This is a genomic window from Rhodobacterales bacterium HKCCA1288 (assembly GCA_015693905.1).
In the GTDB taxonomy this organism is placed as follows: Bacteria; Pseudomonadota; Alphaproteobacteria; order Rhodobacterales; family Rhodobacteraceae; genus M30B80.
In genome coordinates, this window is sequence record CP065161.1 from 2,394,776 (window position 1) to 2,507,769 (window position 112,994).

112 protein-coding genes, 3 tRNA genes, 1 other RNA gene and 1 pseudogene (2 of these 117 running past the window's edge) are annotated in these 112,994 nt (G+C 56.5%); 54 read left to right on the forward strand and 63 right to left on the reverse strand.

The window, feature by feature from the left end; genetic code table 11:
• The 4 genes from lepA to rpmB all read right to left on the reverse strand — a co-directional run.
• Positions 1 to 861, reverse strand: partial view of an elongation factor 4 gene (lepA, locus tag I3V23_11770; protein ID QPI85217.1) — the 5' end (the start) only. Its footprint begins 939 nt before the window's first position; only the first 861 of its 1,800 coding nucleotides appear in the window; it begins with the start codon at positions 859 to 861; the stop codon falls past the left edge of the window.
• 119 nt (positions 862 to 980) lie between these two features.
• The gene (locus I3V23_11775; GenBank protein QPI85218.1) at positions 981 to 1,466 is read right to left on the reverse strand and encodes a copper chaperone PCu(A)C; all 486 of its coding nucleotides are present in this window, start codon (positions 1,464 to 1,466) and stop codon (positions 981 to 983) included.
• 49 nt (positions 1,467 to 1,515) lie between these two features.
• Positions 1,516 to 1,953, reverse strand: a complete 438-nt coding sequence (locus I3V23_11780; GenBank protein QPI85219.1) for a hypothetical protein — start codon at positions 1,951 to 1,953, stop codon at positions 1,516 to 1,518.
• A gap of 85 nt (positions 1,954 to 2,038) precedes the next feature.
• The gene (gene rpmB, locus I3V23_11785) at positions 2,039 to 2,329 is read right to left on the reverse strand and encodes a 50S ribosomal protein L28 (protein ID QPI85220.1); all 291 of its coding nucleotides are present in this window, start codon (positions 2,327 to 2,329) and stop codon (positions 2,039 to 2,041) included.
• A gap of 276 nt (positions 2,330 to 2,605) precedes the next feature.
• Between rpmB and nrdR the strand changes: the two genes are divergently transcribed.
• Both nrdR and ribD read left to right on the forward strand, forming a co-directional pair.
• Positions 2,606 to 3,073 (forward strand): transcriptional repressor NrdR, encoded by a 468-nt coding sequence (gene nrdR, locus I3V23_11790; GenBank protein QPI85221.1) that lies wholly within the window; start codon positions 2,606 to 2,608, stop codon positions 3,071 to 3,073.
• Positions 3,074 to 3,115: 42 nt separating this feature from the next.
• Positions 3,116 to 4,189: a bifunctional diaminohydroxyphosphoribosylaminopyrimidine deaminase/5-amino-6-(5-phosphoribosylamino)uracil reductase RibD gene (gene ribD / locus I3V23_11795; protein QPI86820.1), complete on the forward strand. Its 1,074-nt coding sequence runs from the start codon at positions 3,116 to 3,118 to the stop codon at positions 4,187 to 4,189.
• Here the strand turns inward: ribD and I3V23_11800 are convergent.
• The 3 genes from I3V23_11800 to I3V23_11810 form a co-directional block, all read right to left on the reverse strand.
• A complete protein-coding gene (locus tag I3V23_11800) occupies positions 4,186 to 6,204 on the reverse strand; it encodes a capsular polysaccharide biosynthesis protein (GenBank protein ID QPI85222.1) in 2,019 nt (672 codons plus the stop codon). The genes ribD and I3V23_11800 overlap by 4 nt on opposite strands.
• On the reverse strand, positions 6,194 to 7,267 hold the full coding sequence (locus I3V23_11805; protein ID QPI86821.1) for a polysaccharide biosynthesis/export family protein: 1,074 nt from the start codon (positions 7,265 to 7,267) through the stop codon (positions 6,194 to 6,196). Before I3V23_11805 ends, I3V23_11800 begins: the two co-directional genes overlap by 11 nt.
• Positions 7,268 to 7,396: 129 nt before the next feature.
• A complete protein-coding gene (locus tag I3V23_11810; protein QPI85223.1) occupies positions 7,397 to 8,653 on the reverse strand; it encodes a capsule biosynthesis protein CapA in 1,257 nt (418 codons plus the stop codon).
• Between the two features lie 257 nt (positions 8,654 to 8,910).
• Between I3V23_11810 and I3V23_11815 the strand changes: the two genes are divergently transcribed.
• The 3 genes from I3V23_11815 (at position 8,911) to I3V23_11825 (ending at position 10,528) form a co-directional block, all read left to right on the forward strand.
• Positions 8,911 to 9,501 carry a riboflavin synthase gene (locus tag I3V23_11815; GenBank protein QPI85224.1) on the forward strand — a complete coding sequence of 197 codons (591 nt, stop codon included), beginning with the start codon at positions 8,911 to 8,913 and terminating at the stop codon, positions 9,499 to 9,501.
• Positions 9,502 to 9,607: 106 nt separating this feature from the next.
• Positions 9,608 to 10,105: a transcription antitermination factor NusB gene (gene nusB / locus I3V23_11820; GenBank protein ID QPI85225.1), complete on the forward strand. Its 498-nt coding sequence runs from the start codon at positions 9,608 to 9,610 to the stop codon at positions 10,103 to 10,105.
• Positions 10,106 to 10,216: 111 nt separating this feature from the next.
• Positions 10,217 to 10,528: a hypothetical protein gene (locus tag I3V23_11825; GenBank protein QPI85226.1), complete on the forward strand. Its 312-nt coding sequence runs from the start codon at positions 10,217 to 10,219 to the stop codon at positions 10,526 to 10,528.
• A gap of 15 nt (positions 10,529 to 10,543) precedes the next feature.
• On the opposite strand, the gene ssrS is transcribed toward I3V23_11825, so the two are convergent.
• A non-coding RNA gene (gene ssrS / locus I3V23_11830) (6S RNA) lies at positions 10,544 to 10,699 on the reverse strand.
• 129 nt (positions 10,700 to 10,828) lie between these two features.
• On the opposite strand from ssrS, the gene I3V23_11835 reads away from it, so the two are divergent.
• Positions 10,829 to 11,254 carry an MmcB family DNA repair protein gene (locus I3V23_11835; GenBank protein ID QPI86822.1) on the forward strand — a complete coding sequence of 142 codons (426 nt, stop codon included), beginning with the start codon at positions 10,829 to 10,831 and terminating at the stop codon, positions 11,252 to 11,254.
• Here the strand turns inward: I3V23_11835 and I3V23_11840 are convergent, their stop codons facing one another.
• Positions 11,255 to 11,443 (reverse strand): hypothetical protein, encoded by a 189-nt coding sequence (locus I3V23_11840; protein ID QPI85227.1) that lies wholly within the window; start codon positions 11,441 to 11,443, stop codon positions 11,255 to 11,257.
• A 140-nt stretch (positions 11,444 to 11,583) separates the two neighbouring features.
• Here I3V23_11840 and I3V23_11845 point away from each other — a divergent pair.
• Positions 11,584 to 11,660, forward strand: a tRNA-His gene (locus I3V23_11845).
• Between the two features lie 21 nt (positions 11,661 to 11,681).
• Here I3V23_11845 and I3V23_11850 read toward each other — a convergent pair.
• A complete protein-coding gene (locus tag I3V23_11850; GenBank protein ID QPI85228.1) occupies positions 11,682 to 12,011 on the reverse strand; it encodes a hypothetical protein in 330 nt (109 codons plus the stop codon).
• Between I3V23_11850 and I3V23_11855 the strand changes: the two genes are divergently transcribed.
• On the forward strand, positions 12,010 to 13,041 hold the full coding sequence (locus I3V23_11855; protein QPI85229.1) for an RluA family pseudouridine synthase: 1,032 nt from the start codon (positions 12,010 to 12,012) through the stop codon (positions 13,039 to 13,041). The genes I3V23_11850 and I3V23_11855 overlap by 2 nt on opposite strands.
• Here the strand turns inward: I3V23_11855 and I3V23_11860 are convergent.
• Positions 13,038 to 14,614, reverse strand: a pseudogene (locus tag I3V23_11860) (gamma-glutamyltransferase). The gene I3V23_11855 and the pseudogene I3V23_11860 sit on opposite strands and share 4 nt — an antisense overlap.
• Positions 14,615 to 14,895: 281 nt before the next feature.
• Between I3V23_11860 and rpoH the strand changes: the two are divergent.
• Positions 14,896 to 15,789: an RNA polymerase sigma factor RpoH gene (rpoH, locus tag I3V23_11865; GenBank protein ID QPI85230.1), complete on the forward strand. Its 894-nt coding sequence runs from the start codon at positions 14,896 to 14,898 to the stop codon at positions 15,787 to 15,789.
• A 7-nt stretch (positions 15,790 to 15,796) separates the two neighbouring features.
• On the opposite strand, the gene I3V23_11870 is transcribed toward rpoH, so the two are convergent.
• Positions 15,797 to 16,654, reverse strand: a complete 858-nt coding sequence (locus I3V23_11870) for a LysR family transcriptional regulator (protein ID QPI85231.1) — start codon at positions 16,652 to 16,654, stop codon at positions 15,797 to 15,799.
• 196 nt (positions 16,655 to 16,850) lie between these two features.
• Here I3V23_11870 and I3V23_11875 point away from each other — a divergent pair, with 196 nt between their 5' ends.
• Both I3V23_11875 and I3V23_11880 read left to right on the forward strand, forming a co-directional pair.
• On the forward strand, positions 16,851 to 17,708 hold the full coding sequence (locus I3V23_11875) for a DMT family transporter (GenBank protein ID QPI86823.1): 858 nt from the start codon (positions 16,851 to 16,853) through the stop codon (positions 17,706 to 17,708).
• A gap of 149 nt (positions 17,709 to 17,857) precedes the next feature.
• Positions 17,858 to 18,565 carry an HAD hydrolase-like protein gene (locus I3V23_11880; GenBank protein ID QPI85232.1) on the forward strand — a complete coding sequence of 236 codons (708 nt, stop codon included), beginning with the start codon at positions 17,858 to 17,860 and terminating at the stop codon, positions 18,563 to 18,565.
• 60 nt (positions 18,566 to 18,625) lie between these two features.
• Here the strand turns inward: I3V23_11880 and I3V23_11885 are convergent, their stop codons facing one another.
• The 5 genes from I3V23_11885 to I3V23_11905 form a co-directional block, all read right to left on the reverse strand.
• Positions 18,626 to 19,366: a YebC/PmpR family DNA-binding transcriptional regulator gene (locus I3V23_11885; GenBank protein ID QPI85233.1), complete on the reverse strand. Its 741-nt coding sequence runs from the start codon at positions 19,364 to 19,366 to the stop codon at positions 18,626 to 18,628.
• Positions 19,367 to 19,446: 80 nt separating this feature from the next.
• Entirely contained in the window at positions 19,447 to 19,830 is a 384-nt protein-coding gene (locus I3V23_11890) for a hypothetical protein (GenBank protein QPI85234.1), read from the reverse strand.
• A gap of 15 nt (positions 19,831 to 19,845) precedes the next feature.
• A complete protein-coding gene (locus tag I3V23_11895) occupies positions 19,846 to 21,627 on the reverse strand; it encodes an SLC13 family permease (GenBank protein QPI85235.1) in 1,782 nt (593 codons plus the stop codon).
• Positions 21,628 to 21,711: 84 nt separating this feature from the next.
• Entirely contained in the window at positions 21,712 to 22,524 is an 813-nt protein-coding gene (locus I3V23_11900) for a TIGR00282 family metallophosphoesterase (protein QPI85236.1), read from the reverse strand.
• A gap of 10 nt (positions 22,525 to 22,534) precedes the next feature.
• The gene (locus I3V23_11905; GenBank protein QPI85237.1) at positions 22,535 to 23,128 is read right to left on the reverse strand and encodes a 5-formyltetrahydrofolate cyclo-ligase; all 594 of its coding nucleotides are present in this window, start codon (positions 23,126 to 23,128) and stop codon (positions 22,535 to 22,537) included.
• 114 nt (positions 23,129 to 23,242) lie between these two features.
• On the opposite strand from I3V23_11905, the gene I3V23_11910 reads away from it, so the two are divergent.
• The 5 genes from I3V23_11910 to I3V23_11930 all read left to right on the forward strand — a co-directional run bounded on the left by I3V23_11910 (position 23,243) and on the right by I3V23_11930 (position 28,057).
• On the forward strand, positions 23,243 to 23,857 hold the full coding sequence (locus I3V23_11910; GenBank protein QPI86824.1) for a VOC family protein: 615 nt from the start codon (positions 23,243 to 23,245) through the stop codon (positions 23,855 to 23,857).
• A gap of 33 nt (positions 23,858 to 23,890) precedes the next feature.
• On the forward strand, positions 23,891 to 24,370 hold the full coding sequence (locus tag I3V23_11915) for an N-acetyltransferase (GenBank protein ID QPI85238.1): 480 nt from the start codon (positions 23,891 to 23,893) through the stop codon (positions 24,368 to 24,370).
• 60 nt (positions 24,371 to 24,430) lie between these two features.
• Positions 24,431 to 25,123, forward strand: a complete 693-nt coding sequence (locus I3V23_11920) for a molecular chaperone DjiA (GenBank protein ID QPI85239.1) — start codon at positions 24,431 to 24,433, stop codon at positions 25,121 to 25,123.
• Positions 25,124 to 26,131, forward strand: coding sequence for an endonuclease/exonuclease/phosphatase family protein (locus I3V23_11925; protein ID QPI85240.1), 1,008 nt, complete (start codon positions 25,124 to 25,126; stop codon positions 26,129 to 26,131). It abuts the gene before it with no gap.
• A gap of 102 nt (positions 26,132 to 26,233) precedes the next feature.
• The gene (locus I3V23_11930) at positions 26,234 to 28,057 is read left to right on the forward strand and encodes a M3 family oligoendopeptidase (GenBank protein QPI85241.1); all 1,824 of its coding nucleotides are present in this window, start codon (positions 26,234 to 26,236) and stop codon (positions 28,055 to 28,057) included.
• Positions 28,058 to 28,115: 58 nt separating this feature from the next.
• Here I3V23_11930 and I3V23_11935 read toward each other — a convergent pair whose 3' ends face one another.
• Positions 28,116 to 29,084: a Gfo/Idh/MocA family oxidoreductase gene (locus I3V23_11935; protein ID QPI85242.1), complete on the reverse strand. Its 969-nt coding sequence runs from the start codon at positions 29,082 to 29,084 to the stop codon at positions 28,116 to 28,118.
• 141 nt (positions 29,085 to 29,225) lie between these two features.
• Here I3V23_11935 and I3V23_11940 point away from each other — a divergent pair, with 141 nt between their 5' ends.
• The gene (locus I3V23_11940) at positions 29,226 to 29,465 is read left to right on the forward strand and encodes a DUF465 domain-containing protein (GenBank protein QPI85243.1); all 240 of its coding nucleotides are present in this window, start codon (positions 29,226 to 29,228) and stop codon (positions 29,463 to 29,465) included.
• Positions 29,466 to 29,509: 44 nt separating this feature from the next.
• Here I3V23_11940 and I3V23_11945 read toward each other — a convergent pair whose 3' ends face one another.
• The 4 genes from I3V23_11945 to serS all read right to left on the reverse strand — a co-directional run bounded on the left by I3V23_11945 (position 29,510) and on the right by serS (position 33,515).
• Positions 29,510 to 29,965, reverse strand: a complete 456-nt coding sequence (locus tag I3V23_11945) for a carbon monoxide dehydrogenase subunit G (GenBank protein ID QPI85244.1) — start codon at positions 29,963 to 29,965, stop codon at positions 29,510 to 29,512.
• Between the two features lie 71 nt (positions 29,966 to 30,036).
• The gene (locus I3V23_11950; protein QPI85245.1) at positions 30,037 to 31,449 is read right to left on the reverse strand and encodes a DUF2083 domain-containing protein; all 1,413 of its coding nucleotides are present in this window, start codon (positions 31,447 to 31,449) and stop codon (positions 30,037 to 30,039) included.
• Positions 31,450 to 31,513: 64 nt separating this feature from the next.
• Positions 31,514 to 32,200, reverse strand: a complete 687-nt coding sequence (locus I3V23_11955; GenBank protein QPI86825.1) for a tryptophan-rich sensory protein — start codon at positions 32,198 to 32,200, stop codon at positions 31,514 to 31,516.
• Positions 32,201 to 32,222: 22 nt separating this feature from the next.
• Positions 32,223 to 33,515, reverse strand: a complete 1,293-nt coding sequence (gene serS, locus I3V23_11960) for a serine--tRNA ligase (protein ID QPI85246.1) — start codon at positions 33,513 to 33,515, stop codon at positions 32,223 to 32,225.
• A 335-nt stretch (positions 33,516 to 33,850) separates the two neighbouring features.
• Between serS and yajC the strand changes: the two genes are divergently transcribed.
• The 4 genes from yajC to I3V23_11980 are packed head-to-tail and all read left to right on the forward strand — an operon-like array spanning position 33,851 to position 37,203.
• Entirely contained in the window at positions 33,851 to 34,132 is a 282-nt protein-coding gene (gene yajC / locus I3V23_11965) for a preprotein translocase subunit YajC (GenBank protein QPI85247.1), read from the forward strand.
• Between the two features lie 58 nt (positions 34,133 to 34,190).
• Positions 34,191 to 35,858, forward strand: a complete 1,668-nt coding sequence (secD, locus tag I3V23_11970; protein ID QPI85248.1) for a protein translocase subunit SecD — start codon at positions 34,191 to 34,193, stop codon at positions 35,856 to 35,858.
• Position 35,859: 1 nt separating this feature from the next.
• Complete coding sequence (gene secF / locus I3V23_11975; GenBank protein QPI85249.1) at positions 35,860 to 36,828, forward strand: protein translocase subunit SecF; 969 nt, start codon at positions 35,860 to 35,862, stop codon at positions 36,826 to 36,828.
• A 21-nt stretch (positions 36,829 to 36,849) separates the two neighbouring features.
• Entirely contained in the window at positions 36,850 to 37,203 is a 354-nt protein-coding gene (locus I3V23_11980) for an Mth938-like domain-containing protein (protein ID QPI85250.1), read from the forward strand.
• Here I3V23_11980 and I3V23_11985 read toward each other — a convergent pair.
• The 10 genes from I3V23_11985 to secG form a co-directional block, all read right to left on the reverse strand.
• Complete coding sequence (locus tag I3V23_11985; GenBank protein QPI85251.1) at positions 37,200 to 38,576, reverse strand: aminotransferase class III-fold pyridoxal phosphate-dependent enzyme; 1,377 nt, start codon at positions 38,574 to 38,576, stop codon at positions 37,200 to 37,202. The two genes, I3V23_11980 and I3V23_11985, sit on opposite strands and share 4 nt — an antisense overlap.
• 144 nt (positions 38,577 to 38,720) lie before the next feature.
• On the reverse strand, positions 38,721 to 39,947 hold the full coding sequence (locus I3V23_11990) for an aminotransferase class I/II-fold pyridoxal phosphate-dependent enzyme (protein QPI85252.1): 1,227 nt from the start codon (positions 39,945 to 39,947) through the stop codon (positions 38,721 to 38,723).
• 132 nt (positions 39,948 to 40,079) lie between these two features.
• Positions 40,080 to 41,381, reverse strand: a complete 1,302-nt coding sequence (locus tag I3V23_11995; GenBank protein ID QPI85253.1) for an FAD-binding oxidoreductase — start codon at positions 41,379 to 41,381, stop codon at positions 40,080 to 40,082.
• Positions 41,378 to 42,745, reverse strand: coding sequence for a glutamine synthetase (locus I3V23_12000; GenBank protein QPI85254.1), 1,368 nt, complete (start codon positions 42,743 to 42,745; stop codon positions 41,378 to 41,380). Before I3V23_12000 ends, I3V23_11995 begins: the two co-directional genes overlap by 4 nt.
• Positions 42,742 to 43,431, reverse strand: a complete 690-nt coding sequence (locus I3V23_12005; GenBank protein ID QPI85255.1) for a type 1 glutamine amidotransferase — start codon at positions 43,429 to 43,431, stop codon at positions 42,742 to 42,744. The genes I3V23_12000 and I3V23_12005 overlap by 4 nt, the downstream gene beginning before the upstream one ends.
• A gap of 66 nt (positions 43,432 to 43,497) precedes the next feature.
• Positions 43,498 to 44,832, reverse strand: a complete 1,335-nt coding sequence (locus I3V23_12010; GenBank protein ID QPI85256.1) for a glutamine synthetase — start codon at positions 44,830 to 44,832, stop codon at positions 43,498 to 43,500.
• 74 nt (positions 44,833 to 44,906) lie between these two features.
• Complete coding sequence (locus I3V23_12015; protein ID QPI85257.1) at positions 44,907 to 45,344, reverse strand: TerB family tellurite resistance protein; 438 nt, start codon at positions 45,342 to 45,344, stop codon at positions 44,907 to 44,909.
• Between the two features lie 40 nt (positions 45,345 to 45,384).
• Positions 45,385 to 46,173 carry a 23S rRNA (adenine(2030)-N(6))-methyltransferase RlmJ gene (locus tag I3V23_12020; protein QPI85258.1) on the reverse strand — a complete coding sequence of 263 codons (789 nt, stop codon included), beginning with the start codon at positions 46,171 to 46,173 and terminating at the stop codon, positions 45,385 to 45,387.
• A 20-nt stretch (positions 46,174 to 46,193) separates the two neighbouring features.
• Positions 46,194 to 47,837 carry a CTP synthase gene (locus I3V23_12025; GenBank protein QPI85259.1) on the reverse strand — a complete coding sequence of 548 codons (1,644 nt, stop codon included), beginning with the start codon at positions 47,835 to 47,837 and terminating at the stop codon, positions 46,194 to 46,196.
• A gap of 192 nt (positions 47,838 to 48,029) precedes the next feature.
• Positions 48,030 to 48,413 (reverse strand): preprotein translocase subunit SecG, encoded by a 384-nt coding sequence (secG, locus tag I3V23_12030; GenBank protein ID QPI85260.1) that lies wholly within the window; start codon positions 48,411 to 48,413, stop codon positions 48,030 to 48,032.
• Positions 48,414 to 48,696: 283 nt separating this feature from the next.
• Between secG and I3V23_12035 the strand changes: the two genes are divergently transcribed.
• Both I3V23_12035 and I3V23_12040 read left to right on the forward strand, forming a co-directional pair.
• On the forward strand, positions 48,697 to 49,992 hold the full coding sequence (locus I3V23_12035) for an adenylosuccinate synthase (GenBank protein ID QPI85261.1): 1,296 nt from the start codon (positions 48,697 to 48,699) through the stop codon (positions 49,990 to 49,992).
• 33 nt (positions 49,993 to 50,025) lie between these two features.
• A complete protein-coding gene (locus I3V23_12040; GenBank protein QPI85262.1) occupies positions 50,026 to 50,259 on the forward strand; it encodes a DUF2842 domain-containing protein in 234 nt (77 codons plus the stop codon).
• 3 nt (positions 50,260 to 50,262) lie between these two features.
• Here the strand turns inward: I3V23_12040 and I3V23_12045 are convergent, their stop codons facing one another.
• Positions 50,263 to 52,179, reverse strand: coding sequence for a hypothetical protein (locus I3V23_12045; GenBank protein ID QPI85263.1), 1,917 nt, complete (start codon positions 52,177 to 52,179; stop codon positions 50,263 to 50,265).
• A gap of 109 nt (positions 52,180 to 52,288) precedes the next feature.
• Here I3V23_12045 and I3V23_12050 point away from each other — a divergent pair, with 109 nt between their 5' ends.
• From I3V23_12050 to I3V23_12100, 11 genes are all read left to right on the forward strand, one after another.
• A complete protein-coding gene (locus tag I3V23_12050; GenBank protein QPI85264.1) occupies positions 52,289 to 52,993 on the forward strand; it encodes a thiamine diphosphokinase in 705 nt (234 codons plus the stop codon).
• Between the two features lie 104 nt (positions 52,994 to 53,097).
• Complete coding sequence (rpiA, locus tag I3V23_12055) at positions 53,098 to 53,880, forward strand: ribose-5-phosphate isomerase RpiA (GenBank protein ID QPI85265.1); 783 nt, start codon at positions 53,098 to 53,100, stop codon at positions 53,878 to 53,880.
• A 21-nt stretch (positions 53,881 to 53,901) separates the two neighbouring features.
• Entirely contained in the window at positions 53,902 to 55,257 is a 1,356-nt protein-coding gene (gene gorA / locus I3V23_12060) for a glutathione-disulfide reductase (GenBank protein ID QPI85266.1), read from the forward strand.
• Positions 55,258 to 55,381: 124 nt separating this feature from the next.
• A complete protein-coding gene (hflK, locus tag I3V23_12065) occupies positions 55,382 to 56,518 on the forward strand; it encodes an FtsH protease activity modulator HflK (protein QPI85267.1) in 1,137 nt (378 codons plus the stop codon).
• Positions 56,518 to 57,396, forward strand: a complete 879-nt coding sequence (locus I3V23_12070; protein QPI85268.1) for a protease modulator HflC — start codon at positions 56,518 to 56,520, stop codon at positions 57,394 to 57,396. The genes hflK and I3V23_12070 overlap by 1 nt, the downstream gene beginning before the upstream one ends.
• Positions 57,396 to 57,599 (forward strand): DUF2065 domain-containing protein, encoded by a 204-nt coding sequence (locus I3V23_12075; GenBank protein ID QPI85269.1) that lies wholly within the window; start codon positions 57,396 to 57,398, stop codon positions 57,597 to 57,599. Before I3V23_12070 ends, I3V23_12075 begins: the two co-directional genes overlap by 1 nt.
• Positions 57,600 to 57,792: 193 nt before the next feature.
• On the forward strand, positions 57,793 to 59,295 hold the full coding sequence (locus I3V23_12080) for a Do family serine endopeptidase (protein ID QPI86826.1): 1,503 nt from the start codon (positions 57,793 to 57,795) through the stop codon (positions 59,293 to 59,295).
• Positions 59,296 to 59,433: 138 nt separating this feature from the next.
• Positions 59,434 to 60,006, forward strand: coding sequence for a hypothetical protein (locus I3V23_12085; protein QPI85270.1), 573 nt, complete (start codon positions 59,434 to 59,436; stop codon positions 60,004 to 60,006).
• 697 nt (positions 60,007 to 60,703) lie between these two features.
• Complete coding sequence (locus tag I3V23_12090; GenBank protein ID QPI85271.1) at positions 60,704 to 61,021, forward strand: H-NS histone family protein; 318 nt, start codon at positions 60,704 to 60,706, stop codon at positions 61,019 to 61,021.
• 117 nt (positions 61,022 to 61,138) lie between these two features.
• Complete coding sequence (locus I3V23_12095; GenBank protein QPI85272.1) at positions 61,139 to 61,429, forward strand: hypothetical protein; 291 nt, start codon at positions 61,139 to 61,141, stop codon at positions 61,427 to 61,429.
• A 30-nt stretch (positions 61,430 to 61,459) separates the two neighbouring features.
• A complete protein-coding gene (locus I3V23_12100; GenBank protein ID QPI85273.1) occupies positions 61,460 to 62,008 on the forward strand; it encodes a hypothetical protein in 549 nt (182 codons plus the stop codon).
• Positions 62,009 to 62,469: 461 nt separating this feature from the next.
• Here the strand turns inward: I3V23_12100 and I3V23_12105 are convergent, their stop codons facing one another.
• Positions 62,470 to 63,351, reverse strand: coding sequence for a LysR family transcriptional regulator (locus tag I3V23_12105; GenBank protein ID QPI85274.1), 882 nt, complete (start codon positions 63,349 to 63,351; stop codon positions 62,470 to 62,472).
• 137 nt (positions 63,352 to 63,488) lie between these two features.
• Between I3V23_12105 and I3V23_12110 the strand changes: the two genes are divergently transcribed.
• Complete coding sequence (locus I3V23_12110; protein ID QPI86827.1) at positions 63,489 to 64,604, forward strand: TauD/TfdA family dioxygenase; 1,116 nt, start codon at positions 63,489 to 63,491, stop codon at positions 64,602 to 64,604.
• Positions 64,601 to 65,329: a class II aldolase/adducin family protein gene (locus I3V23_12115; GenBank protein QPI85275.1), complete on the forward strand. Its 729-nt coding sequence runs from the start codon at positions 64,601 to 64,603 to the stop codon at positions 65,327 to 65,329. The genes I3V23_12110 and I3V23_12115 overlap by 4 nt, the downstream gene beginning before the upstream one ends.
• A gap of 12 nt (positions 65,330 to 65,341) precedes the next feature.
• Here I3V23_12115 and I3V23_12120 read toward each other — a convergent pair whose 3' ends face one another.
• The 9 genes from I3V23_12120 to I3V23_12160 form a co-directional block, all read right to left on the reverse strand.
• A complete protein-coding gene (locus tag I3V23_12120; protein QPI85276.1) occupies positions 65,342 to 66,820 on the reverse strand; it encodes an inorganic phosphate transporter in 1,479 nt (492 codons plus the stop codon).
• Positions 66,821 to 66,846: 26 nt separating this feature from the next.
• Positions 66,847 to 67,344 carry an NUDIX hydrolase gene (locus I3V23_12125; GenBank protein QPI85277.1) on the reverse strand — a complete coding sequence of 166 codons (498 nt, stop codon included), beginning with the start codon at positions 67,342 to 67,344 and terminating at the stop codon, positions 66,847 to 66,849.
• Positions 67,345 to 67,453: 109 nt separating this feature from the next.
• Positions 67,454 to 68,629, reverse strand: a complete 1,176-nt coding sequence (locus I3V23_12130; GenBank protein ID QPI85278.1) for a mandelate racemase — start codon at positions 68,627 to 68,629, stop codon at positions 67,454 to 67,456.
• A gap of 11 nt (positions 68,630 to 68,640) precedes the next feature.
• The gene (locus I3V23_12135; protein QPI85279.1) at positions 68,641 to 69,603 is read right to left on the reverse strand and encodes a phosphoglycerate dehydrogenase; all 963 of its coding nucleotides are present in this window, start codon (positions 69,601 to 69,603) and stop codon (positions 68,641 to 68,643) included.
• Positions 69,604 to 69,634: 31 nt separating this feature from the next.
• On the reverse strand, positions 69,635 to 70,975 hold the full coding sequence (locus tag I3V23_12140) for an aminopeptidase P family protein (GenBank protein ID QPI85280.1): 1,341 nt from the start codon (positions 70,973 to 70,975) through the stop codon (positions 69,635 to 69,637).
• A gap of 266 nt (positions 70,976 to 71,241) precedes the next feature.
• Complete coding sequence (locus I3V23_12145) at positions 71,242 to 72,258, reverse strand: rod shape-determining protein (GenBank protein ID QPI85281.1); 1,017 nt, start codon at positions 72,256 to 72,258, stop codon at positions 71,242 to 71,244.
• Between the two features lie 108 nt (positions 72,259 to 72,366).
• Positions 72,367 to 73,428, reverse strand: coding sequence for an IS630 family transposase (locus tag I3V23_12150; GenBank protein QPI86828.1), 1,062 nt, complete (start codon positions 73,426 to 73,428; stop codon positions 72,367 to 72,369).
• 135 nt (positions 73,429 to 73,563) lie between these two features.
• Positions 73,564 to 74,472: a tyrosine-type recombinase/integrase gene (locus I3V23_12155; protein ID QPI85282.1), complete on the reverse strand. Its 909-nt coding sequence runs from the start codon at positions 74,470 to 74,472 to the stop codon at positions 73,564 to 73,566.
• A gap of 484 nt (positions 74,473 to 74,956) precedes the next feature.
• Complete coding sequence (locus I3V23_12160; protein QPI85283.1) at positions 74,957 to 76,213, reverse strand: aminotransferase class V-fold PLP-dependent enzyme; 1,257 nt, start codon at positions 76,211 to 76,213, stop codon at positions 74,957 to 74,959.
• A gap of 98 nt (positions 76,214 to 76,311) precedes the next feature.
• Between I3V23_12160 and I3V23_12165 the strand changes: the two genes are divergently transcribed.
• The gene (locus I3V23_12165) at positions 76,312 to 77,826 is read left to right on the forward strand and encodes a malonyl-CoA synthase (GenBank protein ID QPI85284.1); all 1,515 of its coding nucleotides are present in this window, start codon (positions 76,312 to 76,314) and stop codon (positions 77,824 to 77,826) included.
• Here I3V23_12165 and I3V23_12170 read toward each other — a convergent pair.
• The 4 genes from I3V23_12170 to I3V23_12185 all read right to left on the reverse strand — a co-directional run bounded on the left by I3V23_12170 (position 77,823) and on the right by I3V23_12185 (position 81,945).
• Positions 77,823 to 78,701: a DMT family transporter gene (locus I3V23_12170; GenBank protein ID QPI86829.1), complete on the reverse strand. Its 879-nt coding sequence runs from the start codon at positions 78,699 to 78,701 to the stop codon at positions 77,823 to 77,825. The genes I3V23_12165 and I3V23_12170 overlap by 4 nt on opposite strands.
• Positions 78,702 to 78,842: 141 nt before the next feature.
• Positions 78,843 to 79,796, reverse strand: a complete 954-nt coding sequence (locus I3V23_12175; protein ID QPI85285.1) for a methyltransferase domain-containing protein — start codon at positions 79,794 to 79,796, stop codon at positions 78,843 to 78,845.
• 140 nt (positions 79,797 to 79,936) lie between these two features.
• Positions 79,937 to 80,749: a citryl-CoA lyase gene (locus tag I3V23_12180; GenBank protein ID QPI85286.1), complete on the reverse strand. Its 813-nt coding sequence runs from the start codon at positions 80,747 to 80,749 to the stop codon at positions 79,937 to 79,939.
• Positions 80,746 to 81,945, reverse strand: a complete 1,200-nt coding sequence (locus I3V23_12185) for a CoA transferase (GenBank protein QPI85287.1) — start codon at positions 81,943 to 81,945, stop codon at positions 80,746 to 80,748. The genes I3V23_12180 and I3V23_12185 overlap by 4 nt, the downstream gene beginning before the upstream one ends.
• Before the next feature lie 105 nt (positions 81,946 to 82,050).
• Between I3V23_12185 and I3V23_12190 the strand changes: the two genes are divergently transcribed.
• On the forward strand, positions 82,051 to 82,740 hold the full coding sequence (locus tag I3V23_12190; GenBank protein ID QPI85288.1) for an IclR family transcriptional regulator: 690 nt from the start codon (positions 82,051 to 82,053) through the stop codon (positions 82,738 to 82,740).
• 12 nt (positions 82,741 to 82,752) lie between these two features.
• Here I3V23_12190 and I3V23_12195 read toward each other — a convergent pair.
• The 6 genes from I3V23_12195 to I3V23_12220 all read right to left on the reverse strand — a co-directional run bounded on the left by I3V23_12195 (position 82,753) and on the right by I3V23_12220 (position 87,999).
• Positions 82,753 to 82,827, reverse strand: a tRNA-Glu gene (locus I3V23_12195).
• Between the two features lie 105 nt (positions 82,828 to 82,932).
• Positions 82,933 to 84,714, reverse strand: coding sequence for a single-stranded-DNA-specific exonuclease RecJ (gene recJ / locus I3V23_12200; GenBank protein ID QPI85289.1), 1,782 nt, complete (start codon positions 84,712 to 84,714; stop codon positions 82,933 to 82,935).
• Entirely contained in the window at positions 84,714 to 85,274 is a 561-nt protein-coding gene (locus I3V23_12205; protein QPI85290.1) for a cysteine hydrolase, read from the reverse strand. Before I3V23_12205 ends, recJ begins: the two co-directional genes overlap by 1 nt.
• On the reverse strand, positions 85,271 to 86,248 hold the full coding sequence (gene glpX / locus I3V23_12210) for a class II fructose-bisphosphatase (protein ID QPI85291.1): 978 nt from the start codon (positions 86,246 to 86,248) through the stop codon (positions 85,271 to 85,273). Before glpX ends, I3V23_12205 begins: the two co-directional genes overlap by 4 nt.
• Positions 86,249 to 86,267: 19 nt before the next feature.
• The gene (locus I3V23_12215; protein QPI85292.1) at positions 86,268 to 87,554 is read right to left on the reverse strand and encodes a homoserine dehydrogenase; all 1,287 of its coding nucleotides are present in this window, start codon (positions 87,552 to 87,554) and stop codon (positions 86,268 to 86,270) included.
• A gap of 112 nt (positions 87,555 to 87,666) precedes the next feature.
• Positions 87,667 to 87,999, reverse strand: coding sequence for a hypothetical protein (locus I3V23_12220; GenBank protein ID QPI85293.1), 333 nt, complete (start codon positions 87,997 to 87,999; stop codon positions 87,667 to 87,669).
• Positions 88,000 to 88,094: 95 nt separating this feature from the next.
• On the opposite strand from I3V23_12220, the gene I3V23_12225 reads away from it, so the two are divergent.
• Both I3V23_12225 and I3V23_12230 read left to right on the forward strand, forming a co-directional pair.
• Entirely contained in the window at positions 88,095 to 89,171 is a 1,077-nt protein-coding gene (locus I3V23_12225; GenBank protein QPI85294.1) for a pyridoxal-phosphate dependent enzyme, read from the forward strand.
• Positions 89,164 to 90,315 carry an aminopeptidase P family protein gene (locus tag I3V23_12230; GenBank protein ID QPI85295.1) on the forward strand — a complete coding sequence of 384 codons (1,152 nt, stop codon included), beginning with the start codon at positions 89,164 to 89,166 and terminating at the stop codon, positions 90,313 to 90,315. The genes I3V23_12225 and I3V23_12230 overlap by 8 nt, the downstream gene beginning before the upstream one ends.
• Before the next feature lie 6 nt (positions 90,316 to 90,321).
• On the opposite strand, the gene I3V23_12235 is transcribed toward I3V23_12230, so the two are convergent.
• Complete coding sequence (locus tag I3V23_12235; protein QPI85296.1) at positions 90,322 to 91,617, reverse strand: serine hydroxymethyltransferase; 1,296 nt, start codon at positions 91,615 to 91,617, stop codon at positions 90,322 to 90,324.
• Positions 91,618 to 91,852: 235 nt separating this feature from the next.
• Here I3V23_12235 and I3V23_12240 point away from each other — a divergent pair, with 235 nt between their 5' ends.
• On the forward strand, positions 91,853 to 92,620 hold the full coding sequence (locus I3V23_12240; GenBank protein ID QPI85297.1) for an NAD kinase: 768 nt from the start codon (positions 91,853 to 91,855) through the stop codon (positions 92,618 to 92,620).
• Between the two features lie 106 nt (positions 92,621 to 92,726).
• Complete coding sequence (locus tag I3V23_12245) at positions 92,727 to 95,006, forward strand: NADP-dependent malic enzyme (protein ID QPI85298.1); 2,280 nt, start codon at positions 92,727 to 92,729, stop codon at positions 95,004 to 95,006.
• An 18-nt stretch (positions 95,007 to 95,024) separates the two neighbouring features.
• Here the strand turns inward: I3V23_12245 and I3V23_12250 are convergent, their stop codons facing one another.
• Positions 95,025 to 95,276: a hypothetical protein gene (locus I3V23_12250; GenBank protein QPI85299.1), complete on the reverse strand. Its 252-nt coding sequence runs from the start codon at positions 95,274 to 95,276 to the stop codon at positions 95,025 to 95,027.
• 155 nt (positions 95,277 to 95,431) lie between these two features.
• On the opposite strand from I3V23_12250, the gene I3V23_12255 reads away from it, so the two are divergent.
• The 8 genes from I3V23_12255 to I3V23_12290 all read left to right on the forward strand — a co-directional run bounded on the left by I3V23_12255 (position 95,432) and on the right by I3V23_12290 (position 103,534).
• Entirely contained in the window at positions 95,432 to 97,324 is a 1,893-nt protein-coding gene (locus I3V23_12255) for a propionyl-CoA synthetase (GenBank protein ID QPI85300.1), read from the forward strand.
• Positions 97,325 to 97,440: 116 nt separating this feature from the next.
• A complete protein-coding gene (locus I3V23_12260; GenBank protein ID QPI85301.1) occupies positions 97,441 to 97,854 on the forward strand; it encodes a cytidine deaminase in 414 nt (137 codons plus the stop codon).
• An 8-nt stretch (positions 97,855 to 97,862) separates the two neighbouring features.
• On the forward strand, positions 97,863 to 99,173 hold the full coding sequence (locus tag I3V23_12265; protein QPI85302.1) for a thymidine phosphorylase: 1,311 nt from the start codon (positions 97,863 to 97,865) through the stop codon (positions 99,171 to 99,173).
• Positions 99,174 to 100,358, forward strand: a complete 1,185-nt coding sequence (locus I3V23_12270) for a phosphopentomutase (protein ID QPI85303.1) — start codon at positions 99,174 to 99,176, stop codon at positions 100,356 to 100,358.
• Positions 100,355 to 100,516, forward strand: coding sequence for a hypothetical protein (locus I3V23_12275; GenBank protein QPI85304.1), 162 nt, complete (start codon positions 100,355 to 100,357; stop codon positions 100,514 to 100,516). The genes I3V23_12270 and I3V23_12275 overlap by 4 nt, the downstream gene beginning before the upstream one ends.
• A gap of 10 nt (positions 100,517 to 100,526) precedes the next feature.
• Positions 100,527 to 101,513, forward strand: a complete 987-nt coding sequence (locus I3V23_12280) for an adenosine deaminase (protein QPI85305.1) — start codon at positions 100,527 to 100,529, stop codon at positions 101,511 to 101,513.
• Between the two features lie 10 nt (positions 101,514 to 101,523).
• Complete coding sequence (upp, locus tag I3V23_12285) at positions 101,524 to 102,162, forward strand: uracil phosphoribosyltransferase (GenBank protein ID QPI85306.1); 639 nt, start codon at positions 101,524 to 101,526, stop codon at positions 102,160 to 102,162.
• Between the two features lie 82 nt (positions 102,163 to 102,244).
• Positions 102,245 to 103,534 (forward strand): SPOR domain-containing protein, encoded by a 1,290-nt coding sequence (locus tag I3V23_12290; GenBank protein ID QPI85307.1) that lies wholly within the window; start codon positions 102,245 to 102,247, stop codon positions 103,532 to 103,534.
• 5 nt (positions 103,535 to 103,539) lie between these two features.
• Here the strand turns inward: I3V23_12290 and I3V23_12295 are convergent, their stop codons facing one another.
• The 3 genes from I3V23_12295 to I3V23_12305 are packed head-to-tail and all read right to left on the reverse strand — an operon-like array spanning position 103,540 to position 105,676.
• Positions 103,540 to 104,562 (reverse strand): hypothetical protein, encoded by a 1,023-nt coding sequence (locus I3V23_12295; protein ID QPI85308.1) that lies wholly within the window; start codon positions 104,560 to 104,562, stop codon positions 103,540 to 103,542.
• A 15-nt stretch (positions 104,563 to 104,577) separates the two neighbouring features.
• Positions 104,578 to 105,231 carry a glutathione S-transferase N-terminal domain-containing protein gene (locus I3V23_12300; protein ID QPI85309.1) on the reverse strand — a complete coding sequence of 218 codons (654 nt, stop codon included), beginning with the start codon at positions 105,229 to 105,231 and terminating at the stop codon, positions 104,578 to 104,580.
• Between the two features lie 22 nt (positions 105,232 to 105,253).
• Complete coding sequence (locus tag I3V23_12305; protein ID QPI85310.1) at positions 105,254 to 105,676, reverse strand: MerR family DNA-binding transcriptional regulator; 423 nt, start codon at positions 105,674 to 105,676, stop codon at positions 105,254 to 105,256.
• A gap of 139 nt (positions 105,677 to 105,815) precedes the next feature.
• On the opposite strand from I3V23_12305, the gene I3V23_12310 reads away from it, so the two are divergent.
• Genes I3V23_12310 through I3V23_12320 form a run of 3 tightly spaced genes read left to right on the forward strand, consistent with a single transcriptional unit; the run spans position 105,816 to position 107,994 of the window.
• Positions 105,816 to 106,289: a PaaI family thioesterase gene (locus I3V23_12310; protein QPI85311.1), complete on the forward strand. Its 474-nt coding sequence runs from the start codon at positions 105,816 to 105,818 to the stop codon at positions 106,287 to 106,289.
• Entirely contained in the window at positions 106,289 to 106,681 is a 393-nt protein-coding gene (locus I3V23_12315) for a PaaI family thioesterase (protein ID QPI85312.1), read from the forward strand. The genes I3V23_12310 and I3V23_12315 overlap by 1 nt, the downstream gene beginning before the upstream one ends.
• Positions 106,678 to 107,994 carry an MATE family efflux transporter gene (locus I3V23_12320; GenBank protein ID QPI85313.1) on the forward strand — a complete coding sequence of 439 codons (1,317 nt, stop codon included), beginning with the start codon at positions 106,678 to 106,680 and terminating at the stop codon, positions 107,992 to 107,994. The genes I3V23_12315 and I3V23_12320 overlap by 4 nt, the downstream gene beginning before the upstream one ends.
• Here I3V23_12320 and arsC read toward each other — a convergent pair.
• From arsC to I3V23_12335, 3 genes are read right to left on the reverse strand one after another with little or no spacing between them, the layout of a single operon-like run.
• Entirely contained in the window at positions 107,991 to 108,326 is a 336-nt protein-coding gene (gene arsC, locus I3V23_12325) for an arsenate reductase (glutaredoxin) (GenBank protein ID QPI85314.1), read from the reverse strand. The two genes, I3V23_12320 and arsC, sit on opposite strands and share 4 nt — an antisense overlap.
• On the reverse strand, positions 108,317 to 109,369 hold the full coding sequence (locus I3V23_12330; protein ID QPI85315.1) for a quinone-dependent dihydroorotate dehydrogenase: 1,053 nt from the start codon (positions 109,367 to 109,369) through the stop codon (positions 108,317 to 108,319). The genes arsC and I3V23_12330 overlap by 10 nt, the downstream gene beginning before the upstream one ends.
• A gap of 19 nt (positions 109,370 to 109,388) precedes the next feature.
• Entirely contained in the window at positions 109,389 to 109,727 is a 339-nt protein-coding gene (locus I3V23_12335) for a DUF952 domain-containing protein (GenBank protein QPI85316.1), read from the reverse strand.
• A gap of 90 nt (positions 109,728 to 109,817) precedes the next feature.
• Here I3V23_12335 and I3V23_12340 point away from each other — a divergent pair.
• A tRNA-Gly gene (locus tag I3V23_12340) sits at positions 109,818 to 109,891 on the forward strand.
• Positions 109,892 to 110,107: 216 nt separating this feature from the next.
• Here I3V23_12340 and I3V23_12345 read toward each other — a convergent pair.
• Both I3V23_12345 and I3V23_12350 read right to left on the reverse strand, forming a co-directional pair.
• On the reverse strand, positions 110,108 to 110,737 hold the full coding sequence (locus I3V23_12345) for a hypothetical protein (protein QPI85317.1): 630 nt from the start codon (positions 110,735 to 110,737) through the stop codon (positions 110,108 to 110,110).
• Positions 110,738 to 110,814: 77 nt separating this feature from the next.
• Positions 110,815 to 112,994 carry the 3' portion of a hypothetical protein gene (locus I3V23_12350; GenBank protein ID QPI85318.1) on the reverse strand. Its footprint extends 1,234 nt past the window's final position, so the window shows 2,180 of its 3,414 coding nt (coding positions 1,235-3,414); its start codon lies beyond the right edge, outside the window; its stop codon occupies positions 110,815 to 110,817.

The window sequence follows — 112,994 nt, forward strand, 5'->3', positions numbered from 1 at the left end:
CGCTGCCGCACAGCCGCCTTTATCATGGGTGATGGTGTCGCCCACACGGGTGTCGCGCACCTGTTTGATGGAGGCGGTCAGAAACCCGATCTCGCCTGGCCCGAGCTCTGCAATATTTTCCATCCGCGGGCGGAACACGCCTAGGCGGTCAATTTGATACAGCCCGCCCGTTTTCATCATACGGACGCGGTCGCCCTTTTTGATCTTGCCATCCACAACGCGGATCAGAACGACCACGCCCAGATAAGGGTCATAATAGCTGTCGATCAGCATCGCTTTTAGCGGTGCATTCGCGTCACCTGTGGGTGCAGGCAGGCGGGTGACGATTGCCTCTAGAACGTCAGGGATGCCCAAACCCGTTTTCGCGGAAATCATGACCGCGTCCGAGGCATCAATCCCGATCACATCTTCGATCTGTTCGCAAACCCGTTCAGGTTCGGCGGCAGGCAGGTCAATCTTATTGAGAACGGGAACAATCTCATGATCCGCTTCAATCGCCTGATACACATTGGCCAAGGTCTGCGCTTCAACCCCTTGGCTGGCATCCACAACCAATAGCGACCCTTCCACCGCCCGCATCGAGCGGCTGACCTCATAGGCGAAATCGACATGGCCGGGCGTGTCGATCAGGTTCAGAACATAGGTCTGGCCGTCCTTGGCAGGGTATTCAATCCGCACAGTATTGGCCTTGATGGTGATCCCGCGCTCGCGCTCGATATCCATCGCGTCAAGCAATTGCTCTTTCATATCTCGCTCGGCCACTGTGCCTGTCAATTGAATCAGGCGATCCGCCAAGGTGGATTTGCCGTGGTCGATATGCGCCACGATGGAGAAGTTACGAATGCGAGAAAGCTCGGTCATGTTGGCCCTAGGCTATGCGTGCAGTAAGCGGTCAGATAGCGCAAGGCGGGCCAATAGGAAAGAGGGCTCAGATGATAAACCCGCGCAAGCACATGCCCTGCCTGCGCGGGTTTGCGGGATCAGTTGTTATGGCCTTCGCCCATCGACCCGTGGCCACTCATGGAATGACCTTCGGGCATGCGATCAAGATCAACGGGGATGGTCACTGTCAGCGGGCTTGCCGTCTCGAAGGTGAACGTCACTTCGATCTCAGCACCATTTTCCATCGGTGCATTCAGCCCCATGAACATCACGTGCTTGCCGCCACGTTCTAGGAAGATGGTTTCGCCTGCTGCAATGGGAAACCCTTCTTCGACATGCACCATACGCATCACCCCATCCCCATCGGCGATATGGGTGTGTAGCTCGACTTTGGCAGCCGCATCTGACGTCACGCCCGTGATGACGTCATCTTGGCCCGTATCGTTGGTGATTTGCATAAAGGCCGCACCTGTGGGGGCCGAGGGGCCTGTGCTGCGGGCATAGGCATCGCTGACGACCATATCGGCCAACGCGAAAGAGGGCAGCGCGCAGAGGGCTGCCGCGAGGAAAAACTGTTTTTTCATTTTGGATATCTCCATCCAGATCTGTGTTGAAATTCAAATAGGGTTGAACTCACAGAAGGATGGGGGGTGCGCGGGCCTGTTTGTGGCGGGGGAGAGAGGCCCCAATTAGGGTGGGGGCTTCGCGTGTCTGGTCAAATTTATGATAGCTTGCATTAGCCTGCCAAGCAGGGCTGAGGATCAGCGGGGCGGCATGGGCCAGATGGCAATCAAGGCAGGCGTGTTTGTGCGCGACAGGCGCCCCGTCTTGATCCAGAAGTGGCAAGCCCTGCGCATCGGTGGCGATCCAGACCTGCTCGGCCCCGAGGCATAATGTCGTTAAGTCGCCCCAAACCATTTGACCGCGCGCCATGGCATGGGCGCTGCTCGTTAGCACCATCAGCGCAATCAGCGCTGTCATCAGCCAATTGGAAGCCTTGCGTATCATGGCGCCAATCAAAACCACAAAAAACAATGTCTGGCCCTGCGCGATGGTGTCGCGTTGCCGCATAAAACGAAACACCCCGCAACCAAGGGTCGGGGGCGTTTCTTGCAGCATCCTCACCCGCGAAGGTCAGGATCTCGATAAGCGGTGATTAGGCTTGCGCAGCTTGCGCTTTGGCAATCTCGCGCTTGATCTTCAAGGCGCGGGGCGACAAGACGTCATCCTTCGCGCGCAGAAGAACAGCATCCAAACCGCCGCGCGCATCTACGGTGCGCAAAGCAGAGTTGGAAACACGCAGTTTGAAGCTGCGATCAAGAATTTCAGAGCCCAAATTCACTTCCGTCAGGTTTGGCAGGAAGCGGCGCTTGGTTTTGTTGTTGGCATGGCTGACATTGTTGCCAGACATCGGCCCCTTGCCAGTCAATTCGCAGACGCGTGACATTGGATCATCCTCGTCATAAGAACGGTGTATAACTATAAAAGGGCGCGGAAGGCTCCACGCCCCTTAATCTCGCGAGGGGATACGGGCCTTCGCCGCAGGTGTCAAGCGATTCATCGGCAAGATTTCTGCTTCCGTCCGAGATCTTGGAAAGCGCAGTTTTGTCGCAAAATGCAGTAGTTTGAACCTGCCTCTACCCAATCCCTATTGATTCCCCTAGACTGGCTGTGGATAACTAGCATCCAGATGCAGGATATTGAGCAGGGATAAGGAACCACCATGCGTTGCCCCTTTTGCGGAAATGTTGACACCCAAGTCAAAGACAGCCGCCCCGCCGAAGACCATGTCGCCATTCGCCGCCGTAGGCTCTGCCCAGGCTGTGGGGGACGGTTCACCACTTATGAAAGGGTGCAACTGCGCGATTTGGTGGTCGTGAAAACCAATGGTAAGCGCGAAGATTTCGACCGCGATAAGCTTGAACGCTCCATTCGTATTTCTATGCAGAAGCGTCCGGTCGAGCCTGAGCGGATTGATCAAATGATCTCTGGCATTGTGCGGCGTTTGGAAAGCATCGGCGACACGGATATTCCATCGAAAACCATCGGTGAGATCGTGATGGAAAGCCTCGCGCGGATTGATACAGTCGCCTATGTGCGCTTTGCGAGCGTGTATAAGAATTTCCAAGCTGCGGATGATTTCGAAGATTTCGTTGCTGAATTGCGCCCGCCGATCCCCCCTGAGGGGTGAGCCGCAATGAACGCGGCATCGCAGGAAGAAGATTTACGCTTCATGCGGGCCGCGCTGACACTCGGACAGCGCGGGCAAGGTCGCACTTGGCCAAACCCTGCTGTTGGCTGTTTGATTGTTAAAGATGGCTTGATCATCGGGCGGGGCGTGACCGCACCTTCGGGTCGGCCACATGCCGAAACGCAAGCCTTGGCACAAGCGGGGGAAGGCGCGCGGGGGGCGACTGCCTATGTTACGCTTGAGCCGTGCAATCATCACGGCCAAACCCCGCCTTGCAGCATGGCCTTGATCGAGGCAGGGGTGGCCCGTGTGGTCATCGCCCAAGATGATCCCGACCCGCGCACCGCGGGGCAGGGCATCGCGCGGCTGCGTGACGCGGGTATATCTGTGACGACCGATATTGCCGCGCCCGAAGCTGCGCAGGCCCATGCAGGGTTTTTCATGCGTGTGACACGCGGCAGGCCCTTGGTGCATTTGAAACTGGCAACAACGCTTGATGGTCGCATCGCAACGGCCAGTGGCGAAAGCCGCTGGATCACGGGTCCTGAAGCGCGGCGTATGACCCATGTCATGCGTGGCTGCCATGATGCCGTGATGATCGGTGCCGCCACCGCGCGGGCCGATGACCCTGACCTCACCTTGCGCGATATTGGCAGCCCGCATCAGCCGTTGCGCGTTATCCTTTCGCGCAGGTTAGATTTGCCGCGTGGGGGGCGCTTGCAAGCCTCTATCGCGAAGGCGCCGCTTTGGCTTGTCCATGGCCAAGACGCCCCGCATGAGGCCTGTGCCTATTGGGGCGAGGCAGGGGCGCATTTGATCCCGCTTGCCCAGTCCCAAGGGGGGCATCTTGAGTTGAACGCCGCATTGCAGGCGTTGGGGGATGCAGGTCTGACCTCCGTTTTCTGCGAGGGCGGGGGGGCTTTGGCCGCAGGTCTGTTATCGGCGGATTTGGTGGATCGTCTCAGTGTATTTTCCGCAGGCAGCCTGATTGGTGCCGAGGGGAAGCCCGCGCTTGGTGCTTTAGGGATTTCCGAACTTGCCGCTGCACCACGGTTCTCGCGCCTTACGCATCGTGTGGTTGGGGCGGATATTCTCAGCCAATGGTTGCGCGTCTAAAACGCCTTGCGCAGACGATTTAGGCGATCCATTGCCGTCAGAATGGGGCTGCGCCGTTGTGGATCTTTGAGACGGGCAAGCGCCACCTCAATGCTACAAGGGCTATTGATGATCGGATCATAATATCGCGGATAGGCGATGAGCGCGGCATAGGTCAGCGAAAGAAGATCAGGCTGCACCCCTTTGCGCCGCTCGGGTCGTGGTAAAAGATCATCCGTTAGCCGCCATCCCGCATAAAAGGGCATGCCTGTTGTGGTCACGGGAACCCCCCGCAAAAGCGCCTCAAACCCATAAGTTGAGGAGATGGTCATAACCCGGTCAATTTCGGCGAGCAGCTTGGTGGGGTTGCCCTTGAGGACGATGTGATCGACCAAAGGCCCAAGATCTGTATCCCCTTCACGCAGGCCAGCCACCACATCGGGGTGGGGTTTGTAGATCAGGACAGCATCGGGAAATCGTGCCCGTGCAGCCTCGGCCAAGGTGCGGTCGCTGCGAATATCGCCTGCGCCATGGCGGATTGAGGCATCATCGGCCACTTGACCCACCACCAAGACCCGTGCCCGTCCATCGCGGGGCGGCAGGGCAGGGGTGATAGGATCAGCAAGCCCGTATTTATTGGCCCCTGTTTTGCGGATAAGCGTCAGCACGGTTTCGACCCGCGCGCTAAGCCCCTCAGGCAGGGGCGTGGTGTCGCGGATCAAAGCCTCAAGGCGTGAAGGTTGGCTTGGATCATAATGTATGCCCAGATCATCGCAGATCAGACTTAGCGGCGGGATCAGCCTTGCGCCAAGGCCATTTGAGCGGAGGAACCCATCCTCAACCCTTATCGCTGTGGATTTCGTGTTGTCGCGTGCGGCCCAAACCATTGGGCGGGGCGTGCTCTTGGGGTTCACGGGCCCCTGCGCGAAACGGATTGGCCCCTTGAAAAAGCGGCGCAGATGCCTGCGCTTCCATAGGCTCATGCCATAGGCTGTGTAGCCGCCTCGATCTTCGCGCCACGCGCGGGCTGTGGCCTCGAGATGGCCCAAGACATCTTCGATGTTGCACAGCCTGTCGTGATGGGGGTCATACCATTTTGGATAGAGGATGAGCGCCGCCGCAGCCAATTGTGCGCGGCTCAGGCTGCGATTGCGCCTTGGCATTTGACCCAGACGATCATCGCTGAGGCCCCATCCCGCGTAAAAAGGTGCGCCAAAGGTCACGGGCCGATGCCCCGCCAAAATGGCCTCGAACCCCATTGTGCTTGAGACAGTATAAACCGCGATTGCCCCTTCGAACAAAATCCATGGCGAATAGTTGGCATCAAGCAGGGTGATGTTATCGTCAAATCCACCTATAACTGCGGGCGTGAAATGCCCTGCCCGCAATCCTCGGGCGGTTTCGGGATGGGTTTTGATGACGATATGCGCTTTTGGATGATCGGCACGGGCGGTGGCCAACATTTCCTGAAAATGCGAAGCATTGGCCATGGCCCCTGTGATTGAGGCGTCACCACGGGCTTGGTCGATAACCAACACATAGCCTGCAGGCAGAGGGGGCAGATCAAGGTCTGTGGCGCTAAATTTTGACAGATGGCACGCGCGCATTCGTGCGATGACAGAGCGCGCCCTATTCAAAACGGCGCTATCATCCAAAGGATTGTGCCGCAGGATGGTTTCTAAATCGCTGCTTTGGCGGGCATCATAATAGATGCCGCTGCGATCTAGCACGAGGCCAATCGGTGCTTCGCCTGTGCGGCCCGGGAAAAGGCCACGCAAAAATGCCTCCTCCACGCGGATCAGCGGCAGCGCGCATCGCGTTGCGGTGCGTTCGGCGCGCGCGGCATATCTGCCATTGCCCCATGCCAAAACAGCCTCCGCGCGATGCGGGGGGCAGAGGCTTGGGGTTAATCCTGCCAGTGTTAGGATACGATGGATGCGGCGATTGGTGAAAAACCCCGCCGTGACTGCAATCCTCCGCCCTTTTGGGGCGGGGGATTTTGGCTGTGCGTCAAAGGTGCAGGCTTTAATTGCCATTCGCCAAATTGGTGATGGCCCCAGCAGTCGACAGCGTGCCGGTCACAACACCCAACACCTTAGACCATTGCGCAAACGGGGCTTCGGTCACGAGGATCGTGTCACCATCGCGGATCACAAAATCGCGCGCCTCGAACATGCCCGTGGGTGCGGTCAGATCCAGCACATAAATCATCCGCTGCGTGCCCGTCAGATCATTGCGGCCCAATACATTGCGCGCGATGGTTTCAGGCTCGTTGCGCAGTACGAAAACCCCTGTTGGATCGGCAAGGTTCGAGTTCAGGCCACCCACTGTTGCAATGGCATCAATTGCGGAGATCGTTTGGCTCTCGAAATCGACCCGTGTTTGTTGGCCTGTCGCACCAAGCGAGGTGAAGGAACGGCTGTCCTCCTCAACCAGAATTCGGTCGCCCGCACGAAGAGCGATATCCAATTCTGGGTTTTCATAGAGATCTTTGAACCAAATTGTTCCGCGATGCGCACCGCGCAAAACCGTGACGCGAGAAATATCAGGGTCGCCCGTCATGCCGCCTGCAACGGCCAACATACCCGACAAGGTGCGGTTAGGGCGCTCGATTGGGTAGACGCCTTGGCTGGCAATGGTGCCTGCCACTGACACAGTCGACCCATCGCCCGCAGTGCGGCGCACGATGACTTGGGGGTCTGGGGTTTGCTCGTCCAAATTGCGGGTCAAGATTTCCCGCAATTGATCGGGCGTGTTGCCTGCGGCGCGAATGCGACCTGCATAGGGCACGAAAATATTGCCTGCGCCATCCACTTGGACTTCTTGGATTGTGGCATTGCCAGATTGCCCTGCCAATAGGCCATCATCCACGTTTTCATAAACGGTCAGGCTAATCTCATCCCCTGGTTGGATGATGTCCGCATTGCCAATCCCTGCCGTGATGAACTCGGTCGGGAACCCAAGCGCCTCGGTCACTGAGGTCGCGCGGGTTACACGCGAATTCACCTCGACCACAAAGGCATCGCCTTGGCGCTGAACAGAGCCTGCAAAGATTTGACCACGGGTTGGCCCTGATCGCGGCAAACACCCTGCAAGCATTGCCGCAACAACAACAAGCGCGACAAGGCGCGCCCCTTTTGAAGCCTGCTTGAACACGTGACGGCTCCTTCTGAAATAACTGCCTCGATTATATTTTTTTATTATCCTAACATATCATGTAGGATTGATCTAGTGTTTTGGCGTCTTTGTGGGGGCCAGTAATTTCTGATAGGGGTCTGCCTCGGATAGCATCAAATCCCCCATGCGGCGCAGCAATTGTGCCCGCCCTGCCGCGGAATAAAACGACCCACGAATTTGCGAGCTTTCCATCAAGAATTGCCGAAAAAGCAAATAGCTTGCGTGATTGGGTTTTGCGGGGTTCTCGAAGAAGGATGCCGTGTCTTGGTTGGAAACAAATTCGGGTTTGCTGTAGACTGCGGTTCCATAGGCCTTGAGCGGCAGACCCCGCCACAACGCCTGTTGTGCGGCGGTTGAATTCACAGTGAGGGCCGAGCAGGCCTCGTCTAAAAGCGCGGCCAATTTGCCACCATCAATGAAATGCACACGCCCTGTGAGATCATACTCGCGCGCTAGATCGCGCAAGATGCGTGGGATCGGGCTGCGTCCATCTTCGAGGGGATGTGCTTTGAACACCAAATGATGATGTAAGGGGGCGCCCTTGGCAAAACCTGCCATCACTTCCTGCAAAAAGGTGCGTTGATTGGCAAAGGGCCCGTGATCTCGAAAACTGGCATCATGTTCCAGTTGCAAAAGAACCAGATGATAAGGGCGTCCTTGCCATTGCAGGCGGCGGGTGGCGAAATGGCGGTGCAAATAGATAAAGGGCGCAAGGGTCATACGGCGCAGATAAAGGCGGAATTCCCCCGCCACGCTTAGACTGCGATGGGGGCGAAACTGCCGATAGGCGCGATTCAACGCTAAGACATACCAATGATAGACTGCGCCATAGTAAATGTGGTGCCACAATTGCCCCCAACGGGCAGGAATATCGGTCAAGTCGGGTTCGCGTCCGATCACCGCTGCTTCGATTTGCGACATCGGCATATCCATCAGCGGGCTGTTTCCGTTGGCCCCCCCGCGTTCATAGCTGACCCAATAGGGCCGCAGATACCCTTCCTCAAAAACATGGATCCGCATTTTCTGTGCCTTGGCCAGTGCGATGGCCGTGGCATGGATTGGACGGGTGTCGCCATAGAGAACAAGATCACTAAAGGGTGTCTCGCGCAAAAACGTGGCTAGCCATGTCCGCCATTCATCAGGCGCTTCAAGATAGGGGGTATAGGTCTTGCGATCTTGCCAAAATGCCTGATCGCCGCGATTAAACCCGATGCGATGACATATTGCGCCCGCCGCGGTCAATTGCTGCGCAAGTTCCGAAAAAAAGGGCCCGTGAGGCCCCTGAAGAAAAAGAAACTTGCGCTGCATCGTAACCTTTTACACGCCGAAGGGGAGGCGCGCACAAAGCGCGCATTGGGGAATAGAGAGTGGCACCGCCCGTGCCGAGCCTTATTATTTTGAGGATGCTTGGGCACATCCCACGAAAATCATGCGCTTAGATGGTGGTTGCAGTAGGGCTGAATTGTGGCACAAATTTGGCGCAGCTTTTGGGGCACGCTCTTGCTCTAAGGCAGGGGCGGCGCTAGGCAGAGGGACAAAGAGGGTCTCAAACGAAAGGCGGGCCGATGTTCACTGGCATCATCACAGATATCGGAACGGTCACGGTATTAGAGCCGCGCGGGGATTTGCGTGCGCGCATTTCTACACATTATGACACGACACGCATTGATATCGGGGCTTCGATTTCCTGTGACGGCGTTTGTTTGACGGTTGTGTCATTGGGTGAGGATTGGTTCGCGGTCGATATCTCGGCCGAGACCGTGTCGAAAACCACGATTTCGGACTGGGTCGAGGGGCATCACATCAACCTTGAGCGGGCCTTGCGCTTGGGTGATGAGATGGGGGGCCATATCGTTTCGGGCCATGTGGATGGCGTGGCTGAATTGATTGAAATGTATGACGAAGGCCAATCCACCCGTATGCGATTTCGCGCACCACGCGATTTGGCCGGATTTATCGCGCCAAAAGGATCGGTCGCGCTGAATGGCACATCTTTGACCGTGAACGAAGTGGACGGCGATGTGTTCGGCGTGAATGTGATCCCCCACACGAAATCGGTCACAACATGGGGGGCAATGGCGGTGGGTGCGCGCCTGAATATCGAGATTGATATGCTCGCGCGCTATGTCGCCCGATTGCAGGATTGGAGAGGTTAACACCTCTCTGCGTTGACGCGCCGCGCGAAGCACCTTAGATGCGGCGCAACTTATGACAGATGATGCGCGCGCGAGATGCTGCGCCCCAAGGATTGATACAAGCCCGATGAGCACCCCGTCAGATGACACCCCTAGCCGAGAGACTGCCCCACAAAATGCGCGGCAGATGAAATCGGCAGCCCGTCTATATGCGGTGCAAGCCCTCTTCCAGATGGAGCATTCTGGCCAAAGCGTGGACGCCGTGCGCCGCGAATTCGAGGCGCATCGCTTTGGTGCGGTTCTCGATGGCGAAGAAATGGCTGAGGGCAATATCGACCTTTTCACCCAGCTTCTTGAGGATGCTGTGGCGCGTCAGGCCAAGATCGACCAAATGACTGATCGCGCCTTGGTTGCAAAATGGCCGATTGACCGCATTGATCCCACCTTGCGTGCTTTGTTTCGCGCGGCTGGGGCGGAATTGGTTGGGTCTGATACACCGCCCAAGGTCATCATCACGGAATTTGTAGATATTGCGCGCGCGTTCTTTCCCGAAGGACGCGAACCAAAATTCGTGAACGCCGTGCTAGATCATATCGCCCGCGAAGCACGCCCCGAGGCGTTTTAACCGCCAAAGCCATGCGGCCGATCTGTCGCAGGAATCGCAGTTGCACTGGCGTTTCTTTGCGCTAACCTCTCTTTAGGGATTCCCAAATTATCCTGCAAAGGGAGGTGCGAGATGCCAGAACATATCCGTTTGATTCTACGCCACGCGGCCATTGGTGCCGTGATTGCCTTTGCCTTTGTTGCGATGCTGTTGGGTTTCAACCTTGCCAATCTGCGTCATCTGGTTCTGAACAGCGCTGATGGGGTTCTTGCCGTTGTGATGCTTTATATCTTTTGCACCATTACCTTCGGTTCGGCGCAAGTCGGGTATCGCATTATGACCCTATCAGATGAGGACAAAGGCGATCAGGGTCGCCGTGATCGGGCCTTTACCCCCGAGATGCAGCCAATTCCCGTTCGTATCCGTGAGGATAAGCGCGGCTAAGTTTAAGGCTGAGGTGACGGAACCGCATCCACCGTAGAGGCGTAATTCCCGAGAGCCTGTATATACAGGTGGGTGCCAGGTAACGCGACCAGGGCCGTGACAGAGCCAGCTCCCTCGGAAATGATTAAGGCCACCGGAATGTTGCCACAGATACGAATGGCGCAGAACCGTCACCACATCACTTAGGTCTTTCCTTGGCTTTCGACAAGTGGGGCAGGATCGACCTAAGCCTTGCTTTTGTTCCGTATTTGTTCCAATCATGTGACTATGACTGCCTCTGATCCGCACCCGTCCGATATAATGACCGCAGGCCAACGTCTTGCACGGGGGGTGTGTCGGCATTTCGCGCGGCTTGGTTTCACCACATTGGAGGAGTTTTGCCCCAAACGGGGCAAGCGTGTGGATGTCATCGCACTTGGGCCCAAAGGTGAAATTTGGATTATCGAGTGCAAATCAGGCGTGGCTGATTTCCGCAGTGACGGCAAATGGGATGGCTACCTCGAATGGTGTGACCGTTATTTCTGGGCGGTTGATGCCGATTTCCCAACCGAAATTCTGCCCGAGGATACTGGGCTGATCTTTGCGGATGATTACGATGCCGAAGTGATCCGCATGGGGCCAGAGGTAAAACTGGCCCCTGCGCGGCGCAAAAAGATCACGCATGATCTGGCGCAGACCGCCGCGCGGCGCTTGGCGCGGATGCGCGACCCGATGGGGCGTTATTGATTATTTGCGCGATTTGCGTGCGGCTTCGGCAGCAAGGCGCAATTCTTCGGCGATTTCATCTGCCTCGTCAGGATCGAAATCAAGCGGAAGGTCGACACCTTCGGCCTCGACATAGATGCGCACCATCCCAAGGCTTGTTGGCCCGATCTGTAGATTCGCGGCGATATCGCTTTCGCTATTGATACTCATCTCTTCCTCTCCAGATGACAAAAGGCACGGATGCATTGCCCCTTGCGGCAAAGGCCCTAATCCTTTGCGCCATGAATGACAATATCCGCGTCATCCACCCCTTGCAATCGCGGCGCGAGGGGGCTATTTCCGCCGACAGTGCCGCCTTAGCTCAGTTGGTTAGAGCGCTGGATTGTGGATCCAGAGGTCCCCCGTTCAAGCCGGGGAGGCGGTACCATCTCTCTCTCCCTGTCTATCGTTACTGCGCGGTTGTGATGTCCAACCGTCCGATTTCGGCCATGGTGGTCGCGTCAAACACAATGATCTGCGCGCCTTGATCGACCACCGCAATCCACCCATCGCCAAAGGTCACGGCCGTTGCTGTGATCCCTTCGGGCAGGGTAAGGTCAGCTGGAAGGGCGATTTCATTTTGCGCGGGCTTTGGGAAACGGGTGACAAAAACCGAAACCACCGTTATCAGGCCCAAGATCATCACAAGGGTCAAAACCCAAACCATACGCTGCAGCCAGACCAGATGGGATGGCAGCGCGGCAGATTGGGGATCGTCACCTGAGGAAGGCGTGTTCATGGCGGAACTCCGCATCATTAGTTTCGAGATTGGGCCAGAGCCTGCACCTCGTCTTGATAAGGCACTTGGCCGCGATGTGCCAGAAGAAGCCGCGCTCAGCCGATCCCGGCTTGCCCGGTTGATTGCGGCAGGGGATGTCGCGATCAATGGCGCAACAATCACAGATGCCCGCGCGCGTGTTGTTGAGGGCGATCAGGTCACCATTCGCGTGGCCGAGGCATCAGAGGTGGAAACCCGTCCTCAGGATATCCCGCTTGATATTTGCTACGAGGATGACGATCTGATTGTGGTGAATAAGCCCGCAGGTTTGGTTGTCCACCCCGCACCAGGCAGTCCTGACCACACGCTTGTGAATGCGCTGCTGCATCATTTTGGCGGCAATTTATCTGGGGTGGGCGGCGAAAAGCGGCCAGGCATTGTGCATCGCATCGATAAGGACACATCGGGCCTTCTGGTCATTGCGAAATCAGATCGTGCGCATCATGGGCTGGCCGACCAATTCGCCGCCCATAGTGCCGAGCGGCATTACATCGCGCTCTGCCATGGCAGCCCTGACCCCGCTGATCCCCGCCTGCGAGGTGTGCGTGGCACAAGTTTTGAGGATGGTAATATCCTAAAAATCACCACCCAATTGGCGCGCCATAAAACTGACCGTCAACGTCAAGCGGTTCTGTTCCAAGGGGGGCGTCACGCTGTGACGCGGGTCAAACCCTTGCAAAACTATCACGATGCCTTGGCCTTGATTGAATGCAGGCTAGAGACGGGTCGCACGCATCAAATTCGCGTGCATCTTTCGCATGCAGGTCATGCGCTTGTGGGGGACCCCGTCTATGGCGGGCGGCGTAGGGTTTCGGAAAAGCTGTTTGGGCCCGAGCTTGCGGGTGCCGTGAACCAATTTCCGCGTCAGGCCCTGCACGCTGCCTCGCTTGGCTTTGCACACCCTGCCAGTGGCGAATGGATGCGCTTTGAGGCGGATTTGCCCGAGGATATGGCAACCCTCGTCACTCGCCTTGAGGCAACCTTAGCTTAGCGCGCCAAGGCCAAGCCATTTGCGCGGGGGTCGGTCGCGGCCTCAACCAGGCCGTCCAAATGGGTGACAACCGCGCCCGCATGACCAACCAAATCGCTGTAATCGGGTAAGATTTCTGTCTCATGCCCCATATTGGAAAGAGCCGTGATCAAGTCAGGACCAAACCGTGCCTCGAGTTTCAGAGAGGTCGTTGCATCGCCCCATGTTCGCCCCAACAGCCATCGTGGCGCTGTTGTAATTCCTGACCCAAATAGGCATAGCGCGCAAAAATCGCCGCTTGGGTTTGTGGCTGTCCTTCGCCGCCCATCGTGCCATAAGCCATGACGCGCCCGTCTTCGAACACGGCCATTGCGGGGTTGAGGGTATGAAATGGCACTTTGCGCGGCGCGATTTGGTTCGGGCCATCGCCCATGCCAAAGCCTGCGCCACGGTTTTGGAAAAACACGCCCGTGTCGGGGCAGGTCAGGCCTGACCCAAATTCCCAGTAGACGCTTTGGATGAAGCTCACAGATGTGCCTTCCGCATCGCTGGCCCCCATCCAAATTGTATCACCGTCCTTTGGCTCATAGGGCCATGGCAATGCGCGCTTGTGGTCAATTTGCCCTGCCAGATCGTCTAGCACCTGATCTTGCAAGAACGTCTCGGGCGGTTGCCGCATGGCGCTGAGGTCACCCAATTCACGATTGCGCAGAATAAAGGCCTGCTTCGTGGCTTCGATCAGGGCGTGAATAGGCGCGACCCCTTCTTTCGCCCATGTTTGGATGCGATCATAAATCCCCAAAATCATCAGTGATGACATCCCTTGGGTGGGTGGGATCATGTTGTAAAGCATGGCTTTTGATGTCTTGACCGACAGCGGTGTCACCGCACGGGCGCTATAGGCGGTGAAATCTTCAAGACGCAAAGGGCTGCCTTGGGCCTCAAGAAAGGCCGCGTGGGTTTTGGCCAAATCGCCGTGATAATAATCTGCAATGCCCTTTTGCGCGATCTGGCGCAGCGTTGCCGCCAAAGCAGGTTGTGTAAACCGCGCACCTGCCACAGGGATTGCACCGCCAAACAGATAGGTATCCGCAAATCCAGGCACATCTTTCAGCCCGTCAATCTTGTCTGTGATGCACTGGGATTGATTATTGCTGACAGGAAAGCCTGCCTCGGCGTGATAGATTGCATGCTCAAGAAGACGCGACAGGGGCAGGGGGGTGGCGCTTGGGGCGGCTTCGAGCGCGGCGCGCCACCCATCCACCGATCCTGGAACAGTCAACGCGGCCTTGGCGCCGCGGGTGGGGATTGCATCGGTGAAACCAGCGGCCTCATACCACGCACGGCTTGCCAACGCGGCAGAGTGGCCCCCTGCAAAAATCGCCTGCACAGGGGCATCCTTGCGTTTGATCAGCCAAAACCCATCGCCGCCGATCCCGTTCATATGCGGATAGGTCACGGCTATTGTTGCGGCCATGGCCACCATCGCTTCAACGGCGCTGCCGCCCTCGGCGAGAATATCCTGACCTGCCTGTGCGGCCAAATGATGGGGGGCTGTCACGGCGCCCCGAAATCCTTGTGTGGTGTTCAGCATGGTTTGTCCCTCGTCACGCGTTGAGCTTTAGCTTATGTCGTGGCTGCCTCGTGACAAGGGGTGGGACGCATTGCGATCATATCCGCGTGAGCTTTGCTATAAAAAATGGCAGTATGCCTTGTTTGCTGCTGGTTGCGGGGGTAGGCCTAGGATCTTTCTGCACGCTTCCCCTTGAATGGGGGATAAAAATTCCCATCTGAGATGAAGTTAATCATCGTTACATTCACGGTTTCTTAAAAAAAATCGTGCAAATTAAGACGAAAATCAGGGATCCTATGCTTATGAGCAGCTATGCAAATCTTCCAGCACCTTCCCCCGAACAGGGGTTGAACCGCTATTTGCAGGAAATTCGCAAATTCCCCCTGCTTGAGCCCGAACAAGAATACATGTTGGCCAAGCGTTGGGCGGAAGATCAAGATACCGAAGCCGCCCATCAATTGGTCACATCGCATCTGCGTTTGGCGGCTAAAATTGCGATGGGGTATCGTGGGTATGGCTTGCCGCAGGCCGAGGTGATCTCTGAGGCCAATGTGGGCCTGATGCAGGCAGTCAAACGTTTTGATCCCGAAAAAGGGTTTCGTCTCGCCACCTATGCGATGTGGTGGATCCGCGCGGCGATCCAAGAATACATCCTGCGCTCTTGGAGCCTTGTAAAACTTGGTACGACATCAGCACAGAAAAAGCTGTTCTTCAATCTGCGCAAGGCGAAGGCGCGGATCGGCGTGTTGGAGGAGGGCGATTTGCGCCCCGAGAATGTCGCCAAAATCGCCACAGATTTGGGTGTGACTGAGGATGAAGTGATCTCAATGAACCGCCGCCTGTCGGGTGGGGATGCCTCGCTCAATGCGGTGATTGGCAGCGATGGCGAGGGTGCCACGCAATGGCAAGACTGGCTTGAAGATGAGGATGCTAACCAAGCCGAAGATTACGCCGAGCGGGATGAGTATCAAAGCCGTATGGCCTTGATGCAGCAGGCCATGGAAGTTTTGAATGAGCGCGAGCGTGAGATTCTCGCGCAGCGCCGCCTGCAAGATGTGCCTGTCACCCTTGAGGAGCTGTCTGGAAAATACAATGTCAGCCGCGAACGCGTGCGCCAGATCGAGGTGCGTGCCTTTGAAAAGCTGCAAAAGAAAATGCGTGAACTGGCCGTTGAAGGCGGGATCATTCCCGCCTAACCTGCGTTCAGGCGGGTTCTGCGTTCAGGGCTGTGATGAGGGGGGTAAAGGCCTCTTCAAGTCGCTGTTGAAGATGCCAGTAAAACGCTTTTTCGGCCCGCGCTCTGCCGCTGCCTATTTGCACCAAACTACCCGTTTCAAGGGGGCCTTTGAGCATGTCATGCGGGGCCGCGACCCAGCCAAGCCCCGATTGTGCGCCAATCACGCAATCCCCAAGCGATGGCATGATCCGCGCAGGGCCAAACGCGTCATGCTTATTGCCAAAATGTGCCTTGGCCCAAATATCGGGCAGAGAGGATTTTGGCGCGGTGACCAGACGCGGGGCCTTTAGGATGGCAGCCTCTGGATAATTGCGCACCATTGCAGGGCTTGCGCAGGCGACAATTTCCATCGGGGGCAAACTATAGCTTGCCACACCCGAAATCGACAAAGGGCGGCTTGTGATCCCTGCATTCACCTCGCCGCGCCGTAATAAGTCCAACACATCGTCAGAATTGCGCTGCACGATTTCAAAATTTTGCATTTGCGCGCGTCCCAAAGCCCGCAGGAGCAGGCCATTAATCGCCTCGCTTGGGGCAGCGATGCGGAAATGCGCGCTGATATTGGGCGCAAGCAGGCCTAAATCTTTGATCAGCTGAGCTTCCATAAGGGTAACATCGTCAATGTGGCGCAGCATCCTTTGGCCCGCTTCGGTTGGGCGGGCCGGGCGGGTGCGTTGCACCAAATTGCACCCAAGCCGTTCCTCCAATGCTTTGACGCGCTGCGACACAGCCGATTGCGTGACGCCCAAGATTTGCGCGGCCGCGTCAAAAGACCCAGTCCGCAAGACAGCAGCAAAAGCCGCAAGCGCAGCATAATCCAACATGGCAAACCTGCATTTGTATAGAATTATTAGGCATAATTATAAATAATGCGAAGGTAAATCAAGACTTTCATCGCGTGACGCCCGCGGGATTTTGCGGCTTGTGGTTTTTTGAGATTGGCGCATCATGCGCGCTATGACGACCACCCCACGCCTCAAAAAAGAAACAGCCACGCGCCCCGTGATTGGGATGGCGTGGATGTTGTTGACGGGCCTCTGTTTCGTTCTGGTGACGGCCTTGGTCAAACATGTTGGCAGTGATGTCCCGCCCGCACAATCCGCCTTTTTGCGCTATATTTTAGGCTTGGGTTTCTTGATCCCGATGATCCGCCCCATTTTGCGCGCGCGCCTGACGCGGGGGGATCTGGCGCTGTTTTCTTTGCGGGGCGCGTTGCACAGTTTGGGCGTGATTTGTTGGTTCTATGCGATGACGCAAATCCCAATCGCTGAAGTGACCGCGATGAACTATCTGAACCCTGTTTATGTCACTGTTATGGCAGTGCTTTTCTTGGGCGAGCGTATGGCGCTGCGCCGCGCACTTGCGGTGCTTTTGGCCTTTGTCGGGGCGCTTGTAATCTTGCGCCCGGGCTTTCGCGAATTATCGATGGGGCATTTCGCGATGATTTTCACGGCCCTGTTTTTCGCAGGCGGCTATTTGGTCGCCAAGATCATGGCAGATCGGGTTGATGCAGCAGTGGTGGTTGGGATGCTGTCGGTCACAGTGACCATCGGCCTTGCCCCCTTTGCTTTTGCGGTTTGGATCACACCCACATGGGAACAGATTTTTTGGCTGTTCCTTGTGGCCTGTTTTGCCACGGCGGGACATTACACCATGACCTTGGCCTTTGCAGCTGCACCTTTGACCGTCACGCAGCCTGTGACCTTCCTTCAACTTGTGTGGGCGACCACGATGGGGGCTGTCGTGTTTGGCGAGGCGGTTGACCCCTATGTGATTTTCGGTGGGGCGATTATCATTGGCTCGATTTCCTTTATCACATGGCGCGAAGCGGTCTTGAATCGCCGTCAAATCACGCCAGCGGTGCCGCAAACAAAGTAGGTGAATTTTGGATTGCCTGTTTCTTGGGCATCGCGCTTGTTTTTTGCACAAGCGCGCACCAGCCTGCCACGCTGCAATGCAGAAAGGTCGGCCATTTCATTGTTCCTTTACGTTGATTTGCTTCAGTCAAACCAAAGGAGTTGCGGTGAATGTCTGACTGGTTGCAGGGCTATGATGCGGTGATTTTTGGCGGGCTTGGCACATTGGCCGATTGTGCAGAGCTTGACCTTGCCGCGTGGAACGCGGCCTTTCGGATCCATGGGTTAGATTGGTTCTGGTCATGGGAAACATATGCATCCCTGACCCATGAGGTGGGGCATCGTCATTTGGCGGCGGCCTATGCGGCGCTGCATGGTGAAGATCATCGTGCTGATGCACTTGATGCGACCCACCAGAAAATCTTTGCAGCGAAACTGGCTCAGAACATTCATTTGCGTTCGGGTGTGCGCGATGTGCTGCGCGCTGCGGCCCATGGGGGGCGGGGTCTTGGCTTTGTCTCGCGCTCGGATTTGATGCCTGTGCGCGCGCTTTTGGGGGCAACGGCCCGTGCCCGCGAAGGAATTTCCTTTGACGCTGTGATCCTGCGCGGCGATGTCACCCGCCACGCCCCTCATCCTGAGGCCATGCAAAGCTGCATCAGGGCGCTAGAGGTTCCAGCAGACAAGGTTTTGGCAATCGTTGATCGCGGTGCCGCGGCCTATGCCGCACAAGATGCGGGGTGTCATGTGGTGGGTTTTCCCAGCCGTTTGGCAGAAGAGGGCGAATTTCCTGCTGACCTGCCCTTGCTGCATATTTTGGATATTACAAAATTGGTTAGACCCGGCGCTGACGGGCAGGGCCAACACGCCGCTGAATAAGGTGCAAAAAAGGCTGGCCACATGGCCAGCCTTTTTTAATTCTCATGCGGGCAGATCAGATCACAGTTGATCCATGATCTCGTCAGGAATTTCAAAATTCGCTGTGACGGTTTGCACATCGTCATCATCTTCAAGCGCATCAATCAGCTTCATCAGCTTCTGCGCCCCGTCAAGATCAAGCGGTGTTGTCGTCTGGGGACGCCAGACCAATTTGGTGCTTTCCGATTCCCCCAATTGATCCTCAAGGGCGGTCGAAACATCCGACAGGTCGGTGTCGGCGCACCAGATGATATGACCATCTTCGCTGCTTTCGACATCCTCGGCCCCGGCCTCAATTGCGGCCATCATGACGCTATCTGCATCCCCTGCTGAGGCGGGATAGCTGACCTGACCTTTGCGGTCGAACATAAAGGAAACCGACCCTGTTTCGCCCAAATTCCCGCCATTCTTGCTAAAGGTCGAACGCACATTTGATGCGGTGCGATTGCGGTTGTCTGTCATGGCTTCCACGATGACCGCAACGCCATTGGGGCCATAGCCTTCGTAACGGATTTCTTCGTAATTCTCCGCATCGCCGCCTTGCGATTTCTTGATCGCGCGCTCAATCACGTCTTTCGGCACTGAGCTTGACTTCGCTTCTTTCACGGCAAGGCGCAAACGTGGGTTTTTATCAGGATCGGGGTCGCCCATCTTCGCGGCAACGGTGATTTCCTTTGCCAGCTTAGAAAACAGCTTAGAGCGCAGCTTGTCCTGCCGCCCTTTGCGATGCTGAATATTCGCCCATTTTGAATGGCCTGCCATGGCATGCGTCCTTGTGTTTGAAACTCGCGCGGGGTTTTAGCCCTGCGGCCCAGATTGCGCAAGCGCGGCTTTCGGGATGATCAGCGAATGGGAGCCACGGGGCGGGGTGATACAAATTCGTAGGTCTGGCCCCGCGCATCTGTGATGGTCACGCTTGCCACTGGGGGAAGCTCTGCTTCGGGTGCCACCGATTTGACCACCAATTCGACCACGCGGCGCAAGATATTGCTGCGCGGGTCAATCTCAACCACATAGCCAAAGCCATCAGGGCAGCCCTCAAGCGCCCCTTGCCACAGCGTCACATCCGCTTCGGGCGCGGTTGCGGTGCAGGTTGTTCCATCACTCATTCGCACTTCTAAGTCACCACGCGACAGGCGGATGTCCGTAGGGTTTGGGTTCGCTTGGGAAAGCGCGCAAGCACAAAGCGCAAAAACCAAAGGCACAAGTGCAAAATTGCGTGTCATCAAGAACCATCCTTTTCACAGTGGCCAAAGCAGAGGAATGGTCAAACAGACCACGACACCTAAGGATATATTCAAAGGGATACCCACTTTGAGATAGTCGGTAAAGCGATAGCCCCCAGGCCCGTAAACAAGCATATTGGTCTGGTATCCAATCGGCGTCGCAAAACAGGCAGAGGCTGCAATCATCACCGCCACGACCAAGGGGCGCGGATCCACCCCCATCGTTTGCCCAAGCGCGATGGCAATCGGGGCCATAATCACGGCGATTGCGTTATTGGACACCAGTTCCGTCAGAAGTGTTGTGATGAAGTAGATTGTCCAAATCAGAACCACGGGCGGCACATTTTCAAGCCAAGGGGCAAGACTGCCAACCAAAAGCTCGATGGCGCCCGTGTGTTCAAGCGCTGCGCCAACAGCCAGCATGGCGAAAATCAAAGCCAAAAGCCGTCCTTCGACAAAAGAGAACGCTTCCTCGGCGTCAATGCAGCGCGCAATCAGAACCACGGCCATGGCTAAGACGGCCAAGGGCAAAATAGGGGCCAAATTCAGCGCGGCCAAAACCACGATGCCTGCCATAGCCAACAGCGCGATTGGGGCTTTCTCGCGGCGATAGGGGCGTTCGGATGGGGTTGAGACATCGACCATGTCCATGTCAGCTGCAAGGCGTTGGATGTCGGCGGGATCGCCCTCCAACAACAGGGTATCGCCCACTTGCACAACCAAGTCATCTAATTGCCGACCGATATTTTGGTTCCGCCGATGCGCTGCCAATGGATAAACGCCATAGCGCCGCCGCAGGCGCATAGACCCGAGGGATCGGCCCACCATGCGGCACCCAGGTGTAATCAGAACCTCAACAGTGGTGGTTTCCACCGAAGACAGCTTATCAATCGTGCGCAGGTCTTTTGAGCTTTGCATCCCCAACAGCTCGGCCATCTCGGTGCGCAAAACCACGCGATCGCCCAACTGTAACGTGACCCCGTCCATGTTGCGCCGCAGCGAGGCATCCCCGCGCAAAACGTCAATCAAACGCACCCCGTCTCGGGTAAACAGCTCGACCTCGGTGACATTTTGCCCGATCAGCGCACTGTCTTCTGGAATGGCCACTTCGGTAAAGAATTTCATTTTGGCCCGATTGCCACCCAAAAGCGTGGCCATAGAGGCGCGATCAGGCAACAGATGCCGCCCGATTAAGGCAAGGTAAATCATGCCCCATGCGACCACGACAAGGCCAAGCGGGGTTACCTCAAAAATCGTGAAAGGCTCTAATCCCTGACTGCGCGCCACCCCATCGACCAAAAGATTGGTTGATGTGCCGATCAATGTCAGCGTGCCCCCCATGATTGCGGCATAGGACAGCGGGATCAAAAGTTTAGACGCAGATTGTTTGAGGATTTTCGCGACCTGCACGAAAATCGGGATCATGATGACCACAATGGGCGTGTTGTTGATAAAGGCCGAGGCCAAAGCCGCAAAACCAAGCAAAAGCGTCACCGCCAATTTCGGATGCGTTTTGGCCGTGGTTTCCGCCAAACGCGTCACCCGATCAAGCGACCCTGTTCGCACCAAAGCCCCCATGACAATAAACATGGCCGCAATTGTCCATGGTGCGGGGTTCGACAAAACCGCCAAGCCATCACTATAGGGCAAAAGACCCGTGACCAGGAGCAGGCCAACGACACCAATGGCCACCACCTCGGTCGGGTAGGTCTCGCGCAGGAATAGGATGAACATCCCAACCAAAATGATCAGGGTTGTAATCGCCTCACCCGTTGGTGTCAGTCCCAAGTCTAGCATTGGCACCCTCGCTTGTGCGGGCCAAGGTCAGCCCGCCCACAGCCCCATCTTCCCCATCTGATCAGGAGAGCGCAAGCACCCTATTCACGCAGTTGCCTGAGACAGCTTGCCGCCGACCCGCACCGCGCGCGCGACAGTGGCGCGGCCTGTGCGGTCATCGGTTTCAATGTATACCCCTGATAAGGTCGCCTCACCGAGGGCAGGGCTGAAACGCTCTTTTGGGATGTGGGTCAGGAAACGGCGCAGCGGCTCGGCCTTATCCATCCCGATCACGCTGTCATAATCGCCGCACATCCCCGCATCTGTTTGATAGGCGGTGCCATTTGACAGGATCATCGTGTCTGCGGTCGGCACATGGGTGTGGGTGCCCACAACAAGGCTCGCGCGGCCATTGCAGTAATGGCCCATGGCCATTTTCTCGGATGTCGCTTCAGCGTGGAAATCCACGATGACCGCTTGCACCATGCCGCCCAAAGGATGCGACTTTAGGATCGGATCAAGGGCTGAGAAGGGATCATCATAAGGGTGTTTCATGAACACCTGACCCAAGGCCTGCGCAACCAATACTTTGCGCCCACCGGGGGCTGTGAAAATACGCGCGCCCTGTCCAGGTGCCGCTTTCGAGATATTCAGGGGCCGTATCACGCGCGGCTCATTTTCGATAAAGCCAAACATATCTTTTTGATCAAACGCATGATCGCCCAAAGTTATGCAATCAGCCCCAGCCGCCAGAATATCTTTCGCATGCCCACCCGACAGTCCCATGCCCGAAGTGGCGTTCTCGCCATTCACAACAACGAAATCAAGTTTCCAGTCTTCGCGCAGACGCGGCAGATGGGTGGTGATGGCGGCGCGCCCCGCGCGGCCCATCACATCTCCTAAGAAAAGGCATTTCATGGGGAAACCCCTAGTCCCCTTTGGTGTTTTGCGCAAGCGCAGCATGGTGAAGGCCGCTTTCGGTGACGACCACATCCAAGGGTTGATCTGTTGGCTCAACGGGCAAGCCGCCAAATCGTTGGGCACTATAGGCAAAGCCAATCGCGCGCAAATTAGGCTTTGCTACGCGCAGACCTTCTAGGCTGCGGTCGTAAAACCCGCCCCCATACCCAAGGCGCTGGCCATGATCGTCAAACCCGACCAAAGGAACAATCACGATATCAGGGATCAGGCTTGCCCCTTCTGGCGGGATTTCTGCGCCAAATTCCCCCGTGATCAACGGGCCATCATAAGCCCATTCTCGAAACAGCAGCGCCGCATCCTTGGCCACGATTACGGGAAGGCAGAGGCGATTTTTCTGCCCCAAACGTGCCATTGCAGGGCGGGGGTCTATTTCCGTGCGGATGGGCATATACGCGGCGATGATTGCCCCCTCGACTGGCCCGATTTCAGCCAAAAGTCGCGCGGTCGCGGCCTCAGGCGCAGGCCCTAATTCGGTATGGGCCAATTTACGCGCGGCGAAGGCAGATTTGCGCAAGAGCGCCTTGTCATTCGGGGTTGTCATTTTTGCCTCTTGCCTTTGCGCCGAAATCTTCATTCAACACGATCATAAGGTCGTGCAAGGGCGCAAGGATGTTTGCGCGCGACCATAACCCTGCATAAAGGCGACTTGAAGATGATGATGGTATTAGATCACGTGGCAATCGCCGCAGAAGACTTGGCTGGCGCCGAGGCAGAATTGACCGCGGCCCATGGCCTGACCTTTCAAGGCGGCGGTCAGCATATGGATATGGGCACTCATAATCGCCTCATTGGGCTTGGGCCTTCGGAATATTTGGAACTGATTACCCCGTGCCCAGACATTCCCGCACCTTCGCAACCGCGTTGGTTTGATTTGGATCGGTTCTCTGGCGCGCCGCGGGCGCGGTCTTGGGTCTGCGCAGTGACAGATTTGGACGCTGCTTTGGCGCAAATTCCCTTTCCTGTGGGCAAGGTCTGGAATTTGGGCCGTGGTGATCTGCGGTGGCGCATGACGATCCCTGAAGATGGGATTTTGCCGTTTGATGGCCTGTTTCCTGCGCTGATCGAATGGCAATCGGGCGGCCACCCTGCAACGCGCCTGAATGAGGTTGGGGTGCGACTTGAGGCGCTCGCGCTAGAAACGCCACAGGCGGAGGCGCTTCGGGCCGCGCTTGCGCCTCTTTTCGCGGATACCCGCTTGTCTATCGCCAAGGCGGACACGCCTAAGATTTCCGTAACGCTTGCGACCGAAACTGGCACTGTGGTTCTTTAAATTGTGGTTCTCTCAACAATCGACACCTTCAAAATGACCCCAGAAATTTGTCCCGCCCGTGCCGCGCATATTCCTTCGATCCTTGAGATTTGGAACCATGTGATCCGTGACACGGCCTATACATTCACAAGCACGCTCAAGACGGTTGAAGATGTGGAACATATCCTCACCGATCAATGCGCTCTTGTGATGGTTGAAGGGGCGCGGGTCATTGGGTTCGCGCGCTTTGGCCCGTTTCGCGGGGGGGATGGTTATAGGTTTATCGCAGAACATACGATCTTGATGGCCCCATCGGCGCGCGCACGCGGGCTCGGCCCCCGCCTCCTATCGGCCCTTGAGGACGAAGGGCGAAAGGCAGGCATCGCGCGTTTCGTTGCGGGTATTGGTGGCGAAAATGACATCGCGCAGAAATTTCATAAATCCATGGGATATACCGAAACGGGGCGGATGCCGCGCATGGGGTGGAAATTTGAACGCTGGCACGATCTGGTCTTGATGCAGAAAGATCTTTGAGTGGCGGCAAAAGCCCAAAAAACTCTGACAAGCCCTGCCAAACAAGCTATGGCTAGGCCCATGTCGATCTGGGCCAAAATATCGGATGCCATATCCGCCCTCGCCCGTGGTGAAAGCCTCTCGGTTCTGTTCGAGCGCCTGCGCCGTCCGCCCGAGCGCAGTGTGGCCTTTACCATCGCAGTCATCGCGCTTGGGGCAAAAATGGCCAAGGCGGATGGTCAAGTCACCCGTGATGAGGTCGCAGCCTTTCGGCAAGTGTTCCATATTCCTGCGGCGGATACCGCTGCTGCCGCGCGTGTTTTCAACCTAGCGCGCGAGGATGTAGCAGGATTTCAGGATTACGCGCGCCGCATCGCACGGATGTTTGAGCCCGCTGCGCCAATTTTAGAGGATCTGCTTTCAGGTCTGTTTCATATCGCCCAAGCCGATGGTCACTATCACCCCGCTGAGGATGAATTTTTGGCGCGAGTGGCCGAGATTTTTGGAATTTCGCCTGCGCGGTTTTCCGCCCTGCGCGCAACATTTATCCCAGATGCGCCGCAAGACCCTTTTGCCATTTTGGGCATATCCCCTGAGGCCAGTGCACAGGACATTCGCAGCCGCTATCGCGCGCTTGTGCGGGAAAACCACCCAGACCAGATGCAGGCCCGTGGCGTGCCGCCCGAAGCGGTTAACCTTGCTGCTCATAAAATGGCGGCGATCAACCGCGCCTATGATGAGATTGTAAAATCCCAGACCCGACAGGGGGGATAGATGCGCTTCGCCAGCTACAATGTCGAATGGTTTGATGCGCTGTTTTCGGATGATGGCAGCTTGCTTGAAGATGGCACATGGTCATCGCGCTATAAAATCACCCGCGCGGATCAAGTGCGGGCCTTGGGGCGGGTTTTCATCGAGCTAAATGCCGATGCGGTGATGATCATCGAAGCCCCAGACACCAAAAAATCCCGCGACACAGTGCGTGCCCTTGAAAATTTTGCGGCCCGATTTGAGCTGCGCTGCCGTAAGGCTATCAAAGGATTTGATAACGACACACAACAGCAAATTGCGCTTTTGTATGATCCTGATCAGATGGATGTGCGCCATGATCCCGTGGCGAGCGAGGCCGCGCCGCGGTTTGACGGAAAATTCCGAATTGATCTCGATATTGATGCGCGCGCCGATGTGATTGGCTTTTCCAAGCCGCCGCTTGAGGTCGCCGTGACAACCGCTAAAGGCGCAATGCGCATGATCGGTGTTCATGTGAAATCCAAAGCCCCGCATGGGGCCCGTAGCCCCGAGGAGGTGATGCGCCTCGCCATCGCCAATCGGCGCAAACAACTGGCCCAAGCGATCTGGTTGCGTGCCCGTGTTGATGACCATTTGGCCGCAGGTGATCCCTTGATTGTGATGGGCGATTTCAATGACGGGCCAGGTTTGGATGAATATGAAAAACTGTTTGGGCGCTCCTCGCTTGAGATTGTTTTGGGCTGCGATCTGCCGCGGGCGCAACAATTGTTTGATCCGCATGCCGCGCGCGCGCTGCAAAGCCTAACTGCGGCAACACAAACCAGCGCGCGGTTTTATATCCCAGAGGAAAAGCGCTATCTGTCAGCGCTGCTAGATTATATCATGGTTAGCCCCGATTTGCGCGCCAAACGGGGGCAGTGGCGCATCTGGCATCCGTTCGAGGATGCCGCCTGCTACGCGGATATTGATCTGCGCACAGCGCTGTTGGTGGCATCCGATCACTTCCCCGTTGTGGTTGATCTTGACCTTTAACTTGGCGCCCTGAGAGGAAATCTGCGCCTTAGGGGTTGAGGGCGCGGGGTTTGCACCGCATATCTTGGGAAAGATATTTCGCAGTTTATCAAAGGCAGTGACATGACCCATCATACCGATCCCCGCCAATTCGATGCCCAGTCTGAGACAGGTGGCGGGGCATGGGCGGATTTGCCCGAATGGGATTTGAGCGACCTTTACCCATCGGTTGATGCGCCCGAACTCAAACGCGACATGGAATTTTTGACCAAAGAATGCGCGGCATTTGCCGCGGATTACGAGGGCAAATTGGCCAATCTCGATGCCAAGGCCATGCTGGATTGCGTGCTGCGCTATGAAAAGATCGACATGGTGGCAGGGCGGATCATGTCCTTTGCAGGTTTGCGCTATTACCAAAAAACCACTGATGCAGGCCGCGCGAAATTCATGTCCGATTGTCAGGACAAGATCACCAACGCGACCACTGCGCTGGTATTCTTTAGCCTTGAGTTTAACCGTTTGGACGAAGCCCATCTTGAGGCGTTGTTGGCTGCGAATGCCGAACTGGCGCGGTATCGCCCCGTCTTTGATCGGATGCGCGCGATGAAGCCCTATCAGCTGTCTGACGAGATGGAGAAATTCCTGCATGACCAATCGGTCGTGGGGGCGGCTGCATGGAACCGTCTTTTTGACGAAACGATCGCAGGCATGAGCTTTGAGGTGGATGGCGAAGTGATGGGGATTGAGGCCACGCTCAATTGCCTATCTGAGCAGAACCGCGCCAAGCGCGAGGCGGGTGCGCGCGCCTTGGTAAAGGGGTTCACTGCGCAATTACCCCTCTTTGCGCGGGTGCATAACACTTTGGCCAAAGAAAAAGAGATCGAGGATCGGTGGCGCAAATTGCCCTCCGCGCAGGCGGCACGGCATTTGGCCAACCATGTCGAGCCCGAGGTGGTCGAGGCGCTACGCAACGCGGTCGTGGCGGCCTATCCGCGCATTTCGCACCGCTATTACGCGCTTAAGGCCAAGTGGCTGGGCCTTGAGACCTTAGAGGTCTGGGATCGCAACGCGCCCCTGCCGATGGAGGATGAGCGCATCGTACCATGGATCGAGGCGCGCCGTATTGTGACCGAGGCTTATTCAGCCTTTGATCCGCGCATGGCCGAATTGGCCGAGCCGTTTTTCACCGATGGTTGGATTGACGCGGCGGTGAAAGAGGGCAAAGCGCCCGGTGCCTTTGCGCATCCCACTGTGGCCGATGCGCATCCCTATGTGATGCTCAACTATCTGGGGAAACCGCGCGATGTGATGACCTTGGCGCATGAATTGGGCCACGGCGTGCATCAGCGTCTGGCGGCAGGGCAGGGGGAATTATTGTCCTCCACGCCTTTGACCTTGGCGGAGACGGCAAGCGTTTTTGGCGAGATGCTGACCTTCCGCAGAATGTTGTCTGAGGCCAAAGATCAAGCTGCGCGCAAGGTTATGTTGGCGGGCAAGGTTGAGGATATGATCAACACAGTCGTGCGGCAAATTGCGTTTTATGATTTTGAATGCAAACTCCATGCGGCGCGGCGCGAGGGGGAGTTGACCCCTGACGATATCAACGCGCTTTGGATGAGCGTCCAAGCCGAAAGCCTTGGGCCTGTGTTTAACTTCATGGAAGGCTATGAAACCTTCTGGGCCTATATCCCGCATTTCGTGCATTCGCCCTTCTACGTATATGCCTATGCCTTTGGCGATGGGCTGGTGAACGCACTTTATGCGGCTTATGAGGAGGGCCAAGACGGGTTTGAGGAGAAGTATTTCGATATGCTAAAGGCAGGCGGGTCAAAGCATCACAAAGACCTGCTTGCGCCCTTTGGGCTTGACGCCTCTGACCCTGCGTTTTGGGATAAGGGCCTGTCTATGATTGAAAGCATGATTGATGAGCTAGAGGCGATGGAATAACCCCGCGCCACCACAGCCAAAGAAAAAGGGGCCGCGCGGATGCGTGGCCCCTTTTTTCTTACCCCGCCTTGGCGCGGATTGCGTCAATCGTTTCTTGGGTTTCTACCGCATCCTCAAGTCGCCATTTGAGCGCGGCGCCATCCAAAATGGCCGCATTCAGATTTTCCACCTGCAACACATATTGATTGACCTTGGGGAAGCGGATTTCGCGGCGCTCCATCCCTGTTTCAATCACGAGGCGGGCTTGGTCGAACACGCCCGCATTATAGGGGGTTGGGACGCGCAAAACCCCATCGCTGCCGTGGAAGGTGACCTCTTGGAACGGGTGCATCCGCATTGAGGTGAGCCATTGCGCATCAAACCCATCAAAGCCTGCCCGCGCCTCTGCGGTAACTTCACAATCGCCCTCATATTCGATTTTCGCGTTATAAATCTCGCGTAAGGTTCCACCTGTTGCAAAACGGGTCGAGCCGATGGTGTAAACCCCGATATCGGGCAATGATCCGCCACCCATGGCCGCCTTATTGCGGATGTTCTGGGTATCGGCCGCATTGTTATAGGTAAAGGCCGCACGCACGCGCTGCAGCTGCCCCAATTGGCCCGATGTAATAATCTCTCGGGCCATTTGCCATTGCGGGTGATGCACGATCATAAAGGCCTCGCTGGCAACCAGACCTGATTTATCGCGGGCTTCGATCAAAGGTTGGATTTCGGGCGCGGTCATCGCGGTTGGTTTTTCAACCAAAACATGCTTGCCCGCTTGGAGGGCTTTGATCCCCCATTCAACATGCATCGTATGGGGCAGCGGAATATAGACCGCATCAATCATCGGATCCGCCAAGAGCGCGTCATAGCTGTCATGCACGTTCAGGTCAGGGGCGATCCGAGTGAAGGGCGCGGCCTTGCCGACATCGCGCGTGGCAATTCCCGCCAAACGCCCACGCCCCGCCAGATGCAGCGCAGGTGCCATCTCGTTTAGTGCAAAATTGGATGCGCCCAAAATGCCCCAATTGACGTAATGTTCCATTCTGTCCCTCCCTTATATGCCGAAACCCTAGCGCCAAGCTGTGGCGCATGCAAAGTGCAATCATTTGATTTAGCGCAAAGACCGCTGCCTGTCTGGGGATTTAGATGGGGCGTGACTGTAATGGTAAAAGGACGCGAACCGATGTCGAACACCCCGCATGAACTGGCCGAAGATTTTCCACAGGATGCTGAGAAAATCCATGAGCTGAAAACCCAAAACGCGCATTTTGCAAAACTGGCGGCTGATTATCATGAGGTGAACCGCGCCGTGCATCGTGCCGAGACAGGTGTTGAGCCATTGGAAGAATTGGCTGAAATGGCGCTGCGCAAGGAGCGGATGCGTCTCAAAGACGAAATCGCCGCCATGTTGGCGGCGGCGTAATCGCAGATTGAAAATTTGGGGGTGGGCCTGATTGGCCCCCCGCCTTAGCCCTCAGCAGTGCCTTCGACCTGCGCCTGAAAGCGTTCAAAGAATTGATCAGCCATTTTAGTGGCAAAGCTATCAATCAAGCGCGAGCCAAGTTGTGCGATTTTACCTCCAACTTTGGCCTCGACCTCATAGGTCAGTTCGGTGCCACCGCCCTCGGCATCGGATAAGGCCACTTTCGCGCCCCCTTTGGCAAAGCCCGCAACACCGCCTTTGCCTTCGCCTGTGATCGTGTAGCTTTCAAGCGGAACGATATCGGAAAGCGTGACCTCGCCCTTAAAGGTTGCTGAAACAGGCCCAACCTTCTGTTTGACTGTAGCGGCGAAGCCTTCCTCAGGGCTGCCTGTCAATTCCTCGCATCCTGGGATGCACGCCTTGAGCACCTCGGCGGAATTCAGCGCCGCCCAAACGGTTGCGCGGTCTGCGTTCAAAATACGAGAGGCTGCTAATTCCATGGATGTCATCTCCGTCACTGTGTTGCGAAAATCCTATATCCTAGGGTGGTCAGCCGTCAATTCTGCATGGCCTAAGTTTCGAGGCGATAGGGCAGTGTGCCGCGTTCATGCGGATCAACGCGCAGTTTTCCTTCGAGAGGCGGCACGGAGCGTTGGTGACAATTTTGCCGTTCGCAAATGCGGCAGGAAATCCCGATGGGCTGATAGGCCCCATCATCGTCCAAGGGCATGCCATCGGCATAGATCAATTCCTTGGCATGTTTCACCTCGCAGCCCAAAGAGATCGCAAAGCGGCGCAACGGTGCGCCCCATGCCCCGCCTGATTTCGAAACATCCCGCGCCAAAATGAAATAGCGCACCCCGTCAGGCGTTTCGGCCAATTGACGCAAGAATTGGGTCGGTGTTTCAAAAGCCTGATGGACATTCCACAAAGGGCAAGCCCCGCCAAAGCGCGCGAATTGAAAGCGTGTCGCAGAATGGCGCTTAGTGATCGTGCCTGCTTGATCGACACGGGTAAAGAAAAACGGCACCCCTTTGGCCCCTGGTCTTTGTAGGGTGGCCAGACGATGGGCAACTTGTTCAATTGAAGCGCCAAACTGGATCGACAGGCGTTCTAGATCATGGCGGGTGGTGCGCGCGGCCTCGGCAAAACGGGTATAGGGCATTAACACAGCGCCCGCGAAATAATTGGCCATGCCGACTTGGGCAATGGCGCGGGCTGTCTCCGATTGGAACCGAGCGAAATCAAGCGTTGCGTCCAACAACTGCGCCTGCCCCAAAAGCGCGTATTGATGCAGCAATTGAAAGCGCTGTGTTTCGGGCGCGGCGCGTGGCGACAGCGTTAAAACGCGCGTTTCGGTGTCATAACGGCGCAATCCCTGATCTGTCGCGCGCCGAATTGTGACGCCTTGCGCGGCCAACATGGCCTCGGTATGCGCGGCCAAGTCCCCTTGCGCTTTCGCGGCAAAACGTTCGGCGGCATGATCCACGGCATCAATGTAATTGTCGCAATAATGGAAGAAATCCCGCACCTCCTCCCAAGGTGAGGGGGCAGCGCCGCTGCCATCGCGGCCCAATGCCTCATCCAAGGAGGCGAGGCGCTCTTGCGCCTGACGATAGGCGCGATGCAGGGAGAGGAAACTACGGGCAAGCGCGGGCGCGTTTGAGGCGGCCAGCCTCAGATCGGTCAGCGCAGGTTGGCCATCCGTGAAAACGGGGTCTGCCAAGGCCTCGCGCATATCAGAGATCAGGCGTTCCGCATCGCCCGAGGTCAGTTCAGTCACATCAAAACCAAATTCCTGCGCCAAGGCCAAAACAACCACGGTCGAGAGCGGGCGGTTGTTGTTTTCCATTTGGTTCAGATAGGGCAAGGAAATGCCAAGCTTGGCTGCGAAGTCCTTCTGCGTCAGCTCAAGCCTTTGACGCAATTCGCGCAATTTCGCGCCCACATAGAGCTTGCGTGTATCTTGGCCATTCGCGCGCATGGATTTGCCCCTTGGTTGGCTTTGCAAACCCTATTTTGCCAATTTGCAAGATTGCGCGCAAGTCTCACACGCGGGCACGGATCCCCTGATAGGCGAGAGCGGCGATCCCGCCAACAGCGGCAAGGCTCAGTGATGGATCACTTTGCCATTGCGAGACAATCACACCAACCAAGGCCCAGATCACGGCAATCGGATAAGTGATGACCCTGAGCCGCGTGGTCAAGGCGGAGGCGGTGGCAAGCGCCCCCAAAAGACCCGCCCAACCTGCAATCTCGCGGGGCATTATGCCAAAACCCGTCAAGGTTGTTGCAAGCGCCACAAACCCCGCAGCCGAGAGCCACCCCGCATATAGGCCCAAAGGCGCCCGCGCCCATGAGGTTGGGCTTATTGGTGCGCGTAAACAGGCCAGAACGGCGGTGATCAGCATGACGAAGATAAGGATCGTTGCCCAAATCGGACTGCGCAGCGCCACCTCAATCCAGATTGCGCCAATGCCTGCGCTGACGATCAGGGGCCAGCGCATGGCATCCCAGTTTGGATTGTTGGCATGGCGCCACAGCCCATAGCCCGCGCTTGCAATCAGCCACAGGTAAATGACCCCCCAAATCGCAAAGGCATAGCCCGCGGGCTGCACAGGCGGGGTGCTGACATCATAGGGCAGGGTTGAGGGGTCAAATCCTGTGAAAGGCGCGGTTAAAAGCGGCGCGCCTGCAAAGGCCAAAACCAAGACCAGCGTGACAGCGGCACGCAATGTTGTGGGGTTTAGGCCAGAGTTAGCCAAGCGTGCCATCCGCCAAAAGCCGTGTTTTGCCGCCCAAATAGGGGTGCAGCGCCGCAGGCAGGGTGACGGAGCCATCTGCCTCTTGCCCATTTTCAAGCACTGCGATCAAACAGCGCCCGACCGCAAGGCCAGAGCCGTTGAGGGTATGCACAAATTCAGGCTTGCCGCCGCCTGATGGGCGGAAGCGCGCATTCATGCGGCGTGCTTGGAAATCTCCGCAGCTTGAGACTGAGGAAATCTCGCGATAGCAATCCTGACCTGGAAGCCATGCTTCAATGTCATAGGTGCGCACCGCGCCAAAGCCCATATCGCCCGTGCAGAGCGTGACAGTGCGATAGGGGATATTGAGCGCCTCTAAAATGCCCTCAGCACAGCGCAACATCCGCTTTTGTTCATCATCCGAGTGATCGGGATGCGTGATCGAAACCATTTCAACTTTTTCGAACTGGTGCTGACGCAGCATTCCCGCCGTATCGCGCCCTGCGCTGCCTGCCTCAGACCGAAAACACAGGGAATGCGCGGTATAGCGCATCGGCAATGCGGCCTCCTCCACAATCTCGCCTGAGACGATATTGGTCAGCGTCACTTCGGAGGTTGGGATCATCCACCAGCCATTGGTGGTTTCATAACTGTCTTCGCCGAATTTCGGCAATTGGCCCGTGCCGAACATCGTTTCAGGGCGCACAAGGACAGGGCCGTTCATTTCGGTTAGGCCGTTTTGATCGACATGGGTGTCGAGCATAAATTGCGCCAAGGCGCGGTGGATCCGTGCCACAGCACCCCCAAGCATCACAAAGCGCGCGCCTGACAGTTTTGCGGCTGTCTCAAAATCCATGCTTGGCGCAACAGACGACAATTCAAAATGCTCTAAAGGTTTGAAATCAAAGCTGCGCGGGGTGCCCCATTTGTGCAATTCCACATTGTCAGTCTCATCCGCCCCATCTGGCACATCAGCGGCGGGCGCATTGGGGATCGTGGCCAGCATATCGCGCAAAGCCGCATCACGGGTCTTGGCCTCATCCTCAAGGCGGGCAATCTCGTCTTTCTTTTCTGCAACAAGGGCGCGCAGGCGATCGAATTCGGCTTCATCACCGCGGGCCTTGGCCGCCCCCACATCTTTTGATGCGGCATTGCGTTCGGCCTGCGCCGCCTCAGATGCCGTGATGCAGGCGCGCCGTGCTTCGTCCAACGCCAGAATTTCCGCAGACAGTGGTGCGAGACTGCGGCGCGCAAGGTTGGCGTCAAATTGTGCGGGGTTTTCACGAATGGCGCGAATGTCATGCATTGGATTTGCCTTTATCTCAGAACGGGGCGCAGGTTCCCTTTTGGGCGGTATGCAATATTGCGCGGCGCGGGGAAAGGGGGTGTTATAATTCTTGGCGCCTCAGGGGCTGACAGCGCCGCATCTTATACCCATATAGGGCGCGATGGCAGGATTGCCGCAGGGCGCAGTCGCAGTATTGGCCTGCCTTGCGCTTCGGGCGGGGGGAAAGTAACGTGCCGCCAAATTGACGGGGCTTGGATTAACATGCACCCAAGTCCGCCAACCATCTGCCCGATCTTGGGTGAATTTGATCAAGCCTCCGCCGCTGCGGGCGCGAATATAAGGATAGACCGACCATGGAAGCATTTGCACAATTCGTGCCGCTGATTTTGATCTTCGCGATCATGTATCTGCTTTTGATCCGTCCCCAGCAGAAAAAAGCCAAAGAGCATCAGGCGATGGTTGCTGCCTTGCGCCGCGGCGATCAGGTTGTGACCGCAGGCGGCATCATGGGCAAGGTCAGCAAAGTCAAGGATGAGCGCGAGGTCGAGCTTGAGATTGCAACGGGCGTAAATGTCCGCGTTGTGCGCAACACCATCACGCAGGTTGTTTCAAAAACAGAACCCGCGAAAGAATAATCTTCGACTGACCAAGCCCTGCCATTTGGCGGGGCTTTGTGTGAGAAAAGGCTAAGATATGCTCGATATCCCGCTATGGAAACGCATCCTGATTTGGGGCGTGGTTCTGGTTGCACTGGCTTTGGCTGTTCCAAATTTGGCCTATGATCGGGTCGAGCGTCACAATGATGCCCTTGCTGCCCTCGAAGGTGGCGCACCCTCTACGCCTGAACTCGAAGCAGATCTGGCACTTTGGCCGTCTGTCCTGCCCTCAAGCCTTGTTAATCTTGGGCTTGATTTGCGCGGTGGCGCGCATCTTTTGGCTGAGGTGCGGGTTGAGGATGTCTATACCGCACGCATGGACGCGCTTTGGCCCGAGTTGCGGGATGCATTGCGCGATGCCCGCGATGAGGTAGGCCCCATTCGCCGCACCGATGCCCCCGCAGGCGAATTGCGGGTGCAATTGGGTGAGGCTTCGGGCATGGCCCGCGCGGTGGAATTGGCCCGCGGTTTGGGTGGCCCTGTTGTCAGCCTAACAGGTGTAGGATCAGCCAGCCTTGAGGCGCGCGGCGAGGGTGATGTGCTGATCGTCTCGCTTTCTGAGGCGGAGAAGATCGCAACCGATGATCGCACCATGCAGCAATCGGTGGAAATTGTGCGCCGCCGTGTCGATGAGGCAGGCACCCGTGAGCCGACCATCCAACGCCAAGGCGAAAATCGGATTTTGATCCAAGTTCCCGGTGTAGGTTCTGCACAAGAGTTGAAAGACCTGATTGGCACCACGGCACGCCTGACCTTTCACCCTGTCATCACCCGCACCAGCGACCCTGAGGCCCGTGTGGACGCGCGGCAACTGCTGCTGCCCTCGATGGATGAAGAAGGCGCGTATTACATTCTAGAAGAAACCCCCGTGGTGACGGGCGATGATCTTGTGGACAGCCAACCCGGTTTTGACGCGCAAAATGGTCAGCCCAATGTCAGCTTCCGCTTTAACCCGCACGGCGCGCGCCTCTTTGGGGAATATACATCGGCTAATGTCGGTGCGCCTTTTGCCATTGTTCTGGACGATGAGGTCATTTCAGCGCCCACAATCCGTCAGGCGATTACGGGCGGCTCTGGTCAGATCACAGGCAGTTTTACGGTCGAAAGTTCGACCCAATTGGCGGTTCTTCTGCGCGCAGGGGCCTTGCCTGCTGAGATGACCTTCCTTGAGGAACGCACCATTGGCCCTGAATTGGGGGCTGATAGTATCGCAGCGGGTCGGATTGCCGCGATTGTGGCCTTTGTGGCGGTGCTGGTGTTTATGCAGGCGAGCTATGGCCTTTTCGGCCTGTTCGCCAATATCGCGCTGCTGATGAACGTGGCGATGATCTTTGGTACCCTAAGCCTTGTGGGGGCAACCCTGACCCTGCCGGGGATTGCGGGGATCGTCCTGACGATTGGTATGGCGGTTGATGCCAATGTGTTGGTCTTTGAACGGATCCGTGAAGAATTGAAAACTGCACGCGGCCCCGCCCGCGCGATTGAACTAGGCTATGATCGTGCGATGTCGGCGATTGTGGATGCCAATATCACAACCTTCCTAATCGCGGTGATCCTGTTCACCCTTGGCTCTGGCCCTGTCAAAGGCTTTGCCGTCACCTTGGCCATTGGGATCATCACATCTGTTTTCACTGCGCTTTATGTGACGCGGGTCATGGTCGTGACATGGTTCGAACGCGCCCGCCCCAAAAAGATTGAGGTCTGATATGAAACGTCTGAGACTGGTTCCAGAAGTCACCAATATCGACTTCTTCCGTCATGCCCGTATCACGTTTGGGGCCTCAGTCGTGGCGGTGTTTCTGTCCATTGGGGTTTGGTTTGCGCTTGGTCTGAATTTCGGGATTGATTTTTTGGGTGGCACGACCATCCGTGCCGAAAGCTCGACCCCTGTCGATGTGGGGGCCTATCGTGAAGCCCTCAGCCCGCTGGGCCTTGGCGATATCGCGATTTCCGAAGTGTTCGACCCAAGCTTTGGCGAAAACCGCCATGTGGCCATGATCCGAATTCAGGCACAGGCGGGTGAAGAGTCTGTTACACCCGAGATGATCGCGGCGGTTGAAGCCGCATTGCAAACCATCGCGGCGGATATGACCTTCCCATCGGTAGAATCCGTTGGCCCCAAAGTGTCAGGTGAATTGATCACCACAGCCCTCATTGCGGTGGGCGCCTCCCTTGCGGCGATTTTGATTTATATTTGGCTGCGATTTGAGTGGCAATTTTCGGTGGGTGCAATTGCGGCGCTGGTGCATGACGTTCTGCTGACCATTGGCCTTTTTTCCCTTCTCCAAATCCGCTTCGATCTGGCGACCATTGCCGCGATTCTGACGATCATCGGTTATTCGATCAACGACACGGTGGTGATTTTTGACCGCCTGCGCGAGAATCTGATCAAATACAAAAAGCGCGATTTGCAAGATGTGATGAACCTATCGGCCAATGAAACACTCAGCCGCACCTTGATGACATCCGGCACCACCCTTTTGGCGCTTTTGGCGCTGCTTGTTCTGGGGGGGGATGTGATCCGCAGCTTCGTTTTTGCGATTTTCTGGGGTGTCATCGTTGGCACCTATTCCTCGATCTATGTTGCAAAGAATGTGGTGTTGATGATTGGTGTAAAGCGCGATTGGTCAAAACCAGACCAGAAGGCAGGCACGACCTTCGCGGAAAAAACCTAATCCGAAGGGGGCGTATTGCCGATGGAACTTAACGAGGTGCGCTATAATGGCGGCATGCCGATTGATGGATATGGCGCAGGCTTTTTCCGCATTGACGGGGCGGTCTATCACGGCGCTCAGCTGATCTTGCCCAATGGGCGGCAGGATTGGGGCGGCTATGATGATCCCGCGCCCCTGCTTGCAGCGGCGGGTTTAATTGATGTTTTGCTGATTGGCACAGGGGCGGAGATTGCGCATATCCCCGCCAAACTACGCGCGGCACTTGAAGGCGCGGGATTGGGTGTTGAAGTGATGGGCAGCCCCTCAGCCGCGCGCAGCTATAATGTGCTGCTTGGCGAGGGGCGGCGCATCGGTGCGGCCCTGCTCCCTGTTTAGGCAACCTCCCGAAACACGGCGTTCAATGCGCTGTTCAGCTTGTCGCACATTTCGTCCATTTGCTCATTGGTCAGATTGAACGGCGGACACAGAACCACGGACTGTCCCAAGGGGCGGCAAATCAAGCCGTGATCCGTGCAGGTGTTGGCGATGCGCTCACTGACCGATAAATCAGAGGCAAAGGGGGTTTTTGTGGCGCGATCCTGCACCGCCTCAAGCGCCCACATATAGCCGATCCCGCGCAACTCGCCGATATTTGGGTGCTTCGCGATCTCGCGAAGACCTGCCTCCATGCGGGGTGCGCCGATCTTCACCATATCGGCCAATCCCTCGTTCAGAACCACATCGATTGCTTTAAGCGCAACGGCGCAGCCCACAGGATGGCCTGAGGCGGTGAAGCCGTGCGGAAATTCCTCGACCGGGTCGATGGTGGCTTGCAGTCGCGCGGATAATTCTGGCCCTAAAATCACCGCGCCCATCGGGAAATAGCCTGCGGTCAGCGCCTTGGAGGAGATAATCGCATCAGGCACAAACTGATAAGTGTCGCATCCCCATAGGTTGCCCGTGCGACCAAAGCCGCAGATCACCTCATCTGCGATGAGAGGGATGTTATGCTTGCGCAAGATCTCTTGCACGATCTGGAAATAGCCTGCTGAGGGGGGGATCACGCCGCCTGCACCCATGACGGGTTCTGCGAAAAACCCTGCGATTGTATCGGCGCCTTCGCGCGCGATGACCTCCTCCAATTCTGTGCCAAGGCGGGCGCTGAATTCTGCCTCGGTTTCATCTGCGCGCCCTTCACGCCAGTAATGCGGACAAGTCAGGTGGATGAACCCCTCCATCGGAAGACCAAAGAGGCTGTTGTAAGGTTTGCCTGTCATCGAGGCTGAAACCGCGGTGACGCCATGATAGGCATTCTTGCGGGTCAGAATCTTGCGCCCCTGTGGCCGCCCCTCGGCCTGTGTCATGAACCATAGCATCTTGACCATGGTGTCATTCGCCTCAGACCCAGAATTGGTGTAAAACACCTTGCCGCTATCAAAGGGGGATACCTCAATCAGACGTTCAGAGAGAGCAACAGTCTGATCTGACATCCGCCCGAAAAAGGCGTGATAGCCAGGAAAGCGGTCATATTGCGCCTTGGCGGCTTCGGCCAAACCTTTGTGATCAAACCCCGCCACCATATTCCACAGGCCAGAGTTCGCGTCCAAATAGCGTTTGCCGTTTGTGTCGAACACATAAGGCCCCTCGCCATGGGTTAAAACGACAGTGCCACGATCCCGAACGGATGGCAGATCGGTAAAGCCATAAAGACTATATTCTTCAGCGCGGGCTTCCCATGAATTGAGCGGGCTATGATCATGCGCGGGCATCTGGTCACTCCTTCAAGCGTGTCTGTGCAGAGGCTAGCGCCGCATCTGCGCTGCTGCAATTGGGCAAACGCGCCAAAGCCATAATAAAAAGCCCGCGCAAAATTGTGCGCGGGCCTGTCTTGCTATTGGATCAGGGGTGCTGCGTTACGTGCCGTAGGCGGCCTCCTCTGACCCCATCACATCTTCGGCCGCCATCACCAGCGCGTTAATGATAAAGTCAAGCTCGCTGCGTGTCAGGCGGGCAGGCAGGCGCACATCGCAGGCGCGCATCAACATCGCGCGCGTCTTTGGCAGATCAGGCATCTCACCGGGAATGAATTGCCAGTTCCAAAACGCACGGGCATTGTCGGTCGATAGGCCAAAGACCTGCACCTTCACGCCGCGTGCTGCTGCTGCATCTTGAAAGGCGACCGCATCCTCATCACGCGCAAAATCCACCAGATTAAACTGGATAGAATCTGGTGCGCGGGTTTCGGGCGCCAAGGCAGGGGGAACATTCAGCCAAGGTGATTTGTTCAACTCACCCGCGACATAGTCGTGATTGGCAAGGCCATCGCGCACACGGCGCGCCAATTCAGGCAATTGCGGACGGATCACTGCGGCAGACAGGTTTTGCAGGCGCATGTTGTAAAGCGGCAATTGGTTTTGCCAACGCGCAAAGGCCTCAGCCAATTCTGGGTCATTTTGACCATTCGGGCCTTTGTGCTTTTTCCAATTATGTTCATAGGCCCCTGACATGATCACAGCGCGGGCAATCAGGTCGGGATCATTCGAGATTAAAATCCCTCCTTCGCCCGCGTTGATCATTTTATAAGATTGGAAAGAGAAACACCCAACTTTGCCAAGGGTGCCAATTTTTTCGCCATGCCACAGCGTGCCAAGCGAATGGGCCGCGTCCTCAATCACGGGGATATTGCGCGCGTCACAGAGCGCCTTGATGGCATCCATATCGGATGTATGGCCGCGCATATGGCTGATCAAAACCGCATCAATGTCTTGGTCGATCTTGGCTGTGAAATCGTCCAAATCAATGCGGTAGTTTTCACCCACTTCGACCAATACAGGCTGCATCCGTGCATGCACGATGGACGAGGGAACAGCGGCAAAGGTGAAGGCAGGAATAATCACCCGCGCGCCCTGTTTCAGGCCAAGCGCCTCGAGCGATAAAAACAGCGCGGCGGAACAAGAAGACACCGCAAGCGCGTATTTCACGCCCATCAAATCTGCAAATTCGCGTTCAAGCAGCGCAACAGGCGCATCGGCGGGGGCGGTGTAGCGGAACAGGTCGCCAGAGTGCAGAAGGCGGTCGATCTCGGCACGCGCGGCTTCGGGGATCGGTTCTGCGTCATAAACATTTGGCGCAACGGTCATGATTTCACCTTTTTGAAAAAGTCCCTTTCAAAAATCTTTACATAAAACGCGGTTCAAAATCTAGCGAAGCTTTTGTGACACTGGGGCGGTCAGGGCAATTCGCCATGCGTCTGTGGCATCAGTGCCGCAGCGCTAAATTCCCAATCGGTCGCGCAAAGCGAACCACGTCATTGCAAGGGCAAGGATTGGCGCGCGCAATGCGCTGCCACCTGGAAAGCGGGGCGTGGGAAGGGTTGCGAAGGTCTCAAGCCCGCGCCCATCCCCTAAAATGGCCTCAGCCATGATGCGCCCCGCCATGCCTGACAGCGCAACCCCCTGTCCCGAAAACCCGCCAGCAGCGATGATATTGGGCGCAATGCGCTTGACCATCGGCAAACGGGTGGGGGTGATGCCAAGCGCGCCACCCCAAACATAGTCGATCTTCACCCCCTCAAGCTGAGGGAATAGGCGATGCATCCGTGCGACAAGCGCGGTGGCGATATCATCGGGAAAGCCAATCGAATAGCTTTCCCGCCCGCCGAATAAAAACCGCCGATCTGCGCTGAAGCGATAGTAATTCACAACGAATTTGCTATCCGCCACGGCAATATCTTGGCCCAGCACCTCTTGCCATTTTTGGGGCAGGGGTTCGGTCGCAGCAATGAAACTGTTAATGGGCATCACGGCCGCATTCACCTGCGGCAGAATATTGGGCAGATACCCATTTCCTGCGACAATCACCTGATCTGCTGTGACACTGCCCTTAGCGGTTTTCAGGGTTGCCTTTGCCCCGCGGACAATTTCTGTCACCTCGCTGCATTCGTGGATGACCGCCCCTTCGGCCTCGGCTGCACGGGCAAGGGCTTGGGCATAGGCCAAGGGGTGTAGATGTCCGCCGCTTGGGTCAAGCGTGCCGCCGCGATAAAGCGGGGATTTGACCAATTCCGCAAATTGGGAACGATCCATCACATGGATCTCATGGTCATAGGTGCGGGCCATATAGTCAGCCTCGCGGGCCAATTCATCCCGCTCGGCCATGCTATAGGCGCCATGCGTGATCCCTGAGCGATATTCTGCTTCGGGCGCGTGGGTCTCGCAAAAATCGCGCAGGTTTTTCTTTGCCGCTTCGCTAAGGGCCCATAAGGCGCGGGCCGCATCAACCCCAAGTCGCGCCTCAAGCCAATCTTGCCCCTTGTTAAAGCCAGAATGCACCTGCCCGCCATTGCGCCCCGATGCCCCAAACCCCACGCGATGCGCGTCTAGAACCACAACCCGCACGCCACGGCGGGCAAGGGTTAGGGCCGCCCAAAGACCTGTGAACCCTGCGCCCAAGATGGCCACATCGGCGCGGATCGTGTCGGCCAATGCGGGCCGATCAGGCGCGGGGGGCACTGAGGCCGCATACCAAGAGGGGGCATGATGTCCCGAAATGTCGTTGCGATAAAGCGGGTTCATACGTTCAACAAAAGATGCTCGCGTTCCCAAGGGCTGATAACTTGCAGGAATTCTTTATATTCGAGGTCTTTGACCGTCTTGTAGACGCTACAAAATTCAGGCCCGAGGATTTCGGTCATTGCCGCGTTTTCCACGAATAAATCCAAAGCATCGCCAAGACCGCGGGGAATATTGTCATCGCCTTGATAGGCATCGCCTTTGAATTCTGCGCTTGGCATTTTACCCTCGTGCAGCCCGATCAAACCGCAGGCCAGAGAGGCGGCAATCCCAAGATAGGGGTTGCAATCCATGCCTGGCAGGCGGTTTTCGACACGGCGGCTTGCAGGGTCAGACACGGGCACACGCAGGCCTGTCGTGCGATTATCGCGCCCCCATTCAAGGTTAATGGGGGCTGCGAAATCAGGGACATAGCGGCGATAGCTGTTTACATATGGGGCCAGTAGGGCAATCGCAGCAGGCAGGTTGTTTTGCAGCCCTGCTATGAAATGTAGAAATTCGGGCGTTTCATCACCTGACAGGGTCGAGAAGATATTTTGCCCTGTGGCCATATCCACCACTGAATGATGGATATGCATCGCTGAACCCGGCTCGCCCTCAATCGGTTTCGCCATAAAGGTGGCATAGCAGTTGTGGCGCAACGCGGCCTCGCGGATCATGCGCTTGAAATAGAAAATCTCATCTGCCAATCGCACAGGGTCGCCATGGCGGAGGTTCAACTCAATTTGGCCTGCGCCGCCCTCTTGCAAAATACCATCAATCTCAAGGCCCATGGCTTCGGCAAAGTCGTAGATATCGTCAATCACAGGGCCATATTCATCGACCGCAGACATGGAATAGGCCTGTCGAGCGGCAGCCCGCCGCCCTGAGCGGCCCATGGGTGGCTCGATCTCGCGGGCGGGGTCGGTGTTCGGGGCCACGAGGTAGAATTCCATCTCAGGCGCCACAATCGGCGCGAGCCCTTTGGCGTTATACATTTCGACCACGCGGCGCAGCACATTGCGCGGAGCAAAGGGCACCATCTGACCCTGTTGGTCATGAATGTTATGGATCACCTGTAGCGTCCAATCGGCTGTCCATGGCGCAGGCAGGGCAGTATCCCAATCAGGGGTCAGCACCATATCAGGTTCAGTGAACCCATCGGGCGAGGCATCCGCCCAATCCCCCGTGATCGTTTGGAAGAAGATAGAATTGGGTAGGTAAAACTGGGTTTGGCCTGCAAATTTCTGGCCGGGCATGGCCTTGCCACGCGCAACACCTGCAAGGTCGGAGACGATACATTCCACCTCGTCCAAGCGGCGATTTTCTAGAAAACTGCGCGCAACCTCAGGAAGTTTGTCAAGAAAACTGTCATAAACGCTGCTCATGCAGGCACCTTGGCGCTTTTGAATAGGCTTGCCATCTGTTCAGCCAAAATCCCGTTATCGGTGGGGGCTGAAAGTTCGGCTTTGGCGCGCTGCAAGAGGGGGTCGGGCACAATCCCTTGACCCCGATGCGCAATCAATCCCGCAATCACATCAGCCCCGAATTCTGGATGGGCCTGCACAGTAAAGGTATGCCCCCCGTAAGACAGCATCGCATGGGCGCAAAATTCATTCGAGGCAAGGGTTTCCGCCCCCTCACAGGGGGTAATGACCTGATCCTGATGCCATGCGTTCAAATGCAATTTGCGGCCATCTTTGAGGTGGTATTCTTGCCGCCCGACACACCAGCCGCCTGAAAATTTTTCAACCCGCCCGCCAAGGGCCTGCGCGATGATTTGGTGCCCGAAACATACCCCAATCAACGGAATGCGCGCGGCGTGGATGTCGCGGATCAATGCCTCGAGCGGCGGGATAAAAGGATGATCCTCATAGACCCCATGACGTGAGCCCGTAATGAGCCACCCATCGGCATCAAATAGGCCTGTGGGAAACTCCATATCGACCACGTTATAGACGCGGAATTCGAAATCTTGCCCGTCCAAAAGCTGGGCAAAAAGCCGCGCGTAATCGGTGAAATCAGGTTTTAATTCATCAGGCATATGGCCTGTTTGTAAAATGCCAATGATCATGGGTGGCCTGTAAAAAAAGGATATCCAAAGGCTACGCCGCCGCGCATCGTTCGGCAAGGGGGCAGTTTAGACAGTGTCGAGGTAGAGTTGCATCTGCTCTTCGGGTGAAAGTTCGGCCATGTAATGCATCTCTTGACGCTTGGTGGCGAGGTAGTTTGCGACCAACTCCCGCGGAAAGATTTGCGCGGTCATCTGGCAGTCTTCAAAGGCCGCGATGGCCTCACCCCATGTGGTTGGCAAATGCGGGCTTGCCGCATCATAGGCGTTGCCATGGGTGGGCGTGGGTGGTGTGAGTTTGCCCTCAATCCCTGTGAGTGCCGCGCCAAGGATACTGGCCACCAAGAGATAGGGGTTCACATCACCCCCCGCGACCCGATGTTCGATCCGCCGCGCGGCAGGCGCGCCAGAGGGAACCCGCAGCGCGGTTGTGCGGTTCTCATAACCCCACGCCAAAGCAGTTGGGGCGTGGGCGCCTGGCACAAATCGATCATAGCTGCTGGCATGGGGGGCGAAGATCAGCATAGACCCTGCCATCCCTGCCAAGCACCCCGCAATGGCATGGTGCAGCGCCTCTGACCCTTCAGTGCTGCCATTGTCGAAAATATTGCGCCCCTGTTGATCAAGAACCGAGAAATGCATATGCATTCCGTTGCCCGCGTAATCTTCGTAGGGTTTGGCCATAAACGAGGCGGCAAAGCCATATTTGCGCGCAACACCTTTGACCAAAAGCTTGAACAGCCACGCGTCATCCGCCGCCTTCAAAGCATCGGATTGGTGCATCATATTGATCTCGAACTGTCCAGGGCCTGCCTCGGAAATCAATGTGTCGGCGGGTATATCCATCGCCTCGCAGGCATCATAAATTTCGGTAAAGAACTGATCAAAGGCATCAAGCTGCCTGAGGGCCAGAATTTCGGCTTGATTGCGTCTTTTGCCTGAGCGGGGCGATGGCGGCACGCGCAAGTCGGGGCCGCGATCATCGATGATGTAGAATTCCAACTCGGTGGCCACAACAGGGGTCAGGCCAAGCGCCTGATACCGATCTAGAACTCGCGCCAGCGCGTGGCGCGGATCACCCGCAAAGGGGCGGCCATCTTCGTGGAACATCCAAAGCGGCAACAGCGCGGTTGGATTGCTCAGCCACGGCATTGGCACAAAGCCCCGCTCGGTCGGCAGAAGCAGACCATCGGGATCACCGCTTTCAAAGACAAGCGGGCTGTCATCGATATCTTCGCCCCAAATATCAAGGTTCATGACGGAGAAGGGAAAGCGTGTTCCGTCTTCCCATGCTTTTTGCGCATAAAGCCGCGCAATCCGTTTTCCGCGCGGCTGACCATTGAGATCAGAGGCCGCAACGCGGATCGTTTTGATCTCTGGATTATCGTTGAGATAGCTGCTCATGCGCCCAGTCTAGCGTGGCATTTTTGAAATGGCAGCGAAATTCGCGCAGGCTTGCGCGTAATTTATGCGCTTGCCTAAAGTTTGGCCACACGTTGGCGCGCAAGGGCGCTGTCGCGGTCGTTGATCCCCAACATAGGCGCCACCATACGCAATAGCGCGTCCTCATCCGCGCTGCGGTGCCCATCGGCTAAGGCAATCGCCCAAAGGGCCTCAATCACCACGATCCGATCTTCATAGGCGACCGACTCCTTGATGGCGCGTGTAAAGCGCACCGTGTCTGGGGCTTCTGCTTCAACCGCCTCGGCCTCATGGATCAGGGCGTCAATGCCTGACGGGTCAAGCCCGTAGCGCGCCGCTAAGGTTTCCGCGATTTTCGCGCGTTCTGCTTGGGCATAATCGCCGTCACTGCGCGCAAGACGCACGAGTAATGCGCAAAGCGCCAGCCGCGCATCGCTGTCAGTGATGGGTTCTGGTTTGGGTGCGCCAAGGCGGCGAAGGAGATCTGCAAACATAGGCCCCAATATAAGCCGTTTTTGCGATAAGAGAACCCGCCTATTGCGCCTTGGATTTTGCAAACACCGCTGCAATCTTGGCCAATGCGGCCTCCATGCCGAAAGGCGGGTTGAGAATAAACAGGCCCGAGCCAATCATCCCATGCCCTTCGCGGGCGGGGGGGAAGGTCTGGCGGTGGAGCATCGCATCAGTAAAGGTTTGGCGTAACTCTGTTTCCATCGGCTGATGGGCTTTGTTTGCGAGGATCGGATACCACAAGATTATAATCCCAACATTCCATTTGCGCGCCAACTGCCCCATGATTTTTGGGATGCGGGCATAGTCGGTCTTCACCTCATAGGAGGGATCAATCAACATCAGGCCACGCCGTGGATCAGGCGGGCAAATGGATTGCGCCATCTCGAACCCGTCTTGGCGATAGAGCTGCGCCCCGCCCGCTTGGATCATTGCCGCCTGCAGGGCAGCATGTTCCTGAGGATGCAATTCCGCGAGATGTAAATTATCCATAGGCCGCAATAATTCAGCCGCTAAAAGGGGGGAACCCGCATAGGCCTGAGGGCCGTATTTTGCGGCAATTTTTTCCTGCAGGGCCGCGTAAGGATGATCTGCTGCAAAACCTGCGCGCAAGCGGGCGATGCCTGCCGCTGCTTCGCCCGTTTTTACGGCTTCGGGGGCGGCAAGATCATAAAGCCCCCGCCCCGCATGGGTTTCGATATAACTCAGCGGTTTGTCTTTGCGCGTCAGGTAATCCAACACCCATGCGAGGGCCGCGTGCTTATGCACATCGGCCAAATTGCCCGCATGATAGATATGTTGATAAGACAGCATCGCGGGCCTGTCAGGCAGGCTTAGACAAGCCTGCTGACATCCTTGGCTGCCCGCACAAAGTCACGGAACAGCGGGTGAGGTGCGAAGGGTTTCGATTTCAATTCTGGATGGAACTGAACCCCGATATACCACGGGTGGTCTTTGATCTCGACAATCTCGGGCAGTTTCCCATCGGGCGAAAGGCCCGAGAAAAGCAGACCGCATTTTTCAAGTTTATCACGATATTTGATATCGACCTCGTAGCGGTGGCGATGGCGTTCCTCGATAGCAGTTGTGCCATAGGCCTCGGCTACGCGGCTGCCTTCTGCGAGAACCGCATCATAAGCACCCAAACGCATCGTGCCGCCTTTGTCATCATCTGATTTGCGGGTGACTTTATAATTGCCCTGCACCCATTCTTTGAGGTGATACACAATCGGCTCGAACCGCTTTTGACCCGCTTCGTGATCAAATTCCTCCGACCCTGCTTTGGCCATGCCCGCCAGATTGCGCGCAGCCTCGATCACCGCCATTTGCATACCCAAGCAGATGCCCAAATAGGGGATCTTGCGGGTTCGGGCGAATTCTGCAGCTTTGATCTTGCCCTCGGTTCCGCGCTCACCAAACCCACCAGGGACAAGGATCGCATGGAAGCCCTCAAGATGTGGCGCAGGATCTTCGCGGTCGAAAATCTCGGCATCAATCCATTCGGCGCGCACTTTGACGCGATTGGCCATGCCGCCATGGGTCAGCGCCTCGGCGATAGATTTATAGGCATCTTCCAACTGCGTGTATTTGCCAACAATCGCCACGCGCACTTCGCCTTCGGGATTGTGAATGCGATCTGACACATCTTCCCAACGGCTGAGATCTGGTTTCGGGGCGGGGGCGATTTGGAAAGCATCCAACACCGCCTGATCCAACCCTTCACGGTGATAGGCCAAAGGCGCATCATAAATCGTGCTGAGGTCTTGTGCGGCAATCACGCTATCGGGGCGCACATTGCAAAACAGCGCAAGCTTCTCGCGCTCTTTGCGCGGGATCGGCCCCTCAGACCGGCATACCAAAATATCGGGGGCAAGCCCGATAGAGCGCAGCTCCTTTACGCTGTGTTGGGTGGGCTTCGTTTTCAACTCACCCGATGCTTTGATATAGGGCAATAGGGTCAGGTGCATAAAGATACACTGGCCACGCGGGCGCTCTTGGCCGAATTGACGGATCGCCTCAAAAAACGGCAGGCCCTCGATATCGCCGACCGTGCCGCCGATTTCGCACAGCATGAAATCCACTTCATCCTCGCCGATGGCGATGAAATCTTTGATCTCATTGGTGACGTGGGGAATCACTTGGATGGTTTTGCCTAGGTAATCACCACGGCGCTCTTTTTCCAAAACGTTGGAATAGATACGGCCTGATGAGACGCTGTCTGTCGCGCGGGCAGAGACGCCTGTGAAGCGCTCGTAATGGCCCAAATCCAGATCGGTTTCCGCACCATCATCGGTCACGAAAACTTCGCCATGTTCAAAGGGCGACATCGTCCCAGGATCAACGTTGAGATAGGGGTCAAGCTTGCGCAAACGCACGGTGTAGCCACGTGCCTGTAGCAATGCACCAAGCGCGGCTGAGGCGAGGCCCTTGCCAAGCGAAGAGACCACACCACCCGTGATAAAAATGTATCGTGCCATATACCTGTATTCTCCCGCGCGGGCTATTTTGTCTGTTGGAAACAGACCGCGTTTGCCACCTGTATCACGGGATTTGACCGTATCAGGATTCGTGTCCTTAGGGCAAGCGGTCAGCGCTATATCATGTGGCTAAAAATAACAAAGACCCAATATTTATTGGGTCTTTGCGGTGAATTAATTTTAGATGCTGCGTTATTCCGCCCGTGGCGGTAGCGCGGGCGCATCCCCCAGTGCTGGGGGCAGAAGGCTATCTGCCGCAGGCGCGTTGTCGGTTGTGCCATCGGTTGCGGCCCCGTCAGCGGGGGCTGATGTGCCAATGCGGTCTAGCACAGATGTGGTGGCCGAGTTTTGCGCCGCCAAAATGGTCAATGTAACCGATGTAATCAAAAACGCAGTCGCAAAGGCCCATGTGAGTTTGCTGAGGGCTGTTGCCGCTTGGCGGCCTGTCATAAGGCCACCGCCTGCACCACCGCCGCCACCAAGGCCCATGCCGCCCCCTTCGGAGCGCTGCAAAAGCACCACGGCAATCAAGCAGATTGCGAGGATAAGATGGATGACGAGAACGATATTTTCCATGAGCGGCCTCAGGTGCGTGTCTGTAACAATCCGTCACTTTTCGCGGCTTACTTAGGGGATGCGACCCGCCGCCGCAAGCCAAGAGTTTCACAACTTTAAGGCGAATTTGGTGAATATTGCAACACATATGACAGTTCCATGACCCAAGGATGCGGGCCCGTCCCGCGTTCTGCCGCAGGCGGGCAATGCGTTTCGCGCTTTTCACCGAGGCTGCGTGTCGTTATAGACGCCATCGTTTGCAAGAGCCGGCCATTCTGGCCTGCGGATAAGGACGGATCGTAAAATGGCGAATGTTGTGGTTGTTGGCGCGCAATGGGGGGATGAAGGCAAGGGCAAGCTTGTCGACTGGCTCAGCGAGCGCGCAGATGTGATTTGCCGCTTTCAAGGCGGGCATAATGCAGGCCATACATTGGTTATTGACGGCAAGGTCTACAAGCTCAACGCGCTGCCTTCGGGTGTGGTGCGCGGCGGCAAGCTGAGCGTTATTGGAAATGGCGTTGTTCTAGATCCTTGGCACCTCATCGAAGAGATCGGCAAAATCCGCCAAGATGGTGTGACCATCAGCCCTGAAACATTGATGATTGCGGAGAATACCCCGCTGATCCTGCCAATCCATGGTGAGTTGGATCGTGCCCGCGAGGATGCGGCCAGCGCCGGTACCAAAATCGGCACCACAGGCCGCGGCATCGGCCCTGCCTATGAAGATAAGGTTGGTCGCCGTTCGGTGCGGGTTGCGGATTTGGCGGATGAGGCCACCTTGATCGCCCGTGTTGATCGCGCGCTGCAGCATCACGACCCGCTGCGCCGTGGCCTTGGCATCGCGCCTGTCGATCGCGATGCGCTGATCGAAAAGCTCAAGGCCATTGCGCCTGAGATTTTGCCCTACGCCGCACCCGTTTGGAAGGTTCTGAACGAACAGCGCCGCGCGGGTAAGCGTATTTTGTTCGAGGGCGCACAAGGCGCGCTGCTGGACATTGATTTTGGCACCTATCCCTTTGTGACCTCCTCCAACGTCATTGCAGGGCAGGCTGCGACAGGTGTCGGTCTTGGGCCAGGTGCGGTTGATTATGTGCTGGGCATCGTAAAAGCCTATACAACCCGCGTGGGCGAGGGGCCGTTTCCAACGGAATTGGACGATGAAGATGGCACCCGTCTGGGGACGCGTGGCCATGAATTTGGCACGGTCACAGGGCGCAAGCGGCGCTGCGGGTGGTTTGACGCCGCCCTTGTGCGCCAGACCTGCGCGACCTCTGGTGTGAATGGCATTGCGCTGACGAAGCTGGATGTTCTTGACGGGTTTGACACGCTCAAAATCTGCGTGGGCTATGAATTGGACGGCACGCGGATTGACTATCTTCCAACCGCGTCTGAGGCGCAAAAACGCTGCACGCCAATCTATGAAGAGATGGAAGGATGGCATGAGACGACCGAGGGCGCACGCTCTTGGGCGGATTTGCCTGCCAACGCGATCAAATATGTGCGCCGTGTGGAGGAGTTGATTGACTGCCCCGTGGCGCTACTTTCCACCTCACCCGAGCGTGAAGACACAATTCTTGTGACTGACCCGTTCGCGGATTGATCTGATCACCGACCAAAGGGAGAGCTGCCCGTCATGGCCCTTGGCTATAAAACCCGCAAGCGATTGTCCCTGCTTATCCTGATCTTCGGGCTGCCTGCCTATATCGCGGCGGCGTGGTGGCTGATGAGCTTGTTTGAGCGCCCCTCCATCTGGGTGGAGTTTGCCATATATGTGGGGCTTGGTATTTTGTGGGCCCTGCCATTCAAAGCCGTTTTCAAGGGCGTTGGACAGGCGGATCCAGGCGCAGCTCATGACGATCAGCGCTAGCCATTAAGCGAGAGAAAAGGCCCCATTCTCATCGCGGGTAATGCGGCCTGACTGCAACAAGGCTGCAAACCCTTGCAACAGCGTCTCGCGTTCGAAACCCGCCCCTGCATCGACCTCCAGCAGTTCAAGGATTTGTGGGCGCTGAAACTTTGGGCTGTCGGAATAGTCGATGATATGGCGCGCCGCCAAAAGAATTGCGTCTTCCGCCGTTTTAGGGGCCGCGTCTAGAAACGCCGCCGCAAAATTTCCACGAAGGTCTGGGCGCAATTTCGGCAGGTTTTCTGCGCCGCCCCCAATACTGGCGGTGCGTTCTGCCAACATTGCCAAAGTTGCCGTGAACTTGCGGGTTGGCATGCGTGGCACGGGCGCGCCATTGGCATAGCCTCCGCCACCCGCCACGGCGCGGCGTGGGGGCAGCGCTTCTTCAACTTCGCCGAGTGCGGGTGCATTGAGATCAATGCGTTGTTCGGACACCAGCACCAAGGGGGCGGGGCGGGCTGCCACCTCAGATGCCTCTGGCCTATTTTCCAAACTGCCACGCTTTACATCTACGCTCACGCGGCGTGGCCCCTCTGTTGCTTGCGCGACTTGTGCCTCAGCACTTGTTGCAGCCATCGCCGCCTTGAGGTGGCGCAAAGTGTTTTGACGGCGTGCATGTCCCTCATCACCCATATAGGCGTCGCTTGAGGCGAAGAGACGGGCCGCCACCGCGTCAGGATTTTCAGCGGGGGCTGTCATCCCTGGCGGGGTGGTTGAGCTTTTCCCTTCCTCCTGCGCAATGGCGTTGAGTTGTGCCATCAACTCGTCATCGGCCACAGTGTCGAGGGTGGACATTGCTGGTGCAGGCGGGGGTGCCTCCGCGTCACGCGTGTCGCGTTTGGCCAAATCATCCATCCGCTCGGTCATCTCGGTGACGATATCAAGCGGAGGGATGTCCGAAGGCGCAGCTTCGCTTGCAGGGGCGGGGGTGGCCTCATCCTCGACAGTGCTGTCTGGTGTCGGGGATACGGGCAGGTGATCTGGTGTTTCTGGTTTCGGCGCTGTGCGGCGGATGCGCGCCTCGTTCAGAATATCGGCAAGGGCAGCTTCTGCCGCAGCAGCCAAATCAGGATTATCTGTTGCCTCCGCAAAAGTTTCGCCAACCGTGGTTGCCTCTTCGGTTTCGGCTGTCGGTTGCGGGGCTGCCGCCTGCGCAATTGGCTGAGGCGATATTTCGGGCGCGGGTTCCGCCGCGATGGTTGACGCAGCTTCGGTCGTTTTGCGCAAGGTGACAGGCGCGGTCATATCAGAGGCTTCGGCCCCTCTATCGCGGGTCAAGGCCTCGATTTGCGGGTCACGCTCCGATGCTACGGGATCCGCCGAAATCTCAACCGCGGGCGCAGGTTTCGCGGGGGGTGCCATGAAATCGGCGTCAGCGTGTTGATCTTCGGTAAACTCGTCTTGCGGCGCCCGCGAGATCACGCTGCTTAGTGCCGCCAATCTCGGACGCGTGGCCCCCTCCACCGCAGTTGGGGGGGGCGGTGCGGAAACAGCCGCATCGCCCATAGGTTCATCGGCGGGCTTTGGGTCAGGCATAGATGCTGCGCCCGCATCAGGGTTTTGGGCCTCGGGTGCTTTCGGCTGCGCGGCATTGGTCACCATATCTGGGTCAACTGCATCTTGAGCAAGCTCAGGGCGCAGGATCATGCCGTTTTCAATCATCTCGGCGCGAATTTTCCCTCGTGCGGCGGTTTCAGCGAATTGGCGTAGCATCTCGGCATCGGGTTGCGGGGGCTCTGCGCCAAAAAAACGATCCTCTGCGGCGAGGTCACGGAAATATTCTGCGACACCTTTCATGGCGCTGAACGGATCATCAAACCCCTCCAACGTGCAGGAAAATGTGCCATAGGACACCGTTAGAATTTTTTGCGTTTCACCCATCTGAACCACTCGCTTGCGCTTTGGGGCGCATAGACTTCATTTATCATTTATTCATTTACGGTAAAAAAACTATTAATCATAAAGACGACAGGATTGGGGCTATTCAGTGATGAATTCTTGCGAAATTCGCCACAATGCGGCGGGAGAGCCGCGGATCGTTTCCGAAACGGGATTGATCTGCCTGATCGGTGGTGGGGCGGTCGATTTTGAGGCCGTTCAGGATTTGGTCGCGCGCGGGGCGATTCTTGTGGCGGCAGATGGGGGGGCGGATCACGCCCGCGCACTCGGTCTGCGACCTGTTGCTGTTATTGGGGATATGGATTCCATCAGCCCTGAGACGCGCGACCAATTTGGGGATCTTCTGCATCACATTCCCGAGCAGGACAGCACCGATTTTGAGAAATCTTTGCGGGTTTTGGATGTTGCGGGCATCGTAGGTTTTGGGTTTCTAGGGCCGCGCGCCGATCATGGATTGGCCGCGATGCAGGCCTTGGCGCGGCATCAAGGCGCGCCCGTCATTTTGCAAAGCGCGCAGGATGTGGTTTTCCACCTACCTGCGCATCGTGAAATGGCTTTTGAATTGCCACCAGAAACGCGCGTCTCTTTATTCCCCTTTGCCTCTGTGGCTTGTGCCGCTGAAGGGCTGCGTTGGCCCCTTGATGGTTTGACCTTCGACCCGATGGGGCAGATTGGCACATCCAACAAGGCCACGGGTGGGGCGCTGCGTCTGATGGCCAAGGGGGCAGGGCTGCTTGCCATTTTGCCTGCGCGTCACCGTGATCAGGTTTTGCAGAGTTTCGGTTTGTCTCTTTGACCCTCGCATCCCTGAACAAGTTTCGCTAAACATGATGCGAGATCGACAAACGCCACTGGCGCAGCGCGGCTGACCCTTTGGCATGACAATATGGAGACGCGCGAATGGCGGCTGACCTGAACCCAATTGATAAAGCAAAATATGTGGCGGCAAAGCGCGCTGTTGATTTTGTTGAAGATGGGATGCGCCTTGGGCTTGGGACGGGATCAACGGCGGCGTGGATGGTGCGTTGTCTGGGCGAGATGGTGCGCGAAGACGGATTGCAGGTCACAGGTGTTGCCACATCCACCCGCACAGCAGAGCTTGCCCGTGAAGTTGGCATCACAGTCAAAACCTTGGACGAGGTGAAATGGCTGGATCTCACGATTGACGGCGCGGATGAGTTTGACCCAAACTTGAACCTCATCAAAGGTGGCGGTGGTGCGTTGTTGCAAGAAAAAATCGTAGCAACCGCTTCGGATCAGATGATCGTGATTGCCGACCCTGCAAAAGAGGTAACGGGTCTTGGGGCCTTCCCCTTGCCCGTTGAGGTCATTCCGTTTGGATGGCAAACCACCAAAGCCCTGATTGAGGAAGTTTTGGTCAATCTCGATGTTCTGGGTCGCAGCACATCTTTGCGCCTTTCGGGGGAAGAGCCCTATCGCACAGACGAAGGGAATTTCATCATCGACTTGCATCTCAAGCGCATTGCCAACCCGCAACAAGCCTCGCTTGTTCTGAACCAGATCCCTGGCGTGGTGGAGAATGGTTTGTTCCTCGATATTTGCGACATTATCGTGATCGGCAATGGCGATGGCACCGTTGAGGTGCGCAATATCAACGATGGCACGGTCGAGCGGGAAAAGATCGAAATTCTTGAGGGTGATAACCTCTTTAACCTCTCCTAACCCCTCAACTCAGGCTGATTGATGACATTTGACTATGATCTTTTCGTAATTGGTGGTGGCTCTGGCGGGGTGCGCGCCGCACGCGTTGCAGCAGGTTTGGGGGCCAAGGTGGCCTTGGCCGAGGATAGCCGCATGGGGGGCACCTGTGTGATCCGCGGATGCGTGCCCAAAAAACTGATGGTCTTTGCCTCTGAATATGCGCCGATGGCAGAAGATGCAGCCGCCTATGGGTGGGACATTTCACTGGGGGCATTTCATTGGCCAAATTTCCAGCGCAAATTATCCGCCGAGTTAGATCGCCTAGAAGGCGTTTATAACGGCCTGTTGGACAAATCAGGTGTCACTGTTTTTGCGCAGCGCGCCACCCTGTCGGATCCGCATTCCGTGCGCCTTGCCGATGGCACAATCAAATCCGCCAAACATATCTTGATCGCCACGGGCGGTCGGCCTGTCCGCCCCGATGTCAAAGGCGCGGAATATGGCATTGTATCGGATGATATTTTCAACCTGCCGCAACTGCCGAAATCAATATTGATTGTGGGCGGTGGCTATATCGCGTGCGAGTTCGCCTGTATTCTCAACGGCCTTGGGGTTGAGGTCACGCAATATTATCGCGGCGCACAAATTCTGCGTGGCTTTGATGATGAGGCGCGTGGGCTGATTTGCGATCAGATGCGGGCCAATGGGATTTCGATCCATATGGGCACCGATGTGATTGGGATTGAGAAAACAGACACGGGCTTGCGTGTTGAGGCGACCAATGGCGAGATGCAAAGTTTTGATCAGGTGTTTTTTGCCACAGGTCGCCGCCCCAACACAGATGGGTTGGGGTTAGACGCTCTCGGCGTGGAATTGGGCCGTGGTGGTGAGATTGTGGTGGATCAATTCAGCCAAACCGCCGTGCCTTCAATTTATGCGATTGGGGACGTGACCAATCGTGTGAATCTAACCCCCGTTGCCATTCGCGAAGCGATGGCCTTTGTGGCGACAGTCTTTGAAGGCAAAAAGACGCCTGTGGATCATGACTTAATCCCCTCGGCGGTGTTCACACAGCCCGAATTTGGCACTGTGGGCCTGTCTGAGGAAGAGGCCCGCGCGGCAGGCCCGATTGAGGTCTACGCGACCTCTTTCAAACCGATGCAATCCAGTTTTGCCGGGCGTTCTGATCGCGTGATGATGAAATTGGTAGTTTGCGCTGAAACGCGCCGCGTTTTGGGCTGTCACATTGTCGCCCCACAGGCGGGTGAGATGATCCAATTGGCGGGTATTGCTGTGAAAATGGGCGCAACAAAGGAAGATTTTGACCGCGTCTGTGCCGTGCATCCCACCATGTCGGAGGAATTGGTGACACTGAAAACACCCGTCCGCGTGGCTTGAAAATCAGGCGCAAAGGCACATCTGTGACAAGACGGTGATGGCCCATGTGGTGCAGCGTGGCGCGGCAGGGCACAGATTTGACTGAATATGTAAGACGAGAGATCACAAGAGGATATAGCGCAGCATGGCTGGAAATAACGGCGGCCCTTGGGGCTCTGGTGGAAATCGCGGTGGCGATGATGATGGTCGCAATGGCGGCCCGCGGCGCCCTGAACAGGGCGGTGGGCAACAGATCCCCGAATTGGATGATTTGGTTCGCAAGGGCCAAGAGCAACTCCGCGTTTTGATGGGGGGGCGCGGTGGCGGCAATGGCGGCTTTGGCGGCGGCGCAGGCGGCGGTGGGTTTAAACCGACACGCGGCATGTTTCTGCTTGGCGCGGGCGCAGGCATCGTTGCTTGGTTCTTGGCCTCCTTTTACACGGTTCAGCCGTCTCAGCAGGGCGTTGAAACATTCTTTGGCAGTTTCTATCGCACCACGGGCGATGGCCCGCATCTGGCGCCTTGGCCCTTTGTGCGCGCCCAAGTAATCGAAGTCACCACGCAGCGCACCGAGGCGATTGGGTCTTCCCGCGCGGGCGAAGGCCTGATGCTGACCACGGATGAAAACATCGTTGATATTGATTTCCAAGTTGTTTGGAACATCAAAGACCCCGCAGAGTTCCTCTTTAACCTTCGAGATCCAGAGGTCACGGTGCGCTCGGTGTCTGAGGCCGCCATGCGCGAAGTTATCGCGCAATCCGAACTTTCGCCAATTCTAAACCGTGATCGCGGCGTGATCGCAGATCAGGTGCGGGATTTGATCCAAACCACGATGGATGGATATGATTCAGGCATCAATATCGTGCGTCTCAACCTTGACCGCGCTGACCCGCCCGCCGAGGTGATTGACGCCTTCCGTGACGTGCAAGCCGCAGAACAGGAACGCGACCGACTAGAGCGTCAGGCGGATGCCTATGCCAACCAAGCCCTCGCGGGCGCGCGCGGTGAAGCGGCGCAGCTGCTAGAAGAGGCCGAAGGGTATCGCGCCCAAGTGGTCAATGAGGCCGAAGGTCAAGCAAGCCGTTTCTTGGCGGTTCTTCAAGAATATCGCGGGGCGCCCGAAGTGACACGCCGCCGTATCTATCTTGAAACCATGGAGCAGGTTCTGGGTGATGTGAACCTGATCGTCATGGATGAGAATGGCGGGGGGAATGGCGTTGTGCCGTATTTGCCGCTCAATGAATTGCGCAGAACTGAGCCCGCAGCAGGGGGGAATAACTGATGTCTCGTATTGCTTTCCTAATCCCTGTTGGCGTTCTCGCCGTTGCCGTGGCGTTCAGCTCACTGTTCATCGTGGATGAGCGTCAAAAAGCGCTTGTTCTGCAATTTGGTCAAATTCGTCAGGTCATCGAAGAGCCAGGGTTGAATGTCAAAGTGCCGTTCATCCAAGAGGTGGTGTATTATGACGACCGGATCCTGTCGCTTGACACCCAACCGATTGAGGTGACCCCGTCTGATGATCGCCGCTTGGTGGTTGATGCCTTTGCGCGCTATCGGATTTCGGATGTGGTTGCCTTCCGTCAGGCGATTGGCGCGGGCGGTCTGCGCGCGGCTGAGGCGCAATTGCAAGATATTCTCAACCCACAGATCCGTGCTGTTTTGGGTGCTGATGGTGTGACATCAAACACGATTTTGTCGAGCGAGCGCGCAGAACTTATGGCGCGGATCACGGCGCAAGCGCGTGTCTTGGCCGAGCGTTTGGGTCTTGAAGTTCTGGATGTGCGCCTTAAACGCACGGAATTGCCACAGCAAAACCTTGAAGCCACCTTCGCCCGTATGGAGGCCGAGCGGCAGCGCGAAGCCACCGATGAACGCGCCCGTGGTGCCGAGGCTGCACAGCGTGTCCGCGCCCAAGCCGACCGCACCGTGGTTGAGATCGTGTCAGAGGCAACCCGCGAAGCCGAAATCATCCGCGGTGAAGCAGATGGGGAACGGAACCGCATCTTTGCTGAGGCCTTCTCGCAGGATACGGAATTCTTTGAATTCTATCGTTCGATGAATGCCTATAGCCAAGCCCTGCGCACGGGGAATTCAACCTTCCTCTTGGCCCCTGATAGCGAATTCTTTGATTATTTGGGGTCTTCGCAGAGCCCGCGCTGATGCTGGGATTGTCGTGGGACATTATAATTGCAGGGCTTGGTATGGCCCTGCTGATCGAGGGGCTGGTCTTTGTGCTGGCCCCTTCGCGTTTGGAAAATCTGATTGCTTTTCTCGCGGCGATCCCCGTGGAAACACGCCGCCTCATCGGCTTTGGTGCGGTGTGTGTCGGGGTTATCATTCTGGCCTTTGCGGGAAGTTTGTAATTTACTTTCACGGCCTTGTGACGGGGGTGTGAGATAGGGTGATAGGGATGGTTCTTGAATAGCTTTGTGGGCGGCCAAATATTCATCTGACCCTATTGGTTATGACGGAACCTAACCACAGCTCGTCTGGGCGTGGTTTGGGAGATGAAAAAGGAGTGTGCAGGTGAGACGCGATTATCAAACCACGGAATGGATGCGGCCAAGAGGTGCTGCGCGGGCGAATGCAATTGCCATCGCGCCACCGCAGGTCTCGCGTCTGCGCCAAACGGCGCTATTACTGGCTGCCGCACTTGTGGCGCTGGGGCTGATCACCCTGCAAAGCCCCGCGCAAGCGCAATCGGCGCGGCCTGACACGTTTGCAGATTTGGTGGATCAAGTGGGCGATGCGGTGGTGAATATCACCACAACCTCAATCGTTGCCGCCCGCCAACAAGGGCCGCAGGGCATCCAACCCATGCTGCCACCTGGATCGCCATTTGAGGATTTCTTTAACGATTTCATGAACCGCAATGGCCAAGGGGGCCAAGCCCCCCGCCGCTCGCAGGCGCTTGGATCGGGGTTTGTGATCTCTGAAGATGGGTTCATCGTCACCAATAATCACGTGATCGAAGGGGCCGATGAGATTTCGATTGAATTCCGCACGGGCGAGGTGTTGCAGGCTGAATTGATTGGCACAGACCCCAACACAGATATTGCGCTTTTGAAGGTAGACCCTGAAAGCCCGCTCACCTCTGTCTCCTTTGGGGATAGTGACGCGCTGCGCGTGGGCGACTGGGTTATGGCCATGGGAAACCCGCTAGGGCAGGGGTTCTCTGTCTCGGTCGGTGTCGTATCGGCACGCGGGCGGGAATTGTCGGGGGCCTATGACGATTTCATCCAGACAGACGCTGCAATCAATCGCGGTAACTCGGGCGGGCCATTGTTCAACCTCGATGGCGAAGTCATCGGCGTCAACACTGCGATCCTGTCACCCAACGGTGGCTCGATTGGTATCGGGTTTTCTATGGCCTCTGCCGTGGTCAGCGATGTGGTTGATCAATTGCAGCAATTCGGCGAAACTCGCCGCGGATGGTTGGGCGTGCGCATTCAGGACGTGACCCAAGATATCGCCGATGGCCTGTCCTTGGAGGAGGCGCGCGGTGCATTGGTCACAGATGTGCCAGAAGGCCCCGCCCGTGATGCGGGTGTCGAGGTCGGCGATGTGATCCTAAGCTTTGATGGGCAGGATATTCAGGACACCCGCGAATTGGTGCGTGTTGTGGCCGCGGCCCCTGTTGGGGAAACAGTGGATATGGACGTTCTGCGCAGTGGTGACGTTGAAACCCTCTTTGTGACCTTGGGGCGCCGCGAGACCGCGGATGCAGGCGGCGCGGGGCAGCCCGAACCGATTAAACCCGCATCCGTGGATGTGCTTGGCCTGCGCCTTGGACCTATCACCGAAGAGGATCGTGCAGACCTCGCGGCACGGGGCCTGAGCGGTGTGGTGATTGAGGCGGTCGATCCAAGCTCGGACGCGGCGGCAAAGGGCCTGCAGGCGGGCGATATCGTGACCGAAGTTGCGCAAATGCCGATTTCCACCCCACAGGAATTTGACCAAATTGTTGGAGAGGCGCGTGATGCTGGGCAAAAATCTATTCTCTTGCTGATCCGCCGGGCGGGGGATCCACGCTTTGTTGCTCTGACGCTGACGGATTAAGGCATCCCGCCAGGCAGTGAACGACACAGGCGCGGGCTGAATTTATCTTCGGCCCGCGCTATTTCTTTGCCCCAAGCGCAAGGGTTTGCTAGGGGAGGCGTGACCAGAATTTCGACTGCCCCAAGGAGGGCCAAACCCATGCGCCACTTGCCCGTTGCTTTGATCATGACCACCACCTTTTTTGCAGGGTGTCAACCAATGAGCATGCCCCCTGTGGAGGAGTTAAGCCCCCCCCAACAGGCTTTGGCGCAGGTGATCCCGCCCCGTGGTGGGGTGGTTATGGCCGCCTTCACAGACCCGGAACTGCAGCCGCAATATCTGACCGATGATTTGGTGCAGGCCTCGGCCCGCGCTGCCGCCTGCCATCAGGACGCCTATGGGGTGCCACTAGAGATAAGCGACGTCTTGCCAGTCCTCGCGGAACTTCCTGAGACCTTAGTCTATGAGAGCCAGATAGAGACCTTGCAAGCAGCACAGGTATCTGTATTGACCGGTCGCACTCCAGGCTCACAGCGCGTGGATGTCACGTTATTGCGCCACGGGGTTCGTTGGAAAATTGCTGACCTTTCGTATGACGGTAAATTACTGTCGGCTCAATTGGGTGCTCACTGTGATTTTATAGCCCGGGAGGCGGCTGCACTCGAGCGTGCGGCCGCCCAGTCGGAAGCTGAAGCAGACGCGTCAACTCAAGAGGCGCCGCCAGCGAGCTGAGGCCCTATATGGCCATCGATATCTTTTGGCCGCTCGTCTCGCGATGAATTTTTATCATTGCTGGCGATTTCTAATGTAATGGTAGCTTGATAAAATGGTCGCCGTTGTATGAACAATATTACCCTCGATTGCTGGCGCAATTGATTGATTTTACCTGCTGAGATATATTGTCCGCATGGATTAAATTATTTGGAGAGGCTTCCAATGGGGCGGCATGCAAGTTTAGCTCGTATCTGTGTACTGGCATCGCGTCTGGAGCGTATGGAGCAGGCTGCTGGGATAGGCAGCCTGTCTCATCTTGAGAGGAAGGTGTTGAGGGCAGCCTTTGCGGCATCCAATTCGGAAAATATATTTTCTCCGGTTGAGGTTCTTGAAATGTTGAGGGGAGAGGACGGTGTGTCTCGGAGTTCTTTTTTTCGTTCACTCAAAGCTTTGTGTGCAGGTGGCTACGTAACTAGGCTCGGAACGGACAAGAGAGCTGGGTACGCAATTTCGTTGCCAGATTGATATTATTATATTTTTGGTATTAAATCTTCTGCTTCATTCTGAAGTTCTTTAGTCACTTAATTATTTTTGCTTCATTGATTAATTATTGATAAAAGATTTAAAAAATTTTTTTGCGCTCCCATTAAAAAAAATCTTGAATTTTTCTTCCATTTATTGAATTGGTTTCAAGTAATTTATTTGGAGTATCAAAATGAATATAGATCTTGATAACCTCTCCTTAGCTGAACTCCGTGATTTGAATAAGCGCGTCAGTAAGGCTATCGATGGCTACGAAGACCGAATGAAGAGGGAAGCGCTAGCCAAACTTGAGAAGCAGGCTGCCGAGATGGGCTTTTCGCTTTCGGACTTATTGGGCGGGAAACCAAGGAAGTCGGTATCCAAGGTGGCGCCAAAATACGTGAACCCGGACAATTCAGAGCAGACTTGGACTGGGCGTGGGCGCCAGCCAAAGTGGGTCGAGGCACACCTTGCCTCCGGCAAATCACTTGACGGTTTGCTCATAAAGTAACTGAAGCGTTATGTGGCTGGGCGGTGCTTGGCCACATGAGCGGCTATCCAGAAAGTGTTTCGTGGGTTATAATTCAACCCAGTGAGGCGAAATTTTGTGAGGTGGAGGCAATTGGCTATGAATTTTGACATCCTCACCAATGTCGCGCGCTTGCGCTATACGTTGGAAAAAATGGAGGCGTCAGTGGGCATCCACCAACTCACTGAGGCTGAGAAATATGTGCTCAGTGCAGCGGCATTGGCCGCAAAAGCGGACGGCTCATTTTCGCTTCATGATTTAGAGGCGCAGGATTTGATTGCGGACATGCCCGTGAGCACGAAATTCCGCACGCTGCGCTGCCTGATCGATAAGGGCAAGCTGAAGCGCGCAGGCGCAGGTCGCAAGTCCGATTATATTATCGTGGCTTAATCTTTTAAGCTCCCGAGTAAGGCTGTGCGTATGCGGCATGCACTTATGACCGATCTTGTGGCCTTGGTCATGTGTTCGATCTTTTACGCGGTTGCCTTTGAGGCTGTATTTGTAGTCTCGGATAAATTGCAGCAGTCCGTGGTGCCGGGCATTATTTATGGCAGCGTGCTGTTCTTCCCGCATGGTGTGCGGGTGCTGGCGGCCTATTTATTTGGTTGGCGGAGCATCCTCTACCTTGTGCCTATCAGCGCGGTTTATGCGGGGCTTGGAGGTGATGCCGCCACGATCCTCCAAGGGCTTGTTCTGGCATTGGGGAGCCTCGTGGCCTGCGTTCTGGCCTTTGAGGTGTTGAGCCGCTTTGACTTTATCGAGCGCAATTATCTCGCCGTTTCAATCGATTGGAAAAGTCTGGTTCTCGCAGGTGCGTTTGGTGCAATGATGAATGCGGCCCTGCACTACACTTTGGATGTAACAGACGCGCGGGCCTCTGGCGCTATTTTTGTCGGAGATGTGTTAGGTTTTGCAGCAGTGCTCGCAGTTTCGATGCTTTTCTTCAGATTGCTCCGCGAACTCTTCTGAGCCCATCTGCAAATGCGATGATTGGCAAGCAGACGGCCTGTGGAAGTAAATTTTTGCACACCCAAACATAACTTAACCCCACAAGCAGTATAGCTCAGTCGTCACGCCTACTCGGCGGCAAAGTTTTTACTTTGTCTGTGTTGTGCAAGGCGCTCTAACTTTTCTGATAGTGCTTTATGAAGCCGCGGGTGTACAAAATCAGGTTCCAAGTTCGCCATCATACACACTTCTCGAAAGTCTCTCGATGGGTATTCTCCAATCCAGCGCCTGACGTCTTGAAACTCTCGATCCCTGCTGCTTTCGCTTGCTTGTAAATCCTGATTTGCCCTCCACAGGACGGCTTGCCACAGTCTCAACTCTGGAATCGGATCGCTCATTTCGTGAGGCTATCATGGGTATTTTTTCTATCAAGATGAAAGATAACTGCACGTCGATATAATTTGTAGACTTAGCCCCGCAGACTAAGCGACTGTCTTGATCCAGTTAACAAACGAGCGGGTATTTTGTGTCAGTGTTTTCCAGCTTGAGATGTAATATGCCGTACCAAAATTGTGGGCTAGATCTGCGAGTGGTCGAAGTGTTCCATCATTAATTGCGCCAGCAGTAATCGAGCGCCACCCTAGCATGAGGCCTCGGCCATCCAGAGCTGCTTGCATCGCTTGGACATAGTTATTGAATGAGTGCCCTGCCTGCTTAGGCGCTGGCATACCCTTGGCTGCAAGATAGGCCTCCCACCCGGCCCAGTGTTGTGTGTGCGGGTTTCGCACATGTATTAAGGGGGCGCTCCATATTGGAGTGCCACTTGCTCGCAGTGTATCGATGAGCTTAGGGGCTCCCACGGGACAGACCACTTCATCAAACAGCTTTTCGTTGTGCCCGTCACGCCAATTCTGAGCCCCATAACGCAGGGCCAGATCGATATCTGGCGACAGTATTGGTAAGTCTGTGGGTGGCGCCTGGACGTTCACCGTTATTTCTGGGTGCAGCGCGTAAAACTGCGGGAGGCGGGGCATCAGCCAATAGGTCGCAACCCCCAGAGTGCAGGCGACTGTGATTTGCAGCTCACGTCCCGCTTGCGCTGCCCGAATGTCGCTGATGGTCGCGCGAATTTGGCTCAATCCCTCGCGCACAGAGCGCGCCAGCATCTCACCTTCTTCCGTCAAGCTTGCCGGTTTGCGGCGCCGATCCAATAGTGTGGTGCCAATATATTCCTCGAGTGTCTTTATCGCCTGACTGATTGCTGGCTGGCTCACGTTCATTTGTGCGGCAGTCTCGCGCATGGATCCGTGCCGGGCGAATGCCTCAAAGCAGACCAATAAGCGAAGTGGGGGGAAGTGATCCATAATATGATTATAACTCACGACTTATGTTATATTCATATAAATCTACCTATAATTAAAAAATCAATGTGCAATTGTAATTTTTAATTATTGTAATCATCTGGACCAAAGTAATGCTTGACGGAAAATCCTCAGTCGTAATGGCAGTAGAGTTGGGGAATAGGGGCCTGTTCGTGACCCTGCCCAAGCGGGGCCGTCGCTACCTAAATTATTATTGGCTGCGCGACAATTGCCCTAGTTCCTTCAGCCCAATAACGCGTGAACGTAGTTTTGACATTTTTCATTTAGAGCAACCGCCACGAGCGAAAGCAGCCCGGATTGCTGATGGTATCCTGCAGGTTGAGTGGTTAGACGAGGATCACGTGACGCGCATGCCGCTAGACTGGATTGAAACTTATGCAATTGGCAAGCCCCGCCCAGATCCAGCCGACCTCAAGCGTGAGGCTTGGTATAGCGATCACTACCCCAATGTTCCGCGTTTTGCGCAACCGGATCTCCTTGCAGACACTGGACAGCGATCAGCGTGGATTGAGGCCATGCTCGTCTATGGCTTTACGATAGTCACGGACATGCCCGACAGTGACGAGGGATTGACCCAGACTGCTGAGTTGATGGGGTATGTTCGCCCGACATTCTTCGGCACTTATTTTGATGTGCGCACTCACATCAATCCAACCAACACCGCCTACACCTCGGCTGCGCTCGAGCTACACACAGACACACCCGCAGAGGAGTTTGCGCCGGGCATTCAGTTCCTTCACTGTCGTGTCAACACAGTTGAGGGAGGGCAGAGCCTTTACTCTGACGGCGTGGCAGTGGCTAATGATTTCCGGCTGCGAGACCCACGGGGGTTTGAGCTCCTTTCAACGATCTCAATTCCGTTTTTCTGTGAACACGACCACTACGATGCACGCTCACGCCAGACTGTGATTGAACTCGACAATCATGGCGAGGTGTCGGGTCTCACAATTAGCCAGCACATGGCAGATATTTTTGACCTCGATCAGACGCTGTTGGATGAGTATTACCCCGCCTTCTGCCGGTTTGGCCGTATGCTCCAAGAGGACAGGTATATGATGCGCTTCATGATGAAGGGCGGCGAGTGCATGGTGTTCGATAATCACCGAATTGTTCACGGGCGCGCGGCCTATTCAGCAACGAGTGGAGATCGCTATCTGCGAGGTTGCTACGTTGATCGCGGCGAGATGCGCTCGACATATCGCGCATTGGTCAGTGAGGGGCGGTTCAAGTCATGATGGAGGAGCATGAAATTACCCTGCGCGCAGAATTAGCCGATGCGTTTCGAATTTGTCACGCTCTCGGCTGGAGCGAAAGTGTCGGTAACCACTTCAGCGCGGCGCTAGACCCGGATGGCAAAGTCTTTCTTCTAAACCCCCGGTGGCAGCACTTTGCGACCATCAGTCCCGAGGATCTCTTGGCCTTGAATTCAGGTGACCCATCCGTCATGACGCGGAATAACGCGCCCGATGCGTCTGCTTGGTGTATTCATGGGGCAATCCACCGGCGACTGCCGAGCGCGCGTGTGGTGTTGCACGTGCACTCGCCCTATGCGACTGCCTTAGCCTGCCTTGAAGACCCCACACTCTGGCCGATTGACAATAACACTGCACGCTTCTTCGGCCGGGTCGCGTATGATCTGCACTTTGGTGGCATTGCGGACGCGCTAGAGGAAGGCGAAAGGATTGCAGAGGCACTGACTGATAAATCAGTGCTCGTGATGGGCAACCACGGCGTCACTGTCGCGGGACCTACCGTTGCCGATGCGTTTGAGGATCTATATTTTTTCGAGCGTGCGGCCCAGACCCTCATGCTGGCCTATGCAACTGGACGCCCCCTGGCGGTGCTGGAGGATAAAGTGGCGAGGGACACCGCAGAGGGTTGGGTGGCCTATCGTGGTATGGCGGCACGCCACTTTAACCACCTGCGGACTGCCTATGGGCTAGCAAATAACGCTGGCTAGACAATAGCCGTCTTAGAGGTTTGAAAATACCGAGTAAATTGCTGCTGAAATTAAGGCCGCAGATGGGACTGTTATCACCCATGCGGCGATAATCGTCATGAAGTGTGACCGGCGTACCAGCTTGCGGCGCTTCTTCTCCTCGCGCCCCGGTAGGTCAGATTTTGATAGACCAATCTGTAGTCTCTGGCGCCGCCGATTTGCATCCCACTCTCGGAAGAAGCCCACTCCGAAGACACCACCAACCGCTATGTGAGTTGAGCTTACTGGTAGCCCGAGCCAGCTGGCCACGATAACCGTGATTGCCGCTGAGAGGGCCACGCAGTAGGCCCGCATTGGGTTAAGTTTCGTAATTTGATTGCCGACCATGTGGATCAGCTTGGGGCCAAATAGGAATAAGCCAAATGAGATCCCGAGCGCCCCAATAATCATGACCCAAAGGGGAATGGCTGCGGTACTTTCCACCATACCTGATTGCGAGGCCTGCACAATGGCAGCAAGCGGACCCACGGCATTGGCCACGTCGTTTGCCCCATGTGCGAAACTCAACAATGCCGCCGAGACGAGTAGCGGTATGCGGAACAATACCTTGAGCGACTTATTTCTATTTTCCAATCCCTCGGATTGTTTCTTGATCACTGGAAACATTAGGATTGTGACTAAGATGCCCGCTGCCACTCCGATACCGAGCGCTGTGGTGAGATCAATCTTCACTATCTTCTTGATGCCCTTGAGCGCCAAGTAAGTTGCAAATGCACCGGCCATAATTCCAAGTAAAATCGGGACCCACTTTCGAGCCGCCTGAATTTTATCTTCCTGATAGATGATCCGAGACTTGATCAGCGCCAAAAAGCCCGCCGCGATGACGCCACCCAACACGGGTGAGATGACCCAACTCGCCGCGATCGCACTCATGGTGGGCCAATTAACGCTGGCCAACCCCGCGGCGGCGATACCCGCGCCCATGACCCCGCCCACAACTGAGTGAGTGGTGGACACTGGCGCGCCAATCCAAGTCGCTAAGTTAACCCACAGGGCAGAGGCCAATAGGGCGGCAAGCATAGCCCATATGAAACTCTGGGTGTTAGACAGTGCGGATTGGTCAATAATGCCCTTCGCAATGGTCGAGACCACATCTCCGCCCGCAATCAGCGCGCCCGCGCTCTCGAATACAACGGCAATCGCGATTGCGCCGGCCATTGTAATTGCCTTTGCACCTACGGCTGGCCCCATATTATTTGCGACGTCGTTGGCTCCAATGTTGAGTGCCATGTAGGCACCAAAAATTGCTGCCAACACAATTAGGAAGCCACCATCGGAGAAGCCGAACATTGTGGCACTGGCTAAACCGGCTATCGCAATGAAAACAAACGCAAGGCTGGGGCCAACAATTGGGCGTGAAACATAATTAGACGCAACTTCAATTGCAGAAAGACGGTCGAGGTCACGGTCGAGGGTCTCCAAGTGCCTTGGATCAAACTGATTTTGTGCCATATCTCTCTCCAAGGCCGTGAAGTTCGTCAGCGCCCCACGGGTGTATCTTGTCCGGCTACCGCTGTCGAGAAATCTAAGATCATCTTTTTTAATTCGGGTTCCGAAACTTTTTTGGCTGCCTTCTTCGGGGTGAACCACTTACGCTTACGCTGGCTTTTCTCGGGGTAGTTTTTTGTGACCTTCGATACCTCGCAGGAATACACAAAAGTCGTGACGGGCAGTGCCAGGCCACTCGCCATTTTCTTGCGATAGCGATATTGTCCGAGCGGTTCGCTTTCGATCTGAGCAACAGCCACCCCAGCCTCCTCCCAAGCTTCTTGCTTTGCAGCGGGGGACCCGTGCTTGCCCGGCATTGGCCAGCCCTTCGGAATAATCCAGCGCTTTGTGCCGCGGCTCGTAACCAAAAGGATCTGTAATTTCCCTTTTTTGTGGCGATAGCACAGTGCGCCGACTTGAACCCACTCGGGGCGCTGCACCAACAGCTTAAGGCTCTCTTCAACGATTTTTGGAATAAAATTTTTCATGCGGTGCGGATGCCGCCTCTCTGCCGAAGGTGCTTTTGAGCCTCAATCATGTTTCTAGTGTGGATTAGATCCAATAGCCAGCTCAGGGCCCAATATTGTGATCGGCCCGCTAATTGTAGACGATCTGATGTGTTCTGTGCGCGGCAATAAACTCCCAGTCGTAAGCCACGCCAAGCCCCAGGCCATCAGGCAATTGGACCATGCCGTTTTCGTCAATGCAGCCGAGTTGGTCAGTGTAGCCGCATTCGTACACTGGCGGCACTGCATTTGGGCAGTCAGGCCCCACCAGGGCCACCTCGTAGAAGTTTGAGTTACGACTGCGGGCGATCATATGGCGATGCGCGGGCCCACAGGCATGCACCTCGACATCCACGCCAAAACTCTCGGCCATATTATGAATTTTAAGGCAGCCCGTGATCCCCATGTCATATTCGGGATCAGAGCGCAGGAAGTCAGTGCCGCCCGCAATTAAGAAGTCAGCTTTGGGTTCAACGCCACGCACGTGTTCAGTTTGTAGCAGCGGAGTGCGCAACATTTCGCGTAATTTCTTGTGGGCAAAAGCTGAGACGCCGCTGTCGCGGTAGGGATCTTCAAGCCAAAAGTAATTGGCCTCGTCGCAGGCCTTCCCGACGTAGAGCGTGTCCGCGAAGTTGCGCAACTGACAGGCCGGGTCGAGCATCAGCGTCATCTCATCGCCAACAGCCTTACGCACGTGAAGCACTAACTCTGCCTCCTCTCGGGCATTGCCATCGTGCCAGCCGTGGATTTTAAAGCCGCGATATCCCATTTCCTTGCAGGCTAAGGCGAAGTCACCGTAGGCCTCCTTGCAGTCTAGCCCGCCACTGCGGTCGCCGTGGTAGGTGCTGGCATAGGCGGGGAATTCCCGCCGGTGGCTACCGAGTAGTGTGGCTATCGAGCAACCCAGTGCTTTTCCCTGCCAATCCCAGAGGGCAATATCAATCGGCCCATGCCCCATGTGATCAAACTGGCGAGCCTCACGCTTGAGGTCGTCGTATATACCCTCACGCTCCTCCGCGTCGCGTCCAATAAGCATTGGTGCCAGCATCTGCATTTGCCCGAATACTGAGAGTGATGCCCCCCAGTGCACCACGTAGCTTCCAATGCAGCCATCTCCTGTCTCGACTTCAACCGCGTATTTTTTGATTGGCGTGGACGCGCCGGGTCGGTAGTGAAGCCCGCCGATCGAGCTGCCCCCGGCGGACGGTGCCAGATTTGCGGCCTCGAATTCAAATTCAGTGAGGGTGACGCGCGTAATCTTGGTCATTCCAAAGTTTCCTAATTCAATTGATTGATGAGGGGCAGGCCCTCAGCCAGGCGCGTGATGTTATCCGCGATTGTAGCCTGTCGCCGCGCTATGGTGCCGCTTGTCCATCCCGACATGTGCGGCGTCATAACTATGTTTGGCAGCTCCTCGAAGCGGCGTGTCGCGGGGCGGTGTGGTGTGGAGGTATCCGTCGGATAACTGTACCAAGTATCTATGATTGCGCCGCCAATTGTCTTGTCCGCGAGGGCGTCATATAGCGCGTCTTCATCTACCACGCCGCCACGACCCACGTTCAGGAAGACGCAGTGGCGCTGCATGGCGGTGAAGGCTGAGCCGTCAATCAATGAGACTGTGGAGGGCGTGAGCGGGAGCGTGTTGACGACAATGTCAACCGCGCTCAGCATATTGTTGAGTTCGTCTAGACCGTAAACGGCGGTATAGCGTTCGCCCGTGACAGGGCTTCGATTGGCAACGTGCACCGCCATGCCAAAGGCTGCCGCCCGCTCCGCGACGGCCTGCCCGATGTGGCCATGGCCAATGATCCCAATGCTCTGAGCACCCAGTTCGGTTCGCAGAGCCGTGGGGCCCGCGCCCGCCCAAAAATTCCAGGTGCCCGCTCTCAATTGAGCGTCTGCCGTCGCTAGGGGGACGTGACGGGAGAGGAGGGCAGACATTACATATTCTGCAATCGCATTCTCGTGGCCAAAGGCGTTACACACTCTGCAGGTGGCCGGAAGAGCGTCAAATGCCACCTGGTCGTACCCTGCTGCGGGTAGCTGGAATAGTTGCGCATTTCGAGCTGTGACGGGGGACTTGAAGTGGACACCCACTACAACGTCTGCTGCGTTAAGTGCATCCTGAGCAATTTGATCAACCGCGTCCGGTACGCTGGTGATCTCATGGGGGGTCGCTAACAGGTCAGACAATCCCGGTAGAAAGGTTGTGGCATTTGCACCGTAGAAGACAATTTTCATGGCCTCAATGTCTCGTCAGATTGCTGCGTGTTCACTCACCCATAAGATATTGATCAAACGGATAGGTCGAGAGATTTTCGTATCCGCACTCAGTGATGACGACCTGGTCCTCCAACTTGATCGAGAAATCCTGTCCCACTTCACTCACCAGTACCTCCACGCAGAGCGTCATGCCGGGCTGCAGAATGTAGTCGAATGCCCCGGCGACCTCCTGGTCGGGGTAAGCCACCAACGGCCACTCGTCGCACAGTCCGACGCCGTGCATCAGGCACCCATATTTTTGCGCTTGGTATTTGTCTGCGAGGCGGTGCGACTTCGCCACGAGCTCTGGGATGCTGATGCCGGGCCGCAGTAAGCTCATGTTAGTTATCATGTGCTCGTGGGCGTGCCGCATTGCCTCCACCATGTCGGGGCGAGGGCGCTGATCGCCCACCCACCAAGTCCGGCTCATGTCAGTGCATATGCCATAGCTTCCGATGAGGTCAGTGTCGAAGGCTATGATTTCATTGTTTTGCACAATCCGTCCCCCGCACTCCTGAAACCATGGATTGGTGCGCGGGCCCGAGGTGAGGAGGCGTGTCTCGATCCACTCACCCCCTCGGCGAATGTTTTCCGCGTGCAGCACCGCCCATATGTCGTCTTCTGAAACTCCGCCGCGTGGCACCTCGATCCGGGCAAAGTCCTCCATCTTCTGCATGGCGGTCTCGCAGGCGTGGACCGAGCAGCGCATGGCCCGTATCTCGTCGGGCCCCTTAATTGAGCGGGCCTTCTCGGTCAATTCCTCGCCCTCCATGATCTCCAGACCCTGCACCTCGAGCGCGCGGAGCCCGTGGATCATGATTTTGTCAACGGCGAGGCGGTGATTTTGGCCGGCGTGCTCCTCAAGGAGGATCCTCACCTCATTGGAGAATTGATCCGCGGCCACGTCAATTTTATCGCCGCGATCAAAATAGAAGAGATCAGCCCCGGACCGGACCTCGCGCACTAGGGGATTGAACTGTGACAGGAATGGCGCGTTCTTATAGTCCCACATGACCATATACCCGTCCGCACAGAGCAGGACTGCGCGGAATGGGTTGTGGGTGTTCCACAGCTGCATGTTGGTGCTGTCAGTCGCATAGCGAATATTGAGGGGGTCAAAGAGCAAGAGGCCGGCGTAGCCGCGCGCCTGAATAGCCTGCGTCAGGCGAGCCCAACGAAACCGTCGCATCTCCTGCAAATCAGGCAGGACGAGACCCGCATCGGCCCACTCTGCATAGGCAAGCTGGGTAGGCCCAATTTCAATTCGATCTTGGTCATTGGGGGTATTGTCGCCGGTGACGGCACCGCGACTGGGGTCAATCTTGCGACTGTCTCGAAAGTGATTGTTCATGGCACTCCTCCCACCACCAGCGTGGTGAGAGTTTGTCAATTGAACGCGCCGATTTGCGACGGCGGCACCGGCATAGATGCCGCTTTTGTTGTCTGAGTGCGCGCTGCGCAGTGTGACTGGGTACTAGCCATCGCCTGATCGAAGGCTTCTCATTTGACGGGCTTCGGCAGTTCTATTACTACCCCTTGTAGGAACTCCAGAGCATCATGGTGCGCTCAACGTCACGCGGCCCCTCTCGCCAAAAGGCAGCCGTGACCACCAATTTCTTAGGGATCTCGCTGAATTGCGTGCTCAATGCGCCTGCCCAAATTCATTGCAATTTGCGTGCCAAATGCCACGCAATACTTATGATTGTCGGCCACGACTGCCGGGAGGTTTGTCGTATCGCTCAGCGCCTTGTCGATCCCTGTGAGGCCCGCTCCACCGCCCGTGAGAACGAGCCCATGCTCCTGAATGTCCCCCGCCAGGTCAGGTGGCGTCTGCTCCAGGAGTAGCATCACTGCCTCGCAGATACTGTTTACCAATGGCCGCAGTGCCTCGGCCATGTCTGCCTGCGTGACCTCGATCTCTTCCGGGAGGCCGCTGACGCCGTGGCGGCCGCGCACTTTTGTCTTCCTCCCCACGCCGTCACTGGGGGGTGTGGCGGTCCCGATCTCGAACTTCAGCATTTCACACGTGGCCAGGCCGACGTTGAGGTTATATTTCTTTTTCAGGAATGCCGCTATCGCCGCGTCGAAGTGATCGCCGCCAACTCGGATGGATTGCGCCACGACAATGCCGCCGAGAGACAGCACCGCGACCTCGGTCGTGCCGCCGCCAATGTCTACGATCATGGAGCCCGTCGGCTCTAGGACGGGCATTCCGGCGCCCAGTGCGGCCGCCATCGGCTCCTCAACGAGGCCAACACGGCGGCCACCAGCAGCCTCAATGGATGCCTTGATCGCGCGCTTCTCCACTGGGGTGGCGCCGTATGGCACGCACACGAACACGATCGGCTTCCTGAAGGCAAAATTATTCAGGACTTTTTTGAAGAAGGCAGAAATCATGTCCTGGGCCGCGTCAAAATCCGCAATCACGCCATCGGACAGGGGGCGGATGGCCAATATACTCTCCGGTGTCTTGCCCAGCATGAGTTTGGCGTCATCCCCAACCGCTAGGAGGCGTTTCTGACCGTTTTTCATCTGGTAGGCGATCACCGAGGGCTCATCTAAGACGACGCCATTCTTGTTGTCGACGATGACGATGTTGGCAGTGCCGAGGTCAATGCTAATCTCATAAGCCAAGAATTTGTCCTCACTATTAAATTTCTGGCCTTTTGATCACGCAGGCTAGTGGCCAACTGCGGTGGCTCTGGAACAACGAGGCACTCCAGTCTTCTCTTTATACCGCGCTTACTCCAAAACCCGAAAATCCTCGTGAGTGACGACCCTGAAGCTATCTGACACCTGATCACGGAATGTTTTCCACTCTTTGGGCAGGGTCTCTCGAAAGAACCTCAGGATCGCATCTGCGAACTTCTTTTGTGTGGGGTAGTAGCGATTGTGAGTGACGTATTGGTGCATGACCGCCCATAATCGTTCTATCGGATTTAGGTGCGGGCAATAAGGCGGTAGCTGGATCAGTCGTATGCGGCAGTCTGGTCGTTTGAGGAATTCGCGCACGTCCGGGCCCTTATGGTAAGCCGCATTATCCCAGATGACATAGATGATCCGCGAGAGAGGATTGCGTTCCTCAATCTTGGCCAGAAGCTGGGCGGCACTGACCCCGTCTACGGTGGTTGGTTCGACAAAGGGCGCATCAAAATTCTCAAGGTTGAGCGCGCCATGGATATTAACCCGCCCGCGTCCCGCGGTGGTTGTCACGGTGGGCTTTGATCCTGCCTTGACCCAGCCAAACGCAGGCTTTGTCTGATATTCGGGATGCACCGCATCGGCGAAATACACGGCTTCATCGGCGCCCAACCCGTTCAGCAGCTGCTCGTATAGCGCAATGAATTCGGCTTGTTTCTCTTCAGATGCAACGCGTGGCAGCCCTTTCGGCTTCCGGTATTCATAGCCCAGCCGCGACAGAAGCTTGATGCAGCCCGAGTGGGAATAGTCCACGCCATATTGTGCCGCGATGTACGCCCTGATCTCGACAGTCGATCGACAGAAGCGGTCGTCCAGCCAGGTGCAAAGCTCCGTCTCTTGAGCTGTCGTCATGCGGGACTGACCACCCTTCCAGCCGTCGGTCGAAAGCGCGTCCCAGCCGCCCTCTCGGTAGGTCTTGTACCAGCCCCGAATGGTATCATCGTCCAGATACAGAAACTCCGCGATAGCCTGACAGGACTTACCGTCATCAAGGAGCAGGATTGCATTGGCGCGCCGTGCAACGCCGTGATCTTCGCGCTGGCTACGCACGCAAACCTCAAGTTCACGCCGTTCTGAAGAGGAGAGAAAACCGGGACGGATCATGCGCATATCTGAATCGTTGCCCACTCGAACGTCAACCCTTCAAATCTCGGTTCTTCAATGACTCCCAGTATATCCATGATTTTACAAAAATATTAATTGCAATCAATCAATGTTTTTTCTGGGCTATGACTGTGCCTAAGCACTTTCCCAGACGTTGTGCTCCGCCTTCTCTAGGTATCGCGCCAAAATTGTGGGTGTGCGCCAGCCGCCCGCACGCATTATGGCGACGCTGTCGTGTCCTCTCCGGAGTAATTCCTGCGCGGCGCCGACCCGGAGTGAGTGCGCGCTAAAGTCACTCACGACCCAGGGGTCGTACCCAGCCGCGCGCGCGCTCGACTTGATGATGTTTTTCACGGTGGAGCCAGATAGCGGCCGATTGATAGCCACGCCGCGGTAGATCGAGCAGAAGAGGGGAGCTATCTCGCCGCCGCGGCACTCCAGCCAGGCGCCCAAGAGACTGGCAGAGCGCGGCGACGTGAATGCAATGCGGCCTAGACCAGATTGATCCGTCTTGGATCGGCGCAGGATTACCTCCAGCGTGCCGTCCCGGCGCCAAATCACATCCTCGCTGCGCAGCGCGGTAATTTCTGACCGGCGCGCCAACAAGTCATAGCCGAGCGAGAGAAGGGCCCGATTGCGGAGCCCCCAGGGCGTGTCGGGCTGCACGTGTAGGAGTTTGTGTAGTGCGTCGAGACTGAGACCCCGAGCCTGCTTGGGCCGCGTCGGCCGCGCCCGAGCGATCCGGCGCAGGCACAATCCGACTTCTGGACTATTGGTGGGGTCAGACACTCCCGCCAGCGTGAAGACACGGCGGGCGCTGTAGACGCGCCGCACGACAGTGCCATGACACATGCCACGCTCCGCCTCATGCTCCAAGAAGTCACACACGCTCTCGGGTGACAGGGCATCCCAATTGAGGCCATGTCTCACGCACCAGTCGACTAGCGCGCGCATGTCGGTATAGTACGACTTAATCGTGGCGGGCGCGTATGCACCGTTTAGGCGTGTGATAAAATTCTGCCAATTATTTGATTGGATACCCATGAAACATATTTTGAACTAAATTGGTCCAAAATGCAAGAGCAACATGAAATTTGTGCAAGCCAAATAGTTCTGGCACGTGCAGCCCTTGGATTATCAATTAGGGGGCTGTCTGTGAGCACCGGAATTAGTATGTCGTCACTGAAAAGATATGAGCTAGCCGCTAAGGTTCCCACTGCTACCAAAGGGCATCTTCAACTACTAAAGTCATTCTTCGAGGCCCGCGGAATTGAGTTCGTGGGCGCGCCCGACGACGGCCCCGGGATCCGCATCTGGCGCCGCCCCGACTGAGACTGCCCCTGCCTCCACGCGTCGCACTCAAACGAATTGCGCACGCCTCAGTCGCCCAAACAAGCACAAAACACACGCCGGCGCGCTCAAAATATAAGTGACTGAAATAATTGAAAGAAAAGCGTTCCACGCGCGCGTGGCTGCGTGCTCAAAAAATTTTCAAGAGTTCTAAATTCCCGATAAGGCCACAACCCCCTCACACCCCCTCCACAATCTCGCGCATGGCGGTGAGGAATTGTGCGACTTCGGTTTCGGTGTTGTAGTGGCACATTGAGACGCGCACGGCGGCGTCTAGGCCCAAGGGGGAGAGCACGTTGCCTGAATAATGATCCGCCTTGCGGGTATGGGTGCGGATGCCGCGTTCGCGCAGTTTGGTCACAATATCAGGCGCGGCTTGGCCCTTGACGGTCAGGCAAACCAGACCCTCGCGGGCGGGGTTCTCGAGGCCGCCGATGATGTCGACTTCCGCCATATCCTTGAGGCCTTTGATATTGCCAATGCCGTTGATCATGGCATCGGTGAGGTGTTTTTCATGGGCGTGGATCGCCTCGCCTGCCGCGACAATCCGCGCGCGGGGATCGGTCTGATCTGAAACTTCACCGCCGAGCCAGACAAAATAATCCACCACATCGGAAAAGGTCACATAGGCGCCCGTATCGCGGGTGCCGAATTCCCACGGGTTTCCGGGTGCATCAATCAGATGTTCGTGCTTGATCGCATGCAGCCTGTCGCTGACCCAAGCCACGCCATAGCCATGACGCGAGAAGACCTTATAGGGCGAGATGACATAGCCATCGACATCATAGCTCTCGATATCAAGCCTGCCATGCGCGGCGTGCTGGATGCCATCAACGATAATAATGCAATCAGGCGCGATTTTGCGGATTTCGGCGGCAATGGCGCCCACATCCACCCCCATGCCCGTGACGGGCGAGGTGTGCAGGATGGTGGCCACGCGGGTATCTGGGGTGATTTCGGGGCGATAGGCCTCGGGGCCGACTGTGCCCGTGGTGTCATCATGCGCGACAAGAATATGGGGTTTGCCCGCCACTTCGGCCCAATGGGCGGCGGCACTCCGCGAGGCGGGATGCTCCAACGTGCTGCCCAAAACGCGGCCTGTGCCGGTGCCCACAATCGCGGTTCGGATCAAGCGAAACAGCAATTCTGTGCCGCTTTCGCCGACGAAAAACTGCCCCTTCGGTGCGTTGAAAAACAACCGCATATCGGCCTTTGCTTTGTCAATCAGCGCCACAAGGGCATGGGCGGCAGGGTTGTCACGACCTTGATTGTCGGGGATGGCGGCGAATTTGGCCGAGGTCTCGACCACAGAATTCAACGTCAATGCACCGCCTGCATTCTCGAAAAACACCCGGGGCCCTTCAAAGGGGCAGGTGTCCACATGGGCGAAGCGACCGCGAATTTCATCCAACAAACCCGATTTTTCACTCAGCATTTGACCATTTCTTTCTAGACAGTAAGGTTGCGCCTCTTAGGGCAGAGGGCGATAAAACGTCCCAAATCAGCGCGCCCATAGGAGTGAGGAAATCGCAAATGAGCAACCCCCTTTTTGACGCTTTATTGGCCCCTCATCAGGGCAAGGAGAGCAGCTTTCTCATTTTGCCGGACGGGTCAGAAGTCACACATAGCGCATTCCTTGGTTTGGCCAACCAAATGGCGCATGCTTTGCGCGCCGCCGATGTGGGGGTGGGGGATCGGGTTGCGGTGCATGTTGAGAAAACCGCGCCTGCCTTGGCGCTTTATGCGGCATGTATCACGGCGGGTGCTGTGTTTTTGCCATTGAACACCGCCTACACGCCCGCAGAACTATCCTATTTCATCACTGATGCGGATGCGGCGCTGGTGGTCTGTGACCCGTCTGAACTGGCCGCCTTGACCCCAATTGCCGAAACCTGCAAGGCGGCAATCCTGACCTTGGACGCCTCAGGGCAGGGCAGTTTGGCCCGTGCCGCGGCGCAACACCCCACGGAATTTACGCCCGTGCCGCGCGGCCAGAATGATCTTGCAGCGCTTCTTTACACCTCGGGGACAACAGGCCGCTCCAAGGGGGCGATGTTGACCCATGAGAACCTGCTGTCAAACGCGCGCGCCTTGGCCGAGGAGTGGCGCTTTACAAGCGATGATGTGCTGCTGCACGCTTTGCCGATTTTCCATTCTCATGGGCTTTTTGTGGCGTGCAATGTCAGCTTATTGGCGGGCAATGCGATGATCTTTTTGCCAAAATTTGACCAAGAGGCAATTTTGCAGCTTCTGCCGCGCGCCACCACGATGATGGGGGTGCCGACCTTTTACACGCGACTGTTGGAGGATGCGCGCTTTACCCGTGACTTAGTCGCGCATATGCGGCTGTTTGTGTCTGGCTCTGCGCCGCTTTTGGCGGAAACCCATCTGGCTTTTGAGGGGCGCACAGGTCACCGCATTCTTGAAAGATACGGGATGACTGAGACGAATATGAACACCTCAAACCCCTATACGGGGGACCGGCGCGCAGGAACGGTGGGCTTCCCCCTAAAGGGGGTGGAGGTGCGTGTCTGTGATCCGGAGACGCACGTAGAATTACCCACGGGTGAGATCGGGATGCTTCATGTGCGCGGGCCAAATGTATTTTGTGGCTATTGGAATATGCCTGAAAAAACCCGTGAAGAACTGCTTGAAGATGGGTTTTTCATCACGGGCGATTTGGCCAAGATTGACGCGGATGGCTATGTCAGCATTGTGGGGCGGGGTAAGGATCTGATCATCTCAGGCGGGTTTAACATTTACCCAAAAGAGATCGAGATGTTCCTCGATGCGCAGTCAGGGGTTAAGGAAAGCGCTGTCATCGGGGCGCCGCACCCTGATTTTGGGGAAAGCGTGGTCGCGGTCTTGGTGCCTGAGGCAGAAGGCAGTATTGATTTGGATGCCATCCTTGCCTTGGCCAAGGCCGAACTTGCAGGCTTCAAGCGCCCCCGTCATTTCGCGATTGTCGATGCCTTGCCACGCAATACAATGGGCAAGGTGCAAAAGGCCGAGATGCGCAAAACCTATGCAGATGTGTTTCAGGCTTAGACAGGTGGGGTCGGGCGGCGTTCCAAATCTGCGCGCCGCTCGCGTGCAAAGACATACAGACCTGATCCCACGATAATCGCGATACCCAACCATGTCAGGCTGTCTGGGAAATCTTGGAACAAGATATATCCCACTGCGACAGATCCCGCGATTTCGAGATATTGCAGCGGCGCGATTGTGGCTGTGGGGGCCAGTTTCAATGCAACTGACAGCAACAGATGAGAAATCGTTGCCATGATCCCCACGGCCAATAAGGTCATCATCGCAAATTCATTGGGCCAAACAGGGTCGAGCCAAGGGTTGCCCGTGCCGTCAAACCCAATGATCAGGGGCAGGATCAGCACGGATGCCCCCAAGGCCGTATAGGCCTGAAGCGTGATTGGATGTTGGCGATCTGACATCGTGCGTGTGAGGATCATATAGGCGGCAAAGGTCACAGCCGTGCCAAGCGGGAATAACGCCACAAACCCCAATTCCTGAAAGCTTGGTTGGATCACAAAAAGCGCACCGATAAACCCTATGATACAGGCGATGATACGGCGCGGGCCAACCTGCTCGCCCAGCAAAAGACCGCCCATCAGGGTCAAGATAAACGGCTCAACAAAGAAGATGGCCATAGCATTTGCAATCGGCATGTATCGAATGGCCGAAAAAAAGCAAAATGTTGCCAGAAGCAGCATCAAGCCGCGCATCAGATGGCCGATAACATCGCGCGCTGTGGGGCGCATGGCGACCCCCATCATGATCGCCAAGGGGATCAAGATCACAACTTGAACCCCGAAGCGCGCCGCAACAATTTGCAGCACAGGCACTTCATTTGGGGTCAGCTTGGCCATCCCGTCCATGATTGGGGCTGTGATGCAAAAGCCGATCATAAAAAGAATACCCAAAACGGGCTTATCTGCGGTGCTGCGCATGCTGTGATCCATCGTCAGGTGCCCCACCTAACAGGGGCGCATGGCCCATCACTGGCACGATCATGCGGTTTTTGGAATGATAATTTGCGGGGCGCGGGTTTAGGCCATGACCTCGTTGCGATCATCATCGCGCAAGGGGGCTTGGCGGGGGGCAGGTGTTGCAAAGACGATCAACCCCATCACATCTTCTCCACGATCTTGGCGAATAGGGGCTTCGGTGATCTGCGGCGGGGCAAAGCCCGCTTGTGCCAGAAGATCGGTGATATAGCCCTGTGAATGGGTGAAGCGGCGCGATGCCATCAGACGCAGGGGCGCATCCCCAGCCTCAACCGTGAAACAAAGCCGCCCTTCTGGCAAAAGCGCATCGGCGCACCAGCCAATCACCTGTTCCAAAGCGCCGATATAATTGAACACATCCGCCGCAACGATCAGATCATAACTTGGGCCGATCAGAGCCAGTTCCGTGATGTCGCATTTTTCCAGCCTGTCGTAACAGCCCTTTTCTTGCGCCTCTGACAACATGGCGGCAGAGAGGTCATACCCAACAAGCTGCGCTGCAAGGGGCCGCAACAGAACCCCCATCAGACCTGTGCCGCATCCCAAATCCAGTGCAGCATCGGCGTGGCGCAGGCCTGCGCGTGCCAATCCTTCGGCAATCAATTCTGGGGCGCGATATCCAAGCCCCTCGCGCAGGGATTTCTCAAAGCGCGGCGCATATTGATCGAATAATGTTTCGACAAAGGCAGCGGGCATGCGGTCGGTAATGGGGTCAACCCGCGCCACAAGATCACATTTCATCGCCGCGCCAAAAGGATCACTTGGGTCAAGGGCCATGGCCTTGCGCCAAGCTGCAAGGGCCAAATCCGCTTCGCCCGTGGCCTCGTAATATTCCCCTAAACGATACCATCCAGCCGCCCAATCAGGCGAGAGTTCAAGCGCGGATTTCAACGCCTCAACCGCGCCTGCCGCATCGCCTAAATGGGCCAGTGTCTCGGCAAATGAGGCACGCCGATCTGCCGCTGCATCGCCAGAGGAAAAGGTCTTAAACCCCATGATCGTATCACTGTAGATAGCAGCCCTGCGCCAATGCCGCGCCTGTAGCCATGATGCTGCGGCCAAGTCCCCGCATCACTTCGCCATCTAGGCCTGCGCGCCTTTACAGTCAAGGGAAATGGCGCGCCTGCCAAGATCCGCTATGGCGTGGGTTTTGGCCCATCATAGCTATACAGAAACCGTGGTGGGATCGGCCCCTTATTGCGACCGCCTTGTTGGGTTTGTTCCCATGCGTGGGCAAGGATCCCCACGGATCGTGACAGGCAGAACAACCCTCGCGCCAACGGGGGGGCGCAGCCAAGCTCCGCAAATATGACGGCAGTGGCCCCGTCAATATTCATCGGCAAGGGGCGCGGACGGCTCTGGCCCAAATATTGCTCAACAGCATGACCAATATCGGCAAAGCGGCCCGTGATGCTGCCTTTGGCTGCCATGTCGCGGACAAGTGCCATCAAGCGCGGCGCGCGCGGATCGCCATCTTTGTGAAAGCGATGCCCAAACCCGGGCACGAATTTACCATTGCTGGCCTGCCAGTCTGCAATCGCGTCTGCGGTGGCCGCAGTCAAACCCGCGCCTTGTGCCATGCGGGCATCAATGTCGTAGTAGAGTTCAAGCGCCTGTTGCCCCGCCCCCCCATGCACATCGCCCAACATATTCACCGCAGTTGCCATTGCATTGTTGAGGGGCAAGCCACAGGTGACGGCCATCCGCGCCGCCGCAATCGAAGGGGCCTGTGGCCCATGATCCACTGCCGCAACAAGGGCCGCCTCTAACAGTGCCGCCTCATCCGCGTTGGGCAAACGCCCCGCAACCATTAACCAGATCATTGCGGGAAAGCTGACAGTGCCGATCAACTCCTCAATCGGCAGACCGCGAAACCGGATTACGCCCGGCTCCATCTCGATGATTGAACTGCGCCACCAATCGCGAACTTCGTCTGCATCCGTGCTCATATCTCGCCCCTTTCGCGCATTGTGCTGATTTCGTCCACGCCATAGCCAAGCGCGTGCAGGATCGCGTCAGCATCCTCTCCCAAGGCAGGGGGTGGTGTCGTGACTGACAGCGCCGCGCCGTCAATTTTCACGCCCGTGCGCAGAACCGATACAGGGCGCGCTACGCCTGCCACAGCATCGAATGTGGCAATCAGGTCGCGCCCCCGGATCACGGGGTGATCCAAAATAGCGGGCAGGTCAAAAACCTCGCCTGCGGGCACGCCCAATTTGTTCAAGTCTTCGGCCCAATCAGCGGCGGGTTTGGCGGCCAAGGCCGCATCAATTTCCGCCTTTAGGGCCGCGCGGTTGCGCTTGCGCAATTCGCGGGTGGCATATTCAGGGCGCGCCAACAAATCCGCACGCCCAATATGCTGAGCAAGGATCATCCATTGCTCGTCCTTATTGGCGGCGATGTTTAAGGGGCCATCTTTGGCGCGAAACGTGCCCGATGGCGCGGATGTCAGATTTTCATTGCCGTTCGCCGTTGGGCGCTGATCTGCGACCAAGTAATTCGAAACAGCCCATCCCATTGTCGCAATCAGGCTTTCTAACATTGAGATATCAATATAGGCCCCACGCTTGGGTGCGTTGAGGGCGGCGGAAATCGCCATGGCGGCGGTCAGTCCCCCCACCGTATCCGCCACGGGAAACCCCACCCGCAAAGGCGCGCTATCGGTGTCGCCCGTAATCGCCATGACGCCCGATGCCCCTTGGACGATCTGATCATAGGCGGGCCTGTCTGACCAATCCCCCGTTTGACCAAAGCCCGAAATGGCGCAGTAAATGAGGCGCGGGTTGATATCGCGCAACGCCTCATAGCCCACGCCAAGCCTGTCCATCACGCCGGGGCGATAATTCTCCACCAAAACATCGGCGCTTGCCACCAGACGGCGCAAGACCTCTTTGCCGCCTTCAGATTTAAGGTTGGCTGTAACCGATTTTTTCCCTGCATTTTGAGCAAGAAACGAAACCCCCATCCCGATCTTGTTGAGCTCAGGGTCAGCCCCCAATTGGCGGGCCAAATCCCCCGTTTTTGGCACCTCAACTTTAATCACCTCAGCGCCAAGATGCGCCAGTTGATGACAGCAAAACGGCCCTGCAAGCACATTGGTTAAATCCAATACGCGAATTCCGTGAAGCGGGGTTTGTCGATCCACTTAGGTTTGCCTTTTGCTGTGTTCTATCTAGTAGAACAAAATTGCTAATAATAGAACAGGCTGATAGGATTTTGGGGATGAGTCAAGAATATAAGGGCAAAAGGCATGGCAGAGTCGAAAGGTGTGGATGCGGTCGAACGCGCGTTGTTGATCCTAGAATGCTTTACGGCGGACCAGCCCGATCTTAGCCTCGCTGATCTAGCCCGTGCCACGGGCCTCTACAAAAGCACCATTCTGCGCTTGGCTGTGTCGCTTGAAAAATTTGGCCTGCTGCAGCGCGCGGCAGACGGGCGGTTTCGGCTTGGCGCAGGCGCATTGCGTCTTGGTTCGGCCTATCGGCACGGGTTCGATCTGGCGCATGTCTTGCGCCCAGAATTGCGCGCTTTGTCGGATGCAACGGGCGAGACAGCCTCGTTTTATGTGCGTGATGGCGAAAGCCGCCTCTGCCTTTATCGCAGCGAGCCCGCGCGTGCGATCCGCCATTCGGTCACCGAAGGGGCGACCATGCCATTAACCTATGGGGCCAGTGGTAAAATCTTGCGCGCCTATTCGGGCCAAGCGGCCAAGGCGGACGCACAAATTTTGCAAGATGGATATGCGATTTCACGCGGTGAGCGTGATCCCGATGTGGCGGCCATATCTGTGCCCCTTTCTGCCCCTGATGGAAGCTTAGTTGGTGCTTTGGCCCTCTCAGGGCCTATCTCGCGATTTGAGGACGCGCATACGGCCCGTTTTGTGAAGGCGCTGAGGCAAAGCCAAACCCGCCTTGCAGGGCAGCTTGCACTTGGGTCGTGATATTGGGGGATGTGGCAGCCCGTAGGGGAATCGAACCCCTCTTTCCAGGTTGAAAACCTGGCGTCCTAACCGATAGACGAACGGGCCACGCTTGGTGTGGGCGGTTATTAGGAAATGCACGGCGGGGGCGCAAGAGGATTCTGCATCACGATGCGCGAATTTTTTGCGGCTGCAAACTGGCCCTATTGGGGCTTAGCTCGGCGCGCCCTCCGCCCATGCGGCATCCTCAAGGCGCAGTTGCACTTTGGTGCGGCCCTGCCAATGGTTTAATTCAAGACGCCCCGCCAAATGCATTTTCCGCCCCGATCGCTGCGCCTCTTGCAAGGCGGGGCCAAGCGGGCCGTCCATCGCGCCAAAGGCGATGCCCTCCATGGCAACGGGCCCGCCATCGGTGGCGGTGAATTTCAGATGCGCCTCGCCCACAGGTTTCGTGAAACTAATCCTTAGGCTTGGCAGCGCAAAACGCGGGGCAGGGGCAGAAGCGCCGAATGGCCCTGCCTGCTCCAACATCTCGAGCAAGTCAGGTGTAGCACCTGAGGGCAGGATCACGGCATCAACCCTCAAATCCTGATATGTGCTCTCGCCCGCGCCTTGGCGGGCCAACAGATCAGATAGGCGCGCCATTGCAGGCTCGAGTTGCGCACGATGAAGGCTTAGACCTGCGGCCATCTTATGCCCGCCGCCCTTTTCAATCAGCCCTTCTGCGGCAAGCTTTTGGATTGCAGCCCCCAGATCAACACCTGCAACCGAACGCCCCGACCCTTTGCCCGCATCCCCGTCAAAACCGATGACGATAGAGGGGCGGTTTGCTGTCTCCTTCAGGCGGCTTGCAACAATGCCCACCACGCCTGCGTGCCACCCATCGCCTGCGGCCCACACAAGCGGGGCATCCAGACCACGCGCTTCGGCTTGGGCAAGGGCAGCCTCCCGCACAGCGGCTTCAATCTCGCGGCGGTCGGTGTTCAGGCTTTCGAGGCGGGTTGCCATCGCTTGGGCCTTCTGCGGATCGGTTTCGCATAACAGCCTCGCGCCGAGATCTGCCTCACCGATGCGCCCGCCCGCATTGACCCGTGGCCCAAGGACAAAGCCCAAATGATAGGCGTTTGGCGCGCGATCAAGGCGCGCCACATCGCACAGCGCCACAAGCCCCGCCCGCGCGCGCCGCGCCATAACCGTCAGACCTTGTCGCACAAAGGCACGGTTCACCCCCACGAGGGGCGCCACATCCGCTACAGTGGCAAGCGCCACAAGATCCAGCATCGCCATAAGGTCGGGGCCGGTTGTGGCATGATCCTCGCGCAGGCGGCGGTTCATCTCGACCAACACCAAGAAGACCACCGCAGCGGCGCAGAGATGGCCTAAGTCGCCTGTCTCGTCTTGGCGGTTTGGGTTCACCACGGCCACGCAGGTTGGTAAATCTGCACCGCCCAAATGGTGATCGAGAACAACAACATCGCAGCCCGCTGCCGCAATCGGTTCATGGGACAATGTCCCACAATCCACACAGATGATCAGATCATGTGTCGCGCCCAACTCCTGCATTGCGGGGATGTTCGGGCCATAGCCTTCGTCAATTCTATCAGGCACATAGAGGGTCGCACTGTGGCCCATTTGGCGCAGCCAATCGACCAATAGCGCAGCCGAACTGCCGCCATCGACATCATAATCTGCGAAAATTGCAATTTTTTGGCGCGCGGTCAGGGCATCCAAGATGCGCGCGGCGGCCTTGTCCATATCGCGCAAATTGCGCGGGTCAGGCAGGAGGTCGCGCAAAGCAGGGGTTAAAAACGCCTTTGCATGTTCCGGCAAAACGCCCCGCTGTGCCAACAAGATCGCTACCGCCTCGGGCAGGTCTGCCTCGCGTTTGATGGCGGCGGCGTGGCGCATCACCTCAGAGGCGGGCGCGATCCATCGTTTTTGGCCGAGTGACAGGCCGACATCAAGGCAGAGGGGGTGTGCGAGATCATCATTCATCACAGGCTTTTCAGGATTTCGTCACAAGATTGCGCGCGGACAAATTCGCCATGCAAATGCGCAACCGCGATCTGGTGGCTGGTTTCAGGGTCAATCGCCATGCTTGCGTCAGACCACGACATATCCCCATTGCGCGCGAAGGTCGCACAGGCATCATGTGCAAGGATAACATCGAAACCCAAATTGGCAGCCATGCGGGCGCTGGTTGAGACGCAATGAGGCGTGGTTAGCCCTGCAATAACAACCGCCTTTATGCTTTGATCGCGAAGATATGCCTCAAGTCCCGTGCCGATAAATGCGGAATTCACGGATTTCTCAAACACAGGCTCATCGCCTTTGGGGGCAAGCGCATCCATAAAGGCAAAGCCTGCACTGCCTTTGGCAAGGGGGCTGCCCGCCTGCGTAGAGGCGTGGCGCACATGCACGACAGGCGCATGGCCCGCGCGCCATGCTGCAAGCAGCCCTGCGGCGTTTGTTTCTGCATCCTTATTGTTGCGCTGCCCCCATATTGGGGCTTCGAAGCCTTTTTGAAAATCAATCAGGATCAGTCCCTGCGTCATTCAACGCTCCGTTGGGTCGGGTGGCGATAGCTCATTCGGCGGATCGACCCTGTTTTCGAACGCATCAAGATTGTTTCGGTGGTCAGCCATCCAGGTTCGCGCTTGATCCCCGACAGGATTGAGCCCGAGGTCACGCCTGTTGCCGCGAAGATCACATCTTCGGTCACCATTTCATCGCGTGTGTAGACGCGGTCAAAATCGCTGATGCCTGCCTTAGTGGCGCGGGCGCGTTCATCGTCATTGCGGAACACCAAGCGGCCCCACATCTGACCACCCATGCATTTCAGGGCCGCTGCGGCCAACACCCCTTCGGGTGCGCCGCCTTGGCCCATATACATATCGATCCCTGTCAGATTGGCCTCTGCCGTATGGATCACCCCCGCGACATCACCATCCGTAATCAAACGAATTGAGGCGCCTGTGCCGCGAATTTCTGCAATCATCGCCTCATGGCGGGGGCGTTCGAGAACACAAACTGTAATGTCATTTGGGCTGCATCCGCGTGCTTTGGCCAAGGCCATGACACGTTCTGCAGGGGTCATATCCAAATTAAGGACGCCCTCAGGATAGCCCGGCCCAATGGCAAGCTTATCCATATAAGTGTCGGGGGCGTGCAACATGGAGCCACGTGGCCCCATCGCAATCACTGTCAGGGCGTTAGGCATATCCTTTGCGGTCAGGGTTGTCCCTTCTAGGGGATCAAGCGCAATATCAACTGCGGGGCCAGTTCCTGTGCCGACCTCTTCGCCGATATACAGCATGGGGGCCTCGTCCCGTTCGCCCTCACCGATGACAACCACACCTTGGATATCAAGCAGGTTCAACTGCTCGCGCATGGCGTTTACCGCGGCTTGGTCGGCGGCCTTTTCATCGCCGCGGCCAATAAGATCTGCCGAGGCAATCGCCGCCGCTTCAGAAACACGGGCCAAGCCCAAAGAGAGCATACGATCATTGAAATCGGATTTTTGCGACATGGGCGGTATGGCCTTTCTTTCAGACGTCTTCGATGCGCAGGGCGACAGGGGGGCTCATCAGCACACCCGTCTGCGGCAGGGCGGCAAGCGCCTCTTGCAACGCGGGCTGTGCGGCTTTGTGGGTCACAATCAAAACAGGCGCGGCCTCGTCTGGGTGATCATATTGGCGCATCCGATCAATAGAAATGCCATTATCGCCCAAAACTGTGGCAATTTTTGCCAAAGCGCCTGGTTTGTCGGTCAAGGTCATGCGGATATAGTAGCAGGCCGCCGAAGCTGCTGATGCAGGTGGGGCTGCCTTGAGGGTTTTTGCAGGTTGGCCAAAGGTCGCAACCCGTATGCCGCGCGCAATGTCGCAAATATCAGACAGCACCGCGCTGGCGGTTGGGCCTTCGCCTGCACCCGCGCCGCGCAGCACGATTTGACCAACATGGTCGCCTTCGACCACCACCATATTCGTTCCGCCCTCAAGCTGCCCCAAGGGGGAGGAGGCGGGAACAAGGCAAGGGCTCATGCGCTGCTCTAGGCCACGGCCCGTCATCCGCGCCACGCCCAAAAGTTTGATCTTGAACCCCAGATCAGCCGCGCGCTTGATATCTTCGATGGTGACAGCGCCGATCCCCTCAAGGCGCATGCCGTCAAAATCAACCTTTGTGCCAAAGGCGATAGAGGACAGAAGCGCCAATTTATGACCCGCATCAATGCCGCCCACATCAAGCTGTGGATCCGCCTCCAAATAGCCAAGACCATCGGCTTCGGCAAAGGCCTCCTCATAGGTGAGGCCTGCATTTTCCATCCGCGTGAGGATGTAGTTGCAGGTTCCGTTCATCACGCCCATCACGCGGGTGATCTGGTTGCCTGCCAAACCTTCGGTCAAGGATTTGATAATTGGGATGCCACCCGCCACTGCAGCCTCAAAGCGCAGGACAAGGTTCTTATCCTCTGCCGCTTCGGCCAATTCTTGCCCATGCAAGGCCAAAAGCGCCTTATTGGCCGTAACAACATCTTTGCCTGCGGCAATCGCGGCCTCGGTCGCGGCCTTGGCAGGGCCATCCGAGCCGCCCATCAGTTCAACAAAGACATCCACATCCTCGCGCTTGGCCAGTGCCACGGGATCATCCTCCCATGCGTATTTCGCCAGATTCACGCCGCGATCTTTGTCACGGCTGCGGGCGCTTACGGCGGAAATGGTGACCTTGCGCCCTGTGCGGGCTTCAATGAGCGCGCCATTGTTCTGAATCATCTTGATGACACCTGTGCCAACGGTGCCAAGACCTGCGATTGCAAGACGCAAAGGGCGTTCCATGATCCCGAACCTCCAAATACTTATGCGCAAGGCGCACATTCTTAAGTTGAACCCCTGTTAGCCCCTTCCAATGCGAGGTGCAACGCAGGCAGGGCAACTATTCCACACGGATTTAATTGAGTGGCGCGTTGGCCAAGGCAGCGGCGCGGCGGCGCATGTCTTCTGCGCGCTCGGACAATTCCCCAACAGTGGCCTCAGCGGTGCTTGGTGTCTCGGCGCGGGTCGGGTCACGCACCCCCTCAACTTCAAGCGCGCCAAGCGGCAAAAGCGCGGGGTAACTTGCGGCGCGCAGATCTTGGCGCGCGGTGTTCTGTGCGCTGCAAGCAGACAGCGCGAGAGGCAAGACCAGCAAAAGGGGCGTGATATATCGCATGATCTTGCGATAGCGCGCCAATCGGCTTGGGTCTAGCCTTGTTTGCGTGCTCAGGCCTTTGCCATTTGGCAAATTGGCGGTTTTTGTGGTTAGAGTGACGCGGGGAACACGAAAGCACCGATAAACTGGTCTTAGGCTTGGTGCGATTAGAAAAGGGACATTGCGCCATGGAAGACACAGCCTTGCACCCAACCGCGATCCACGAGAATCCTTATCGCGGGGCGGGTCTGCCTGATTTGCAGTGCTTTCCCAGTCAGGATGCAAGCCCCGTTCAGGCCCTATTGGAACAGTGCCCCGCTTATGCGCCCACGCCCCTTTTGGTGCGCGATGATTTGGCCAAAGCGGCAGGCACAGCCGCGTTTTTCGTTAAAGATGAGCGCGCGCGTATGGGGCTTGGAAGCTTCAAAGCCTTGGGCGCGGCCTATGTCATCGCCCGCGCTGCGCGCGCAGCCATGGAAAATGGGGCCACTGACTACAGCACGGCCCTGACAGGCCGCGCGTTTATCGCCGCAAGTGCGGGCAATCATGGTCTGTCTGTTGCGGCAGGCGCGCGGGTCTTTGGCGCGCGTGCCATAATCTATCTGTCTGACACTGTCCCTGAGGCTTTTGCCAATCGTCTGCGCGCGCAAGGGGCGGAGCCGCGCCGTGCAGGGGCAACCTATGAGGAAAGCATGAAGGCCGCCGAGGCTGCAGCCGCGGCGGGGGAAGGCACGCTTTTGCCCGATAGCACATGGGCGGGTGAGATGACCCAAGGCTATCTCGTGATGGAGGGGTATTTGCAAATCGGGGCGGAAATGGCCGAAGCACTGGACAGCCCCCCAACCCATATTTTCTTGCAAGCAGGTGTGGGTGGCATGGCAGGGGCCTTGGCCGCCCATGCGCGCGCCACATGGGGGCAGACCCCGCAGATTATCGTGGTCGAGCCTGACGCAGCCCCCGCCCTGCAAGATGCGATTGCCGCGGGTCATGTGGTCGACAGCCACGGCCCTGTCTCAATCATGGGACGGCTTGATTGCAAAACCGCCTCGCTTGTGGCGCTTGCGGGGCTGGCGCGCGATGCGGATCAATTTTTGACGATCTCAGATGGTCAAGCGGCCTCGGGCGTCGCGCGCTTGACCGAGGCGGGGCTTGCCTCCACGCCATCGGGCGCCGCGGGCGTGATTGCTGCGGCCTATCTTGGCTATGACTTCCCACCCGATGCGCGGGTTCTTTGTGTGTTGAGCGAAGGGCCAGAGGATGTCTGACCTGTTCCCGCCCTCTGAATATCACCGCCGTCATAGCGCGATTCAGGCCCGCCTACAGGCCGCAGGCCTAGATGCCATTTTGCTGACCCAAGCCGCGGATATTTTCTATGTTACGGGTTTTCTCACCCGCTTTTGGGAAAGTCCCGCCCGGCCTTGGTTTGTGGTGATCCCCGCCACAGGCACCCCAATCGCCGTGATCCCCGAGATTGGGGCCTATCTTATGGGGCAATCGGTGATCTCCGATATCCGCACATGGCCCGCGCCGCGCCCCGAAGATGATGGGGTCAGCTTGTTGGCTGAGGCCTTATGTGACGTCACATCCAAAGACGGAAAGATTGGTGTGGCCATGGGCCTAGAGACGCAGCTGCGGATGCCTTTGGGGGATTTCTTTGCGCTGCAAACCCGTCTCGCCCCCCGCAGTTTTGTGGATGCGACAGATATCATGCACCGCACCCGCGAGATAAAATCAGCGCTTGAGATTGAAAAATTGCGCGCCGCCTGCGCCATTGGTAATCGTGCCTTTGCCCGCGTTGATGAAATTGCCCGTGTTGGCACGCCCTTAGACGCGGTGTTTCGGGCCTTTCAAATCCTGCTGCTCGAGGAGGGGGCCGACTGGGTGTCCTATGTCGCAGGGGGCGCGGGCGAGGGGAGCTATGGTGATGTGATCTCACCTGCCGCGCCGACACCCCTGCACAGTGGCGATATTTTGATGCTTGATACAGGCGCGGTGAAAGACGGCTATTTTTGTGACTTTGATCGCAATTTTGCCATCGGCACCCCAAGCCCTGAGGCGGCCCGCGGGCATCAGATTTTACAAGATGCGATCCATGCGGTGATGGAGGGGGTTGCGCCGAATATACGCGCCTCAGACCTGCACGCGATGCTATGCCGCGAAATTACGGCGCACGGCGGCACGCCTTGTGGTGGTCGCTTAGGGCACGGGTTGGGCGTGACGCTGACTGAATGGCCATCCCTGACACCGCACGATCAGACAATGCTGCCTGCGGGTATGGTTCTCACGCTTGAGCCATCTGTTGATCTAGGGCAGGGGCGGATACTGGTCGCCGAAGAAAATATTGTCCTGACAGAAAACGGGGCGGAGTTTTTAACAAACCCCGCCCCGCGTGATATTATAATTTTATAGGCGCTGTCAGATGCTTGGGTAGATGGGGAAGCGCTGGCAGAGTGCCTTTACCTCTGCGGCAACTTTTGCCTCTACGGCGCCATTGCCGTCCTCACCATTCGCGGCCAAGCCATCGACCACTTCAACGATCCAATCTGCAACTTGGCGGAATTCGGTCTCGGTAAAGCCACGGGTTGTGGCCGCAGGTGTTCCCAAACGCACGCCTGAGGTGATCATCGGCTTTTCGGTGTCAAACGGGATGCCGTTTTTGTTGCAGGTGATGTTGGCACGGCCAAGCGCCTTTTCAGTGGCGTTGCCTTTTACGCCTTTGGGGCGCAGGTCAACCAACATCAAATGCGTATCTGTGCCGCCTGTGACGATATCCAAGCCGCCCTTCATCAGCTGATCCGCCAGCGCCTTGGCATTGGCAATCACTTGGGTCTGGTAGGCTTTGAATTCAGGGCGCAGCGCCTCACCAAAGGCCACGGCCTTGGCGGCGATCACATGCATCAACGGCCCGCCTTGGATGCCAGGGAAGATGGCAGAATTGACCTTCTTGGCGATATCTTCGTCATTTGTCAGGATCATCCCACCGCGTGGCCCGCGCAGGGTTTTATGCGTGGTGGTGGTTGCAACATGCGCATGCGGGAAAGGCGAGGGGTAATGACCCGATGCCACAAGTCCCGCGAAATGCGCCATGTCGACCAAAAGATAGGCCCCGACACTGTCAGCAATCTCACGCATTTTTGCAAAATCAATGACACGCGGAATGGCCGAGCCGCCCGCAATCAGCATTTTGGGCTTATGTTCAGCCGCAAGTTCGGCAATCGCGTCATAGTCGATTTCCATGTCCTGCTTGCGCACACCGTATTGGATGGCGTTAAACCACTTGCCCGATTGGTTGGGCTTGGCGCCATGGGTCAGGTGGCCGCCTGCATCAAGGCTCATACCCAAGATGGTATCGCCAGGCGTCAAAAGAGCTGTGAAAACCCCTTGGTTCGCTTGGCTGCCTGAATTGGGCTGCACATTGGCATGCGCACAGTCAAACAATTTGCAGGCCCGCTCAATCGCAAGGTTTTCTGCGATATCGACATAATCGCAGCCGCCATAATACCGCCGACCAGGATAACCTTCGGCATATTTATTGGTCATCACCGAGCCTTGCGCAGCCATCACAGCAGCCGAGACGATGTTTTCGGAGGCGATCAATTCGATCTCTTCGCTTTGACGACCGAACTCTTTGGTAATCGCGCCAAAGATTTCAGGGTCACGGGTGCTGAGGGCTTCGGTGAAAAATCCATCGTCACGGTGGGGCGCAGTCATAGTGAGGGCTCCTTACATCGGGGGCGCGTTTTGTTGGGTGACGCGCGGGCGCTGTCTATCGCATGGGGTTTAGGGCAGAACAGCCCTTTGGAAAAGGGCGAAAGCGGCAATTCGACAGAGAGTCGCGCCCTGCCGCCCTGCAAGGCGGGCAAATTTGCACTGTTTTGCGGGGTCTTGTGTTTCGGCATGGCAGGGAACAGGATGGCATCACCCCTGTCTCGCAAAGGTCGCGCAGATGAGCAAAGATTTGAAAATAGCCTTTTTGGCCTCGCGGGCGCGGATGGCGCAGGCCGCCCTTGCGGAATTGAGCGCGGCTTATGGCCAATCAACGCCTCAGGAGGCCGATATCATCGTGGCGCTTGGCGGGGATGGCTTTATGCTGTCGACCTTGCACGAAACCCAACCGCTCAATCGTCCGGTCTATGGAATGAACCGTGGCACGGTCGGCTTTTTGATGAATGAATATTCTGCCGATGGTTTGATGGCCCGCCTCACTGCGGCGGAGGAGGCGCAGATCAACCCGTTGCGGATGAAGGCGCGGCGCGCGACAGGCGAAACAATCGAGGCTTTGGCGATCAATGAGGTCAGTTTGCTGCGCGCAGGCCCCCAAGCCGCCAAGCTGCGCATCCATGTTGATGGAAAGCTGCGCATGCAAGAACTGGTCTGCGATGGCGCGCTGTTATGCACGCCTGCAGGCTCGACCGCCTATAACTATTCCGCGCATGGCCCGATTTTGCCCATTGGTGCAGATGTTTTGGCGATGACCGCCGTGGCGGCCTTTCGTCCGCGCAGGTGGCGGGGGGCGCTGCTCAATAAATCATCCAATGTGATTTTCGAAGTGGTCGATCCTGACCACCGCCCTGTGATGGCAGATGCCGACAGCGTTTCGGTGAACAACGTCACCCATGTAGAGATATCCAGCGCGCAAGACGTGACCCATCGTATCCTGTTCGATCCAGGCCATGGTTTGGAAGAGCGGCTTTTGCGCGAGCAATTCGTGTAATCCAAACGGGATTTGCCCTTTCCTCGGCGATAGTTTAACGTTAAACTAATTGTGGAGGGTGGCCGTTTGCGGCCGTTTGGCGACCATAGCCGATTGGGAATAGATCATGACTGAAGACAGCAACGACAGTTTGCGCCAGCGCGCGCTTGCCTATCATGCAGGCCCGAAACCAGGGAAATTGGAGGTGCGCGCGACCAAGCCTTTGGCGAATGGGCGCGACCTGTCCTTGGCCTATAGCCCCGGCGTTGCTGAAGCCTGCCTTGAAATCAAAGCAGACCCCGCCCATGCCGAAAGCTATACAGGACGCGGCAACCTTGTCGCCGTGGTGACCAATGGCACGGCTGTGCTAGGTCTTGGCAATATTGGCGCACTCGCCTCTAAGCCTGTGATGGAGGGGAAGGCGGTTCTTTTCAAGAAATTCGCCGGCATCGACTGCTTTGACATTGAATTGAACGAGAGCGATCCCGAGAAATTGGCGGATATTGTTTGCGCGCTTGAGCCAACCTTTGGCGCAATCAATCTTGAGGATATCAAAGCGCCAGATTGTTTTATCGTAGAAAAACTGTGCCGTGAGCGAATGAATATTCCCGTTTTCCATGACGACCAACATGGAACGGCGATTGTCGTGGGCGCGGCCGCAACCAATGCGCTGCGTCTTGCGGGGAAATCCTTTGCCGATATCAAGGTCGTGTCTACGGGCGGCGGTGCGGCGGGGATTGCCTGCCTCAATATGCTGCTGAAACTGGGCCTCAAGCGTGAGAATGTTTGGCTCTGCGATTTGGATGGTCTGGTCTATCGGGGCCGTGAGGCGGGAATGACACCGCAAAAAGCCGAATATGCCCAAGGGGCCAGTCCTGCTTCCTTAAGCGATGTGATCGAGGGGGCGGATTTGTTCCTTGGCCTGTCTGGCCCGGGTGTTTTAACGCGCGAGATGGTTTCGCGCATGGCGGATCGTCCTGTGGTCTTTGCCCTGGCGAACCCGAACCCAGAAATCACCCCCGATGATGTGCGCGCGGTAAAGCCGGACGCGATCATTGCCACGGGGCGGTCAGATTTTCCCAATCAGGTGAACAACGTCTTATGCTTTCCGTTCATCTTCCGCGGCGCTTTGGATGTCGGCGCAAGCGAAATCAATGACGCGATGCAAATTGCCTGTATTGAAGGCATCGCCGCATTGGCGCGCGCAACCACCAGTGCCGAAGCTGCGGCGGCCTATAAGGGCGAGCAGCTGACCTTTGGCCCTGACTATCTGATCCCCAAGCCATTTGACCCGCGCCTGATGGGTGTGGTGGCCAGTGCCGTGGCCGAGGCGGCTATGAGTTCGGGTGTGGCGAAGCGGCCCATTGATGACATCGCCGCCTATCGCGCCAAACTTAATCAGGCGGTGTTCCGCTCTGCGCTTATCATGCGCCCTGTCTTTGCTGCAGCGGCCACCACGACCCGCCGTATCGCTTTCGCAGAAGGCGAGGATGAGCGCGTTTTGCGTGCGGCCCAAGCCATGCTTGAGGAAACCACAGACACCCCCATTCTTATCGGTCGTCCCGATGTGATTGAAATGCGGGCCGAGCGGGCAGGCCTGACCATCCGCCCGCGGGTGGATTTCGAAATCGTAAACCCCGAAAATGACCCGCGCTATCGGGATTATTGGGGCAGCTATCACAGCGTTATGGAACGTCACGGGGTGACCCCCGATTTGGCCCGTGCGATTATGCGCACAAACACCACCGCCATCGGCGCGGTCATGGTGTATCGCGAAGAGGCAGACAGCTTAATCTGCGGCACCTTTGGCCAGTATTTGTGGCACTTGAAATATATCAGCCAGCTTTTGGCCCGTGACGGGTTACATCCCGTTGGGGCGCTGTCCTTGATGATTTTGGAAGATGGGCCGCTCTTTATTGCCGATACGCATATTCATGCGCAGCCCACCCCAGACCAAATCGCCGAGACGGTGATTGCCACGGCCCGTCATGTGCGCCGCTTTGGCATCGCGCCAAAAATTGCGCTGTGTTCTGGCAGTCAATTTGGCAATCTCGACAGTGATAGTGGGCGGCGGATGCGCGCGGCGCTTGATATTCTGGACGCGATGGCGCTTGATTTCGCCTATGAGGGCGAGATGCATATCGACAGCGCGCTTGATCCCGAACTGCGCGCCCGAATTTTCCCCAATTCGCGCCTTGAGGGGCAAGCCAACGCGCTTGTCTTTGCCAATACTGATGCCGCTGGGGCGGCACGGAACATCCTAAAGATGAAGGCGGGCGGGCTCGAAGTTGGGCCGATTCTTATGGGGATGGGTAATCGCGCGCATATCGTCACCCCCTCAATCACCGCGCGGGGGCTGTTGAATATTTCTGCCCTCGCAGGCACGCCTGTCGCCACCTATGGCTGACAGGCGCACTGCCGCGCCTTAGCCAAAGGTGATGCGCAACAGTGTGAGAAACATCAATGCGGTTGCCCCAAGCGCCGAGATGATCAGTGCGGGGAATCCCCAAATCAGAATGGCCGAGGCAACAGCCGAAACAACCATGATAATAAGGGCAAAACTGTTGTCTACTTCGCCCTCTACCACCTCGCGCGCGATGCGCCCGATGACGGGCAGGCGATAGGTGACATGGCGTGTGATATAGTGGCTTGTGTCTTCGTTTAAGGACATGGTCATGGGGGAGGCTCCTGTTCAATATCCCCTCATTTAACCTTCCCCCCGTTAAAACAAAGTGGCGCATGGTCGCAGTTTTCGCGCCTGCGTCAAAGTCACCTTCTTGCGCAAGCTATGGTTGAAGGGATAGAAAATTGCGCAAGCAAAGGGAGGCCCGCATGAGCTATCAAAAGATTTATGAGTATGCCCGTTCCAACCCAGAAGGGTTTTGGATGGAGGCTGCTTCTGCCATTGATTGGGATGTTGAACCATCCCACGCGCTGTCTGATGAAAACGCGCCTCTTTATGAATGGTTTGCAGATGGTCAACTGAATGGTTGTTGGAACGCGGTCGATCGCCATGTTGCAGCAGGCCATGGGGATCGCACCGCTATCATCTATGACAGCCCCATCACCAACACGGTTCAGAAAATTTCCTACGCAGAATTGCAAGAACGTGTCGCGCTTCTGGCGGGTGGCCTTCAGGCCAAAGGTGTGACCAAAGGGGATCGGGTCATTATCTATATGCCGATGGTGCCACAGGCGGTTGAGGCGATGCTTGCCTGCGCGCGCATTGGCGCGGTGCATTCGGTGGTCTTTGGCGGCTTTGCTGCGGCTGAATTGGCGGTGCGCATTGATGATGCGCAGCCCAAATGTATCATCGCCGCCTCCTGTGGCCTCGAGCCGGGCCGCGTGGTGCATTATAAACCACTTTTGGATGCGGCCATCGAGGCCGCTGCCCATAAGCCAGATTTCTGCGTGATCTTTCAGCGCGAGCAAGAAGTGGCAAGCTTGACCGATGGGCGCGATGTCGATTGGTATGGCTTCCAACACGGGGTTGCGCCTGCGCCTTGTGTGCCCGTAGAGGGCAACCACCCCGCCTATATTCTCTACACCTCTGGCACAACGGGCCAGCCAAAGGGCGTTGTGCGCCATACAGGCGGCCATCTGGTTGCGTTGAATTGGTCAATGCGCAATCTCTACGATATGAACCCCGGCGAGGTGTTTTGGGCCGCCTCTGATGTGGGTTGGGTCGTGGGGCATTCCTATATTTGTTACGCGCCTCTGACCTTTGGCTGCACCACAATCGTCTTTGAAGGCAAACCTATTGGCACGCCTGATGCAGGCACGTTCTGGCGCGTGATTGATGAGCATAAGGTCAAATGCCTCTTTACCGCCCCAACGGCCTTTCGCGCGATCAAGCGCGAAGACCCAGAAGGCAGCTTTATTGGGAAATATGACATCTCTAGCCTTGAATCGCTGTTCTTGGCGGGCGAGCGTGCCGACCCTGACACAATCCAATGGGCGCAGGCAAAACTTGGCGTGCCAGTGATTGACCATTGGTGGCAAACCGAAACGGGTTGGGCCATTTGTGGCAACCCATTGGGTATTGAAAAATTGCCTGTCAAAATCGGCAGCCCCTCGGTGCCAATGCCTGGGTATGATGTACAAATTTTGGATGAGGGCGGGCATGAAGTGCCTGCGGGCGAATTGGGCGCGATTGCGATTAAATTGCCCTTGCCGCCTGCAACCTTGCCTACGTTGTGGAATGCCGAAGCCCGCTTCCGCAAATCCTATCTTGAGCATTTCAAAGGCTATTACGAGACGGGTGATGCGGGATATAAGGATGAAGACGGGTATCTTTATATCATGGCGCGCACGGATGATGTGATCAACGTGGCGGGTCACCGCTTGTCGACAGGTGGGATGGAGGAGGTTCTAGCCTCCCACCCAGATGTGGCTGAATGCGCGGTAATCGGTGTGGCAGATGATCTCAAAGGGCAAATGCCTCTGGGGTTTTTGTGTCTCAACAAAGGGGCGACCAAAGATGCGGCAGATGTCGTGTCTGAATGCGTGAAACTTGTGCGTGACAAAATCGGCCCCGTTGCGGCGTTCAAACTGGCCGTTGTGGTGGATCGCCTGCCCAAAACCCGTTCGGGCAAGATTTTGCGTGGAACAATGGTGAAAATCGCCGATGGCGAAAGCTATAAAATGCCTGCAACAATTGATGATCCTGCGATTTTAGACGAGATTGCAGTGGCCTTGAAAACTTTGGGCTACCCCAAAGCCTAAGGCGGGTTTGACGAGACGGGATGAAGGGCGGGCCTTTGGGCCCGCTTTTTCTTTCGCCTTGCGTGCATCGGTTCGTCAGGACAGATTGAGGCAACGCAATTCAAGGAGTGCGGATCATGCCCCAGACCAAGACACCAGACCCCGCATTGATGGCCGCCGCCGCAGAAATCCGTCCGCGCGCCTATGCCCCATATTCGGGCTTTGCAGTCGGTGCTGCGCTGCGTGGGGCAGATGGGCAGATTTACCACGGGGTGAATGTCGAAAACGCGGCCTATCCCCAAGGCACCTGTGCCGAGGCGGGCGCAATTTCAGCGATGATTGCCGCAGGCTGTCATGAGATCCTAGAGGTTGCTGTGATCGCAGATAGCCCCGTTCCTGTCGCCCCTTGTGGGGGGTGTCGCCAAAAATTGCGAGAATTCAGCAAAGATGAGGTGCTGATCACCATGGCCACAACGCGCGGCACAGGTCAGGCGATCCTGAGCATGGCGGACATTCTGCCTGGCGCCTTTGTGAAATCGGCGATGGAATAGGGCAGATCATGGCCGATCCGCGCAGCATCTTGGCAAAATTGCGAGAGGGGCAAACTCTGACCGAATTTGAGATGTTTGCCTTTGCCGAAGGGTTGGCGGATGGCACTGTCAGCGATGCGCAGGCGGGGGCCTTTGCGATGGCCGTATGTTTGCACGGTCTCAGCCTTGAGAACCGCACCCATCTGACCCATGGGATGCTGGAAAGCGGCACGGTTTTGGGGTGGTCACTGGATGGCCCTGTAATCGACAAACATTCCACAGGCGGGGTGGGCGATTGTGTGTCGCTGATCCTTGCCCCTGCCTTAGCGGCGTGCGGGGCCTATGTGCCGATGATTTCAGGGCGTGGCTTGGGGCATACGGGCGGCACTTTGGACAAACTTTCGGCAATTTCGGGCTTGCAGATTGATGTCGCCATTGAGGATTTGCAACGCATTGTGGGGCAAGTGGGCTGTGCGATTGTCAGCGCCAATGCCGATATCGCCCCTGCGGATCGTAGGCTTTATGGGTTGCGTGATATCACCGCCACTGTGCCAAGCATTGATTTGATCACGGCCTCTATTTTGTCCAAGAAATTGGCAGCAGGGCTAGAGGCCTTGGTTTTAGACGTGAAATGCGGCACGGGTGCCTTTATGCAAACCCCGCAAGAGGCCGTGCAACTGGCTCAATCCTTGGTGGATACAGCGCAAAGCGCGGGCTGTAAAACCACGGCGCTTGTCACCGATATGAACCAACCGCTTGCGCGTGCAGCGGGCAATTCTTTGGAAATGATGGAGGTGATGGAGGCGCTGTGCAGTCCAAAGCTCGACAGTGATCTGATCCGCCTAACCATCAGCCTTGGGGGTGAGGTTTTGGTGCAAGCGGGGCTTGCGGTTGATGCGGCGGCAGGTGAGATGGCACTGACAAACGCGCTGACCCAAGGTCACGCCGCCGAGGTTTTTGGCCGTATGGTCGCGGCGCAAGGGGGCGCCACAGATTTTGTGGCACGTTGGCGAGATCGCTTGCCTGCAGCGCCCTATGCGGTGGATATTTTCCCGCAAAAGACGGGCTATATCCGTGCAATTGACGCCCGCACCTTGGGCGAGGTTGTGGTGCATCTTGGCGGGGGGCGCCTACAGGCAGAGGATCAGATCGACAAACGTGTGGGTCTTTCTGACATCCAGCGGATTGGTGATTTGGCCGACCCCACGACCCCGCTTTTACGCCTTCATGCGCGCGACCCTGAGATTGCCAAACATATGGGGGCAATCGTGTTAGACGCCTTCACCCTTTCCGAAGAAAGGCCGCCGCGCCCTGCCTTGATCCATGAAAGGATCGGCTGAATGGCGCGTGGATTTTTGGTGGTGATGGATTCTGTTGGTATCGGGGGCGCACCAGACGCAGACCGATATTTCAATGCGGGCCATCCCGATACAGGCGCGAATACCTTGGGCCATATCGCGCAGGCACAGCCGCTGAGAGTGCCGAATTTGGATCGTCTAGGCCTTGGGGCCGCTTTGCATCTGGCAAGCGGCATCTGCCCTGCACCCCTGACATCGGCTGCACCGAATGCCATTTGGGGCGTGGCCGAAGAATCCGCCAAAGGCAAAGATACGCCATCAGGCCATTGGGAATTGACGGGCTGCGCCTTGCCTTGGGATTGGCACTATTTTCCCGCTACCGTTCCCAGTTTCCCTAAGGCTTTGGTCGCGGCGGTTCAATCTATCGCAGGTGTTGGGGGGATTTTGGGCAATTGCCACGCCTCTGGGACTGAGATCATCGAACGCCTTGGGGCGCAACATCTGCAAACGGGGTATCCGATTTGCTACACCTCCGCCGATAGTGTCTTTCAGATTGCCGCGCATGAAGAGGTCTTTGGGCTAGAGCGTCTCTATGACCTCTGCGAAAGGATCGCACCGCAACTGCACGCGATGCGGGTAGGGCGGGTGATCGCGCGCCCCTTTACGGGTCGCCTAGGCGCGTTTGAGCGCACTGAAAACCGCCGCGATTACGCGATGATGCCGCCCCACCCAACCTTGTTGGATCACGCATCTGAGGCAGGGCGCGCGGTCATTGCCATTGGCAAAATCAGCGATATTTTCGCCCATCGTGGCATCACAGAAAGCCATAAGGGAGGTGATGCCCGCCTGATGGAACATCTGGCCCACGCGGTAGATTGCGCCCCCGATGGTAGCCTCACAATCGCCAATTTCGTTGAGTTTGATGCCCGTTTTGGCCATCGCCGCGATGTGGCGGGTTATGCGGGTGCGCTGGAATGGTTTGACGCAGCGATTGCGCCGATTATCGCTGCGCTGCGCCCGGGTGACATGCTGATTTTAACAGCAGATCATGGTAATGATCCCACATGGGTTGGCAGGGATCACACCCGTGAACGTGTCCCCTTTTTGGTGGCGGCCCCTGACCATGCGCCCCAAGGGCTAGGCCTTCGGGCCTTTGCCGATATTGGCGCAAGCCTCGCCGCGCATTTGGGGCTTGGCCCCCTTCAGATTGGAAGCCCTGTCTTATGAGCCAGATTGACAGTCAAATCATCTATGCTGCCATGACCTTTGTCGCTGCCCTATTTGGGGTGCGTTTGGCCGCGCGGATCTTGTCGCAGCGAGTGATCTCATGGCGCGCGGCTACCTTATTTGCCATAGTGGTCACCGCGCTTGGCTATTATTTTTAGGGGAACGGCGATGTCAGATATGGCCCGCGTCAAAAAGGTTGAATTGCACCTTCATCTTGAGGGGGCGGCACAGCCTGATTTTATTCGTCAGATCGCCTTCGAAAAAAAGGTGGATTTATCGGGCATTTTCACCGCGCAAGGCGGTTATGACATTCATGATTTTGTGCATTTTCTGCGCGTCTATGAGGCGGCAACATCGGTTCTCACCACGCCCGAAGATTATGCGCGTCTGACGCGCTCTGTGCTTGAGGCATCAGCAGGCCATGGGGTGGTTTATTGCGAAACCTTCTTGTCCCCTGATTTTTGCGGCGGTGGGGATATTGGTGCTTGGCGCGAGTATCTTTCTGCGATGACCGAAGCCGCAGATGCCGCCGAGCGGGATTTTGGGATCACGATGCGGGGCGTGATTACGGCGGTTCGTCATTTCGGGCCAGATCAGGCGAAGCGGGCCGCGCGCTGTGCTGCGGAAACGGCGGGGCGCATGATTTGCGGCTTTGGAATGGCGGGGGACGAGAAGATTGGCCATGTGCGCGATTTTTCGTGGAGCTTTGATTGCGCGGCCGAGGCAGGACTACCCTTCACCATTCATGCAGGCGAATGGGGGGGCGCGCAATCGGTGCGCGAGACGCTAGATGCCTATAATCCGCCCCGTATCGGGCATGGTGTCGAGGCGATCAGTGACCCTGACTTGGTCGCACGCCTTGCCGATACGGGTGTTGTTTTGGAATGCTGCCCTGTGTCGAATGTTTTTCTTGGGGTTTTCCCAAATTGGAAAAGTCACCCGCTTGCGAGTCTGCGCGAGGCTGGGGTCAAAGTAACCGTGTCAACCGATGATCCACCCTTTTTCCATACCAATATGAGCCGTGAATATGAGGCCTTGGAACAGCATTTTGGGTGGGCTGAGACGGAATTCACGGAAATAAACCAAACCGCGCTTGCGGCGGCCTTTTGTGATGAGGAAACCCGCGCGCGCGTTGCAAAACGGCTTGAAAGCTAGGGGGAAGACTATGCCAGAATTCGATACACTGACCATCGTGACCCATCCGCTTGTGCAACATAAGCTGAGCTTGATGCGCGATAAAAACTGCGCCTCCCAAGATTTCGCGCGGCTTTTAACCGAAATTTCGATGCTGATGGCCTATGAGGTGACCCGCGATTTGGCGGTTACCACCACCGCCGTTGAGACCCCGCTTGAGGTGATGGATGCGCCGACACTTGCAGGGAAAAAACTGGCTTTGATTTCGATTTTGCGGGCGGGCAACGGAATGCTTGAGGGGATGCGCGCCGTGATCCCCGCTGCGCGGGTTGGATTTGTCGGGCTGTATCGCAATGAGGAAACGCTTGAGCCCGTGGATTACTATCTCAACCTGCCCTCGCACCTGTCCCAACGTCATGTCATCGCCCTAGATCCCATGCTGGCCACGGGCAATTCGGCGGCTGCGGCGGTGGATAAAATCAAATCGGAAGGGGCCGTTGATATCAGTCTGATGACATTGCTGGCCGCCCCTGAGGGTGTCAGGACATTCGCCGCTCGCCATCCTGATGTGCCAATTTTTACCGCGGCCTTGGATCGCGGTTTGAACGAAAAGGGGTATATCCTTCCGGGTCTAGGGGATGCGGGGGATCGGATATTTGCCACCAAATGAGGGGCGGATATCTATTTGTTCTGTTATGTGCCTTTACTATGTCTAAATATTGATTCATTCTTGCCCCAATTCGGGGGCTTGAATGGTCAAAAAAGCAGTAAAATTTTGGGGCAGCATGGGATTTTCTGCAACGGTTCTATCCTCAATGGTTGCCGTTGCTGGGCAGGGGATCGCGCAGAACCTAAGGCCACCCGCGGAATTCCCCCCCCAGTCATTCACCTCTGAACAATATGTCGACAGCACAGGCTGTGCGTTCATTCGCACGGGGCAGGGGGCTTCGACAGATTGGATTCCGCGTATCTCGCGGGATCGCAGGCAGATTTGCGGTTTGCCGCCCTCCCTGTCGCAAATGGCGGCGGCCCCTGTCGCAACTGCCCCGGTTGTGGGTGCAGCGCCCGTGACACGGCCCGCACAGGCCCCCATGCGCCTGCGGGAACCCGTTGGTGTGGCACCCGCTGCGGCACCTGTCATGGCGATTGTTCCGCCCGTGCCAAGCCCGTCAAATAATTCCAATCGCTGCATCATTCGCGCCCGCGATGGCAGCGTGACCGAAATTCGCAGCCGCACGGCAATACGTTGTGGCCCGCAACCCATTCACCCTGCCGATGGGTTGGCCCGTTCTGAGGCTCGCGCGCCATTGGCGGTTCCCGCCATAATTGCGGGTGCCGCGACAGGACGGATTGGGGCAACGGATCCAAGCGGGATTATCGTGCCCGAAGGGTATCGGCCTGCGTGGTCAGATGGGCGTCTCAATCCGATGCGGGGGCCGCGCACGGCTACGGGTGATGCGCAAATGGCTCAGATTTGGGATCAGGGCGTGCCAGCGCGTCTGCAAAATGACCGCAGGGGACGCTTGCGCTTTGGCCTGCAAAATTTTTTCGCGGGCCTATTTAGCGGTGGCAGACCACCCGTTGCCACAGCGGTGGCAGCACCCGTGCCTATCCCACAGGCCATTGCAACGCCTCAAGCCATGGAGGCGCCGTCAATTTTCGTCAGCCGATCCACACGCGCGCAACCCGCCGCACAACCGCAGGGGCCCGTGACGCAATCAAGCCGCAATGCCCCAGCCGCAGAGGCAGCACCCGTCCCGCCCCGTAGCGGCCTAAGGGCCTCAGAACCTGCAACGGTTCAGGCAACAGCCATGCCCACAGTTTCCGTGACAGGGGCCTTGGTTCGCGCCGCCACCTATAGCACGCGGAACGAAGCCGCGCAGACCGCCGCGCAATTGGCTCAATTTGGCATGACTGCACGGCTTGGGCGTATGAGTTCGGGATATGCGGTTCTGGTCGGTCCGTTCTCAAGTGATGCAGCCACGCAACGCGCGGCATTGGCCCTGCGTGCGGCAGGGTTCACCTCGGCCCGCGTTCAGTGATCTGTTCACTCAGTGCAAATCTCCTGCAGGGCAACCCATCTCGTATCTTCTAGCAAGGGCGCATTTGGTGCTGTCCGCAGGGGGTCTGCCTCGATCAGGCTAAGGGTGTTTTCACCCGAGATATCGAGTGCGTAGGCGTAAGGCTGCGAGGAAATCTCGGCCTGTGCAAATTGCGATAAAAGCGCCTCATCGGCCACATCTGTTGGTGTTTCGGTCAGCAGACTGGCGGCGCGCGCAGCCAGATGCGTGTCGCTGATCTGGCCTGTGGTCAACAGTCGAAATGTCGCCCATAAACCCGCCTCTTGCAGCAGGGCTTGGGTGGGGTTGCTGTCCACCAAGCGTATATATTCCGACAATAAAAACCCTGCCAACACATCAGGGCTTTGGTAATCCTCAACCACGGATCGGTTGAGCACGATCAAATCACCGGGCAAATGTAGGCTTGCGGGCAGACCATCACGCAGAACCACAAGCCGCGGCACGGTCGGCGTGGCGATGAACACCCGCCGCGCAAGGGCTGCAAGCGCGGCTTGCCCCGCGGTTTGATTGCAGCTTGGCCCCGTCAGTTGGATCATCTCTGTGAGAATATCCTGACCTATTTCGCGCTTTTTTGCCTCGGGCAAAAGATGCACTGTCTGGCGCACCAAGGCATCAGGCAACCAAAACAGGCCCAAGCCCAGAACCACTGCCGCGGTTGTGGCCGCCAGAATACCACGCAACCGCCCCGGATGGGGGCGATGGCGGTCAATCATACTGCGCAGCTTTTCGATTGCGGCGATCATGTCCTCATCCGCGATCTCTAGGCTTTCGTCACTCCCCTCCACAGGCACATAAAGGGCTGGCAGCTCGCCTGGATTGACGCGGATCACCGCGGCCAGCGACCAATGGGTGAGCGCTGTTTCTGAAAGGGTCGATATGATCAAAGAAGTGTTGCCCAAATTGATCAACACTTCGCGGCGTTGGCTGTCGCCAACATCGCGCCAAAGGCCTGTGGCCTCTAGTTTTTGATATTCCTCTAACGCGGTCACGCACTGCCCTCGCGCTTATGCATCGCGAAACCCGTTATCTTTGCCCAAGGTTGGCGCAGGCATTAGGTCATAGGGATGTGCCCAATTGGGTTGGTGGGCCAAGCGGGTCAGCCATGCCGAAATCGCAGGATAATCGGCGCGCGTGAAATTGAAATTTTCAGGATAATAGAGATAGCCCGCGCAGGCGATATCCGCCGCTGAGACACTGTCGCAGGCAATCCAGTCGCGGGTGCTGAGCACCCCTTCGAGAATGGAAAGCGCGGCCTGCATCCGCCCCGTCAAATACCCAATAACGCCCGCATCTCGTTTGTCCTCGGGCGCGAAATTCATCAAAAACCGCAACGGCCCCGCAGTGCCCGAAACCTTTTGATTATCGAACAAAATCCACCGCAAGATTTCTTGACGATCTGCGGCACTCGCCCCTGCAAGTTTGCCTGTTTCATCCATAACCCAAGTTTGTATCAACCCTGATTGGGTCAGGATTTTACCCCCTGCATCTAGCACGGGAACTTCGCCCATTGGGTTTATTGCGCGAAACTCTGCACCGCGCGCCTCGCCGTTGAAGAAATCAACAAAACGGGGCTGCCAAGGCACACCTGCCAATGTTAGGCACAGCGCGGCTTTATAGGCATTTCCAGATTCCCCAAAACAATAGAGGGTGTTGGTCACGGCTCGGTTTCCTTATGTCACGTTATGACTGTGGGTCTTGATCCGATTTTCGGTCTGCCAGCATTTGCGCCACCAAATCAATTTGACTTTGCAAATCTCGAATGGCTTGGCCTAACTCGGTATATTGTGCCTGCATATCGTGCAATCTTTCACGCCCAACTTCTAGGCTTCTTTCCAGTTGCGTCACTTGATTGTCGCCAAGTGCATAAAGGTCAAGCAATTGTCGCATCGCCTCTAAGCTAAAGCCAAAGCGTTTGCCCTGTAAAATCAGTTTAAGACGTGCTTGATCGCTGCGGGAATAAAGCCGCTTTTGTCCCACACGCAAGGGGGCCAACAGCTCCTTGCTTTCGTAGAACCGAAGGCTGCGCGGCGTCACTTGAAACAGGGCGCACATCTCGCCGATGGTGCGAAAATCGGCCTCGCGCTGTGGGGCGTCTGATGGCATTTGCGGCATCCTCGGCTGATCCATGATTTGACCACAGCTTATCATAGAATTGGTATCGATGTAATTTGCGCATTGCCGCGGGCGCGCGCTGCGCGTTAGATGGTGCAGATCATTAACCCCAATTTGTTGGATTATGCCCGTGCCCTCCGACCAGTCGGATATCCTCCATGTCGCGCAAAGTTTCATCACGCAACTGCCCTATGCGGCGGCGTTGCAGATGAACATTGTTGCCCTTGGATCTGGGACTGCGGCGATGACGATGCGGGTTCTGCCCGATCTTTGTGATGCGGTGGGCGCGCTGCATGAAGGCGCACTTACGGCGCTGATGGACACCTGTGCAGGCACAGCAGTGGTGGCGCATGACAGCAAACCCCTTGCGACCGCGACCTTAGATCTGCGCCTTGATGTGATGGGCCAGAGTGCAAAAGGCACTGTTCTGGCCAAGGCGGAGTGTTACGCCATCAGGGGAAATGTGGCCTTTGTCACTGTGGCGGCCACTGATCAAGAGACAGGCGCGCTTTTGGCCAAAGCCAGCGGAAGTTTCACGGTCGAATATGGGCCAGAGGGCAAGGGTGTCTTGGAGATGGTCAACCCGCAAAAGAGGCAGGGCTGATGCAGCAGATTTTGAACCAGCTGCCCTATGCGCGGTTTTTGGGCCTAGAGGGCCAAAAGGGCGGGGTAATCAAATTGCCTTATCGTGGCGTTTTGATTGGCAATCCGATTTTGCCCGCGCTGCATGGCGGGGTTACAGCATCGGTGCTGCAGATCACGGCGCAAACCCATGTTATTGATGCGCTCTCTATCCCGCTGACAACCCCGCCAAAGTTGATTGATTTCACTGTGGATTATTTGCGCCGCGGCCTGCCCGAAGATGGGTTTGCCAAGGCGCAGCTGACCCGCGCGGGGCGCCGTTTTGCCTCGGTCTCGGTCACGATGTGGCAAGGTGATCCAGACACTCCCATTGCCGCGGCGCATGGCCATTTTGCCTTGGTGACAGCCCCATGACGGACCAGACCCCGCCCTTGACCCATGCGCGGGTGTTGCGCATCGCCGTGCCTGTGGTTTTGTCAAACATCACAGTGCCGCTTTTGGGTTTGGTCGACACGGGCGTTGTTGGCCAATTGGGTGATGCAGCTATGATCGGCGCGGTGGGCTTGGGTGCGATATCCATGACCACTGTGTTTTGGATTTTTGGATTCTTGCGCATGGGCACTGTCGGCTTGGCCGCGCAGGCCCATGGGGCAGGGGATCAGGCAGAAATCTCGGCCTTGCTGTCGCGTGTTTTGATGATTGGCGTGGTGGCTGGTGTGCTTTTGATCCTGCTGCAATCGGTAATTTTTGCGGCTATTTTTGCGATAGCCCCCGCAAGTGATGCGGTCGAGGCTTTGGCGCGCGATTACATGGCAATCCGCATTTGGTCTGCCCCCGCGGCAATCGCGATTTATGGCATCACGGGGTGGTTGATTGCCGCTGAACGCACAGGCGCCGTGTTCGTTTTGCAGCTCTGGATGAACGGGTTGAACATCCTGCTGTCAGTGGGGTTTGTGTTGGGTTTGGGCTATGATGTCGATGGTGTGGCCGCGGCCACGGCCATTGCAGAATGGTCGGGCTTGGCGCTTGGGCTTTATCTGTGTCGCGCGGGATTTTCGCAAGCGGCATGGCGCGATTGGCCGCGCGTTTTTGATCGCGGGCGGCTGTTGCATATGGCGCAGGTCAACACCGATATTTTGATCCGTTCCGTCTTTCTGATGGCGGGGTTTACCTCCTTCATCTATATCGGCTCGGATTTCGGGGATACGACCCTCGCTTCCAATCAAATTCTTATGCAATTCATCCATATTACCGCCTATGGGTTGGACGGATTTGCTTTTGCCGCCGAAAGTCTTGTTGGAAAATCCTTAGGGGCCAAAAACCGCGCCGCCTTGCGCCGCAGCGCCATGATGACGGCGCTTTGGTCGGGCGGTGTGGCGGTGGTGATGGCCGCAGCTTTTTGGGTCTTTGGAGGCGAGATTATTGATATTCTCACCACTGCGCCCGAAGTGCGGATTGAGGCGCGTGATTACCTGTTTTGGATGGTGCTTGCGCCGCTTGTTGGGTTTCAAGCATGGATTTTGGACGGGATATTCATTGGCGCAACCCGCACCCGTGACATACGCAACATGATGGCCCTGTCTTTCGCAGGCTATGTCATACTGTGCCTGACGCTGATCCCCGCCTATGGAAATCACGGGTTATGGGCCGCGTTGTTGGGGATGTTCATCCTGCGCGGTCTCAGCCTTGGGGCGCGCTATCCCGCACTTGAGCGCAGCGCGACCTAAAGCAGCGTAAGGATATTTTCAGGCGGGCGGCCAATCGCGGCGGCGGTTTCACTGATCAAAACAGGGCGTTCAATCAGGCGTGGATCATCGGCCATGGCAGCCAAGATTGCGGCTTCATCCGTCAAATCCACCCCCGTTTCGCGGGCCTCTTTTGCGCGGATCAAATCGCGGGCAGGGCGGCCTAGTTTTGCGATCACTGCGGCCAGTTCGGCATGGGTGGGCGCGGCGTCTAAATAGGCGCGCGTGTCAAACTCGATGCCCCTCTCTGTCAGCAATGCCAAAGCCTGACGGGATTTCGAACAGCGTGGATTATGCCAGAGGGTCAAAGCCATGCGTCAACCCCCGTGCCGATGGCAGATTGCAAACTGTCATGGCCATCTTGCGCAAGAGCGGCGTCAAGGCCTTGAAGGATATCGGCAACCAAACCCATACCCCCATAAACAAGCCCCGTGTAAAGCTGCACCAAATGCGCGCCCGCCTTGATCTTGGCATAGGCTTGATCCGCATTGGCCACGCCCCCCACACCAATCAAGGCAATCTTGCCGCCTGTTTGCTGCGACAGTCGTGCCAGAACTTTGGTGGATCGCTCGAACAAGGGTTGCCCTGACAGGCCCCCAGTTTCGCGCCGATGGCGCCCGCGCAACCCCTCGCGTGAAATGGTGGTATTGGTGGCAATGATCCCCGCAAGCTGCATCCGCAAGGCAAGCTCTGCAATGGCGTCAATCTCGTCATTGGTCAGGTCAGGTGCAATTTTCACAAAGAGGGGCACGGGGCGCGCGAGATCAAAATTCGCATCCATTACCCCTTGCAACAAGCGCTCAAGCTGGTCTGCGGCCTGTAGGTCGCGCAGGTTCTCGGTGTTGGGCGAGGAGATGTTGATCGTAGCAAAATCAATCAGCCCCCCACAACGGGCCAAAACCAAAGCGTAATCTGCCGCGCGATCCGTGCTGGTTTTATTGGCGCCCAAATTCAAACCCAAAGGAATGCGATGGGGGCGCTCGGCCAGACGTTTGGATGCAGCCTCCATGCCTTCATTGTTAAAGCCAAAGCGATTGATCACTGCGCGGTCACGCGGCAGGCGAAACACACGGGGTTGCGGGTTTCCCGGTTGGGCCTGCGGCGTGATTGCCCCCACCTCAAGAAACCCCAACCCTGTTTCCATTAAGGGCGCAATTGCGGTGGCATTTTTGTCAAAGCCCGCCGCAAGGCCAAGCGGGTTTGGGAAATTCATCCCCGCCACAGTTGTTGCCAAACGTGCGGTGGTGATTGGCCCTGGTTTGGGGGCAAGCCCCATGTTCAGCGCGGTCAGCGCAAGACCATGCGCGCGTTCAGGCGAGATCAGGCGCAAGGCAGCAAGGGCGGCTTTTTCAAACATCAGATGTCCTAATCTCTCATCACCCGTTCAAATCGGGCAGAATGTGAAGACCATTTTCAAGCGTCAATTCATGATGCCATAAAACCCCGTCTAAGGGCAGCTTGCCATATAAATGTGGGAAAAGATCGCCGCCGCGCGACACCTCCCACCGCAGGGCATCGCCAAAGGCATCGGCCTCATAGGCGGCAAGGATCAATCCTTCGACAGCTGAAAAATGCTTGGCCAAGGTTTCGGCCACCTGCGCTGCGGTCGAGAAATGGATATAGCCATCGGCCTGATCAATCGGCGCGCCAAGGGTTTCTTTCTGGGCGCAAAGCGCGTCCCATTCGGAAGGGCGGAGAATTTTGAATATCAACATATGTGTGCTGTGCGGAAATCCGCATCATAGGTCAAGGCTCATTCATCCTTGACGAAAACGGGACGATGACTTACCCCCAGATTCAAGGACGCGGGTATGGTGTAATGGTAGCGCCCTAGCCTTCCAAGCTAGTCGTGCGGGTTCGATTCCCGCTACCCGCTCCAAAAACTCCTTGAATTCCGATATTTTTAAGATTTTTACCGTCGCGCATGATGCCTACGTTACGGTTCATGTTACATTTTAAGGGCGCGTTTCTTTCAAAAGTATTTACTCTTCGAGTGTACCTGGAGAGCAACCACACATAAGAATATATCTTGGAGCTTTCGTTTGTTTCCGCCAACAGATTTAGTCAACAGGTAACGAATAGTCACACGGACCATTCAACTCCACAAATTCATCTCTTTTCTCATGAAATGTTCAGCCTTATCTTTGGTATCCAACTGTGCCACCATACTACTATAGGCTGCCAAGGTTAGCTTTGTTGGGTTCGCGGTTACGCCGTTCTTAAATACAACGTAGAGGCTACCATCTTTTTGAATGGTCTGTTGACGAATAAAGCCTGCAATATGTAAGCCCACCAATTCGCGCCCTGTAACTGTTAGGCCAAACTTTTCGTCAAAAACATTTTCGGGACTCAAATCTGAAGCGCAATGAAACTCCTTAAGGCCGTGGACAGCACCACAAAGCCAGGCATCGTTATACGTAACACTCCACTTCCCCTTAACAAGACTTAGAATCGACCCCCCCTCAAGAGAATTTGCCGAACCTTTAGAGGAAGGATGTTTGAAATTATCCATCTCTTTTGGAGTGATACCTCGCTCCCCCTTCTTCTGCTCACGCAGATCGCCGTTGTCATCCCTCAAATGACGACCAAATATCACAAAATCTAATGGGGTATTCTTTGTTTTTAAATAGACTTCCCATCCAGTATCCACCGTAACGTTTCCTCGCTCCTTATTTTGCAACTTTGCAGTTTCAAAATCTGATGAGAATACCTTGAGATCGTACATCGGTAATGCTCCTATCTATTTCATTTTAATTCGTGCAGTTTTACTATTCCAACCAGCCTTGTTCTTTTCCCGAAGCCCTACTCTTGAGGGCGATCTGGAAAGTTAAAAAGTGTGTCAGAAACGCTAACTGTCGAAAAGAACCCTGGCGCGAATGGGTTGTGCCTGACTGGCGCTTCAAACTGCAAACGCACCGTTCCCGCCTCATGAGAGAAGGCAACTTCTGCCAGCCCAAGGGAAGGGTTAATCGTAGCTTCTCCCGCCTCTATCAAACGGAACCAAGACCATGGCCCAACAAAGGTCTCGTTGATCACGGCGCGCGACCGTGCGAACAAACGCAACGTCAAATCACTGTTCTGCAGCCCAGTAACGGGCCAAGTTTGCGCATCCCAAAAGAGCGGGCCATGCCTAAACTGATGCAGAGTGATACCTGAGGACAGGTTCAATTCACTGAGCGTGTTCGACATAAAACCCGTCCGAACCGAGAATTCCAGATATGGGTTCGCTTCGGTAAACATAGAGGCCGTGATTTCGGCAAAGCGTTCGAAGGCACGTTTCGCTTCGTCTGTCATATCTGCCTGCCCAGACAACAGGAAAGATGGTCGTGGCTCAAAGCTGCCATCTTCCGCCTTGAACCGCGACAGATAAGTAGCATCAAAAACTGCGATCTTACCTTCAGGCGCAAACAGGTCGGCGAATTCCACAAGTGGGAAATCTGCATCACTGTTACGATTGAATGGGAACGTCATGGTCAAGGAAGCGCCATGGGGCGCCATGATTTGGCGCTGCCATTGGGTATCTATATAATCATAGACAAATTCCATCGCGCGATCATCGAGCGTGACAGCAATACTGCGGCCGAAATTACGGATGATGTCCAATTCAGATCGACTCACAAAGGCGTTCAACACGCCCAATGGGTTGGCGCTCTCGGCCGCTTGGAACTGTTCGAACAAGAATTGGCCTGTGCCATTGGGAGCCGTGCTTGCCTCTAAAAGCCACTGGTTCACATCACGGGCATATGTCAAAAACAGATCAAACTGGCTCTGTTGCTCAGGCTGTGCCGTAGCCGCATCAATATACTGACGGAAGGCTGTCCTGATGTTGCTCGCTGTCGCGGCCTCAGCATTGGCCGATGCAGGTGCAAGAACCGGCTGCGCGGGAGCTTCGTCGCCATCGGTGGGGGCATCCGCTGGTGCGTCAAGATAAATTCTGATGTCGGTATTTTCTGCCAGCGCTGCCGCCAAGCGATCCATCGGATTTTCAGAAGCATTGGTCAGGGATTGCATCAAAACCTGTGCATCGCCCCATCCTTCTGCGTCACGCAAACGTAGGGAGGAGAGAAACGCGCTCCAATGCGCGATATAATCAGCCGTGTAGTTTTGCGCGACACGGCGGACGATGGAGTTTTGGGTTGCATTATCTAGCGCACCAATAACTTCTTCATAGGTATTCAACATGGCCTCGAGATCGGGCATTTCACCTTGCTCGAAGAGATCGTCAAACCCACCGCGCGTATATCCGCGCGGAACAAGATAAACCAAAGGATCTTCGATAGGATCAAACACTTCAAAGAAGCGCGGCCCGATTTCCTGACGCAGATCAACCCGCTCCGCAAATTGGCTCTGGCGCATAAGCGATGCATAAAGCAGATCGGCCGTATCCAAATCAGACAAGGTCGCAGTGATCACGGCGCGCAGTTGCTCGTTGCGCTCGGTAGGGGGTTGGTTGATCTCGAAGAGGTCCGTCAAGGTGGCGCGCAATTGCGCCTGAAATACACCAGACACTTCGCCCTGTTCAGCAAGCCCATCAGAGAAATACCTGATAAGATCGGCTGAATACCGCTGTTGATCGGAATAGAATTGGGCAGCAACAGACGCTAAGCGGATCAACTGCACCCCATCCGCCAAAGCATTATAGGCGAATGTTTCTTTCTCAATGAAATCAACTAAAGTTGCCTGTAGCCCTTGGGTCAGTTCCTCTTGGTAAAGGCGTTCATAGGTTTTCTGCATCGACCATCTCGGCAAGAAAGGTCGATAATGTTGGCCATTTAGGGCCTCGTAATCCCGCAGGCCTGCGCGGATGGGTTGCAGCATCAAAATCCGCTGAACCAGAAAATCCCCATCCGTGGTCACGCTTCCTAGATCGCTGTAATATTGATCAAACGCGTCATTCATCTGTGCATTTACGATCGCATAGCTGCGATAGTTTTCCCACATAGCCAGACCAAAGGCAGCGAGAAACGCGGCCAATCCAACAG

Excerpts from the sequence above, each read along its gene's own strand:
- secG (QPI85260.1), bottom strand. The coding sequence starts at position 48,413 with ATGGAAAATATCGTTCTCGTCATCCATCTTATCCTCGCAATCTGCTTG.
- I3V23_12100 (QPI85273.1), top strand. The coding sequence starts at position 61,460 with ATGCGGCATGCACTTATGACCGATCTTGTGGCCTTGGTCATGTGTTCG.
- I3V23_12005 (QPI85255.1), bottom strand. The coding sequence starts at position 43,431 with ATGATCATTGGCATTTTACAAACAGGCCATATGCCTGATGAATTAAAA.
- I3V23_12085 (QPI85270.1), top strand. The coding sequence starts at position 59,434 with ATGCGCCACTTGCCCGTTGCTTTGATCATGACCACCACCTTTTTTGCA.
- I3V23_12290 (QPI85307.1), top strand. The coding sequence starts at position 102,245 with ATGGTCAAAAAAGCAGTAAAATTTTGGGGCAGCATGGGATTTTCTGCA.
- I3V23_12010 (QPI85256.1), bottom strand. The coding sequence starts at position 44,832 with ATGAGCAGCTATCTCAACGATAATCCAGAGATCAAAACGATCCGCGTT.
- glpX (QPI85291.1), bottom strand. The coding sequence starts at position 86,248 with ATGTCGCAAAAATCCGATTTCAATGATCGTATGCTCTCTTTGGGCTTG.
- I3V23_12345 (QPI85317.1), bottom strand. The coding sequence starts at position 110,737 with ATGTACGATCTCAAGGTATTCTCATCAGATTTTGAAACTGCAAAGTTG.
- I3V23_12230 (QPI85295.1), top strand. The coding sequence starts at position 89,164 with ATGTCTGACCTGTTCCCGCCCTCTGAATATCACCGCCGTCATAGCGCG.
- I3V23_12125 (QPI85277.1), bottom strand. The coding sequence starts at position 67,344 with ATGAAAAATTTTATTCCAAAAATCGTTGAAGAGAGCCTTAAGCTGTTG.
- I3V23_12015 (QPI85257.1), bottom strand. The coding sequence starts at position 45,344 with ATGTTTGCAGATCTCCTTCGCCGCCTTGGCGCACCCAAACCAGAACCC.
- hflK (QPI85267.1), top strand. The coding sequence starts at position 55,382 with ATGGCTGGAAATAACGGCGGCCCTTGGGGCTCTGGTGGAAATCGCGGT.
- I3V23_12275 (QPI85304.1), top strand. The coding sequence starts at position 100,355 with ATGAGCCAGATTGACAGTCAAATCATCTATGCTGCCATGACCTTTGTC.
- I3V23_12105 (QPI85274.1), bottom strand. The coding sequence starts at position 63,351 with ATGGATCACTTCCCCCCACTTCGCTTATTGGTCTGCTTTGAGGCATTC.
- I3V23_12245 (QPI85298.1), top strand. The coding sequence starts at position 92,727 with ATGACTGAAGACAGCAACGACAGTTTGCGCCAGCGCGCGCTTGCCTAT.
- I3V23_12095 (QPI85272.1), top strand. The coding sequence starts at position 61,139 with ATGAATTTTGACATCCTCACCAATGTCGCGCGCTTGCGCTATACGTTG.
- I3V23_11835 (QPI86822.1), top strand. The coding sequence starts at position 10,829 with ATGACCGCAGGCCAACGTCTTGCACGGGGGGTGTGTCGGCATTTCGCG.
- I3V23_12110 (QPI86827.1), top strand. The coding sequence starts at position 63,489 with ATGGCAGTAGAGTTGGGGAATAGGGGCCTGTTCGTGACCCTGCCCAAG.
- nrdR (QPI85221.1), top strand. The coding sequence starts at position 2,606 with ATGCGTTGCCCCTTTTGCGGAAATGTTGACACCCAAGTCAAAGACAGC.
- yajC (QPI85247.1), top strand. The coding sequence starts at position 33,851 with ATGGAAGCATTTGCACAATTCGTGCCGCTGATTTTGATCTTCGCGATC.
- I3V23_12280 (QPI85305.1), top strand. The coding sequence starts at position 100,527 with ATGTCAGATATGGCCCGCGTCAAAAAGGTTGAATTGCACCTTCATCTT.
- I3V23_11855 (QPI85229.1), top strand. The coding sequence starts at position 12,010 with ATGGCGGAACTCCGCATCATTAGTTTCGAGATTGGGCCAGAGCCTGCA.
- I3V23_11995 (QPI85253.1), bottom strand. The coding sequence starts at position 41,381 with ATGAACCCGCTTTATCGCAACGACATTTCGGGACATCATGCCCCCTCT.
- I3V23_12080 (QPI86826.1), top strand. The coding sequence starts at position 57,793 with ATGCGGCCAAGAGGTGCTGCGCGGGCGAATGCAATTGCCATCGCGCCA.
- I3V23_11950 (QPI85245.1), bottom strand. The coding sequence starts at position 31,449 with ATGCGCGCGAATGGCCAAGATACACGCAAGCTCTATGTGGGCGCGAAA.
- I3V23_11870 (QPI85231.1), bottom strand. The coding sequence starts at position 16,654 with ATGTTGGATTATGCTGCGCTTGCGGCTTTTGCTGCTGTCTTGCGGACT.
- I3V23_12120 (QPI85276.1), bottom strand. The coding sequence starts at position 66,820 with ATGGCACAAAATCAGTTTGATCCAAGGCACTTGGAGACCCTCGACCGT.
- I3V23_11945 (QPI85244.1), bottom strand. The coding sequence starts at position 29,965 with ATGGAATTAGCAGCCTCTCGTATTTTGAACGCAGACCGCGCAACCGTT.
- I3V23_12170 (QPI86829.1), bottom strand. The coding sequence starts at position 78,701 with ATGATCGGCTTTTGCATCACAGCCCCAATCATGGACGGGATGGCCAAG.
- arsC (QPI85314.1), bottom strand. The coding sequence starts at position 108,326 with ATGGCTTTGACCCTCTGGCATAATCCACGCTGTTCGAAATCCCGTCAG.
- I3V23_11940 (QPI85243.1), top strand. The coding sequence starts at position 29,226 with ATGTCGAACACCCCGCATGAACTGGCCGAAGATTTTCCACAGGATGCT.
- I3V23_12130 (QPI85278.1), bottom strand. The coding sequence starts at position 68,629 with ATGACCAAGATTACGCGCGTCACCCTCACTGAATTTGAATTCGAGGCC.
- nusB (QPI85225.1), top strand. The coding sequence starts at position 9,608 with ATGAGCACCCCGTCAGATGACACCCCTAGCCGAGAGACTGCCCCACAA.
- I3V23_11805 (QPI86821.1), bottom strand. The coding sequence starts at position 7,267 with ATGCTTGCAGGGTGTTTGCCGCGATCAGGGCCAACCCGTGGTCAAATC.
- I3V23_11905 (QPI85237.1), bottom strand. The coding sequence starts at position 23,128 with ATGACAACCCCGAATGACAAGGCGCTCTTGCGCAAATCTGCCTTCGCC.
- upp (QPI85306.1), top strand. The coding sequence starts at position 101,524 with ATGCCAGAATTCGATACACTGACCATCGTGACCCATCCGCTTGTGCAA.
- I3V23_11800 (QPI85222.1), bottom strand. The coding sequence starts at position 6,204 with ATGGCAATTAAAGCCTGCACCTTTGACGCACAGCCAAAATCCCCCGCC.
- I3V23_11815 (QPI85224.1), top strand. The coding sequence starts at position 8,911 with ATGTTCACTGGCATCATCACAGATATCGGAACGGTCACGGTATTAGAG.
- I3V23_12160 (QPI85283.1), bottom strand. The coding sequence starts at position 76,213 with ATGCTGAGTGAAAAATCGGGTTTGTTGGATGAAATTCGCGGTCGCTTC.
- I3V23_12315 (QPI85312.1), top strand. The coding sequence starts at position 106,289 with ATGCAGCAGATTTTGAACCAGCTGCCCTATGCGCGGTTTTTGGGCCTA.
- serS (QPI85246.1), bottom strand. The coding sequence starts at position 33,515 with ATGCATGACATTCGCGCCATTCGTGAAAACCCCGCACAATTTGACGCC.
- I3V23_11890 (QPI85234.1), bottom strand. The coding sequence starts at position 19,830 with ATGACACGCAATTTTGCACTTGTGCCTTTGGTTTTTGCGCTTTGTGCT.
- I3V23_12040 (QPI85262.1), top strand. The coding sequence starts at position 50,026 with ATGGCCCTTGGCTATAAAACCCGCAAGCGATTGTCCCTGCTTATCCTG.
- I3V23_11875 (QPI86823.1), top strand. The coding sequence starts at position 16,851 with ATGTTGTTGACGGGCCTCTGTTTCGTTCTGGTGACGGCCTTGGTCAAA.
- I3V23_11915 (QPI85238.1), top strand. The coding sequence starts at position 23,891 with ATGACCCCAGAAATTTGTCCCGCCCGTGCCGCGCATATTCCTTCGATC.
- I3V23_11780 (QPI85219.1), bottom strand. The coding sequence starts at position 1,953 with ATGCGGCAACGCGACACCATCGCGCAGGGCCAGACATTGTTTTTTGTG.
- I3V23_11775 (QPI85218.1), bottom strand. The coding sequence starts at position 1,466 with ATGAAAAAACAGTTTTTCCTCGCGGCAGCCCTCTGCGCGCTGCCCTCT.
- I3V23_12150 (QPI86828.1), bottom strand. The coding sequence starts at position 73,428 with ATGATCCGTCCCGGTTTTCTCTCCTCTTCAGAACGGCGTGAACTTGAG.
- I3V23_12335 (QPI85316.1), bottom strand. The coding sequence starts at position 109,727 with ATGTTGATATTCAAAATTCTCCGCCCTTCCGAATGGGACGCGCTTTGC.
- I3V23_12070 (QPI85268.1), top strand. The coding sequence starts at position 56,518 with ATGTCTCGTATTGCTTTCCTAATCCCTGTTGGCGTTCTCGCCGTTGCC.
- I3V23_12205 (QPI85290.1), bottom strand. The coding sequence starts at position 85,274 with ATGACGCAGGGACTGATCCTGATTGATTTTCAAAAAGGCTTCGAAGCC.
- rpmB (QPI85220.1), bottom strand. The coding sequence starts at position 2,329 with ATGTCACGCGTCTGCGAATTGACTGGCAAGGGGCCGATGTCTGGCAAC.
- I3V23_11935 (QPI85242.1), bottom strand. The coding sequence starts at position 29,084 with ATGGAACATTACGTCAATTGGGGCATTTTGGGCGCATCCAATTTTGCA.
- recJ (QPI85289.1), bottom strand. The coding sequence starts at position 84,714 with ATGAATGATGATCTCGCACACCCCCTCTGCCTTGATGTCGGCCTGTCA.
- I3V23_11925 (QPI85240.1), top strand. The coding sequence starts at position 25,124 with ATGCGCTTCGCCAGCTACAATGTCGAATGGTTTGATGCGCTGTTTTCG.
- ribD (QPI86820.1), top strand. The coding sequence starts at position 3,116 with ATGCGGGCCGCGCTGACACTCGGACAGCGCGGGCAAGGTCGCACTTGG.
- I3V23_11825 (QPI85226.1), top strand. The coding sequence starts at position 10,217 with ATGCCAGAACATATCCGTTTGATTCTACGCCACGCGGCCATTGGTGCC.
- I3V23_12255 (QPI85300.1), top strand. The coding sequence starts at position 95,432 with ATGAGCTATCAAAAGATTTATGAGTATGCCCGTTCCAACCCAGAAGGG.
- I3V23_12000 (QPI85254.1), bottom strand. The coding sequence starts at position 42,745 with ATGAGCAGCGTTTATGACAGTTTTCTTGACAAACTTCCTGAGGTTGCG.
- I3V23_12090 (QPI85271.1), top strand. The coding sequence starts at position 60,704 with ATGAATATAGATCTTGATAACCTCTCCTTAGCTGAACTCCGTGATTTG.
- I3V23_12035 (QPI85261.1), top strand. The coding sequence starts at position 48,697 with ATGGCGAATGTTGTGGTTGTTGGCGCGCAATGGGGGGATGAAGGCAAG.
- rpiA (QPI85265.1), top strand. The coding sequence starts at position 53,098 with ATGGCGGCTGACCTGAACCCAATTGATAAAGCAAAATATGTGGCGGCA.
- I3V23_12265 (QPI85302.1), top strand. The coding sequence starts at position 97,863 with ATGGCCGATCCGCGCAGCATCTTGGCAAAATTGCGAGAGGGGCAAACT.
- I3V23_12045 (QPI85263.1), bottom strand. The coding sequence starts at position 52,179 with ATGGGTGAAACGCAAAAAATTCTAACGGTGTCCTATGGCACATTTTCC.
- rpoH (QPI85230.1), top strand. The coding sequence starts at position 14,896 with ATGAGCAGCTATGCAAATCTTCCAGCACCTTCCCCCGAACAGGGGTTG.
- I3V23_12135 (QPI85279.1), bottom strand. The coding sequence starts at position 69,603 with ATGAAAATTGTCTTCTACGGTGCAAATGCCACAACCTTTCTACCGGGA.
- I3V23_12175 (QPI85285.1), bottom strand. The coding sequence starts at position 79,796 with ATGGGGTTTAAGACCTTTTCCTCTGGCGATGCAGCGGCAGATCGGCGT.
- I3V23_12250 (QPI85299.1), bottom strand. The coding sequence starts at position 95,276 with ATGACCATGTCCTTAAACGAAGACACAAGCCACTATATCACACGCCAT.
- I3V23_12050 (QPI85264.1), top strand. The coding sequence starts at position 52,289 with ATGAATTCTTGCGAAATTCGCCACAATGCGGCGGGAGAGCCGCGGATC.
- I3V23_11930 (QPI85241.1), top strand. The coding sequence starts at position 26,234 with ATGACCCATCATACCGATCCCCGCCAATTCGATGCCCAGTCTGAGACA.
- I3V23_11810 (QPI85223.1), bottom strand. The coding sequence starts at position 8,653 with ATGCAGCGCAAGTTTCTTTTTCTTCAGGGGCCTCACGGGCCCTTTTTT.
- I3V23_12330 (QPI85315.1), bottom strand. The coding sequence starts at position 109,369 with ATGTTTGAAAAAGCCGCCCTTGCTGCCTTGCGCCTGATCTCGCCTGAA.
- secF (QPI85249.1), top strand. The coding sequence starts at position 35,860 with ATGAAACGTCTGAGACTGGTTCCAGAAGTCACCAATATCGACTTCTTC.
- I3V23_12020 (QPI85258.1), bottom strand. The coding sequence starts at position 46,173 with ATGCTGTCTTATCAACATATCTATCATGCGGGCAATTTGGCCGATGTG.
- gorA (QPI85266.1), top strand. The coding sequence starts at position 53,902 with ATGACATTTGACTATGATCTTTTCGTAATTGGTGGTGGCTCTGGCGGG.
- I3V23_12155 (QPI85282.1), bottom strand. The coding sequence starts at position 74,472 with ATGGGTATCCAATCAAATAATTGGCAGAATTTTATCACACGCCTAAAC.
- I3V23_12025 (QPI85259.1), bottom strand. The coding sequence starts at position 47,837 with ATGGCACGATACATTTTTATCACGGGTGGTGTGGTCTCTTCGCTTGGC.
- secD (QPI85248.1), top strand. The coding sequence starts at position 34,191 with ATGCTCGATATCCCGCTATGGAAACGCATCCTGATTTGGGGCGTGGTT.
- I3V23_12190 (QPI85288.1), top strand. The coding sequence starts at position 82,051 with ATGGCAGAGTCGAAAGGTGTGGATGCGGTCGAACGCGCGTTGTTGATC.
- I3V23_11880 (QPI85232.1), top strand. The coding sequence starts at position 17,858 with ATGTCTGACTGGTTGCAGGGCTATGATGCGGTGATTTTTGGCGGGCTT.
- I3V23_12260 (QPI85301.1), top strand. The coding sequence starts at position 97,441 with ATGCCCCAGACCAAGACACCAGACCCCGCATTGATGGCCGCCGCCGCA.
- I3V23_12140 (QPI85280.1), bottom strand. The coding sequence starts at position 70,975 with ATGAACAATCACTTTCGAGACAGTCGCAAGATTGACCCCAGTCGCGGT.
- I3V23_11910 (QPI86824.1), top strand. The coding sequence starts at position 23,243 with ATGATGGTATTAGATCACGTGGCAATCGCCGCAGAAGACTTGGCTGGC.
- I3V23_11840 (QPI85227.1), bottom strand. The coding sequence starts at position 11,443 with ATGAGTATCAATAGCGAAAGCGATATCGCCGCGAATCTACAGATCGGG.
- I3V23_12270 (QPI85303.1), top strand. The coding sequence starts at position 99,174 with ATGGCGCGTGGATTTTTGGTGGTGATGGATTCTGTTGGTATCGGGGGC.
- I3V23_12235 (QPI85296.1), bottom strand. The coding sequence starts at position 91,617 with ATGACTGCGCCCCACCGTGACGATGGATTTTTCACCGAAGCCCTCAGC.
- I3V23_12215 (QPI85292.1), bottom strand. The coding sequence starts at position 87,554 with ATGGAACGCCCTTTGCGTCTTGCAATCGCAGGTCTTGGCACCGTTGGC.
- I3V23_12320 (QPI85313.1), top strand. The coding sequence starts at position 106,678 with ATGACGGACCAGACCCCGCCCTTGACCCATGCGCGGGTGTTGCGCATC.
- I3V23_11920 (QPI85239.1), top strand. The coding sequence starts at position 24,431 with ATGTCGATCTGGGCCAAAATATCGGATGCCATATCCGCCCTCGCCCGT.
- I3V23_12180 (QPI85286.1), bottom strand. The coding sequence starts at position 80,749 with ATGAGCACGGATGCAGACGAAGTTCGCGATTGGTGGCGCAGTTCAATC.
- I3V23_12165 (QPI85284.1), top strand. The coding sequence starts at position 76,312 with ATGAGCAACCCCCTTTTTGACGCTTTATTGGCCCCTCATCAGGGCAAG.
- I3V23_12305 (QPI85310.1), bottom strand. The coding sequence starts at position 105,676 with ATGCCATCAGACGCCCCACAGCGCGAGGCCGATTTTCGCACCATCGGC.
- I3V23_12115 (QPI85275.1), top strand. The coding sequence starts at position 64,601 with ATGATGGAGGAGCATGAAATTACCCTGCGCGCAGAATTAGCCGATGCG.
- I3V23_11850 (QPI85228.1), bottom strand. The coding sequence starts at position 12,011 with ATGAACACGCCTTCCTCAGGTGACGATCCCCAATCTGCCGCGCTGCCA.
- I3V23_12075 (QPI85269.1), top strand. The coding sequence starts at position 57,396 with ATGCTGGGATTGTCGTGGGACATTATAATTGCAGGGCTTGGTATGGCC.
- I3V23_11885 (QPI85233.1), bottom strand. The coding sequence starts at position 19,366 with ATGGCAGGCCATTCAAAATGGGCGAATATTCAGCATCGCAAAGGGCGG.
- I3V23_12225 (QPI85294.1), top strand. The coding sequence starts at position 88,095 with ATGGAAGACACAGCCTTGCACCCAACCGCGATCCACGAGAATCCTTAT.
- I3V23_11985 (QPI85251.1), bottom strand. The coding sequence starts at position 38,576 with ATGCCCGCGCATGATCATAGCCCGCTCAATTCATGGGAAGCCCGCGCT.
- I3V23_11895 (QPI85235.1), bottom strand. The coding sequence starts at position 21,627 with ATGCTAGACTTGGGACTGACACCAACGGGTGAGGCGATTACAACCCTG.
- I3V23_11900 (QPI85236.1), bottom strand. The coding sequence starts at position 22,524 with ATGAAATGCCTTTTCTTAGGAGATGTGATGGGCCGCGCGGGGCGCGCC.
- I3V23_11980 (QPI85250.1), top strand. The coding sequence starts at position 36,850 with ATGGAACTTAACGAGGTGCGCTATAATGGCGGCATGCCGATTGATGGA.
- I3V23_12240 (QPI85297.1), top strand. The coding sequence starts at position 91,853 with ATGAGCAAAGATTTGAAAATAGCCTTTTTGGCCTCGCGGGCGCGGATG.
- I3V23_11990 (QPI85252.1), bottom strand. The coding sequence starts at position 39,947 with ATGACCGTTGCGCCAAATGTTTATGACGCAGAACCGATCCCCGAAGCC.